Raw genomic sequence first — 115,343 nt, forward strand, 5'->3', positions numbered from 1 at the left:
TCCATAACTCACGTTAAATTAAGCAGTTTTTCTGGGTCATTGCTAGGAGAATCATCGACTTGTGATCGTGTATCTCGAAACATGGTATATAAATCTAACGCAGAAGTTGCTTTTGGACTCTCTATTTTTTTCTCTGGAAGCATACTTTCTGAATGTTCTTTTAGTCCAAACAATTCTTCTGTATTCTTAATAAAAAGAGATTTTTTCAGATGAAAAGTTATCATCGCTTGTTTAAATGCCGCAAATATTTTTGAGTTAGTTATAATATCTTGAGAAGTTTCTGCTTGATAACTGATTGCTTTATACAATTGCGAGTACATCCCTTTGGCACCTACTTCAGGGTGAAATTGCATGCTGTATAATGGAGAACCATATTTTGATTCAAATCCTTCAATTGTATAATTTGAATCATCAGCAATTGCCACTGTAGAAATCATTTGATCTTTATTAGCCAATTCTTTATGAGCGAGCTTTTCAATGGCATGCTTATGAGCTCCAAAAAATTGATGCGAATAAACCTGTGTTTGCTGCAACTGATCCCTATTTTCTTGAGTTTCAAAAAATATTTTTGCAAGCTCTGTTTTTGGATTAAATCCAACTAGAGAGTAACACATGTATCCCTGAGCATCTATGTCTTCCTCACTAAGGACTTTAAGTGTTCCTCCCAGATAAACATTGATAATTTGATGACCACCACAAATGCCTAAAATAGGAATCCCACGCTGCATTGCAACATGCACTTGGGCTAATTCTGCTATGGAGCGTGCTAAATCAATTCTATCAGGATGCTCTGTTAATGGTTCACTATAAAGTCTTGGATCAATTCTAGCATCACTTCCGGGAATAATGAGGCCATCTAACTCTTTCAGTAAGAGCGTTGCTTGTGTTTTAGCATGATTAAGTATTTCAAGAAATTTATCTTGATTTTCAAAAATACTGTCTAAATTACTTATGGTAGGAATAATAGCTCTATAATCAGTTTCAATTAAGTTTAAATTTTGTTCTAAAATAATATGTTTTATGGAATCAGCAGTAGCCCCTCCATTTTTTTTATTGTAGCTAATACCCACATTTACTTGTTTATAAGAATCAAATTTTGCCTTCATCAATTAACTTTTGTTTAAAAAATAAACGATTCTAGCATTAACATCATTATGGATTTATTAACAGAAGGAAAAACTGGATAATAATAAAATCCAGAAGTACAGAACAAACAGTGCTCATCCAAAATAAATGATTTCTATTCTGGCGTTGTTAAAGAATACTTGCCACCAAACTAGTCTATTTATTTTAAAATTCTAATCATGGGTAATATTGTTTTGATCAAACCAAAAAACTGTAAAATATAAATAACCAAAATAATGAGCACTAATACATTTAACAAACTTTTAATGGATGGCGGCATAGGAATAAATGTATCGATTAACCATAAAACCACCCCAAAGACAACAATCACGGCAATTAAATTGAATAACCCAGTCATAATAATCCCTATTAATGTCTTCTTCTTGATCAAATTATAGTCTATTTCCCAAGGACTTAGGGTAATTCATAAGTGCTTTTCGCAATTAATTCAAAACTTATTCATTTGGGAAGCATCTTTAACGATGTTCTATTTTCGTTTTGTCTTTCAATAAATCACGAATTTCAGCTAATAACAGTTCTTCTCTTGATAAAGGTTTTTCCTTTTTTTCTTCTTTCTTTTTCAAGAATGAAAAAACCTTTATGACTATAAAAATTGAAAAAGCAATAATAGTAAAATCGATGATTGTTTGCAAAAACTCTCCCCACTTAACTACTGCATCTCCCACCGTAAATGCTTTATTGGCAATATTAATGCCACCTAATAATAAACCAATAAGTGGCATAATGATGCCACTCACTAAAGCACTGGTTATTTTACCAAAAGCACCTCCAACAACCACTGCAACAGCCAAATCTATAACATTTCCTCTGATCGCAAATTCTTTAAACTCTTGTAAAAAACTCATATTATCTCCTTATCTATGGTTATTTTACAAAATGATAACTTTGAAGCCTAAAAGTAGAGAACATCCCAAAGGATGCTCCACTATGTTTATCGAAGAAAAATCTGTACTATGAATGCCTTACCATTTCCTTAATTTCCTTGAGTTTACTCTCGAAGTCAGCCGGCACCTCTCCTCCACCTTGAGCCATATCATCACGTCCTCCACCTTTGCCACACAGATGTCTGACCAAAGTAGCAGCAGTAGGCACTTTGCCTAAGATGCTTTTGCTTACCCCTGCAATCACATTCATTTTATTTTGATCCAGAGTAAATAAAACAATTACCGCATCTTCAAGTCTTGATTTCAGCTGATCTAAAGTAGTTCTTAGAGTTTGATTATCTACGCCCTCTAATTGCTTGATAAGCAAACTGACTCCATTGACTTTTTCTACTTCATTTGCCAGATCTGCACCTGATTTTTGCACTTTCTCACTTTGTAACTTCGCAACCTCTTTTTCCAGGCTTTTATTTTCGGCAAGAAGCTGACCTACCTTATCAGGTAGATTATTTGTTGTTGTTTTTAATAAAGAAGCTAATTCATTTAAAAGAGCTTGTTGCTCATTAACCCAGGCTAAAGCATAACGCCCCGTTACCATCTCGATGCGTCTTACACCACTGGCAATTCCATATTCAGCAATAATTTTAAATAACCCTATATCGCCTGTTCGTCGAGCATGAGTTCCGCCACACAGTTCTTTAGAAAATTCCCCCATAGATAATACGCGTACCTCATCAGCATACTTTTCCCCAAAAAGAGCGACCGCCCCACTTTTTTTAGCTGATTCAATATCCATTACTCGAGTTACTACCTCATTATTGGCACGAATTTGCTCATTAACTAAGCACTCAATTTCCTGAATTTGTTCAGCAGTCAATGATTCAAAATGAGAAAAATCAAAACGCGCACGCTCTGCATCAACTAAAGAGCCTTTTTGCTGGACTTGCGAACCAACTACAGTTTTTAAAGCAGCATGCAATAAATGGGTTGCTGTGTGATTTAAACGGATCGCTTCACGCCGCTCATTATCAATTTGCGCATGAACAAATTGATTCAAAGCAGCTGTACCATCCAGTATTTCTCCGTAATGTACTATTGCTTGACCTTTTTTTTGTGTGTCGTCGACTCGAAATCGAAAATCGGTGCTTGTCAGCATTCCCTTATCACCAACCTGACCCCCGCTTTCTGCATAAAACGGTGTATGGTCAAGAACCACAGCTCCTTTCATCCCTTGCTTTAAAACTTGAACTTCAACTCCATCTTGCAGCAATGCAATAATTTTTGCCTCTACTTCTTTCTTTTCATAACCATGAAAATCAGATTGGTAATCTAATTGAGTGTTTGCATTATAATCTACACTAAATTGGCTGGCTGCCTGGGATTGCTCTCTTTGCTGTTGCATCAATTGATTAAAGCCATTCATATCCACATATAAGCCTTGCTCGCGAGCAATATCAGCAGTTAAATCAATAGGAAAACCGTAAGTATCGTATAATTTAAATGCTATTTGTCCAGAAATTTCATAGCCACCCAGTGAATGCATTTGTTCTTGTAATAAACGTAAACCTTGCTCTAAGGTACGAGCGAATTGATTTTCTTCTTGATTAAGAACTTTTTCTATATGGGTTTTGGATTGAATCAATTCAGGGTAAGCATCCCCCATCACTGTAATTAAGGACTCGACTAACTGTGAAAAAAATGGAGTTGGCAATCCTAACTTATTACCATGTCTTATTGCTCGCCTAATAATTCTTCTTAAAACATAACCCCGTCCTTCATTCCCTGGGAGTACTCCGTCAGCAATTAAAAAAGCACTCGAACGAATATGGTCTGCAATTACTTTTAAAGAAGTCAGGCTTAAATCAGTCACATTTCCAAGTTTTGCAATAGATTGAATTAAGTATTGAAATGTATCAATTTCATAATTGCTATGAACTCCTTGAACTACGGCAGCCAAGCGCTCCAGTCCCATACCTGTATCAACGGAAGGTTTAGGCAATGGATGTAAATGACCTTCTTTATCTCGATTAAATTGCATAAATACCAAATTCCAAATCTCGATATAGCGATCACCATCCTCATCAGGACTTCCAGGAGGCCCCCCAGGAATTTCAGGGCCATGATCATAAAAAATTTCGGTGCATGGTCCACAAGGCCCTGTGTCACCCATGGACCAGAAATTATCTTTTTCACCACATCGCGAAAAACGTGCTGCTGAAACGTTCATTTCTTTTAGCCAAATATCCTCTGCTTCCTGGTCTTCTTTATAAACCGTAACCCACAAACGCTCCTCGGGTAAACGCATCACTTGAGTTAAAAACTCCCAAGCAAACTTTATTGCCTCACGCTTGAAATAATCGCCAAAACTAAAATTACCTAACATCTCAAAAAAAGTATGGTGTCGTGCCGTGTAACCGACATTTTCTAAATCATTATGTTTACCACCAGCACGAACACATCGCTGTGCGGTAACTGCGCGTTGATAAGATCGAGCTTCAACCCCTAAAAATACATCTTTAAATTGCACCATACCTGCATTAGTAAATAATAAAGTAGGATCATTAGCTGGAATTAAGGAGCTAGACTCCACTAATTGATGACCATGTTTTGTGAAATAATCAAAAAATGCTTGTCTAATTTCAGAACTTTTCATTTGCGAACCAATACCAATTTGAGTTAATTTTAATCTTCAACCATAACCCAGATGCAGCGCAACGCCATTAATTTAAGGAACCTATCTTTATCCTACGCCCCGCACCTTGTCCTCAAAACGTCGATTGACGGGGCTCTTAAGTTAATGGCAGTGTCTCTTCGCCCTGTACCCAGACTATGATTCTTCTCCAGCATGGAGAAAAGATGTGCCTTTTAATTCTTTTTTTACCTGAGCAATAACATCCATACTAAATCCACGATAAAGCAAAAAACGCTGCTGTTTTTGCAATTCATCAAAAGACAAATTAAGTTGTCCTTTACTTTTTTTCTGCCAGACATTTAGAGCGTATTGCAACCAATTATCTTGCTCTTGCTGCAAAAACTGATGAATTAATTCCTTATCAATTCCTTTATTGCTTAATTCTTGACTTATTTTTAAAGGTCCGTATCCCTGACGAATGCGCAAGTGACTGTATGCCTCTACAAAACGACCATCATTTTGCAAACTCATGCGTTGACATGCATCTAAGGCCTCTTTGATTTCTATCGAGCTATATCCTTTCTGTTTTAATTTATCATAAAGCTCTAACGCGCTGTGCTCGCGCCTGGCTAACAAGCGCACAGCACTATCAAATGCCTTAGTCATCAACAGTCTCAAATTCGTCTTGGGTAGCTGCAAGCATAGGTAGCTTTTTCTCTAGGAGCTCGGTACGAATTTGCTGCTCAAGAGTTGCAGCAACTTGAGAATGATCTTTCAAATACAAACGTACATTATCTTTACCTTGGCCAATTTTCTCTCCTTTATAACTGTACCAAGCACCTGACTTTTCAATAAGATTGAGTTGCACAGCCAGATTGATAATTTCACTCTCACGAGAAATACCTTCATTATATAAAATATCAAATTCTGTCACTTTAAAAGGTGGCGCTACTTTATTCTTAACTACTTTAACTCGGGTTTCACTTCCTAAAATCTCTTCACCTTTCTTTATTGAACCAATACGTCGTATATCCAGACGAACAGAGGCGTAGAACTTTAATGCATTACCACCAGTAGTTGTTTCGGGACTACCAAACATAACACCAATTTTCATACGAATTTGGTTAATAAAAATCACCAAAGTATTAGAACGTTTAATATTAGCAGTTAATTTGCGTAATGCTTGCGACATTAATCGCGCTTGTAAGCCAACATGTGAATCACCCATTTCCCCTTCAATTTCTGCTTTTGGAGTAAGTGCAGCAACAGAGTCAACAATGATTACATCTACAGCCCCAGAACGTACCAACATGTCGGTGATCTCTAAGGCTTGTTCTCCTGTATCGGGTTGCGAAACCAACAACTCATCAACATTAACCCCCAGTTTTTGGGCATAGCTTGGATCTAATGCATGTTCTGCATCAATAAATGCAGCCGTACCACCAACTTTTTGACACTCAGCAATAACCTGTAAAGTTAAAGTAGTTTTACCAGAAGATTCAGGACCATAAATTTCAACAATACGCCCTTTAGGTAAGCCACCAATTCCTAATGCTATATCTAATCCTAAAGAGCCTGTTGAAATTGCTTCTATATCACGAGCTACAGTGCTGTCACCCATACGCATCACTGATCCCTTACCAAATTGACGCTCAATTTGCGACAGGGCAGCTGATAATGCTTTTTGTTTATTTTCTTCCATCATGTCATCCAGGTAGTTACGCAAGATTAAAATTATCACACAGATAAGAATCAGCAGCAAATTGATTCATGAAGTTAGCCATGGTTTTTCTGAGCAGGAAGAATAAAACGAATAAAAGGAGTAGCATCATGAGATTTTTCGGAACTACCCATAGTCACTGTTCAGATAGGAAAGAATACCTGATAAGGCTTCCTGGCACGCAGCCAAACGTACCTCTTGTCTGTTACCAGGGTACTGTTTTATTAATGTCTTAGGTGCCACGCCCAAAGCCGCCCAACCAAAACACACTGTTCCTACAGGTTTTTCAATACTGCCGCCGTCGGGACCAGCTATACCTGTAACTGCCACTGCAATATGCCCCACACTATGTTGTAGCGCGCCAGTCGCCATAGCTTGAGCGACAGGTTCGCTTACTGCACCATATTTATCAATCAACCATTTGGGGACAGAAAGCTGCTCTTCTTTAGCTAAATTACTATATGTGACAAACCCTCGCTCAAACCAATCTGAACTCCCAGGAGTTTCAGTAAGGTAACTTGCGATAAGTCCGCCAGTACATGATTCTGCTGTAACTAATTGCCAATTATTTTTTTTTAAGATCGAAGCAATTCCTTTGATTAACTTATCAAAAGAGCTCATAAATATACCTAAATTAACGTGAGTTTGCCATAAAAGGCATTTCTATGTCTTTTATGCTGCTAAACGAACATTATCCCGTAAAACGTGCAGTATTTATACAGGATCCAGTTCTAAATAAAACCGGTTCGATATAAAAAATCACTTTATTTTATATCGAACTGACATTAAATTACCCTGGGTTATGGCTTAAAGCCTTCACCCAGGTTAAAGAATTTAGTGATTTTGATCACCAGCTGGTTGATTTTGTGCTGGTGGTGGTGTTGTTGTAGTAGCATTATTTTCTCCTGCTGTTGGCTGCTTATTGTCGTGCCCACCACATGCAGTTAATGCTAATGCCAAAAAACCTGTTGCAGCAATTAAAGCTAAACGGTTCATATCATTCTCCCTATAAGTTTAATATTTTTTTTGAATCCCTTTTGATTTTAGCAAATAAATTTAAATTCAACCATGACCTGTTGATATTTCAACAAAAATAGTAAAAAAATTATGAAGCTCTCTTGTATTTTCCGCTTAAAAAATTAACAATCCAACCAGCAAATACTCTGTCATCACATTTTAATTGGAGTGACTTTAATCCTTGCTCGTATAATTTCTTACCAAATTTTTGTTTTCGAATCTCAAGTAATGATTGAAAATAATTTTTACTAAATTCAGGGTGACCCTGCACTGTAAAAAAATTATCACCGATCTGCAGCATATAAAAAGGACAAAAATCACTAGTAGCCAATACCTCTGTCTCTGAAGGAGTCACTATAACCTGATCTTGATGACTCATAATTAGATTAAGCTTTTCTAAAGTGGGAAACATCCAAGGTTTATGTTGAGTTATTTGGTTGACTGACATTCCTATTCCCCAGCCTCTAGGGGATTTTATAACTTTCCCCCCTAATGCTTTAACAATCAGTTGATGACCAAAACAAACTCCTATTACTTTTTTTCGTGCATCATGAAGACACCGAGTAAATTCTTCCAGTGAGTAAATCCAAGGAAAATCATCGTTGACACCATGACGACTACCCGTAATGAGATATGCATCTGCTGCATCAATACTTTTGGGAAGCTCATTATTGCGCACATCATAGACTGTAAAATTCAAATCAGGAGCAACCTGATGCAGCAGTGTCTTATACATGTCGGGGTAAGTACCATGTACAGCAAGTAAGCCTGGATCAACCTGATCACATTGTAGTATGCCAATATTCATGATGACTCCTTAACAAGCTGAATCCTCTACATCACTACCGAAAAGCCAAATTTGGTACCTTTTCATTCACCCTACACTTAAAGCTGGCTTTCTCCTAAGACTTTTAATTTTTAAGGAGCTGCTGCTAATCCAACAGCTATAGTCTCCAAATGACGTTCATCCCCATTTATTGCTGCCATAAGAATAGTTCTATATTGTGATTCACTAAAAATAAGAGGATTACTTTGAGCCGAAGGATCTTCTGTTGCCATTACTGCGATACGCGTTACATGTTGTGAATCAATTCCTATTTCAGCTAAGCTATGCTCAATACCGAGCTTTCTACGTAATTGTATTACCCAATCGATAAATCCATTAAACCCATCGTCCAGGTGTAAATATGTAGCCAAACGCGCAATTTTATGTTCAATTTGAGACCGATTCGCTCGTAATACATAAGGCATCAAGATAGCATTTAGCCGTCCATGATGGGCATCATAAATTGCACCTAGTGGATGGGCAAGTGCATGCATTGCCCCTAATCCGCGCTGAAAAGCAGTAGCGCCCATCAAAGAAGCGACAAGCATGTGTGTTCTCGAGTTTATGTCATTACCATCTTGCATCACTCGCGGTAAATGCTCCTTTATTAATCGTATACCTTCTAGTGCTATTCCTTCTGCCATTGGATGGTAAGCTGGGGCAGAATAAGCTTCTAAACAATGTGATAATGCATCCATCCCCGTTGCTGCAGTAATATTAGAAGGTAATGTTAGCGTAAGCTCAGGATCAATAATGACTATGCTGGGCAACATCTTAGGATGAAAAATTATCTTTTTTTGATGTTGCTGAGTATCAACAATCACAGAGGCACGTCCAACTTCTGATCCTGTCCCTGCGGTAGTCGGCACAGCAATAATAGGTGCTATTCTTGCAATGTTTACTTGTTTCCAATTATCCCCTATATCTTCAAAATCCCATAAAGGACGATTTTGCCCTACCATTAAGGCAATAGCTTTACCGGTATCTAAAGCAGATCCACCTCCCAAAGCGATCACTCCATCATGTTGTCCCTTCATGTAAACTGAAACTCCTGTCATCACATTGTCACCTGTAGGGTTAGCTTTTATGTCTGAAAATAAGGCAACCTGTAAACCTGACTCTCTACAATGCACTAGTGCTGATTCTACGATAGATAATTGAGCAAGATAACTATCTGTAACTAACAACGGAGATGTAATGCCTAATAAATGACAAGCCTCAGAAAGTTCACGTATGCGCCCTGCCCCTACGCGAATTGAAGTGGGATAATTCCAATTAGCGGTCAATGATAATGAACTCATTTGTTGATTCCTTTCTAAAAACTTGTCTTTATATGAAATGATTTGGGCCTGGTAAGTAAATCATAGCCAAGCGAAGATAACGTACACCCACGCCCAGAATTTTTGACTCCAGTCCAGGCTAAAGCAGGATCTAAATAATCACAACGATTGATAAAAAATGTTCCCGTTTGCAATTGTTCCCCAAGAACAATCCCTTGTTCCATGTTTTTAGTGAACACTGTTGCTGTTAGCCCATAAATACTATCATTCATTAAGGCAATAGCTTCCTCATCACTATCAACAGACATAATTCCAACAACTGGCCCAAATGTCTCTTCTGTCATGACACGCATTTTATGGTTTACTTCAGTTAAAATTTGAGGAGCCATATAAGCAGAGCCCGGCTTATCCATAGCAAAATTTCGACTGTCAATATGTGCTACTGCTCCTTGTTTAAGCGCCTTTTGAATTTGTGTACGAACAAATTCTGCAGCAGAAGGACGTACGAGCGGACCTAGGGTTGTTTCCGGATCATCTGGACGTCCAAGTTTATATCGATTCACAAATGTTACAGCTTTATTAACAAAATGATGATAAACTTCTTTATGGACATAAATACGCTCAATACCACAGCACGATTGACCAGAATTAAAAAATGCGCCATCCATAAGTATCTCGACCGCATGATCAATATCTGCATCAAAACGCACATAGGCAGGGTCTTTTCCCCCTAACTCCAAACCTACTTGAATAAAGCGCCCAGCGGTTACACGTTCTACCATCTCGCCTCCAGTAACAGAACCTGTGAAAGCAACATGGTTGATCACTGGATGACGCAATATCTTTTCCGTATCTGCATGCGTCAAATGTAAATATTGAAAAACTCCTTCAGGAAGAGTTGATGCTTCAAAAGCTTGAGCAAATCGCTCAGCCACAAGTGGTGTTTGTGCGGAATGTTTGAGTATCACCACATTACCTGCCATAAGAGCAGGGATAATTGCATTCACAGCAGTAAGGTAAGGATAGTTCCAAGGAGCAATAACCAAGGAAACGCCCAGAGATTCACGTTTAATATAGCGAATGAATCCTGACTTTTCAGGTAATGTAATTGGAGCAAGTGCAGTACTTGCTGCTGTAATCATATAGCGTGCGCGCTCCTCCAAACCATTAATTTCCCCTACAGCATAGCGGATTGGTCTGCCCATTTGCCAACAAATTTCGCGAGCAATCTCTTCCTTATTTGCAACTAAAAAATCGACAGCAGCATTACAATACTTTTCACGCTCAGCAAATGTTGTAGCAGCCCACCTTGTTTTTACATTTAATGCCTTATCAAGAACATATTGAATTTCATTGTCACTTGCAAAAGTTCGTTCTACATATAGAGAATTATCTATGGGAGAAAATGTTTTCAGTGTATCCATGCTGATCGATCCCTTAAATAACAAACATGAGCTCAACATAAAAAATTATATTAATAGTGAACCACATTAAGTTCTATGCATCATTGCAAGTTCGCTCGGCTCAGTCATTTACTTAATTTACCTCACTTTACTTGCGCCTTATCTAGAACTTAGTGGATGGCGCTCTATCAATTCATATTTAAATAATTTCAAAATAACGATCTAATTCCCAGTCAGTAATGTGGCGACGAAATTCTCGCTCCTCCCATTCTCGAGTAGCCGCAAAATGCTCCACAAACGGATCTCCAAACAAGGAACGAGCAACGGTTGATTCTTTAAGACGGATAGAAGCTTCCCCAACGGTTTGCGGTAAAGTCTGTTCTTCTTGATAACTTTGTACATACGAATTGCCTCTAACTTCCGCATTAAGTTCTAACTCCTGTTCAATACCATATAAGCCAGAACCTAAGGCTACCGCCAAGGCCAAATAAGGATTGGCGTCTGCAGAACCCAAGCGATATTCAATGCGCTGTGATTTATCATTTCCTGGGATAACTCTTAATGCTGCAGTTCTATTTTCTATACCCCAAGTAGCATTTGTGGGGGCCCAAAAACCAGGGATCAGACGCGTAAAACTATTCACTGTGGGAGAAACCATTGCCAGTAACTCCGGTATTAGTTTTTGCTGTCCGGCGATAAAATGGCGCTGGAGTTTGCTCATATTGTGAGGCCTAGATGGATCATAAAAAGCACTCCCCCCCTCTTTATGTCGTAAAGAAAGATGTATGTGCCCACTTTGTCCGGGATATTGGGGAGACCATTTGGCCATAAAAGTCGCCATTTTATGGTTACGCTGCGCCAAAACCTTCATAAAGGTTTTAAATAATGCTGCCTTATCCCCAGCAACCCCAATCTTATCTACCGTGATAGCGGCCTCTATTACTCCAGGACCTGATTCTGCATGCAAACTTTCAATGGGGAAATTCATGACCTCCCCCATCTCAAGGATTTGATGATATAAATCGGCATGGACACTATTACGAAGCATAGAATAACCGAAAAAATCAGGGGTGATGGGTTTTAAATCACGAAAACCTTTAGCACGGATACTCTCAGGTGTTTCATCGAACATAAAAAATTCATACTCTAATGCTGCATAAGCCTCAAACCCCATGGCAGCAGCCTTCTGAATTACTCGTCGAAGTAAAGCTCGCGGACATATGACTTCTGCATCACCCGCAAATTCAGCCATGAATAAAAGTTGATTTTCCTCAAAAATAAGATCACGACACGTTTCGGGCAAAATACGTACTAAAGTATCCGGATAACCTGTGTCCCAACCAGTGTATGTCCCATTATCATAGAGTTTATCTTTGGAATCCCAGCCTAAAATTACATTACAAAAAGAAAAACCATTATCAAGTGCGGAAAAGAACTTATCTCGACTCATGTACTTACCACGCATTATGCCATCCACATCAAATAAGCCAACTTTGACATGAGAAAGATCACGTTCCTTAACTATTTGCTTTGCTGCCTCAATGGTTTTAATATCCTTTGGAGTTAACATGACATGTCCTTTGCCTGTAAACTATATTTACCGATAATAGCTTAGATTATGTTATTGAATCCAGAGTTATTTTTTCTAACTTTTTAGGAATTTTAAAGCAGTCAATAATTGCGTAACTATTGCGCATACGGTATTATCTCCTCATTCGAATTAATCATAACGCAATCACTAACGAAAAATAAAATTATGTCAAATCATATAATTACTGATGCACCTGAATCCCTAGACCAATTTCTTCATCAAGTAGATTTGAAGTATCGGCAATCTCTTACTTCAATTCCTTTATTCAACCCACAAAAAACAGGGGCATGGAATAAAGAGCAAAAGAAAATTTTTGCTTCAGTTTTTTATCATTTAAGAGGCCACTTTATCAATTTTCTTTGGTATATTGCTAATTTTTCCAATAACGAATTAACAAAAAAAATCATCCTTGAAAATATTCATGAAGAATTAGGAATGGGGAGTTGTTTTTCGCATGAGATGCTTTACGAACGTTTTGCTAAAGAATGTGGTGTAGACATTCATGATGAAATAGTTAATGAAACTCACTATATCGCTTTTGCGAAAAATTTTAATAAATCTCATCTGCAATGGTTATCAGTACATGATGAAGACGAAAGAATCTCTGCTTTTGCCGCCTACGAGCGGCTTGATAATATAGACTATCCTTATTTAATGAAAATGGCTGACTCAATTCAATTAAGTCAGCATGCAAAAACATTTTTTAGAATACATACTCATGTAACACACTTTGATTCGACACTTAGCTTAATTCTACCTATTTGGGAAAAAACACCTGATAAAATAGTCACATCATTTGACTTCATCTACAATCACCAACAACAGATGTGGAATAATTTATCCAATTATATGTGCTCCTTAGCTTCATTAGAGGCCATTTAGAAGAGATGGTTGAGAGGAGGTGACGTCTCTTTATAGGCAAATAACGTCACCCTCTGCATAAGCAGGGAGCTTCTTGAAGGTATACTGCAAAGTGAAGTTTCGAACGAGATTTATTGCTTTTTAGGTAAGAGGGTAAATCTGGACTGAGTGGGGCTTTTAGACCCCGTTTTCGTGGAAAGTGACGCTTAGGTAGTGAGGTATAGGAAGAGCGACGAGCCTAATCAATTTTAGGGAATTTTACAGTAAAATGAGCAAATTCGTTTAATTTTCCCTTACAAAAAATATCACCGCCTGCCTCTTGCATCAGTAACTTACAATAAGCTAGTCCTAAACCCGTACCATTGTGACGTTCAGAATAGAAGCGTCCAAATATTTTTTCGAAATTTTTAGAGTATATTCCTCGAGCTGTATCCTTAACGTGAAGATAATTGAAATTATCTTTTCCTATACCAACTTCCAACCAAATAGAAATAATACCTTTACCTGTTTCTTCAATGTATTCAAGACTATTTTTTAATAAATTCCATAGGAGATTCTTAAACGCTAACTCTTCTAACCAAATGGAGAAGTTATTCTCATAATTAACATGAATGAGCGATTTTTGAGTTTCTTTTAATGGGTAATCCTCAACAGCTCTTTCAATTAAATTATGGATTGGATAAATATTAAAATTACTTGTATTGAACTTATTATGACGTATATTACTTAACTGCATACTAATGATACGATTACTTGTTTCTATCCCACGGGTAATCTTATTTAAACTTTCTTGTAAATCTTTTCGTATCTCTGAATTTTTAATTTTATTCAAAATAATTCCCTGTAATTCGGCTTGCAAATAAATACTGGCTAATGGGGTACGCAGATCATGTGCAATACTACTCGCCAACATCCGCATTCCTGAAAGACGACCTGCAATAATAATTTCTCTATCCCGCGCGAACAAAACACCAATCACGACTGCGGCAATGCATGTCATCGATAGACTAAATAATGAAATAGTACCTGGTATATATTCCATAACGCGATGGGTTAGAGAATAAGAAAAAAATGCAAGCCCGCATCCTCCAAAAATGAGAATAAGAGATCCTAAAGCACTCGTTACCAATAAAAGAAAAAAAATAGCAGAAACACAATTCATTAACCACAACGTAGAACAATGATTGATAAGTGTTAAATAGCAAAAGAAATAAGGCAAACAAAATAATAAAACGAGATACCAAAAAATAGGTAACCATTTCAATAAGGAACGCGGCCAAAATCGATTTACAGCCAAACAGGCACAAAGAAAAGTAGCAATAAGCCGCAAGCAAAACTCTTCACTCAGTTGAAAACTTTCAAATTTCCAAAAAACACCAAATAACGGATAGTTGATCATCATCACAATGCCAAATAATGTAATTTGGTGACTTGCATCTTCTGTTTGTTTCGCCAGATATCGATAAACAATAAGTAAACTCTTTTTTAACCGCTTCATCCATTACACTCATCTTTTTAACCCACTAAGAATAACATACTTCAGTTCCTTTTCTATTCGCTTTTTATAGATGTAATTCATTTCTTCAAAATAAAAACACCCCTACTCTATCTCACATGATTTTGTTAAACTCACCATACTTTAATTAAAGCAAAATGTTTATGGCAACTTCTCATACCCCCATGATGCAGCAGTATTTACGCATCAAATCAGAATATCCAGATATGCTTTTACTTTATCGTATGGGGGATTTTTATGAACTTTTTTTTGATGATGCGAAACGCGCCTCCCAGTTATTAGATCTTACTTTAACTCATCGTGGTCAATCTGCAGACAAGCCTATTCCTATGGCAGGTGTTCCTTATCATGCAATAGAGAACTATTTAGCCAGGCTCATCAAAAAGGGAGAATCAGTCGCCATTTGCGAACAAATAGGCGACCCAGCAACAAGTAAAGGACCTGTTGAACGACAAGTTACTCGTATTATTACTCCTGGTACAGTCGTTGATGAAGCCCTTTTAGATGCTAAGAAAGATAACTTACTTTTAGCGGTTCATCAGCAAAAACAAAAAATTGGTCTAGCATGGGTAGATCTAAGTGGTGGTCGCTTTCATTTATTAGAACTCACTCAAAGTAATCAGCTTAGTGCGGAACTGACAAGACTACAACCCGCAGAATTGCTTTTACAAGAGAACTCTCCCTTAGAAGAATATTGTTCTAATTTTCCGGTTAAATTAAGGCCTGGTTGGGAGTTTCAATTTGAGAGTGCCAAAAAACTCTTATGCGAGCAATTTTCAGTAAATGATCTTTCTGCTTTTGGTGAGCACGACTACCCTACCGCTTTAGTAGCAGCAGGAACTTTATTGTCTTATTTGCACACCACACAAAAACAAGCTCTGCCTCACCTAACAACGATTACGCTTGAAAATACCCATGATTATTTACAACTCGATGCCGCAACACAAAAACATTTAGAATTATTTGAAAATATCAGCGGCAGTCAGGAAAACAGTTTAATTTCTATCTTAGATAAAACAGCCTGTTCCATGGGCAGTCGTTTACTAAAGCGCTGGCTTGGAAGACCGCTCAAACAACATGAACTTATCCAAGAACGCCAACAAGCTATTGAAGAAATTATTAAGTTACAACAAACCCCTGTATTCAATCATTTACTCAAGCAAATTTGTGATGTAGAACGAATTGTCTCCCGTATTGCTTTAAAATCGGCTCGTCCTCGTGATTTATTTGTCTTAAATAACACTTTAGCGTTACTGCCAGAGCTTAGTACGGCGCTAGCAAACAACCAGAGTACACTTATAACCCAATTAAAAAAATATTTAAGGCCATTACCAGAGCTGCAAGAATTACTCTCCTCAGCAATCATTGAAAATCCACCCGTGTTAATTCGTGATGGTGGAGTCATTGCCGCAGGTTTTGATGAAGAACTCGATGAATTAAGAATGTTAAGCACACGTGCTAATGAAAAATTAATTCATTTAGAACAACAAGAAAAACAGCAGACTGGTTTATCTACTTTGAAATTTGGTTTTAATAACGTCCAGGGTTATTACATTGAGCTTTCTAAAACTCAAGCAGAAAAAGTGCCCCCACATTATCACCGAAAACAAACTTTAAAGAATGTAGAACGATATATCACTCCAGAATTAAAACAATTTGAAGAAAAAGTATTATCAGCACAAGTTAAAGCATTAGCACGCGAAAAATGGCTTTATGAGCATTTACTCTTAGAAATTCAAAAAAATATCAATGAGCTAAGCCATCTAGCACAAACGTTAGCACAACTGGATGTACTGACAACGCTTGCCGAACGAGCACAAAGCTTCAATTGGTCTTGCCCAAAACTTATACCTAAATCACAAATTTCCATTAAGGCAGGTCGCCATCCTGTGATCGAATATTTGTTGCAAGAACGCTTTATTGCGAATGATTTATATCTTGATCCATCACAAAACATCTTATTGATTACAGGGCCTAATATGGGGGGCAAATCAACCTATATGCGTCAAACTGCCCTAATTGTTCTTTTAGCACATATCGGTAGTTTCGTCTCTGCTGCAGCTGTAACTTTAGGTCCAATAGACAGAATTTTTACACGTATTGGCGCAAGTGATGATTTAGCATCGGGGCACTCTACATTTATGGTAGAAATGACGGAAACAGCACAAATTTTGAGACAGGCTACACATCAAAGCTTAGTGCTAATTGATGAAATTGGCCGTGGCACAAGTACTTATGATGGTATGGCTCTAGCTTATGCCAGTTGTACTTATCTGGCGACAACCATAAAAGCTTATACTTTATTTTCCACCCATTACTTTGAATTAACCAATCTACCACAACAATGGCCTTGTATTCGCAATGTTCACTTACAGGCATCATTAGATACTGGACGTATTGTTTTTTTATATCGTGTTGAACCTGGTTATGCAAATCGAAGTTATGGCTTAGAAGTAGCAGAGCTTGCAGGCATACCTACTGAAGTTTTAAAAATTGCTCATGCACATCTCAAACAGATGCAAACAGACCTCCCCGCCTCTCAAGCACAACCAAAAATCCAAATGCATCCTCGCCCACCTATTCTACAAGAGCTCGCCCAACTTGATCCGGATCGTCTGACTGCTCGAGAAGCCCTTGATTTAATTTACCGATTCAAAAACATGGAAACAATTGACATATAGCTGTATATTCTTAGATTTTGTCTGCAAATTGGAGATATTTTTGGTGAAACAGGTACCGAGACTATCGTGAAAAAACTCATCTCTCTGATACTCCTCATGACTTGTTTTGTACTCTTTGCCAAAGATAGTAGTGATCCAATATCTATTACACTTCATGGGGTTTCCGGAAAAGTAGAGGCTAATGTTGAAAAACGTTTGCAGGAATTACAGAAATTAAAACCCCTTGCTCAATTCAGCTTAGAAGATTTACGAGAGCAAGTTCTACAAGCAATCCAACCCTTTGGCTATTTTAAGGCAGATGTTGTTATTCAAAGACCAACTGCACAAAATTTGATAGTTACCATCCATCCTGGCCCGCAAATCATGATTTCAAAAATCAGGATCGAGCTGGTAGGCGAAGGAGCACAAAATCCAGCACTACGTGAAGTAATAAAAAATGTACCTTTAATGCAGCATACTCCTCTTTTCACAGAACAATATGAACAAACTAAACTAAAGCTTATTGATACAGCAGAAAATCAGGGCTATTTACATGCCCGTTTTCAGAAAAATGAAATTTTAATTGATGAAGAAAATTACACAGCAGAAATTACTCTGATTCTTGATACGGGCCAGCTTTATTATTTTGGACAAGTTCAATTTGATCCTACCTATATTAATCCTAAGTTATTACATCGTTTTGTGCCTTTTCATCCAGGCCAAGTGTATTCAGCGGATCAGATACTTCAATTAAATAACGAGTTATCCAACAGTGGCTATTTTAGCTCTGTACTCGTGAAACCACAGATTTCAGAAAACTCCTCCGTTCCTATTCAAATCCATACTGAACCCGTGTCTAAATATTCTTATACTTTAGGTGCAGGCTATGGAACTGATACTGGTGTCCGTGGTCGAGCTGCTTTGCATGTAGTTCCAGTAAATCGCCAGGGACATAAATTTAATCTGTTAGCTCAGGGATCTTTTGTACAAAATGCATTGCAAGCTCAATATGTTATTCCCGGCCAAAATCCTGTAACGGATCAATATACGCTTACCGGTAATTTTTCAAATTTAAACTACAGTGCAGGTTATAGTAATTCATTTCTTGTATCACTTGCACAACAACATCGTGTAAAAAACTATCAACGTACTTTATCGCTCAACACCTTATACGAAGGTTTCCATTACGCCTTACAACATGATACAAAGCAATTTTTATTTTATCCTAAAGCAACTTTGACCTTTAGCAAAACAAAAGATCTTCTCTTTTCTCCTTCGGGTTATAACATCACCATTAACGGTCTTGCCGCTAATAAAATTGCTTTATCTACAATTAATTACGCTCAAACGTCATTGGATGCAAAGGCTGCGATACGAATAGAACCCTGGCGTTTACGACTTTATGGGCATGCCATTCAAGGCTTTATTGCAATCAACAACATCGAGCAACAACCTTTATCGCTTGCATTACTTTTGGGGGGAACTGATAATTTAAAAGCCTATAGCTTTAACTCAATAGGACCAAGTAGAATAATTAGCTACGCGGGTTTTGAGATTCAAAAAGAAACGAAAAAAAATTGGTATCTTGTTGTTTTTTATGATGCTGGTGCCATTTATAATCCGAATCCAATGAAAAGTTATTATGATGCAGGTGGTGGTTTGATGTGGGTTTCTCCCATAGGCCCAATTAAAGTGGGGTTAGCTCAAGCCATCAATCATCGATGGCAACGTGATAGTAATAGTCCTCGATTAGTGATTAGTATGGGGCCCGATTTATGATCCGAGTGCTCGTAAAAACATTAAATTTTACTCTTTCACTACTCCTCATACTGGGTTTAATTGTTGTTTTTTTATTTGCTACTACGCCAGGTTTAATATGTATGATTCAATTAAGCCGCTTTTACATCCCCGGCACCCTGAAAATGCAACATGTTGAAGGCAGCCTAATCAATAATTTTACGGTAGGGGAAATCGAGTATCAAAATAATTCGCTTAAAATAACAATAAAACAATTAAATGTTCAATGGAATCCTCATTCCTTGCAAGAAAATCAACGACTCACTGCTCAATGGCATGATTTACAATGGGAAAATGAAAAAAAACCCCTAATAAAAAGCAAAAAAGGAACAGTAATTGCGACAGGGATCTTACCTAATCTACAAATGAATTTGAATGCCAAAGTTATGACAGCATTGAAGAGTGATTGGACCATGGACGCGAAAATTAACGGCACTATCCCCTGGCAATGGACTTTTGATGCGAGCCTAACACAACCTCAACCTTCATTATCTCAAGATATTGTTTTATACACCAACCTATCCACTAAAGGTAAAATCACAGCTAAAAATCAAGGGAATTTATTACTCACTATAAGCCCAGGTTTTTATCATGAACCGAATAACAACACTATTCCTGTACTTCACTTCAAAGGAGGAACAATAAAAGTCACACTTTCTCCTGCAAAACTTGAAGGCACAGGGATTTTAGTTGTTGATGAACATAAAAACTTAAACATGGAATTTCAATTACCTAAATTTGCTCTTAATACTGGCCTCTCTGATAATCAACCTATAAATGGCAAATTATCATTAGATATAAATTCATTAGACTTTTTAAACAAAATAAGTCCTGAAATGAATAAACTAAAGGGGCAATTGACCCTTGCATTAAACGTAAAAGGTACAGTGAAGAAAAGACAAATCGAAAGTCAATTAATACTTAGCAAAGCAAGTTTTTCTTTACCTAAGTTCGGACTCAACTTGGATACCTTAGAACTTAATGTTCATGGTACAGAAAAATCTTGGGAAGCCACTGGATCCATCATATCTGCTGGCCATCATCTAGCCCTTGCAGGAAAAGGTACATTAAGCAGTCAGTTTACCGGAGAGCTTACCCTAGAAGGTAATGATTTCCCCCTTATTAATACCAGTGAATATCAAATTCATATTTCTCCAAAACTTAGTCTTCATGTAACACCCACGATACGCGCACTCTCTGGCACTGTTCTAATTCCTTATGCTGAGATTAAGCCGCGAACTTTTCACAACAGTATTTCATTACCCGATGATGTAGTTTATAAGCGCAAAGAAAACCCCACTTCTCCTGTTATTTTTCTCAACAGCATGGATATTGCCATTGAAATGGGTAAAGAAGTTGCAGTCAATGTTAAAGGATTAAAAGGCTTTTTAGATGGAACACTTCATACAAAACAATTACAGGAAGGATCCCTTAATGCGTATGGCGAATTATCGATTAGGGAGGGTACCTATAAAGCATATGGTCAAGAATTAGCAATAAAACAAGGACAGTTAATTTTTACCGGTGGGCTCATTAACAACCCGGGAATTAATGTTCGTGCCGTAAAAAAAATCAACACAACACCAACAACTTTTTCCAGTTCAAGCCAGCTTTTAGATTTTAATAGCACCAATCTCCAAAATATCAATTATGGTGAAACAATGACTTTAGGTGTAGAAGTAACAGGACGCCTAACCCAACCCAAAATTCAATTATTCTCTGAGCCTGCTGTTCTTTCACAAGCAGATATTTTGTCTATGCTTATTCTTGGTCGTCCAGCGAATCAAGCCAACAAAGCTGGAGCACAATTACTTTTAACAGCTATAACCTCCATGAGTCTTAGCGGTAATACGAACAGCCTTCGACTTTTAGAACAGCTGAAACAAAGCGCAGGCATTGATTTTAATGTACAAACCAATACAAATTATAATCAATTAAACAATACTGCAAGTGACAGTACTTCTTTTATGGTAGGGAAATCACTCTCGAAACGACTCTATTTAAGTTATAATATTGGTCTGTCACAAACCGATACAAATATTTTGACCCTAAGATACATGCTCAACAAATTTTTTAGTATCCAAATAAGCAATAGTGATACAAGTAGCGCTATTGATGTTTTATATACTTCCAAGAAAAAAAATATTTCTAATAAAAAAAGATAGGGTCTTCTGATACCCTAAGAGACGAGGATTCATTCCATGACCGATTACAATATTCCATTAAGATTAACTCGCTTAAGAAGTAGCCCCATGTCTCGTGCTTTAATCAAAGAAACACGACTCCATCCCCAACAGTTTATTGCACCATTATTTATTAATGAACAACTTAATGAACCCCAAGCGATTCATGCTATGCCTGGCCAATTTCAATTAAGTCTCAATTGCATTCCCCAAGAAATTGAATTAATTAGCAGCTTAGGCATTCCTGCCGTATTACTGTTTGGTATTCCCAAACACAAAGATGCTTTTGGCAGTGAATCTTTTAATGATGAAGGAATTATTCAACAAGCAATAAGAAAAATTCGGACTATTAATAAAGAACTATTAATCATTACTGACCTCTGTTTTTGTGAATATACTGATCATGGCCATTGTGGTGTTCTTAAGGGAGAATGCATTGATACAGATAAGACTTTAGATTTTCTAGCAAAACAAGCTGTAAGCCACGCTAAAGCTGGAGCAGATTGGGTAGCACCCAGTGGAATGACTGATGGAATGGTCAATGCCATTCGCCAAGCACTCGATACTCATGGATATCAACATATTCCCATTTTAAGTTATAGCGCTAAATACTGTTCCTGTCTTTATGGACCTTTTAGAGAGGCTGCTCAAGGAGCCCCCCAATTTGGCGATCGCAAAGCATATCAAATGGATCCTGCTAATAGTACTGAAGCCATTAGAGAAACCACTCTGGATCTTGATGAAGGAGCAGATATGATTATGGTAAAACCAGCTGGATTTTACCTAGACGTCATCGCTAAAATGAAACAACATTTTCCAGAGGTACCCTTATGTGCTTATCAAGTAAGTGGTGAATACTCCATGATTAAAATAGCAGCACAAAATAAGCTCATTAATGAAGAACAAGCAATGGTGGAAAGCCTGATTGCGATAAAGCGTGCTGGAGCAGATTTTATTATCTCTTATTTTGCTAAAGACATCGCACAATTACTCAATCAGGGATTCTATAGATAGACACTAAATTATTTTACGATATACTCATGGAGCATCCTAACCTAAAAGATGCAGTTAAATCATACAACGCGGGCTGTTTGAGATTCAATACGCCACAGTGCCTTCGGTACAACTGCATTTTTTAGATAAAAATGTAGGAAGACGAACGGGTTTAAAAGTTATTGATTTTTAGGATGCTAGTAGCTTTCAACCAATTATTTAATGGAGAAAAAGAGATAATGAATTTAATTTTTAAAGGTTTTTCAGCAGTCATTTTAAGTTTAAGTGCTGCAACCGCTTTTGCAGCTCCTGAGTATTTAATCACTCATAATTATACTTCTGAAGAATCAAATGCTTATATAGGAGGTATTGTAGCTTCTCCTTATCCAACGGCTGCTAATATAACCCAAAAGGTATATTGGAATCTCGTAAAATTGGCATGTTATGGATATACTAGCCCCGATAAAAAATGCACTGCCCTAATTAAAATGGCCACTAATACCCCCAACCCTATAGAGGTAGGTACGCTTACATTAAATCTTAATTCCGGTGACATAACTCCAAAAGAATTAACAAATAATGGGTATCATCTTGTAATCAATGGCCCTGGTGAAGCAAGCATTACCAAATTACCTTAATATTTTATCTGTTGGAAGAATTCACGTAATAACATCCACTGATTCCTATTTTTCTGTAGCCCGGATTAGGCAAAGCCATAATCCGGGAGAAGGCGGGGTACAAAATTCTCGGACAGCTTTGCCTAATCCGGGCTACCCGTACTTAAGTTACATGACGTCATTAAGCGTTCCTGCCTCATGCACCGAAAATCTGCATTTGGCATATCTTGCGCAAAAATTCAGCCTTTCACCAAGAGACAAGCATACCCCCTGAACAGATGCTATCCTGTTTAAACAGTAATTCAAAAACCACCTAAAAACACAAATAGAAGTTTTCTTAGTTAAAGATATTAAAAAAGCCACTGAACGTGGCTTTTGGATGTCAACAAACTCTATTGCACTCAAAATTTACTTTGTTGGTGCCTCAGGAATTTTATCAATAATCCATGTTAATTGAGCGCCTACTAAATCTGCGCTGAAGCTGCCACCATCAGCATCTACTGTGTATGCAGAAGTGGGCGGTAATGCTTGCGTAGCATCAATACTTGGATTACTACCTGCAAATAAATGAGTATATCCAATATCGACACCAATATTAGGTCGCCATTGATAATGAGCTCCGACTGCAATAGCCCAACGATCCACATCAGGTAAACGAATGTTTCTATCTGTATTATTTGTAGGAGTTTGGTCATACCCTCCCCCCACACGCAACATCAACTTTGGATTAACATGATAATTTGCACCAATTGCTACACGCCACGCATCATGAAAATTTTGCGGTACATTAAGATTAACATTCGCCTGGGTAACTTCAAAAGGTGGCAACGCGCCTATATTTGGGGCCGCAACATTATTCAATTGAATTTCTTTAAAAACTCCCCATCCAGTATAAACAACTGACCCTAACAAAGCCAATTTTTGATTTATATCTTGATAGGCACTTAGAGTAAGTACATCAGGAAATTCTTGTGGATTACTGAATAAATCATCATTCTGGCGAGATGTAGAGGGAGGCAACGCCGGCTGAACTAAGAAGAAATCATTATTGGCTAATATTCCGGATAAACGGCTATGTCCATAGAAAACATGCCTTACTCTGGATTGATAATTAATACCAATTCGCGTGTGGTTGTCATTAAATATCCCCATCACACCCACATGGAAGCCAACGCCCCAAGACGAGCCTTTATTGTAACTTAAAGAATCAACGGTATAAGGATTTTCATCGAGGGCCGTAAAAAGAGTCGGTGCACCAACCATTTGATTGAATTTGACACGAGACCATTGCATATCAAGACCTGCACCCAATGCAAAATGCTCTGTAAGCCGAGTACCTAATTCAGGGGAAATATTAGTAGTTAATACTTCAGTATAAGTTGCTGCATAACGAACAGGCGAATAAGGTGACCAGTCAGTAGCCAAACCATATGGGGCAGTAACACTTAAACCAAAAGTAGTACGCTCACCTACAGGAAGAGCATAATGAAATGAAGGGACAAACGCACTATAAGCCCCACTCACTCCTTCAAAATCTTGTACATATTCAATAGCAGGAGGAAAAGGTGCAGGTAAACCGGTAGCAGTAGTAAACGTACTCGTTCCATTGAGTTTTAAAGTTGGAAATATACCTACGCCACCAAACACCAGTTGTTGTTCACGAAGTAATGCTAAACCTGCAGGGTTATACCAACCTGTCGATGCATCAGCTGCCTCTGCTGCAGCACCAGCTGCATAGTTACCAGTAGTATATCCAGCACTTTCTCCATACAATGAGAACCCAGCTGCATGCGTCACACCAGTAGCCAGAACACCAATCACAGCCGAACTCACTAGTGTTCTTAAAGGTTTGTGCATATTTTTCACTCCTGAACTCCTTAAATATTATGCCTCAAAAATCAAATAAATGTCCGCTGGAACCGAGTGTACTCTGTTTTCATACCATTAAAAATACTTTTTTCCTATTATATTCAAGAGGAAATTAATATTGGCTCATAATGGATCAATTAAGATCACAATGGATTATTAATGGATTTCATCGCTTGAAGATCTAAATTATAAAAGTGTAGTACTTGTGTTAAGACTCCCGTCCATGCTAATGTGTATTAATTTTGTGCGGAAAAATACGATGCGGCAAATAGTCACTAAATTTGGAGGAACAAGTGTTTCCACTCGCAACACTTGGGATAGTATTGCGTCAATTACGCAAAAACATATGAGCTCTGGGGTACAACCCGTTATTGTATGCTCTGCATTAACACAAATTTCAAATAAGCTTGAAAAAGCCATAGATGCAGCATTAATTAATGAGCATCAAAGTATCTTGGCTGAGATTCGTAAAGGACATCTTCATCTTGCCGAACAGCTGGAAGTCAATCCTGAGTTAATTACTCAAGACCTACATCAACTTGAGCAATGGCTTACTGGTATCGCTTTATTAAAACAAGCTCCTGCAAAAACTCATGCGCAAATTTTAAGCATGGGAGAGCTCATGATGACACGTCTTGGACATGCGTTTTTGGAAAAACAAGGAATTCGTTGCCAATGGTACGATGCACGCGAGCTCTTAATTAGTACCCCATTTCCTGACGGAGACACAGCAAATTACCTCACTGCGCGGTGCGAAAGTGAATATTCTCCTGAATTGGTAGAAAAATTTATCGCCACTGGTGCTCAAGCGATTATCACTCAAGGCTTTTTTGCTGCAAATCCTCAAGGAGAAACTGTATTATTAGGACGAGGAGGCTCTGATACTTCCGCAGCATTGCTCGCAGCTAAATTACAAGCCGCGTCCTGTGAAATATGGACGGATGTTCCTGGAATTTATACGGCCAATCCTCATCAACTACCCCAAGCCCGTTTATTAAAAAAATTAAATTATGATGAGGCACAAGAAATTGCTACGATGGGGGCTAAAGTACTCCATCCTAATTGTATCCCCCCCGTTCGACGAGCTAATATTCCGATGTCGGTCAAGTTTACACAATTGCCGGGGCACTCTGGGACGCTTATCACTAAAGATATTGATGAAACAGCCCCATTGATTAAATCGATACAGATTAAAAACAGTATCTTATTGATTTCCATAGATACTTTACATATGTGGCAACAAGTTGGATTTTTATCAGATGTATTTACAGCTTTTAAGCACCATGGTTTCTCGGTAGATCTACTTTCGTCTTCTGAATTTAATGTTACATTGTCCTTAGATATAAACAGTAAGATACACGATCGCCCCGCCATTAATGCTTTATTAGCAGAATTAAATCAGTTTGGACGTGCAAAACTCATTGAGCCATGCAGCGCAGTAAGCCTTGTAGGGCACCACATTAGAACAGTACTGCCGCAACTTGGTCCAGCATTAGAAGTCTTTGAAGCAAAACAAGTCTATTTGATGTCACTTGCTTCGAATGATTTAAACTTAACGTTTGTTGTCGATGAGTCTCAAGCAAATCAATTATGTCAAAAACTACATCATTTACTCATAGAAAATAATCCACAAATCTTCTATTACTCTAAAAGTTGGCATGAAGAGTTTGGCAACCCTGTTGTTCGTACTATACCTTGGTGGGAAAAGGATCGTGATCGCTTACTTACTATTGCCAGCTCAAACTCACCTTGTTATGTCTATCATAACCCAACTCAAGCTGCCAAAGCGAAACAACTACTAGCCTTAAAAGCGATTGATGCATTGTTTTATGCGATTAAAGCAAATCCTCACCCTGCTATTTTAAACACCATGGAAAAAGAAGGAATTGGCTTTGAATGTGTTTCGATTCAAGAAATAGATAGAGTATTGGAGCTATTCCCCAATATAGATAAAAAACGAATTTTATTTACACCTAATTTTGCCCCGAAAACAGAGTATGAATATGCATTAAACATAGGCTGTTATATTACTATAGATAGTTTATACCCTCTTGAACATTGGCCTGAATTATTTAAAAATCGAGAAGTCATTATCCGTATTGATCCTGGCACTGGAGCAGGTCATCATAAACATGTATCAACAGGTGGAAATGAATCAAAATTTGGCATCACTCAAAACGACATAGATCAAATTGTAGCATTGACCCAAAAAAATAATATTCAAGTGGTCGGCTTGCATGCACATTCAGGTAGTGGAATTCTTACGCCGGAACTCTGGCAACAAACTGCATCTATGCTTGCCTCGCTCACTGAACAATTTCCACAAGCAAAATCCATCAACTTAGGGGGCGGCTTAGGTGTAGTTGAAAAACCTGGACAACAACCATTAGATTTCGCAAATTTGGATGCCTTACTTATGGCAGTAAAATCTCGCTATCCACAAATTAAAATCTGGCTTGAACCCGGTCGTTTTTTTGTTGCAGAAAGCGGTGTCATTTTAGCTAAGGTCACTCAATGCAAAGAAAAAGGCAAAGTTAAATTTATTGGTATAGAAACAGGAATGAACTCTTTAATTCGACCTTCTTTATATGGCGCTTATCATGAAATTGTAAACTTAAGTCGATTATATGAAGAAAAAGCTGGATTCTCTCATATAGTAGGCCCTATCTGCGAATCTGGGGATACTCTAGGCTATGATCGTTTATTACCTGTAACAGAAGAAGGTGATGTGTTATTAATTGCCAATACTGGAGCCTATGGACGTTGCATGAGCTCACATTACAACCTGCGTCCACCTGCACAGGAAATTGTTTTAGAATAAACATGTAGCCTGGGTGCAGCGAAGCGAAGCCCAGGTTTAAATGTAGATTTGGGGGTTCGCTTCACCCTGACTGCATTTTGGGAAATACCATGTTAGTCGATAGTGCTCAACGATGCCACGCCACTGATCCTTCTTTATCCTTTATCGTTCAAGCTCCCGCAGGCTCGGGAAAAACGGAAATACTGACTCAACGTTATTTACGGCTATTAAGCACTGTAAAAGCTCCTGAACAAATTGTTGCATTAACCTTTACTCGCAAAGCAGCAAGTGAAATGCGGGAGCGTATTCTATTTGCACTACAGCAAGCAGCAAATCATCAACCAGCCAATAGCCCGCATCAGCAAATGACATTAGATTTTGCTCATAAAGCGCTTCATTTTGATGCTCATTATCACTGGAACTTATTACAACAGCCTAGTCGATTAAGAGTTATTACTATTGATTCTTTATGTCAAAGCATCAATCAGGCAATTCCTTTATTGGAAAAACAAATTGCCTACGCACAAATTACTGATAAAACGAGCAGTCACTATTTAAATGCCGGCCGGCATTGTATCCAATATGCACTGGTAACACCGCACTACCAAGAAGCAATAAAAACTCTTTTATTGCATGTTGATAACCGCCAAGATCGATTACTTGATTTATTTAGTGAACTTTTATCTCAAAGGGAGCAATGGATTGTACCTCTATTTCAAGCACGTGCCCAAGAAAAAGCAACTTTTGAACATGCATTGAAAATTATAGAACAGCATGAATTAAACCGTTTCAAAAAAAGCGTACCTCAACATATAGCCAACGAATTAACTAAAAATGCGCGCCAATTGGCGCTCATAGAAAATAATCCCGACTCTCCTCGTTACCTACTTAGAGATTGGTATGATTTTGAACAAACAAATCAAGAGATGGCAACAGCTTTAAGCAAGTTGCTCCTTACAAATGACGCTAATTTTCGTAAAAGTTTCGATCATCATGTGGGGCTTCTAAGTAGCTCTTGTTCTCCTGAGGAATATAAAAAATTAAAAAATGCAAGCAAAGAACTATTAAGTGAACTTAATGAATATCCTGATTTTCTTGAGGCATTAATCCAAGTAAGCAAATTACCCAATCCACAATACGATCCGGAACAATGGGGGGTATTACAAGCCTTATTTTTATTGCTACCTCTTCTTGTAGGTCATTTACACGTATTATTCAGTGAAAAGAATGAAGTTGATTTTACCACCATATCCCAACAAGCTTTAGCTGCATTAGGCGATGCAGATAATCCTACTGATTTAGCATTATATTTAGATAATACACTTCATCACATTTTAGTCGATGAATTTCAAGATACATCAATTACTCAATTTGAATTGTTAACTAAATTAGTGCATGGCTGGCAGGAAGGTGATGGTAAAACTCTTTTTATTGTTGGTGATCCCATGCAATCTATCTACCGCTTCAGGCAAGCAGAAGTAGGATTATTTTTTAAGGCTAAAGAACAAGGTATAGGATCAGTCAAACTTCACCCGCTTGAATTAAGCTGTAATTTTCGATCCACACAAACTATTGTTGATTGGGTCAATAAGCACTTTACACACATTTTCCCGGCACAAATTGATATAGAATCTGGAGCAGTTCCATTTCATCCTAGCGTTAATGTCATTAAAAATAAAGAGAATAGCGCTATTTATGCCCTAAAATTTAAAAACCGTGAACAAGAAGCACAAAAACTTATTCAATTCATTCAACATGAGTTGCAAGCCTATCCTCATCAAAGCATTGCCATCTTGGTTCGCTCAAGAACACAATTGAGTACAATTATTCGTTTGTTGCGCCAGCATCAAATTCCCTATCAAGGTACTGATATCACGTTACTGACTCATCTTAGTCATTTGCGGGATGCGTGGTCATTAACCCAAGCTTTATTAGCTCCAGCCAATCGCCTTTCATGGCTTGCAGTTCTGCGTAGTCCTTATTGCGGTTTGTCTTTACCAGATATTCATGCTATAGCTCGCTTTAATACTAAAAAGTCTATTTATTTTGCTTTATTAAACCTTAATAAAATTCAGGGAATAAGTGAAGAAGGTAGCGTCCGAGCTGGTTTTTTAATTCGTGTAATGCACCAGGCATTAACCCAAAGATATGAGACCCAACTTTCCTCATGGGTGATTCATACTTTAAAAAAATTGCACATAAATAATATTCTGAATGAAAGCCAACTCAATGATCTTGAACAATTCTGGACCCTACTCGATCGTTATGAGGAAGATGGCCGTTTGCCAGATATGAAAGAGTTTCTCATAGAACTTAAGAAACTCTATTCACAGCAAGCAAACTCCTCTCGTTTACACGTGATGACAATCCATAAATCTAAGGGTTTAGAATTTGATACCATTTTATTACCAGGGTTGGGAGCACAAGCGAATCATGGAGATAAGCCCATGTTACGCTGGCTTAACTTACCGACCCAAAAACATGGCAATTTATTATTGATGTCACCGATACACGCGGCACACCAAGAACATTGTGCGTTGTATGATTATCTTACTCAATTAGATGAAGTTAAAAGTCGTTATGAAGCACAGCGATTATTATATGTAGCCGTAACACGGGCAAAATCGCGCTTGTATTTAATGGATTACTCTGAAAAATCGTCGAAAAGTTCATTCCGCAGTCTTCTTAAACAGCAAGAATTTATCGACGATGAAACAACATGTCTCACCGAAGAAGAAAAGTTATCGTTACCTAAACTGCAACGTTTACCACTCCATTATTATCTCAGTCCAAAAACCGATGTTCTCTTTAATACCAATACATCAACTACATCTTTAGCAACCAGTATTCCTCGATTAATCGGTATCATAACACATCGGTTATTACACTGGATTTGTGATCATCACCCAGAAACAATAGCTGAAGTTCCCTGGAATTTACCTCGTTATGAATTAAGGAAATTAGGATTTGATGAAAAAATGCAACTTGATGCATTACAAACAATCCAAAAGCAGATTACCAGCCTGTTTGAAGATCCAACAGGTTCATGGATTATTGCCAAACATCAGCAAGAGCTAAATGAATATGAATTATTAGTAGAACAAAAAAATATCCCCATTACCCGCATTATTGATCGTACTTTCGAAGATCAAGGCAAACGCTGGATTATTGATTTTAAAACAGGCAAAGAAGATGAGGGTTCCTTGCTCAAGCACCAACAGCAAGTCAATGAATACAGTTCTTATTTATCAAGCCGCGTTTATCTTCCTATCTATTGCGGTATCTATTATCTTGCAAGCAATCATTGGGTGAGTTGGCACTATAACTCTGTTTCAATTCTTACTGTTTCTGATGAAATTCCATAAATCAAAAATAGTAACAAGAATGTTTGCTAAAGACCAAATCTAATTCTATGAAATAATACCTCTGTGCGTTATTATTCCATTTTGGTAACCTCCCTAAACTTAACGTGAGTTTGGGATAAGAAAGGCAAATCATTACTCCGGCTCGTTCGGGCTGAGGAGGCGTCTTAAAGCCTTGCTGCTATGACTTCGCCCGAACGAAATCAGGTAGATTCTGGATCTTATCCATAACTCACGTTAACTTAATAACGCTGAGACTAATCCATGACCACTGAAAATACTGTAATTCACTTAATGAATACCTTAAAAGACCCATTTCTTGGCCTTACAGGTAAAGAAATGAATTTACAGTGCAGCATTGAACTACTTCAAAATCAACTGATCCTGAACCTTACCGCTGGTTTTCCCTCTAGCTTATTGGAAAAGCAATACAAACCCTTATTGCTTACAGCGCTACAGTCCGAATTCCCCAACCATCAGGTTGTACTTCGAATAAGTCATTATATTAAAGCCCATAGAACACAACTTGTTGGTAAAGGCTTACGCGGTGTCAAAAATACCATTGCGATTGCGTCAGGAAAAGGAGGAGTAGGAAAATCTACAGTGACAGTCAACCTTGCAACTGCATTAGCTCGCCTTGGAGCTCGAGTAGGAATTTTGGATGCTGATATCTATGGCCCAAGTATGCCATTAATGCTTGGTAAAACAGAACCTGTACAAGTCAAAGAGGATCATTATCTTCCTGTAATAGCCCATGGTATACAAACGATGTCTATTGGTTATTTAATGAATAATGAACAAGCATTAATTTGGCGTGGTCCTATGCTTGCTAAATCTCTTATCCAAATGTTGGATATTACTCTTTGGGACGATTTAGATTATTTGTTCATTGATTTACCACCTGGAACTGGTGATATTCAACTCACCTTGGTACAAAAAATTCCTCTAACCGCAGCCATTGTAGTCACTACCCCACAAAACGTAGCAACCCTTGACGCACAAAAAGCATTAAGCATGTTTTCTAAAACAGGAATTGATGTATTAGGTATTGTAGAAAATATGTCCACCCATATCTGCAGCCAATGCGGGCATCAGGAAGCCATTTTTGGTACAGGTGGTGCGGCATCTCTTTGTGCCAACCACCATTGTCTCTTACTGGGCCAACTTCCTCTAGACATACGTATCAGAAAACACTGTGACGAGGGACATCCTACTGCAACTCAAGCCCAAGATGAGCTAACAAATACATTTATAAAAGTAGCAATGAGAAGCGCTATTGAATTAGCGAAAAAACCAATTAATTACGCGGATAAATTTCCCAAAATTGTTGTTGAGTGAGATCTTTTCAAAGGTATAATAGGAAGCTTAAATTTGGTCTTAGTGAAGTGGAGTTCAGAGTTAGGGAGTCGTCCACCTTACAGAGCTTAATCCCTGGTTGCAAGCAACCAGGCTACAATAATAACAATCAAAAAATAAAATAAACCATGGAACGATCAATAATAATAATTCTAAGTATCCTGTATTCGTGTTTAAGTTTCGCCAAATCCTTATATCAAATTGATTTAATTATTTTTACTCATCCAAATCAAATTAGTGGACTAACTATTAATACCCCCCTCCTCCCACCAAGTTCAAACGCAATATCTTTACACCCAGATACAGAAAAATCTGGGAAGCCTTATCGTTTGTTACCCGTATCTTATTCAAGTCTCCGTGATGAATACTACCTATTAACCCGTAAAGGCCACTATCAAGTACTCGGCCATTATTCATGGAGACAACCAGCAAATAATCAAAGTCAAGTTGCCTTGCCCTTTGTTGAACATAATGGTTGGCAAATGCAAGGAACCCTAGATATAAGACAAACTAACTATTATTCTTTAGATGCAGAACTTCAAGTATCTCCTCCAAGTAATCCACATGAATCGTTTATAGTGTCACAAAAGCAACGTTTAAAAGGGAATGTAATTTATTATTTGGATAATGCACAGGTTGGCATGGTAGTTAAAATTCATCAATTATCATAGAGTACTCCGCAACTAAGATCCAGGGTCTCCAATATGCCCATCTTCCGCGAAGCGGAAGATCCAGATGCAGCAAACATCTTCATCTTACTATTCTGATGATTAACAATGATAAAAACTTAACAATGAACAAAATACAATATTAATGGAGATATTAAAATGTTAAAAAAATATTTAGTAAAGCATGAAAAAAATAATACGCCAATAAAGACCTCAGTCCAGAGTCCTGAATCTAATAATATGATTCAAACATACTTAGAGCAATTACACATACGCTCTAAAGAGCAAATATCCCAAGAACAAGCAGAAAAAAACTTTAATGGGATGTTTGATCAATTATTTAAAACGCCAGAACAATACGAATCGTATATGAAAAAATATACATCTGATGGAATTGGAGCCAGTATTTTTCCTACTACATCTCCCAATGCATGCTTATTACCCGATCAAATTAAGGACGAATTAACAATAACCCCAATTCATCATTCAAGTTTTTGTAGATCAAATAAAAGACCTTCTCAACTTGGTTTTTTTACTCAACAATCAAATGCGAGTGAAAAATCAAAAGATCAAATTGAGGAAAAGTCTGACACATCTTCATTTTGTACATTAAGTTAACGTGGGTATTGGATAAAGAATCTATTGAGAGCCAGCCTTCAGCCCGAACGCTCCAAGTGAAAAATAGATCAAGATCATTTTTTAGTTTAAATTTTGTGGGAATAGATCAGCTCGCGAAAGCAGGGGCCCATGCTAATGAAGGCACAATTCCCCTATAGATTTGAGCAGATTACTGCTTACTGAGTCATCTTCCAACAATACATAGGCATCAACAGCGGAAGAGCCAAGATACTTATCGTTTACCAGGAGGAAAAACGTGATCAAACACAGTCGCTCCTCCTTCCACCACACGTTGTATTGAAGTATTCATATCTGAAATATTAGCATCAGACTTACTTGAAAAGAACCCCCAAAAACCACCTGATTGCTGGCGTCGCCCTACTTCGTGCAATCCAAATAACGCTGCGGCGGTCAGTGTTAGTGACGCAAATGTGCCTAATCTGGGATAAAAAGGTGACATAAACAAATTTCCAAAACTAATCAATGCACCAGTTTTTAATACTTTTTCAGGATTTATTTGATCTCGAGGCATACCAATTCCTTTGATAAATCATTCAAGCGATTATCTGTGATTGCTAGGACCTTGCGGAAATAGTTCATCAAATATGACTTTTCCTCCAACAGCAATATTTGCCGCAGCAGTTTGAACTTCTGTGCTCTTATCACCTGTAGCACTACCAAAAAATGTATTTAAATTATTTATTCCATTGGCAGCAGGTCTTCTTCTTTTACCGATCTCATGTGCACTATATAAAAATGCACCGGTAGCTACTAATGCAGCAGATAACCCTATTTTTGCATCAGCCCAATAAAGCGGAGCAAGAACTGTATTGAGCAGAGCAGCTAAGGTCACTGTCTTGCCTACATCATCTACATTTATTTTATCTCGTGCCATACCAATTCCTTGTGATAATTATTTTCCAGTACAGACTATTGGAGAGACAATAAAATTGCAAGCATAATTTAATAACCTCTTGTATAGTAAATCAGCATTGATCTTGGATTATTGTTTCTCATCAGACCAAATAAAAAACATAGTGGATTGAAATAAATTAAAATGAACTTATAATCACAGTTTTTTGCACTAGATAGAAAGAAATCATGTCGAGCCAAGGTAAAATTATTAATGCAGTCAATCTATGCCTCAAGCAAAAACCAAATATTGATTTTGAACTGAACCAAAAAGGAGTTTGTGCAGGACTCGCTGCATTATATGTCAAATATGCCTTAGAAAAGAAAGCTGCACAGTTTTTCTCTTTACTTGACCAGTTGGCTTCTCTACCCAGTAATTATCGTTTAGGGAGCAATCATGCTATTGACAATTTCATTATCCAAATAGATAAAGCATTTCGTCCATCTGAATATTGTGGTTATGAAATCCATCAAGGTGATCTCGAAAAAACCTTAGATATTCAAAATAAACCACTGAGTAATGAATTGAACTTAGGACTCATTACTGATGAATCCTGTTGGAAAGAACTAATTAAAAAAATCAGTCGTAATGATCGATCTTATTTTATTACGAGCAAAAATCATGCGATTGCATTAACATTCCGCAATGGAAAATATGTTGTCTATGACCCTAATTACAGTAAAAAAATAAAAGAATTCGATTCAATCGATGAGTTAATTAAAGAAATTAAAGATTGTTTTGAATATACTGAGCATACTTTCGGCTTAGCAATTCGCAGCTTTGCTCATCCTAATGATGCTAAAGAGTCTTATCCTACCTATGAGGAACTTCACCAAATCGCTTTTGCTCATCAAACACATACAAACTCCAGTGCATTTGCTGCCCTAGCTGGAGATATCAATACCCTAAATTATTTATTTAAAAAGGACAAAATCGACTTAGACTCCTTGGCAAAAGAATATCTTCGTCCAGAGTTTAATGACCTATTACTGCAACAACCTAAATCTTCTAGGATCAAAAATGCCCTGCTACGAGGGATTATGGTAACTCTTTATACAGGAACTCACAACGAAACGGAAAAACTAATTCATCACTATCTCAAAACCTATACTACCCTTGAGGAACAGAATGAATTAAAAGAAGTAGTACAAAAACAACTGAGTGAACCACTACCAGACTTAATGAAAAAGAAGGCAAACTACAGCAGTCTATTAAGGGTTCTTGATCAATTTAATCTACCCCCTCATCCAGAATATCAAACGAATTACAATCACTTACAGCTTTTAACCTTTATTCATCAAGAGAGTAATTTCCAAATAAGTCATTTGTTTTTAAGCAAGCTCTCTCCTGAGCAACTCATCAAGCAAATTCAACATGCAGCAATTGCCAATCAACATCATGTCTTAAGTTTATTATTTACTCATTTAACAAATACCCAGATTGATCCTACAACCTTTCCTTCTATTTTTAATAAAGAAGTGATTAATAAAATTGATGCCACGACCTTATCAAAACTTCTTAGTAGGGGTTTTATGGTCAATACTAAAGAGCCTGATTTACTCTTCTTATGCATACAACGTAAAGATAAATCCATTTTTGAGACTTATGCCCGTGCTTGGTCAGAACAAACAAACCACCCAGAGATTTGGAAGCAAATTGATAAACATGAATACTCGTCAATTGATCTAAGAACATCAATAGGCTCAGCTTCGTTACTGAATGCACTAATTTTTCTACGTAAAAATGAACATATAAAAAATGCTTGGCGTAAAGATATTCCAGCAGAAATAATAAAAAGTGGCTTAACGATAGCCATTTTAAATGATAACCAGGAAATGTGCTTATTTCTCCAAGAAAAGCTTAAAGATCCGCTTGAGATAGATACCTTAGAATTTCTTTATAAAAAAGGACTAGAAGAAAACAATTTAGCCATTTTATCCATTCTCACGCAATTAAATTTCAATGTATTACGCATGACTCAGGATATTCGTGCTTTATTGATGCTTTGCTATGATTATGATGATTATTCAGTGATTGAACATTGTTTTGAACAAGCAAGTCCTAAGATTAGAAAACTTATTTTAGAATACAGTTTAATGTGGAACCTCACACCAATCATCAAGATATACATACAGAAGGAACCGCAACTTTTTAATGAATACCTCAATGAAGCAATGCAAACCCCATCAAAACTCGCGAAACTGAATCGAACAATAACCTTGCTTCCTCCTGATACCCTTTCATTAAAATGTGACGAACAAACACAAAAAAATCAAATCAAAGAATGGTGCAAAAAAAAGCTATTTCACTTAGCTGAAACATTATGTATAAAAATAACGTGGAAAAAAGAGGAACTGAATGAATTCATGGATGAGCTCATACATGATAAAAATGAAAATGGAATTATCTTACTCTTAAAAATCTACCCTCAGTTAAAAGAAAAACCCGAACTTACTGTTTTGCTCGCACGAAATAATTTATTAAAACCTTTGGACTTTTTACTCGCCCGCGGCCACATTATTAATCCTGATTTAATTGAACAAATTTTCACAGCTGCTTTAATGCAAAATCACAAAAATCTAGTTGCACGATTTTTGAACCAAGGACTGATAACTCCAGCAACAAACCTAACGCAATCCTTAAAAAAGCTACTCCAAGAAGCCATAGAAAAAGACAGTGACGCTATAGAGCCTTTTATCCACTCTAAGTCTGATTTTGCACTTGATTATAAAGAATTATTCCTTTTTAGTTGTGCTCAAAAAAAGGAAAAAATTGCAAACCAATTACTTGCTCAAGAATTTATCTTGACTGACACTGAAAGACAATTCGCAATTCAGCAATTATTTGGAGAACAACCTGCTTCTGAATTGTTTGAAAGAGTCTATGCTCACGGTTATGGCAGACTTTACCAATTATTATTAAAAACAAATATTAAAAACCCAAGAGCATCATTGCTAAGTTCCATTAAAAATCCAGAACAAGATCCCGCATTTCAGCAAACAGAATTGTATTTAAATCCTTTAAAACGAGCAATTAAAGAAAAAAATGAACCCGTTTTTAATAGCTTATTTACCCAAAGTGAATTACCCGCTGATCCCGATCTTGGAGTATTAACATTTTTGAGGGATCCTCTTCTTTTTCCACGTGTCTTATCCCTATTTGCAAAAAAATACGGCTTAGAAAAATTATTAACAGAGGCATTAAAACACAAAGAATGGGTGGTAGTAGCTCATCTCATTGAAAAGCAACCATTAGATGATTTGAATACCACTTTACAGCAACTTATCCAAGAACATAAGCAAGAAATTGTAAGAGCCTATCTGGACAATCTCGAATCTCATTATGATAAAATGGATGTTCGTCCCCAATTGTTTAAGCTCTTCAATAACATCAACGCTCTTGCGCAATTGGCCATTCCTTATCAGGAAACCATTCAAAAAACTCTAGAACGAATTGAACTAAGTATGCTCCATCATCAACTGGATTTAAACAATCAAATCTATCGTTATACATTCAGTCACTTACCCTTTAAAAGAGCGCTTGAAGAGATAAGTAACATTTTTGTGGAATGTCAAAAAATCATTATTGAGAAGCAGATCGATTTGGAGCAATCGATTGAAAATCCAGAAATAGTGAATGCTTTGGCACAACTAAAAACCATCATGTCAGGCCATGATGTAACACCTGATTACTTAAGTGACGAACATACCGATCTCTTAGAGAAATTAATTGAAAATCCTAGGTTTAAAGAAATTTGCCAATTAGAATTAAAACTTTACTTCTTACTCAAAAACATTCAAAAACCATTTTCAGAACAAAGCCAAACAAATCAGGAAGAATTCAATACAATAATTAAATCACTTCATGAATGTTTGGTCCAAAAAAAATTACCTATTAGTTTTGTGGTCCCTGAAATTCAAACTCATTTAAAAACGTATCAACTCAAAATTCATCCGCCAAAACCAGTCCAAGAAAAAGAAAGACTTCCAACTTTGAAACAAACCACGAACTCTAGCTTAAATAGTCAAAAAGCAAAATGCATTCAATCCTTAAATCACTATCTAAAACATCGTGATCACACTTTAAGTTACTTTTCTTATTTCTTTGATTATTATCGCGGAAAAACTCGTGCCCAACATTACAAAAATTTAATTAAATCGGCACAAAGCGAACGAGAACTATACCTTATCGAATATGCCATTTTAGTTAATAATAATGGCACACAATTAAAAAAAGACATGCTTGCAACACTTAACTATAAAGATTCCACAGCAGCAAAAGATTCACTCAAAGCAATTATTCGTAAATCTTATTCAAAGTATGAATTAAAACAATTAGATAAAGTAATTGAATCCATCAATCAAAAAATTAATGTAAATGATCGATCTGCTACTACCTACTTATTTCACGATGAATTAGCCTATTTAAAAAAAATAAATAATGCTCAAACAAGCTCAAAAAAACATTCCTTTTTCCAACCGAAAAAGCTAGAAAAAATTGGATTTTGGCAGTGGATTGCAAGCTGGTTTGATAATACAAATGTTTCTGAGAAAAACCCTAGGCCCAAATAATATTGGGGGGAAGGTAAAAATATTAAACCGCGCAATTGTTTATTTTATAAAAAATTGGCTCAATATAAGGATTAACCGTATCAAAAAAATTTTTTATTTGATGTTCATGAATTATAATCAAAAGGCATTCCATTATTTCATTAGTGTTTAAGAATTTCTTAATTTTAATTTTTTAACATAGTGATTTAATGTTATTCTGACAATGGAATTTATTGGAGGAAAAGTATGAAAAAAGTTGATGAAATTGATACCCCTGTGAGTACAGAAACCAAAAAAGAAAAAGGTCGTTATGAGGGCTATATTAAAGAAATGAAAACTTTCGAAAACCGCCTCGCCTTTTTTAATCAAATTTTGGATAAAGCGCTTAAAAATCCTAATGATAAAAATTTAAAAGAACTGCAAGAGTGCACAGAGAATCTACCGTTCTCACATCAATCTCCAAAAGTGTAGTCTCACCAAAGTACTTACTATTCTGAGGATTAAATGACTATCCTCAGAATCAATAAAAACCAGATCTGTCTTCATAACAAATTATTAAATTGCAGTATATTGACGCTACCCACTCCGAGCTTACAAATATTCCACAATAGAATACCCCCTTCCTAACATTCATACCTAGATAACCGACTGTTAATTATCACGTGGTTAAAATAAACCATATGAACGATATTTTTACATCATATGGGAGACCTACTATGAGAGCCAGAATAATGTATCAGGCAATAGCAGCCACGAGAAGAATGACATCAATGAGTAGAATAGCATCTATGACACCCCCCCCTTTTACATCTCCTCCACCGGTTATAAATTCAAATGTCATGTTTTCTACACCTACTCGTGCTTTTTCCACATCGATTCATTCTTCCAACATCCAAAATATAATAAAAGAATATATTGATAATGATAAAGAATTATCAGAGACAGAAAAATCACAACTGGTGAATTCAGTATCACTGGAAGTTATGGATCTCATTACAAACGCCCCACAAAATTTTAGAATAAATAAAAACTTACAAGAATACTACGATAGTATTGACGTCCACGTCTCAAATAATCCAAATCCGAAAATTCAGGAAGCAGAAGTAAATCCTACAGGCAATATGCCCCAAGGAGGAAATGAAGCTAAAGAGAATGTTAAAGATGAGACCACTCAAAAAACGAAGGACTCATCTGCTAAAAATATTATGTCAGCAAAAGAATTACAAGATAAAGTATTCAGGGAAGCCAAAGAACACGTACAAGACAATCGGGGACTGTTATTTGCTTTTAATCTTGTCGAAAATACTCTAAAAAAAGCCTCAGCGCCTTTGTTTGATGGTTTGTATACTGCATTTGCAGATAAAGATGGAATACCTGAGCATAAATCAAAATCCGTCTTAAATGTAGCCAAGTGGATTGTATTAGCCATTCTAATATATTCCCTTCATGAGTATTACAACAAGAAATACGATGAAATTGAAAAAATGGATAAAAGCGTTATTGCAAGATATTCAGATGTAGAAGACCTTTATGACAAAGCTGTTTTAATTGCTCAGGAATGTGTTCGCCAAATGAACTCAATAAATGAATTAGAAAAAGATATAGATCTAAATCAAGAACTCTTAAATCTATTGGAAAATTGCGCTAACTCAGAAAATGATCCTCATGGTTATTTAACCAGGTTTAAAACTTTTTTCCAGGCCCATCTTGATAGCTTTCTCCATGATAAATCCATAGAAACATCCAAGCTGGACCATAAAATTCAACGAGAACTCAGATCCCGAGAAGAACAAAATCCATTAGCGTCCAAACTATTGGAAAGAACAACAGGATTTCAAGGCACAAAAAATGCCTTAGAAGATAAAATCAAGGAATTAGATAGGGAAGTAGTACATAAAAAAGAAGGTATACGTATAAAAGAAGAACAAATAAGTTTGAAAAAAGAGCAGATTAAAGAAATATCTGAAAAAACGGAAAAAGATGAAGTGAAAATAATGAGAAATCCGTTAGTCAGGCTTGGAATTTTTACACCTCAATTTCCAGCGAGCAAAAATAATTGCTTATCATGTAAAGAAGAATTAATAAAGATTAAAAAAGAAGATGAAGAGGACGATGATGACACTCTCAGGATGTCCGTTGATTAAAATGTAACAGGTCGCTCCCTTTCAAGCTTCCTCTTAGTCAAGTTAAAACTTTTGGAGGTAAAATTGGGGCTTAAGTACACATTGGAAAAAATGACTCTCAAAAAGCAGCATAGATGGGTATGGCTACGTACACAAGAGAGTCATTTTCATTCACGAGAAGAATTTTCGGTAAGGGGTTATGATTCCGTCTATCAAGGAACACCTGTGAATTAGCGTCTTACAAAATTTCTCATGTCATCATGAAATGATTCATCGATTCATAAGAACTGTATTAGTCCAGAACTTTTAGTTTATGAGTAAAATAAGAACAACTAAAGAGTTTACTCCTCATTTGAGGAGTAGCTCCTGTTACTGATCTTTCTCTATATGCTGGTGAATATAAGGAAGCGCCTCTTTCAATAATTGCCCTACATGCTGTATTACTCTGGAGTTAGCGCGATTTTGATGACAGTACCAACATAAGTTTATTTTTTCAGAAAAACCTTTTATTTCTAATCTTATCAATTCCTCATCATAATATTGTTTGGGTAATACACTCCATCCTAATCCTCTTTTTATTAATTTTTTTATTGCAAGCAAAGAAAATAATTCATGTTTCACCAGAAGCGATAACTGCTCTTTGAAAAAAAGCTTTTCTAAATTATCTCGAATAGAAAACCCTCTTTCAGTTAGGATGCATGTATATTGAGCAAGCTTTTTTAAATCAATTTCTTTTTCATTTGCTAATTCATGTTTGGAAGACACAACCACATAAACATCCTCTTCATCAAGTTGGTTACATACAATTGAACTATTAAGGACTAGATCTTGAGTGGTTAATGCCAAATCAATTAAACCATTTTGTAATGCAGGAATAAGCTCTTGCTTTCCCATCTGCTTGATATGAAAATTGGGAAAATTACTCTGACTTTCATTTAAATAATCAATAAATAAAGGCAAAAATTGATACGTTGGAAAAACTGATGTGCCGAGAATAATGGGCACTTCTGTAAGCTCAGGGTTTTTTAAATTAGCAGCAGCATCACAGAATGTATGAAGAAGTAATCGAGCATATGGAATGAGTAACTGCCCCTCCATGGTTGGAAAAATCATACTTCCTCTGGTTTCAAATAATTTAACTTTAAATTCATTTTCCAAGTTACTAACACGCTTGCTTACAGCCGATTGAGTAACAAACAAACGCTTTGCTGCAAGTGAGTAAGAGCGATATTCATAAACCATTAAAAATGATTTTAATTCGTTAGTATTCATAATATTAGCTTCAAAAGTATGATTCACCTACATAATATTTTTTATTTTAGCACTAATCATCTAGGTCCGATATGGAGAAGCTATGCTAAAATCAAATTTTAAATTTTATCTTTTTCTAATAAACGCAATGCAAAATGTCCTAATAAAATTTTTTCAAACCTATTCTAAGACTGAAGCTCCTTTTATGCATCAGCAACTTACCGAATGGAGTGCCACCCGTCCTTTAGCAGGATTACGCATACTTCATCATGTCCCTGTAGTGGTTAATACCTTATTAAAAATTGCCTGTTTACTTGAAGCAGGAGCTGATGTCACCGTCACAAATCCTAGTGATTTTTGCCATGCTCATCCACAAGCTGTAGCCTCTTTAAAAGAAGCCAATATTTCTTATGTTGAAACACCTCTATCTCTTGTTGGAGAGAAGTTTGATCTTTATTTTGATTGTGGCGCCCAACTCTATCAATTTTTAGGTTCTCCCAAAATAGGAGCAATTGAATTAACAGGTTCAGGAGATTATTTTTATCGACATCACGATCTTGATTTCCCAGTGATTAGCATTGATCGCACTTTAACAAAACAACTGGAAACGGTTTTAGGTTGTGCCGAAAGTACCCATATGGCACTCACAAAACTAACAGAAATCATCCCTAGTGAAACCTCATGGATTATTTTTGGTTTTGGCAAAATTGGTCGCGGAGTGGCTTATTTTTGTAATCAAAATAAAATTCCAGTTGTTGTTGTCGACATCTGTGAAAAACAAAGAGGTTTAGCCAAAAATCTGGGTATAAAAGCCATCAATCCTAAAAATTTTAATGACCTAGAGTGCGCGTTAATTGAAGCAAATGTTGTTATTACCGCAACCGGTAAAAAAGCTATTTTGAATGATTATCCTCATTCGTGGTTTAGCGGCAAAATCCTAGCTAATTTAGGTGTTTATGACGAATTTGGCCCTCATTTTAGTGAGGATGAAGTACTAAATCATAAAATGCCAGTCAATTTTGTTCTTGAAGATCCCACCCCAATGAAATATATAGATCCAGAGTTTTATATTCATAATCTTGCTTCATTAATGCTACTTAAAGAAAAACTCGTAAATGGTGTCTATGGAATACCCGATGAGATGGATCAAAGTATTATTCAGCGTTGGTGCACTTATCATGCATTTCCCTTAGATCAAATCAAATTATGGTTTTATGATCCTAATCGGTGATCAAAAGACTTAGTGATTTATTAAGATTTATTGATCATTCATACCCATTACCACAGACTTTAATCTAGGTTACATCGAAAGAATAGAGCCCTATTAAAAGTCTTTATCATTTAAAATAAATTTACACATTGTCCATCATACTATATATTTGCGTCATTTCTGGTAAAATCAAATCAATGAACTCATCGTCCGCAACACCAACACATAGTACTTCAAGAACCATAATTTGGCTGATCAGCGTATTTTTTTTACTATTTCAATTTTTTTTACAATTATCATCAGGAATCGTTATTGGCGCAATAATGCATGAGAAAAAACTCACTGCATTAACTGCCGGTCTGTTGAGTAGTGCTTTTTATTATGTATATACTACCATGCAAATCCCTGTTGGCCTTCTTTTTGACCGTTACAACACTCGTATTCTATTATCACTAAACGCGCTACTTTGTGCTTTAGGTTGCTTTCTATTTTCTACAGGACATAACTTATTTATATTATTTTTAGGCCGCTTAATTATTGGTGGAGGTTCAGCTTTTGCATTTGTTGGAGTAACTCGCGTTTTACGGCAACATTATCCATTAAATCAATATGCTTTTATGATTGGACTGTCTGAAACCTTAGGTTTTACCGTTACTGTATTTGGTATGATTGGAATGGGAACGCTTATAAACCACATTAGCTGGCAAAACTTTATTGCTGGCGCAGGAGTTATAGGACTGTTAATTTCTGCCCTATGCTGGATATATATTCCTAATAATAAACCTATCATCAATAATCGCGCTCAATACAAAGTACATCTTTTATCAATGTTAAAAAACAAGCTTGTCTGGATAAATGGATTATTTGTTGGTTTAGAGTTTTCTGTTATTACTGTTTTTGCTGCGATGTGGGCTGTGCCTTTTCTCCAATTAAAATTGGAGGAATGTACTCTAAAAACAGCAAGTATTCTGACTTCTATGGTTTTGCTAGGTGCAGGCTTAAGTTGCCCGATTTATGGTTGGCTCTCCATGTATTTACCTAAACGCAAACCATTAATCCATATTTCATGTTTATCAACCGCTATTTTATTTCTTCTAATGCTGTATTTACCCATACATAGTGTATTCATCATGAGTATTTTGCTCTTTGTTATTGGGCTTTGCTGTGGCGCTTATATGCTTGCATTTACGATTGCAAATGAATTAGCACCTCCGGAATCACTCTCTGCATGCACAGGCTTTACCAATACTTTGGCAATGTTGAGCGCTCCTTTATTACAACCATTAATCGGTTATTTCTTGGATCATTTCAAGGGAAATACCAATTTTCATGCGCTCAATGATTATCAACTTGCTCTTTTAATTATTCCCGCAGCATTAATTTTAGCGAGTCTATTATCACAATGTCTTCCAGATAAATCATCTTAAATTAACGTCAATTATGGATAAGAGATCGAGTTATTACTTCGACCCGTTCGGGCTGAGGAGGCGTTTACGCCGTCTCGAAGCCTTGGCAGGTACTTTCGAACCCGATGCCAAGGCTTCGAGACGGCGTAAACGCCTCCTCAGCCCGAACGGCTCGTGATAGAGACTCGTTATAATTATATCTTTATCCATAATTCACGTTAAATTAACGTGAGTTTCGTATAAAAGCACGTGGTATACTATGCACCGTTTTCAGGCTGAAGAGATGCCACACATAAGCGTAATAGCATCAACTTAAGGAGCCTTGGATTAGGCAAAGCCGTAATCCAGGCTACAGACTAAGGAGAGTCCGCGCTTTGTTTGGGATGCGCGTCTTCAATAAAGATATGCGTTAGCATCCTCTTGAACTGAGAGATCTCCACAAAAACTATGCATTTAGCTTAACTTCTAAAGTATCTAGCTCTAATACTTTATTTTGACTGAATAATTGTTGCATAACAACACAAAAAGCACCTTTGCTTTCTTTAGAAAAACCTGCAACAGAATTTAATTGATTTTTATCTTTCAATGTATTCATTAATTTTAAATGAAGCTTAGGATAGCGAATTTTAACCATACATAGATCATTATCTAAGGGTTTTATGGAAATGAATTGTGACATTTTTACTTTATTACCCAAAGGATCAAGCCAACCAGCCACAGCGGCACTAGTCGCATCTTTTTCTTGCAGATTTGCTGAATAAAAACCGTTATCATCATTTAAATTGCAAAATGCTGTGCTTATTTTATGGGAATCCTTTTGATCATCGCTTAACACTAATTTACCGAACCACGCTTTATTCCCTGTAACAAATTGCTCTTTATCATCAATACGTAAATGTCCATTAAGTTGACTTGTTTGCACTGCTTGCAATTGAATTCCAGGACGTAAAGCTAAAATTTCATTATCCTGATTTGCTTGCTTTAACATATCCACTTTGAAATTAAAGCCTTTTTTATCTGTTTCCTTCACTCCAAAAATCCAACTATCATTGATAGGATTGTAACGTATAAATGAATCACCTACATGCCAATCCAAGGATGTTGATTGCTCTATTTTTTCTTTACCTTCATAAAAAAATACAAGCTCATTTGTTTGGCCATCAATTAAAGCAGCTTTAGCATAAAAGTCGACACCCTGTCGCTGCATTTCAAAAAAATAACCGTATTTATCGCCACTTTCATTCTTTACCATTCCGGAAAAAGTCCAACTTCCGGTCATTGGAACAATAGATTGTTGTTGTGGTTGCGGCATTTTTTCAGTTTCAGTCGCAAACAACCCAGTACTTGTGTGGAATACGATTAAAAATAGAAAACAGCGAATCCAAGCAAACATAATCAGCAATAACCTTTTAACTGTTGATGTAACCACAATGCGTTCCAAAATGCATCATCCAATACAGCATCTACCGGTAAATAATGCATTCTGTCTGAACTAAATGATCGACATTTTACTGCATCTTTTTCCGTCATAATAATAAGTGATTCAATATAATTCAAATCTTCCGGCTTAAACTGATAATGATCAGGATAAGAACAGGTATTGAATTCTATCCCTAATTGCTGCAAAGTGGAATAAAAACGTTGAGGATTACCAATTGCAGCAATTGCCTCCCAAGTTCCATGTAGCGTTTCGGGAGCAATCTCTTCATCAGTATTTAATTTTTTAATTTTCCCAGGTTTTAGGATCATAGAATATGCATTTTCCATGCTTCCTTCATTCACCACAATAAAATCAACTTGCTTTAAGCGGGATGCCGGCTCTCTTAACGGCCCAGCAGGCAAGCAAAAACCGTTTCCTAAGCCGCGTGTTCCATCAATAACAGCAATTTCAATAGCCCTTCCCATACAATAATGCTGCAATCCATCATCACTAATAATGATTTCGCTTTGGTATTTTTTCAAGAGATAGCTTACTGCTTGCGTTCGTTTTGGTGCAATCACTACAGGGCATTTGGTTCTTTGCGCCAATAATAAAGGCTCATCCCCGACTTTTAAAGCAGAATCATGGCATTGGACTTCATAAGGAAATTGTTTTATTGTCGCGCCATAACCACGACTCACAATACCCACCCTTAATCCTTTTTGTTGCATTTTTTGAGCTAACTCAATCACTAAAGGAGTCTTGCCTACCCCGCCAACAGTAATATTACCGACAATAATAAGAGGGACGGGACAAGTGATTTGGTAAAAACGCTGCAAAAAATAGCGTCTCAATGAAACCGCAATTTGATAACCCCAAGACAATGGGCGTAATAGCCATTGTAATGGATGTGCTCCGTACCATAACTTGTCTAAAAAAGAAAGCATCAAGCTATAACTTCCTCTTGAATAATACCTATGCGTTGCATTCCCTGAAGCTGAGCATAATGCCCTTGCCTATCAAGTAATTCCTGATGCGTGCCTTGCTCCACAATACGCCCATATTGCATCACAATGATTTTATCTGCATGCTTTATTGTTGATAAACGATGAGCAATAACAATGGTAGTTCGATTTTTCATAACCTCTTCCAAAGCAATTTGTATGTATCGTTCAGACTCACTATCCAAAGCTGATGTTGCTTCATCGAGAATTAAAATGGGCGCATTTTTCAAAATGGCGCGTGCAATCGCGATTCGTTGTCGCTGACCACCAGAAAGCAATACACCGTTCTCACCAACGCGAGTCTCATAACCTTCGGGCAATCGACTAATGAACTCATCGGCAAAAGCAAGTTTAGCCGCGTGCATAATTTGGTCGCGGCTTATATCTGAACGACCATAAGCGATATTATTGGCTAAGGTATCATTAAACAAAGTCACATTTTGACTCACTAAAGCCATTTGCTCTCGTAAGCTCGACAAACTAATTTGATTGATAGGAATGTTATCTAAAGTAATGACACCTTCATTACTTTCATAAAAACGAGGAATTAAACTGGCTATAGTTGTCTTACCACTCCCAGAATGGCCCACTAAAGCCACTGTTTTTCCTGCTTCCACGGTAAAGCTCACATCATGCAATACATTCTCACCTTGTCTGTAAGCATAAGATACTTGCTGAAACACCAACTCACCACGCACTCGCTGTGGCAAAATAATGCCTTGTTCTTGCTCAATAGACACATCAAGCATATTGAAAACACTTTCGGCACCCGCCAAACCTTTTTGGATCACCGCATTGAGTGTTGTTAATGTTTTCATGGGTTTTATTAATTGTATCATCGCAGCAATAATTGCCAAAAAAGAACCTGCTGAAACAACAACCACAGTAGATAATTGAATTGCTGCTGCAATAATTGCAGCAATCCCTATAGCAATGACAATTTGTACTCCTGAGACATTAAGTGCCTTACTTGCAGCCACCTTCATATCATTTTGGCGTGAATGTTCTATCGCCCTACTAAATTTTTCTGATTCATAAGCAATACCACCAAAAATACGCACCACTTTGTAGCCTTCAATAGCTTCACTAGCAATCTCGGTAACTTCGCCCATTGTTTTTTGTACTTTATGGCTGATTCGTCTTACTCGTTTGTTTGTGACATTCACAATAAAGCCCACAAACGGAATAGTTAAGAGAAACATGAGTGATAATTGCCAGCAAATCACAAACATTACTGTAAGAAATCCCACAATTAAACAAATATTTTGGACAATATCTGTTAGAGCATCTGCACTTACTTGAGCAACTTGCTCTACATCATAAAGAATTTTGGAGAGCATTTGTCCTGAAGTTGCTTGATCATAAAAATCAGCAGGTAAGCGAAGAATATGATTAAACACTTTTTCTCTTAATACCTTAACCACAGATCGAGCAACCCAGGTCATACAATAACTACCCAAAGAGCTAACTAGTCCTCTTAAAGTAATTCCTATCAAAACGATATAAGGGATTTTCTTAATAAAATCCATATCGACATTAATAAAACTCTTGTCAAAAAAGGGACGCATCATGTAAGTAAACCCAGCATCAATCAGGGAGTATAACATATTAGCGAAAACACCTAATGCCAGTATTGGCCAAAACGGTTTTATATAAGTGAGCAAACGTTTGTAGAGGATACTGGTTTTAACTGTGAGTTTCTTTTTCATGAATTAAGTGGTCAACCGGCCAAATGCATTATTGTAACTGTTATTACATCGAAGTGCTAACGTTAGGTTTATTCTAAGGTCATCTTAATGCGTGTGTAAGCGCAACAAAAGCCGATTTTTTGCACATTCATATCCGAAATACTTCCTGGTTCAGTAGTGACTGTGGCCCAAGATAAATGATGTTGTTTGGCAAAGTTTAAACGAGCAAGCAATAATCTTTTTTGCACCCCTCTACCTCGATATTCAGGTAACGTACTCGTCACTCCTAAATCACAAAAATCATCATGCATGGCAATTGTAGCTCCTGCTATAATTTCCTCATTATCATAAGCCGCAAAAATGCTGACTCCTTTAGATTGAGCATAATGAATAAATTGATCTTTAGCTTCAGGAGCCGCAAAACCTAGTGCTACTCGGCTGGCCCATTCCTGGATTTCATCGGGCTTTATCTCTCTTATCACCAATGAATTTTTATTAAAATCAATGGGTTGATATGTTTTTAAATTAAAGACGGACACATTATTTAATTCATTGATACAATAGCCACGGTGACTTAAAAAAATAGCAAGCTCATTTCCTACAAAAGGACATAACTCAATATCTACCCGTGGATGATTTAGGCTTCTATAAAAATGCTCAATGCATTCAATTTCAGTTTTAAATTGTTTTACTTGAGTATTAAAGCCCCATCCAACTACTTGTGATAAATAAGAATCAAAGCCAGAAAAACAAGCAGCACCTCCATTAATTGCCAATACTTTTCCTTCTGGATACTGCTTAGTGACCTCAATGTGAGTTTGCTTGATGCAAGACTCCATTTGTGCGGCCAGATTTTTAGTAATACATTTCATTAATCACGCCCCCTGTAACCTTAGTGAAAACAGGAAATTGTCCATCCTTTTTAAGATAATCCGTGTGCTAATTCATAGACTAATTTTGGTCCCTGATAAATCAAACCGCTATATATTTGTATTAATGAAGCCCCGGCGTTCAATTTTGATCGAGCACTATCACAACTATCAATACCCCCTACCCCAATCAAAGTCACCTCATTACCGACATATTGTTTCAGCAAACGCAAACACTGAGTTGATAATTCCCAAAGAGGTTTACCACTTAATCCTCCTGACTCTTCTGCGAGAGGTAAATGCTCTACTCCTTTACGTGAACAGGTTGTATTTGTCGCAATAATTCCTTCGATACCTAAATTCAAAATGACTTCTGTCATTTGTTTCAGTGTTTCTACCTGCTCGTCTGGTGAGATTTTAACAACTAAAGGAACACGACGTTGAAACTTATCAGATAATTTAATCTGCTCAGCCTGAATTTTTGACAATAAATGGGCAAAATACTCTTTTTGTTGTAATTGGCGTAAATCTGGAGTGTTGGGCGAAGAAATGTTAATCGTTACATAGGAAGCATGTTCATAAACTTTCTTAAGGCAATAAATGTAATCATCTGCAGCACGCTCCAGTGATGTATCTTTATTCTTGCCAATATTAATACCTAATACTCCTTTATACCGTGCCTTTTTTACATGAGTCACTAAAGCATCAACACCTTGATTGTTAAAACCCATACGATTAATAATGGATTGAGTTTCTGGTAAACGAAATAAACGAGGTTTAGGATTACCTATTTGTGGTTTTGGCGTGACCGTTCCTAGTTCAATAAATGCAAAACCAAGCTTAGCCAATGCATCTAAATGCTCGCCATTCTTATCCAATCCTGCAGCTAAACCAACAATATGAGGAAACTGAATTCCTAAAGCGTGCACAGGTTGGGGCTTTGCTTGCTTAAAACAAAATCTAGGTAGGTAGTGTAAAGCAGACAAACTTAAAGTATGGGCTTTTTCGGCATCCATACTAAAAAGTAAAGGACGTAAAATTGAATACATAGAGAATCCTGTAGCCTAGATGAGGCGACGCGTAATCCGGAAATTCGGTGTGAGCAAAACCCTGAGTTACGCTTCGCTTCGCCCAGGCTCATTAATTAATGAGAGTTCTATATAAAAATAACCGTTATTATTTAATATAAAACTGATTTTATTAAAATCGATCCCATATAAATGCTATGCATTTTATGGGATAACGTTCATTTAGCGACGTAAAAGTGCCTTTTACGCCGAATTCCCGTTAATTAAATATCACATTTCTGAGCCCAAACTCGAAGCATTGCATTTTCTGATTTGTGCAAATGGTAATCCACTTCTCTAATTTCTACACCATAACCACTTTTTTGCAGCTGCAGTAATACTGGACCTAAAAGCTCAGAGCTCTTTCCTTCCATATCATTCAAAGGAAAAATTCTAACTTCTTTAGCGACTCTTGCTAATTCACGAATTACATTTAAATGAAAATCAACGGTTTGATCTTCTAAATCTGCAAATAAATAATGAGCACTTAATGCAAAGTCAAAAGAAAAATCAGAATAAGGTAAATGATAATCAGCAGCTCCCCAATAGCGCCCTTCAGCCTTACCTTTTTCATAATCGGCAAAGAATGATTTCATTCCTTTTTGTCGATATTCAAGCAACTGCTCTAAACTACCATTACGGCTAAAATCAAATTGCTCTTGCTCTTTACGCACTTCCTCCGCCATTTGAGCAAAAATCATCACTGCTTTGGAAGATAAAGTGTCTTTATCCAAAACAAACAAGGGATCACAGCTTACCGCTTGATGTGCCTCCTGAAATTGTTGTGCGTTTACGGCGCTTGGACCACACCCATATTCTAAAATTCGGGAATTCATATCCTCTTGAGACAAATCAAACATCTCGCGATACTCATCAACACTATGCCCCCAGAGTACTAACTTGCGCATGAACGACTCTCCTAAATAGATAAACCTGAACTCTTAAAGCTAAACGCTACATATTGCTACTAACCGAGCAATAGTCATTCTTTCATAGACGAGGTCTCACTTCGATACGACGCTAGAACATCTAAAATAATGGATACCAACCGGCGCGCGAATGACAACCTCTCCACAACTTATATTGAAAGGAATACGTAGTTTTCTTTCGGCTTAAGATTAGGCGATTTTTTAAACCAGGTAAAGGAGATTCTCCAAATTATATTAAGAGTCCATACTATTACGCTAAATAATGAAATCTTTTCCTTGGTATAGAAATTTTATTTGCAACTTCAATTCGATTGGGTATAGTCTAACAAATTTGTTAAAAATCACGGGAAGTCATCTATCATGTATACAGGACCGAACTATCAACTTGGTGACACTTATAATATGTTACGCGAGAGCGTCTATCAATTTGCTCGTGCTGAAATTGCACCACTTGCTGCTCAAATTGATGAAACAAACACCTTTCCTCATCACTTATGGAAAAAATTAGGTGACATGGGTTTGTTAGGAATTACAGTTAGCGAAGAATATGGTGGCGCCAATATGGGGTATCTCGCCCATGTAATTGCCATGGAAGAAATTTCTCGTGCCTCTGCTTCTGTGGGCTTAAGTTATGGTGCTCATTCGAATTTATGCGTCAATCAAATTTATTTAAATGGAAATCACTCTCAAAAACAAAAATATTTGCCTAAACTTATAAGTGGGGAATACATTGGTGCTTTGGCTATGAGTGAATCCAATTCAGGATCAGATGTAGTCAGCATGCAATTACATGCTCATCCAGTAGGCAACAAATACATTCTCAACGGCACAAAAATGTGGATCACGAATGGGCCTGACGCAGATGTCTTAGTAGTTTATGCCAAAACAGACAAACACGCAGCAAGTAAAGGAATCACCGCCTTTTTGATCGAAAAAGGAATGTCTGGCTTTAAAACAGCTCAAAAACTAGACAAACTGGGAATGCGAGGTTCAAATACGTGTGAGCTTGTTTTTGACCAGTGTGAAGTGCCCGAAGAACATGTTTTAGGTGAAGTAAATCAAGGTGTTAAAGTATTAATGAGTGGTCTCGATTATGAACGCACCATTCTTGCAGCAGGACCAGTAGGTATCATGCAAGCATGTATGGATGTTGTTTTGCCTTATGTTCATGAGCGCAAACAGTTTGAACAGCCTATAGGCGAGTTTCAATTCATCCAAGGTAAATTAGCCGATATGTATACTGACTTAAATGCATCAAGAGCTTATTTATATGCTATTGCTAAAGCATGTGATCAAGCTATGGTGAGTCGTAAAGATGCCGCAAGTGTCATTTTATATACCGCAGAAAGAGCAACACAAATGGCATTGCAAGCGATTCAAATTCTTGGTGGAAATGGATACATTAATGAATATCCCACAGGTCGTTTGCTGCGTGATGCAAAATTATACGAAATAGGAGCTGGTACTTCCGAAATTAGAAGAATGCTTATTGGACGAGAACTTTTTAAAGAAACAGTATAAGGAAGAGTGAAAATGGAACAGAATGACATAGTAATCGTTGCAGCAAAAAGAACTCCTATGGGCGCAATGCTAGGAAATCTATCAACACTTTCAGCTCCAGAATTAGGCGCAATCGCACATCAAGCAGCCTTATCTCAAGCTGGAATTAGCCCTGCAGACATAGATGAAGTAATTAGTGGCTGTGTGTTACAAGCAGGAATTGGTCAAGCCCCAGCCCGACAAGCAGCAATTAAGGCAGGAATACCTAATACTGCAGGAGCCACTACGGTCAATAAAATGTGTGGTTCTGGAATGAAAGCCATTATGTTGGCTCATGATTTAATTCGCGCAGGAACGGCACATATTATTCTTGCTAGTGGTATGGAAAGTATGAGTAATGCCCCCTATCTTCTGAGTAAAGCACGTTCCGGATACCGCCTTGGACATGGTGAGTTAAAAGATCATATGTTCCTCGATGGATTGGAAGATGCCTACGATAGAGGCAAATTAATGGGTGTTTTCGCAGAAGCTACAGCCAGCCATTTTCATTTCAGTAGAGAGCAACAGGATGAATTCGCTACTCGTTCCATGAACCGAGCACTTAAAGCTATAGAAAATGGAGCATTCAAAGATGAAATTGCTCCCGTAACGATAAATTCACGTAAAGGGGATGTTACTGTAAACGTTGATGAAGGCCCTGATGCAACCAAACTTGCTAAAATCGCTCAGTTAAAACCTGCTTTTAAAGCAGATGGAACTGTTACCGCTGCTAATTCAAGCTCCATCTCTGATGGTGCAGCAAGTGTGATCCTAATGAGTGCTGGAGAAGCAGAAAAACGAGGTATAAGACCTATAGCCCGCATTGTTGCTCATGCAAGCAACGCACAAGCACCAGAATGGTTTACCACTGCGCCTGTTGATGCTATTCGCAAAGTCATGAATAAAGCTTCATGGAAACAAAATGACGTAGATCTTTATGAAATCAATGAAGCATTTGCCGTAGTCACTATGGCTGCTATAAAAGAGCTTGAATTAAATCCAGAACACGTTAACATTCATGGCGGCGCTTGTGCCTTAGGCCATCCTATTGGTGCTTCAGGTGCACGTATTTTAGTAACCTTAATACATGCCTTAAAACATCAAGGGAAAAAACGCGGCGTTGCTGCATTATGTATTGGCGGTGGCGAAGCGACTGCTATGGCTATTGAATTAATTTAAAATAAACAGTTTCTTTCTCTTAAGAAGAGGCTCAGGGTTGCTATCACTAGCTCAACATTTCTGCCGAGTTAGCAAGCCTTCTCGAGAATAACAAGGTTTTAAATCTTGCCTCTCAGGAAGGTAATGAGATATTTCTTTGATAGGTGACGATCACTTTGACTCTTCTTATGGCATGTGGAGAAAAGCTGTACCATAAAAAGGACATTCATGCTACGACACAGTCTTATTTATTTATTACTGAGTATTTTAGTAGTAATATTCGCAAAATATGCTCATCTAGTCATTGTTTATATCGATCTATTTTTTACCTATATCAATTTAAAACTCACACCCATTTTCAGCCAAACTGGCTGGGGACTTGTGGTTCGTAAAATACTTGTTCTTGTCCTATTACCAGTAGCGATTACTTCTGTTCCAGCTCTTGCATATAGAATTTTTAAAGGCGGGGATATGCCCCACTTTATTGCAATTACCTGGATTATTTGGATCATCATTGTCTTAAGTGACATTTTGGTTCGATAAGGATTAAGGGATGACAAAATTAATCAGTCAAATCAATACCAGTAGCCAAGAATTTAAGGCAAATCAAGCAACAATGCTCGCTTTAGTTGATGAATTAAAAAATCAACTTCAACGTATTGCCTTAGGTGGTGAAGAAAAAGCGCGTGCTCGCCATCTGAAGCATGGCAAATTATTACCAAGAGAACGACTACAGCAATTATTAGATCCAGGTAGTCCTTTTCTTGAACTCTCTCAGCTTGCAGCCTTTCAAGTCTATAACGATGCAATTCCTGCTGCAGGAATCATTACTGGTATCGGTTGGGTTTGCGGCATTGAATGTGTGATCGTTGTAAATGATGCCACGGTAAAAGGAGGAACCTACTATCCTTTAACCGTCAAAAAACACTTAAGAGCCCAAGAAATTGCACTGATGAATCATTTACCCTGTATTTATTTAGTCGACTCAGGCGGTGCTTATTTACCCCACCAGGATGAGGTATTTCCCGATAGAGATCATTTTGGGCGCATTTTCTTTAATCAAGCACAAATGTCCGCCCAAAACATTCCGCAAATTGCGGTGGTTATGGGTTCTTGTACTGCTGGGGGAGCATATGTTCCAGCTATGGCAGACGAATCAATCATGGTTAAAAACCAAGCCACGATTTTTCTTGGAGGTCCTCCTCTTGTTAAAGCAGCAACAGGTGAAATCATTAGTGCTGAAGAGTTAGGCGGTGCTGAAATCCATTGTAGACATTCTGGAGTAGCCGATCACTATGCTGAAAATGATGCTCATGCACTTCACCTAGCACGAGTTTCTATCAGTAATTTAAACCGCAAAAAACCTCAGCAACTAAAACGAATTGAAACTAGAGAACCACTTTATGACAGCATAGAGCTTAATGGCATAGTTCCTGTAGATCCAAGAAAGCCCTTTGATATACGTGAAGTGATCGCCCGTATTGTTGATGGTTCAGAGTTCGATGAATTTAAAGCGCTTTTTGGTACCACTTTAGTCTGTGGTTTTGCGCATTTATATGGTTATCCCATAGGTATTATCGCCAATAATGGCATTCTCTTTAGTGAAAGTGCTCTAAAAGGAGCTCACTTTATAGAGCTTTGTTGTCAACGTAAAATTCCACTGGTGTTCCTACAAAATATTACTGGCTTTATGGTAGGTTCAAAATATGAAGCCTCAGGCATCGCCAAACATGGTGCTAAAATGGTAACAGCAGTAGCCAACGCCAATATACCTAAGTTTACCGTAATCGTAGGAGGGAGCTTTGGTGCTGGAAATTATGCCATGTGTGGGCGAGCTTATAACCCACGATTCCTGTGGTCTTGGCCAAACTCTCGAATTTCAGTAATGGGCGGCGAGCAAGCAGCCAATGTTCTGGCTCAGGTCAACCGAGATAAACTCACCAAGCAAGGAGCAACATGGTCCGAGATGGAAGAAGAGAATTTTAAAGCTCAATTACGCGCGCAATATGAAACCCAGGGACATCCGTTCTATGCTAGTGCCCGCTTATGGGATGACGGGGTTATTGCGCCGCAAGATACACGAAAAATATTAGGCTTGGGTTTATCGGCGGCACTAAATACACCTATAGCTTCAACCCATTTTGGCGTCTTTCGCATGTAAAAAAGGAGCACTCTTGAGCGACTTGTTATCTGAAATCCATGGACACTTATGCCTACTTACTCTTAATCGAGTAAGTAAGCATAATGCTTTTGATAATCATCTTTTAATTGAAATACAAGAGCAACTCAACTCAGCAATAGCTGATTCTAATGTTCGTGCCATTGTGCTTAAGGCCAATGGAAAACATTTTTCTGCTGGCGCTGATTTGGCCTGGATGCAAAACATGGCTCGTTTTAATGAGGAAGAAAATTTAAAAGATGCGATGGTGCTTGGTAATCTCATGTACACTTTAAATAAAAGCCCCAAACCTACTATAGCTATGGTGCATGGTTCTGCTTTTGGTGGCGGTGCAGGGCTTGCTGCAGCTTGTGATCTTACTCTAGCATCTCAATCAGCACGATTTTGTTTTTCAGAAGTAAAATTAGGTTTAGTACCAGCAGTGATTAGCCCCTATGTGGTACAAGCTATAGGCGAACGTAATGCCAAAACCCTATTCATGAGCGCAGAAATTTTTGATGCAGCCAAAGCATTATCGTTAAATTTGGTACAGCACTGTGTTCCTGAGGAAAATTTATTAGAGTTCACCCTGAATTATGCCCAACAAATCTGTAACAATGCACCCGAAGCAGTACGAATATCAAAACAACTGGCAACTTATGTAGCCAATAAAAAAATCGATGAAGAATTAGTCCGTTACACTGCTTCCTTAATTGCACAAAAAAGAGTATCAATTGAAGGACAACAAGGTCTTAATGCATTTTTAAAAAAAGAAACACCTAATTGGAGTAACAATTAAAGAGGCTCTCATGTTTAATAAAATTCTTATTGCCAATCGTGGTGAAATAGCGTGCAGAATTATTAAAACCGCACGATCCATGGGTATACACACCGTAGCTATCTATTCCTCGGCTGATAAAGAAAGTTTACATGTACGCAGCGCTGACAGCGCCTACTTTGTTGGCGAAGCCCCTGCTAAAGACAGTTACCTAAATATTGCTAATATTATCCATATTGCTAAAAATTGTGGTGTGCAAGCCATACATCCTGGTTATGGCTTTCTCTCTGAAAACCCGGAGTTTGCTAGAGCTTGCGAGGAAGCCAATATTATTTTTATTGGTCCTTCAATCGAAGCAATGGAGGCTATGGCTTCTAAGCAATTAGCAAAACAATTGTTAGAAAAAACGAGAGTTCCTCTAACTCCAGGCTATCACGGTAGCGAGCAAGCAGAAGAAAAATTACTTGCACAAGCCCAAAAAATAGGATTTCCTGTTTTAATCAAAGCTGCCAATGGTGGCGGAGGCAAAGGGATGCGTACTGTTTATCATGAATCAGAATTCAGTATGGCCTTAGCTGGAGCTAAACGAGAATCTATGGCCAGCTTTGCTGATGACACTATGATTATAGAAAAACTAGTACTGCATCCTCGCCATGTCGAATTACAAATAATGGCCGACAATCACGGTAATGTGGTTCATTTATTTGAGCGCGATTGCTCCATTCAACGCCGACATCAAAAAATTATTGAAGAAGCACCAGCCCCTAATTTATCTGCTTCTTTACGAGAAAAACTTGCTGAGGCAGCTTGTGAAGTAGCTCGTTCTATTAACTACAGAGGCGCAGGTACCGTTGAATTTTTGGTAGATGGAGAAGAACAATTCTATTTTATGGAAATGAATACTCGCTTACAAGTAGAGCATCCAGTCACCGAACAAATTACTGGGCTTGATTTAGTGGCATGGCAGTTAAAAATTGCCGCTAATGAGCCTTTGCCATTAACACAAGATAAAATTCAATCCTCTGGCCATGCCATAGAATGTCGTATTTATGCTGAAGATCCTCATCAAGATTTTATTCCATCGATTGGTCAAATTAATTTTTTGCAAGAACCATCAGGAGATGGCATTCGTATTGATACAGGAATACAGTGTTCATCCCAAATTACCATGTACTATGACCCAATGATTGCCAAACTTATTGCTTGGGGTACTAATCGTGATGAAGCATTATCGAGAATAGAACAAGCACTATCTCATTACTTTATAGGTGGAGTAAAAACAAATATTCCATTTTTACAAGCTATTTGCCATCACGCTAACTTCAAAGATGTAAAGTTAAGTACTGATTTTTTAAGCAAAGAAGATATTAAAATTGCAACACCTGATTATGAAATAGCTTTGCTTATGACCATAAGTTTTGATTACCTAACTATGGTCAATTCGATCCAAGACCCGTTACTTGAAGATGCTTTTGCTTGGCAATCGCAAGTGTCAAGTCATTGGATTTGGCGTTATCAACATAAAGAAACATCGATTGAAACATTAATTATGGCAATCAATAAAAATGACTTCAAAGTGCAATTCAATCAAAAAGAACTTTTAATTCATGCCAATTTGATAGGAAATCAACTTCGTATTGAAACAGAAAATCAAAATTATCAAGCTACAGTAGAAAATAAAAATCAATCACTGACCCTATATTCCACTCAAGGCTCAATAACTGTTGAACGGTTTAATTGGAGTACATTAGGTACACAAACACCAACTCATAAAGGGCAACTCACTGCGCCAATGCCAGCAACTGTTGTAGCAATTTTAAAAAATATTGGAGAACGGGTTAAAGCTGGAGAACGTTTAATTGTTCTTGAAGCAATGAAAATGGAACATACTATTCATGCTCCTAATGATGGTATTTTAATGGAAGTTTTTTATTCTGTAGGAGCTCAGGTTAATGAAGGAGAAGAATTACTGACATTAAGTGAAACTGACTCTTAACCTGAGATATAAAGAAAGAGATAATTATGGACTATCCGCAACAGATAACTATTATAGAAGTAGGTCCCCGTGATGGCTTACAAAATGAAGCTGCTTTTGTGTTTAGCAAACACAAAATTGAATTAATTAATTTACTCAGTCAATCTGGCTTACACTATATTGAAGTAACTAGTTTTGTTTCTGCAAAAGCAATACCTCAACTTGCGGATCATGATGAAGTCTTTCGCGCTATAGATAAAGTACCTTCTATCCATTATTCAGCTTTAGTGCCTAATGAGCATGGCATGCTTAAGGCTTTAGAAGCTGGGGTTCGAGAAATCGCTGTGTTTACAGCAGCAAGTGAACAGTTTAATCAAAGAAATATTAATTGTTCTATTGATGAGAGCATCGCTCGTTTTAAACCAGTTCTTGCCCTGGCTAAAGAAAATCACATTAGGGTTCGGGGTTATATTTCTTGTGTCCTTGGTTGTCCTTATCAAGGAAGCATTCCACCTGAACAAGTAGCGCTTGTAACCCAAAAACTATTAGACTTAGGGGTAGATGAAATATCATTAGGCGATACTATAGGGGTTGGAACACCTCGTCAAACACGTCTAGTATTAGATCAAGTGCTTAAACTATTACCTCTAAATCAATTAGCAATGCATTTTCATGACACATATGGCCAAGCTATAGCGAATATCTATGCATCGCTACAACATGGGGTGCATCGTTTTGATAGTTCAGTAGCTGGTCTTGGAGGATGTCCTTACGCTCTAGGAGCGAGTGGAAATGTTGCTACTGAAGACGTTCTATATTTAATGCACGGTTTAGGAATAGAAACAGGCATAGATATTTTTAAAATTGTTGCGGCTGGGGACATGATTTGTAAAATTTTGGGGCGTAAGAATCAATCAAAAGTTGCAAATGCCATGCTTCCTACTCCCTGCAACTAAAAAGAATTTCCTCAAATGGGAATTCAGTAATATTACAGAGAGAAATAATTATGAGTGATATTGTATGGAAACCTCAAAACCCTCAAAAAAGTAGAATGTGGCAATTTATGGAATTTGCTGCTCAAAAGCACTGTCAAGTCTTTGAAAATTATCAGGACATGCATACTTGGTCTATCAAACATCCCGATTCATTTTGGCAAACACTTTGCGAATTTTTTCATTTAAAATTTGATAAACCCCCTCACCAAATTCTTAACTATTATAAGGATATGATCGAAGCACGCTGGTTTACAGGCGCCCAATTTAATTTTGCAGAAAAACTTTTATCGCGTAGAGACCAACATGTCGCATTAGTTAGTCTTAATGAAGATAATCACAGGCAAACAATCAGTTATGAGCAACTGTATATACAGGTTGCTCAATGTGCTGCGGGCCTAAAAGCGATTGGAGTCACGGTAGGTGATCGGGTAGCGGCTTTAATGCCCAATACTTCTTACACCATAATTGCAATGTTAGCCACAACCTCATTAGGAGCAATCTGGTCTTCATGCTCACCTGACTTCGGTGCTCAAGCTGCAATTGATCGGCTAGGGCAAATAACACCCAAAGTTTTATTCATATGTGATGGCCACCAATATCAGGGAAAAAAGCACAGTGGCGTAGAAAAAATCAAACACCTTAATGATGCCATAGCCTCGCTCATACAAATTGTAGTTTGTCCAAATATCAACGAACCTGTAGATATTTCTTTACTTCCTAAAGCACAATTATGGAATAATTTTCTCCGTCCAACAAACCAGTGTGAATTTGTTTCATTACCTTTTGACCACCCCGTTTACATTATGTTTTCCTCAGGAACTACAGGAAAACCCAAATGTATTGTGCACGGTGCTGGAGGTACCTTACTCCAACATCTTAAAGAATTAGGATTACATACTGATCTACATGCCACTGATAACCTATGCTTTTATACTACTTGTGGCTGGATGATGTGGAATTGGACTGTTTCTGCTTTAGCATTAGGAGCAACGCTCACTTTATATGAGGGTTCTCCAACTTATCCTGAAAATGGTCGTTTATTTCAATTAATTGAAGAAGAACAAGTAACAGTCTTTGGGACTAGTGCAAAATTCATTTCTGCTGTTGAAAAAGCCGGGGTGGTTCCTAAAGATGAATATAATTTAACTCACTTACGGTGTATTCTTTCTACAGGCTCCCCACTATTACCTAAAAATTACGATTACGTTTATAGCCAAATCAAAAATGAGGTACAACTATGCTCTATATCAGGGGGCACAGACATTATTTCGTGTTTTGCATTAGGTAATCCAATGCTTCCAATCTACAGAGGTGAGCTACAATGCCTTGGTTTAGGTATGGCAGTAGATGTTTTTGATGAACAAGGTGAGTCCATTCGAGGAGAACGAGGAGAATTAGTTTGTACTGCCCCTTTCCCCTCCATGCCTGTAGGCTTTTGGAATGATCCTGAAAGAGAAGCATATAAACATGCTTATTTTGAGCGTTTTTCTGGTGTTTGGGCTCATGGTGATTTTGCTGAAATCACAAAACATCATGGATTGATTATCTATGGTCGATCCGATGCAGTATTAAATCCGGGAGGAGTACGCATTGGTACTGCTGAAATTTATAGACAAGTAGAAAAAATTGATGAAGTAGTTGATAGCATTGTAATTGGCCAAGATTGGCAGGATGACGTCCGTATCATTTTGTTTGTCAAATTACGTGATGATATAAAACTTACTGAAGAAATCATCAACAAGATACGTTTAACTATTCGACAGAATGCCTCTCCAAGACACGTACCGGCGAAAATTCTGCAAGTTGCGGATATTCCACGGACGATTAGTGGCAAAATTGTGGAAGTAGCAGTTAGGCAAGTAGTTCATGGTTTACCGGTAAATAATTTGCAATCTCTAGCAAACCCACAATCCCTGGATTATTTTAAAAATCGTGAAGAATTACAGCAATAACCCTCGATATTTATAAAGGAGCGATAACAAATTATGCTAAATTTAAAAGTATCACTTTGTTTATATAAACAATATGTGTATAATATTGCACTAGCGTCGATTTGAAATTCAGCTTGCGGGCGCTCAAAAAAAGACTTTTTTTGAAAATACGGCTAAAGCGGATATGATTTCCATTCCTCTAAGTCCTATGTCCGTAATAGCTCAAACTCCTAAAGTTCATGTTTACGTAAACGATCGGATTTGAATGCAGATTTCACGAACATGATGCTAAGGAAACATAACATACAACATAGTATGAGAGACTTCCTAAGCGTTATTTTCAAACGAGATGTGCCAAATGCATCGTTCAAGGAGATGATCTATTACTTACGTCCGCACGCATAAGCCCAGGCTATAATTATGATTGAATTAATTGGATTATCCAAATCCTTTTCTGGAAAAGCTGTCCTGCGTGACATTGATTTATTTATCCAAGAAGGGGAAATTTTTGGGATCATTGGTAAAAGTGGTGCTGGAAAATCTACTTTATTAAGATGTATCAATCTACTAGAACGTCCTGATCAAGGTGATGTCGTGATTGATGGTCAATACTTAACAAGCCTATCCCGAAAAGATTTAGCTTTAGCTCGCCACAAAATGGCCATGATTTTTCAGCACTTTAATTTACTTAGCTCTAAAAATGTCTATGATAATATTGCCCTTCCTATGCGTATTCAGGGATTGGATGAGGAGTTTATCCGGAGAAAAATTGAAGAGTTACTGCCTATAGTGGAGCTCTCTGAGAAGAAACTGGCATATCCAGCACAACTTAGTGGTGGGCAAAAACAAAGAGTAGCAATTGCTCGTGCTTTAAGCTGCTCCCCTAAAATCTTACTCTGTGACGAAGCAACCTCAGCATTAGATCCAGAAACAACAGATTCTATTTTAACATTATTAAAAAAAATTAATGCTCTTTATGGCATTACTATGGTGCTTATTACTCATGAAATGGATGTGGTTAAACGTATCTGCAAACGATTAGCGGTTATGGTGGATGGTGAATTAGCTGAAACAACCTCTCTTGCCAATGTATTTAATAAAAGAGACAGTTTAGCTCGCAGTATGCTTTATGCCCAACTGAGCCCCGAACTACCAGAATGCCTTACTAATAGACTTGCAGACTATGTCACGGATAAACCATTGCTTCGTTTATTTTTTCAAGGCGAGGAAGCAACAGTACCCTTTATTAGTCAAACAAGTCGCGAGTTAAATCTGGATATTAATATCTTACTCGCCAATATTGATCGTTATGATACAGTAACTTGTGGTGTTTTAGTTGTTGAGCTCACCGCACACCAGTTTTTACTAGAAGCATTCATTGAACGCTGTCAGCAAGCCAAACTAACTGTGGAGGTATTAGGCTATGTCCTTCCCAATGGCATATGATTTATTAATCGCGACAGGCGAAACACTATATATGGTAGCCCTAAGTACCCTATTTGCAGTAATATTCGGTTTACCTTTAGGGACATGGCTATACTCATCCAGCCATGTCAAACTAATGCCTCGAATAAACAAAATATTATCCACTGTAATTAATATGGCTCGCTCCATCCCTTTTATAATTTTGTTAGTAGCAATCATTCCGTTTACGCGCCTTATAGTAGGTACTTCAATTGGAATAAATGCCGCGATTGTGCCGCTAACAATTGGAGCAATCCCTTTTTTCGCAAGACTAGTAGATAATGTTTATCGCAGCTTACCTTCAGGACTAATCGAAACAGGATATGCAATGGGTGCCAATACGCGGCAAATCATTTTGCACATTTTATTGCCAGAAGCTAAGCCAGCATTAATTCATGCTATTACGATCACTGCCATTACTTTGGTTAATTATTCAGCTATGGCTGGAACAGTTGGGGCAGGAGGTTTGGGAACTTTAGCAATTAACTATGGATACCAACGCTTTGATGCTGGAATTATGATTTCCACAGTCATCATTTTAATTATTATGGTACAACTAATGCAAATGATCGGAGATTATTTAGCAAAACGTTTTTTACATCATTGAGCGTATGGTGAACACTTAATGGTGTCATATATGGACACTTACGATACATAATCTCAACTTTGGAGTTTTAAATGCGGATTTTAGCTTATTGTGTTTTATTATTAAGTCTTATAGCTTGCCACAAACCCTCGCCACCAAATACTTTGATTATTGGGACAATTGCAGGACCAGAGACGACGCTGGTTGAAACGGCAAAAGAAGTAGCAAAAAATAAATACCATTTAAATATAAAAATCATCACTTTCAATGATTACAATCTACCTAATGAAGCATTGCAAGATGGAAGCTTGGATGCCAATGTTTACCAACACGTACCATATCTCAACGCGGCAATTAAGGCCCATGGTTACCTCTTTGAAGCTATAGGAAGAACTTTTGTATATCCTGTGGGCATTTACTCCAAAAAATACACTTCCTTAAAGCAGTTACCTGAAGGGGCTGTAATTGCAATCCCTAATGACCCAAGTAATGAAATGCGTGCTTTGCAATTATTGGAAAAAGCAAATTTAATTACTCTAAAAAATAGCCATGATACTGGTTTAAAGGATATTGCTACAAATCCACAAAAACTTCAATTTAAAGAAATGGATGCGGCTCAATTGCCCAGAGTGTTGCCGGATGTAGATGCAGCTATAATTAATACAACTTTTGCCCTGCCGGCAGGCTTAAGTCCTTCTCAAGATTCTTTATTTAGTGAAGATAAAGATTCACCCTACGCCAATGTTATTGTGATCCGAAGTGATTCACCCAAAAAAGCAAAATTGGAGTTATTTGTTAAAGCATTTAATTCTCCAGAAGTTAAAGAGAAAGCTAAAAATATATTCGGAGATGCGGCTATTCCTGCCTGGTAGTAAAATTCCCCCGTGAATTTACCAAAACACTAAGATAAAAAAACGTTTGAGCCAAATATGACTCAAACGTTACCTCACCCCGAACTTGATTAATTAGCATACGAAAAAGATAAATTTGATCTATAATGATAAAAAATGATCAAATACGCGCCGAGTCAATCATTCTCTCTTAATGAAAAGATGATATACTTTACTTAACCTAAAGCTTTTGAGGTAGGCTCTATGACATTCAGAAAACGCGCATTTGACTTTCTCGATTCTCGGAAAATTTTAAGAGAACTTACACCCGAAGCGGAAAAAGAACTTCTACAAAAGCTTCGTGATAAAATTGGATTATCTGAATTTGATTTTAAGACTAATGCTTTTAATGATCATGATACCAACAGGACACGCAATTTTTCAGGTTTTAAACTGCAAATTGGCGAAGATAAAGAAAATACTTTTGATAAACTACTGCGTGGAAAGGAACCAGAAAAAGAGAAATTGAAAGAGGAATTTGAAAAGGTATTCAAAAAAGAAGATTTTTATGACACAGCTAAAGAATCATATAATAGATCAATAGCTGCATTCAAAGATATCATCGTTGAAAAAGTCCCTATGCCCTATTCAGCAGAAGATATTCGAGGTGAGCTCACTCGAATTCAAACTAATGCAAGAAATGCCATTGCAGCACAACAAAAATTGGAGCTCGAAAGATTTAAAAAAACGGTAGAAAGTCAAACAGATAATTTGAAAGCGGCTTTAAATATCGATGATGACCAAGAAATAAATAACATCAAGGCCAATCTCATCAAAGAACTCGAAGGCACTCATAAAAAGCAATTAGATGCTTTTGATAAAGCAGCTGCAGAAAACGTCACCCTATTAGATAAAGCAGCGAATGCCCAAATGGAACAATATGTCTTTGCTGCACAAATGGAGAAATACGCTTGGGGACAAACTGATGCCAGAAAACGCCAGGAAATGCTTGATGCAATAGAAGCAGTTAGAATAAAAAAGCTTAAGGAGCAACCGCAAGGAAATGTTTTTGTTGAAACCCATGTTGATCCTAATGGTATGTCAATTTCATCCATCGATCCCAAGGATTTAGACTTTTTTTATACCTTAACAGGGAAAAAAATAGAACAAAAAAAACCGGGTGTTTGGACTATAGAATTTCCTCCTAGAATTTTTGATCCTGGGTACTATCTAACCTATCCAGTAAATCAGGAAAAACCAAAAGCAGATATGCTAGCCCTGGCTCAAGCAATTAGAGCTGCCGGATTTAACGGGATTAAAATGACTGTTGATTTTCCAAATGATCCCTATACCGAAAAACTAAGACTCAAACAAGCTTATGAAGCATGTCTAGATGCTGGATTTCCTCCAGTTGAATTTGGTGATGACGGAAAACCCAAAAAACCACAGTTGATTATATTAATAGATAGCAAAGGTAGAGAAGTAAATATTCAAGAACTTTTCAAAGATGATGGGCCAAAGCTAGGTATGCTTCATCAGCAAGCTAAAGAACAACGTAAAGCTCTTGATGATAGAAAGAATGTTCTGACTCCTTCCAAGAAATCGCCTCCTGAAATCACAAATGCATTGAAGACGGATATGTCTACAGCGAAAAATAAAGGCAAAACTGGACCAGATATACTTACTCCAGAAAAAGAAAAAGAAGTAGAAGCACATGTAGAAAGAGTTCTTAAAGGTCCTAAATAAAACTGGATGCCTTGTTTTAGTGATTAAAACACTGAGACAAGGAAAATTAAACGCTCCCTTTCTCCTATAAATGCTCAAAAAATTCCACTGTTTCCTAAGCCAAAATTCTGGTATTTTATACATTGTTCATGGTTGAAGGCTAAGGAGATGGCTATGGATCCACGTGAATTTGATGAAAATGAGATGGAAATCGAAGATTTTAATGTTGATACAACACTATCCACCGAAACAACTACCTCCACCAAATTAGAAAGAAGAAGGCGTATAGAGGATTTGTTTGAGGAAAAACGTCTTAGAGAAGAGCTCGCTGAATTCGGCTAAAATGAAACACGAAATAAGAGCCAAAATTGTATGAGCAATATATCATCATTTTATACTTCTCAACAAGATTCAACGAGTGTTTCTTCAACATTAGGGACGTTCTAAAGAACGTCGCCTTCCGCGAAAGCGGACGGCCTAAAAAGCACCGCACTTACACTTAACTTCATCTCGGCTTTTTAATTAGAATCACATAAAATCTAATATTTATTCGTATAATAATACTGAAAATTTTACTCTAACTTTTTGAAAAAAAAATAATATCTATCTTATTTATATGACATATAAAAACAATCATTTGGATATTTTTTAACCATCATGATTATAATTAGAATAATTTAATGTCAGTTATGGATAAGAGATCGGGTTATTACTTCGACCCGTTCGGGCTGAGGAGGCGCACCAGCACCGTCTCGAAGCCTTGGCAGGTACTCTCGAATCCGATGCCAAAGCTTCGAGACGGCGTAAACGCCTTCTCAGCTCGAATGGGTCGTGATAGAGACTCGTTATAATTATATCTTTATCCATAACTGGCGTTAATTTAAAACTTTTTTAAGCTGAGGAGAAAGAGGTGAAAAATAAAATCATGAGTAAATCAAATTATAAACATTGGTTATCCAGTATTGTTTGTTTGGGGGTATTGGCTTTAGTCAGTCAAAATGCAGCTGCAGGTGATATGAGTGTTGGTGACATGGCATCAGAAATTACCTCATCTTTTACCAACCTGACTAAACTAATAACCGCTGGTTCTTATTTAGCTGGTTTAGCATTTTCTATTGCGGCGATCATGAAATTTAAACAGCACAAGGATAATCCAACTCAAATTCCAATAGGCACACCAATTGCCTTAGTTTTTATCGCAGCTGGTCTATTATTCTTGCCTTCTATTTTGGGTGTCACCGGAACAACCATGTTCGGCGTTAATGGCGGTGAAACTGCTGGTCCTACTGGTACTGTTTATACTAGTGGCTAGAAATAGCTTGCTTGTATCATAGTCGGATTAATTTCAAAAATCCTCCCTCATCTGAGCGAGGATTTTTTAATATATAAAGCTCATTAAAATTTATAATAAATCAGCCTAGGCATTTCTAATACTTTACTAGTCTAACAATAGATATTTACAAAAGTACACTCTAAAAGTTCATTATTCCGTTCGGTAAGTTTCATTTTGACATCATATTCTTGAGTTTGAAAAATAAATATCAAATCGTACTGTTTTACCATTTACTTGTGCATTTACCGGCAACAAAGGGTTACTTTTTTGTGGCCATTTTACAACTACTCTCTGTTTCGTTCGGGTTATCGCTAGCTGGATCAAATCACGCGCATCATCATCTGTCCCTATTATTTGCTGCAACACCTGCATTTCCTTTTTTACTAATGCCGATTTACTGCGCTCAGGATGCATAGGATCAATATAAATTACATCAGGATAATCTTTTTCTTCAAGTATATGAAAGTAAGAATATGCATCGCCAGCATAAAGAGATAGATGCATTTTTTGTTGCTCAGACTCGCTTCTTCTTAATAATGCATCCGATAATAAAGAAGCCATAACAGGATGACGTTCTATCATTAATACTTCTGCTCCAAAACTGGCTAATATCGCAGCATCTCGCCCCCAGCCTGCTGTTGCATCAATAATTTTAAGTCCAATACCAGGCTTACAAGCACGAATTAAACCTTGCTTTTTTCCTTCTGATTTTCTCTTACTCCAAAATGCGCTACTCAATTCGACCGAAATAGGAGAAAAACCAGGTATTTTTAATGCAAGCTTGTCTTCAGTAACAAAAAGACAAGAGGTTGCCTGCTTGTCCAAAACAAAATTTAACTGTTTTGCAAGTACGTGAGCTTTATCATATAAACTTTCGTGCTCATAACCTACTGTTGTAATCTCAATCATATTTGCAATAATGAAATATCCGCAACACCTTGTAATAAATCCTGTAAGCAGACTAAAAGTGCCAGGCGATTAGACTTTATTGCTTCATCATCCACCATTACCATTACTTTATCAAAAAACGCATCAACCGGTTCTTTCAAAGTGGCGAGTAATTTCAAGAGCGAACTATAGTCAGCAGAGCGATATAAAGGTTCCACTGCTTGAGCAATATGTTTTATGTGAGTGTATAAAGATTTTTCTACCTCTTCTTCAAGAAGTTGTTCTTTGATCGGAGGTAAAACGTGCTTTTCTATTTGAGCAAGCAAATTATTCACTCTTTTGCATGCAGCAGAAAGAGAAGCAGCTTCAGGAAGTGTAACAAATGCTTGTAAGGCATTTAATCGTTTATCTAAATCATACAGCCATTCATCTTGACGAGCACGGCCAGCATGGATTAAATCAATGCTTAATCCCTGCCCTTGATAGTAGGATTGTAGGCGATCCAATATAAAAAGTTTTAATTCATCACGCAGATTCGGCTCAATGGATACGGTAGCTCCATAATGCACAACTGCTTGCTCAATTAAAGGACTTAAATTAAGTGGAGCAGAGGTAGAAATGAGTAACCGAACAACCGCCAAAGCATGACGACGCAATTTAAAAGGATCTTTTACCCCAGAAGGTTTTTGCCCAATAGCAAAAATACCCACTAAAGTATCAATTCTATCTGCTAAAGATAAAGCTAAACCTAAATCAGATTTAGGTAAACCATCCGCAGAAAAACGGGGCATATATTGCTCATTTAGGGCATGTGCAACAACGTGGTCTTCACCATCATTCACTGCGTAATAATACCCCATTAATCCCTGCAACTCTGGGAATTCACCTACCATACCCGTTAACAAATCACACTTACTTAATTGCGCGGCACGTTGTGCTTGATGAACTTCTAAATGTAATGCAGCACTTAAATAAGTCATCATTGCTTCAATTCTCAATGCCTTGTCTAATAAACTCCCTAGTTTTGCTTGAAAAACAACCTGTTCTGTTCCTAGAATTCGTTGACTTAAAGGTTGTTTTTTGTCTTGTCTAAAAAAGAATGCTGCATCGCTTAAACGAGCACGCATTACTTTTTCATTGCCCATAATTACTTGTTCCGGATTGGAGCTAACAATATTTGAAACAGTAATAAAATGAGGCAACAAATTTCCTTGTTTGTCTTTTAGAGCAAAACACTTTTGATGTGACTGCATTGATGCAATTAATGATTCAGCTGGAACTTCAAGAAATTCTTTTTCAAAATCAGCCATTAATGCCTGAGGCCATTCCACAATGGAGGTTACTTCATCAAGCAAGCTTTCAGGCATTATTGCTGTCGCTTGGTAGGATTCTGCCAATTGTTTTATTTGCTCTTGAATTATTTGTTTACGATTGGCAAAATCAGCCATCACAAATGCTTCTTTCATCTGTGCTTCATAACCTTGTGCTGAATGAATAGCAATTTGTTGTGGATGATGAAAACGATGCCCCCTGCTAAAGCGACCGCTTTGAATTCCTAAAAGAGTATATTCTATGACTTCATCACCATAGAGGGTAACTACCCAATGCACAGGTCGTGCAAACTCATCATCACCCGACCCCCACCGCATGGGTTTCGAGATAGGTAACGCCGCTAAAGCCTGGCTAATCAAAGTAGGTAATAAATCTTTAGTTTTATTTCCCGGACTCTGTGTCTCATAGACTATCCAGCTTCCTTTTTCTGTTTCTAATCGAGTCAGCTGCTCCACCTCTACGCCACAAGATTTTGCAAAACCAAGTAAAGCTGATGAAGGCTTACCTTCTTTATCATAAGCAGCAGCCAATGCTGGGCCTCGCCGCATAATATTTTGGCTTTGTTGCTCTGCTTGTAGACCTAAAATAACTACGGCGATACGTCTAGGCGTAGCATAACGCTTTACTTGCCCATAAACTAATTGTGCTTTATCTAATGCAGCTAGTAAGAGATTAGCAAATTCATCAGCCAGAGGCCAAACTGAACCAGAAGGTAACTCTTCACAACCTAATTCAAAAATAAAATCATTGACCATCACACACCTTTTGGTTAAGCATAGGAAAGCCCAAAGCTTCACGTGCCTGATAATAAGCTTGCGCCACTGCTCTTGATAAATGCCTTACCCGTAAAATATATCGCTGCCTTTCCGTAACTGAGATTGCTTTGCGTGCATCGAGTAAATTGAAAGAATGCGATGCTTTAATCACCATTTCATAGGCCGGCAAAGGCAATTGTAAGGAAATTAATTTTTGTGCTTCACTTTCATAATAATCAAACTGCTTAAATAACTCTTCTACATTGGCATGTTCAAAATTATAAGCAGACATTTCAACTTCATTTTGATGGAATACATTACCGTAAGTAACTATTCCGTTTGCTGTGTGACTCCAAGGAAGATCAAATAAATTATCTACACCTAATAAGTACATAGCCAAACGTTCCAGGCCATAAGTGAGTTCACCGGTTACGGGTTTACAGACCAAACCACCCGCTTGCTGAAAATAGGTAAATTGAGATACTTCCATACCATTTTGCCAAACCTCCCAACCTAACCCCCAAGCACCCAGTGTAGGCGACTCCCAGTTATCTTCAACAAAACGAATATCATCTGCTAGAGGGTCTACTCCTAAAGCACGTAAAGAATCCAAATACTTATCTTGGATGTCTAAAGGTGAAGGTTTGAGTACTACCTGAAATTGATAGTAATGCTGCACTCGATTCGGATTATCTCCATAACGACCATCTGTAGGTCTTCGAGAAGGTTGAACATAGGCGGCATACCAAGGTTCGGGACCTATTGCGCGCAAGAAAGTAGCTGGGTGAAAAGTACCCGCGCCAACTTCCATATCAAATGGTTGTAAAATGATACATCCTTGAGCAGCCCAATATTGTTGCAATGTTAGAATAATATCCTGAAATGTAGTTGGTTTTGTCATGAAGGTCTCAACATAACCTAGGTGCAGCGAAGCAGAACCCGGGGGTTTCTAGCACAAATTCCGGGCTCTGCTTCGCTGCACCCGGCTACATATTAACGGTCTTATGAATTACCAGCTGCTTTCTTAATTAACTCTTGTAAGGATTCTTCGCTCGCAGCGCCAGGTATAAATGAAGGCTCTGAACCTGCTTTAAACTGACCACCTGGAGTGGAAGCAATAATAAACGCTGGAGTACCCATCAAGTGTAATTTTTCTGCTAATTCACGGTTTGCATCCAAAATCGCAGTAACGTCTTTGCTTTGCATATCAGTTTTTAACTTCTTCATGTCCAAGCCTAGGGACTTAGCAGTCGCCATCACAATCTGATCATTCAAACGTTTATCAATAGAAATTAGCGCATTATGCATTGCTTGATATTTACCTTGCATACCAGCAGCTAAAGCAGCTCTAGAAGCCAACTCAGAGCTCTTACCAAAAATAGGAAACTCTTTATAAACAACGCGTAAATCGCTGTCTTTTTTAAGTAAACTATCGATAACTGGTGACATTTTTTTGCAATGAATGCATTGATAGTCAAAAAACTCTACTATAGTTACATTACCTTTAGGATTACCTACTACGGTAGTTTTACCTTGGAATAATTGATCTGTATTTTCTTTAATTGCAGATTGCGCTTGTTGCTGCATGTTTTGTTGTTGCTTTTGTTGCAACGCTTGCGAAACTTCCAAGAGTACTTCTGGATTAGCTACTAAATAGTCATGCACTACTTTTTCAATTTCCTTTTTTTGTGCATCAGACATAGGAGTTACAGGATTAGTATCCGCTGCTATTGCAGATGATGCCATAGACACTGTCAGTGCTCCTACTGTTAATAAGCTTTTAAATTTCACGCAGTTCCCCTTATTTAATAGTTAACATAATACCAAAATCCTTTACAAACGGCACCCTAGCATCCACTTGAAGAAAATTCAATAGTTAAGATGTCATTGTACTTATTTTACTTTGGTTCAGACAAAGACAAAACCTAGGTGTTAGGTACATTCATGAAGCCAAGCAGATAAATTACCTTCACCCAGGCTATGTTGCAACAGCCAAATTGGCATAGGCTAAAACAAGCCATTTTACACCATGCTCCCTAAATTTTACCTGGACACGAGTATGCGCACCACTCCCCTCAACTGCTAATACTACTCCCTGACCAAATTTTGCATGAGTCACATTTTGCCCTAGAGCTAATCCTGATGTTTGTGGCGCAACTGAAGGTTTACTTCGAGAAATAGCAGGTGATTGAAAACTCGCTTTTACACGAATCTCCTCAAGGAGCTCCTGAGGTAATTCTCTTAAAAATCGCGAGGGCCGATGATATTCTTCTCGCCCATACTGACGTCTGATTTCAGCATAAGATAAAATCAGTTTACGCATAGCTCGAGTCATACCCACGTAGCATAATCGGCGTTCTTCTTCCAAACGTCCAGGCTCCTCCAAAGACTGTTTTCCAGGAAAAACACCTTCTTCCATACCCACCAAAAAGACCATGGGGAACTCAAGACCCTTAGCAGCATGTAAAGTCATCAAGTGTACATAACGTTCATGTTCACCGGCTTGCATTTCTCCTGCTTCTAATGATGCATGTGCTAAAAATGCATTCACTAAAGGAATTGCTTCATCTTCTTCTTGTTCGTAACAAAATTGTTTCGCGGCATTGATCAACTCTTGTAAGTTATCCAGACGAGACTCTGATTTATCTCCTTTGATTTTACTGAAATGTGCATACAACCCACTCAGCTGAATCACCATGGAGAGCTGCTCATCCAGTTCCATTTCTACAGTGTTTTGTTGCAATTGTTCGATTAATTCAATAAATTTTGCTAATGCAGAACCGGCGCGTTGTGCCATTCCACCTGATTCTAATAAAGTTTTAGCCGCATGCCATAAAGAACATTGTTCTGATTTTGCATAATAACGCAAATCATCCAGCGTTTTTTCACCTATACCACGAGTTGGAAAATTAACCACACGTTCAAAAGCCGTATCATCATCTGGATTAACCAATAAACGTAAATACGCTAAAGCATCTTTTACTTCTGCACGATCAAAGAATCGTAAACCACCATAAATACGATATGCAATTCTCGCACGTAAAAGCGCTTCTTCTAAAGCCCTGGATTGTGCATTTGAACGATATAAAACAGCAATTTCATCCGCGCTGGTACCTTGATTGATTTCCATCATAATGCGTTCACAAACAAAACGTGCTTCATCCAATTCATTAAACGCACTGTAAACAAGAATTTTTTCTCCGGTTGCACCATCAGTCCACAAGTCTTTTCCCATTCGTGAATGATTATTGGTAATTAATGCATTTGCTGCATCAAGTATAGTTGCAGTGGAACGATAATTTTGTTCTAAGCGAATAGTCCGTGTATTGGTAAAGTCTCGAGCGAATTGTTGAATATTCTCCACCTTAGCGCCACGCCAGCCATAAATAGATTGATCATCATCACCAACTGCCAAAACAGCAGTATGCTCACCAGCAAGAAGGCGTATCCATGCATATTGAATTGTATTGGTATCCTGAAATTCATCCACTAAAATCGCTTGAAAACGTTGGCGATAATGATGAAGAATTTCTGGATTATCCCGTAATAACTCATGTGTTCTTAATAACAACTCTGCAAAATCAATCACTCCCGCAGTCTGACAAGCCTGTTCGTACGCTCTATAAATATTAAGTAGTGTTTTACCTGGTCCATAGGATAAGGTATGTACATGTTGTGGTCGTATCCCTTCATCTTTCTGTCCATTAATAAAAGACTGGGCTTGTTTTACCGGCCATTGTTCAGGATCAAGATTTAATGAAGCAATGACTCGTTTAATCATGCGTGCTTGATCTTCTGTATCAAGAATATGAAATAATTCAGGTAAATGCGCCTCTCTGTAATGACGACGAAGCAAGCGATGACATAATCCATGAAATGTTCCGACCCATAACCCCATTATAGGTGTATTTAACATATTGTTTAACCGTGCCCTCATTTCACCAGCCGCTTTGTTAGTAAACGTTACTGCCAAAATGCCATGGGGAGAGATATACTGTTCTGCAATCAACCAAGCGATGCGACTTACCAGTACTTTAGTTTTACCACTTCCAGCACCAGCCAGAACCAATGTGTTACCAAGTGGAGCAGTAACTGCTTCGCGTTGTCGCTCATTCAACTCTCTAAGAATTGCAGCAAGAGTCATAATTAATTCCAGGAAATAATCGATGGTGTATTCTATTAATAGATTCTTTTTCCCGCAAGAAAAGAAAATACAAGATATTATTATAATTATAATCCCCTCTTGCTCAAATCTGAATTTTTACTCAGATTTTAAATCTTATAACTGAGAAACAACTTAGGCCTCAGAACATTATGATTTTTTTGCGCAAACGGCTTTCTTCTACATTCTGTAGTTTTTGTCCAGGCTTATTAATAAGTTATCCAAAACTCCAAATAACTATTTGAAAATTAAAATATATTTAAAAAAATTCTATGATATATCAGCACAATGAATTGAACAAATATAAAAAAATAAGGTTAAATATTACAAGAGATTTAAACTCATAGGTTAAACACTATGCCTAACTTACATCCATTGAATCACATCAATAATGCTGATCCAAAGCTAATAAATTTTATTAACCAGGTTAACCAAGATATAGACAAAATCAATGGGTTAATTAAAGAGTATAATAATACGACTTCAGATAAATAAAGTATCGAAAAACTAAAACAATTCCTCGCTATAAACAAATTGTTGAAAGTATGGCATTAATTCAAGACTTGGTTAAATACGATCCTAAAAATAGAATTTCGTTAAATGACGCCACCAATCGATTGAACAATTTGATGCAAGAAAAAAACACGGTGAAAATAAATTAAGCTCACCTAAACTGGAGAAAGAGATCCCAAAAATCTTATCTAAAAGCCAAGTTAAAATTAATGGAAAAACAGGTATTGATATAATAGGTGAGTTCAAAAACCGAAATCAACAATTGCTAAGAACGGGTAATGATCCAGAAATCGTTGAGAAATTAAAAGATGAATTAGTGGAGATGTTTCACATTCAGCATCATCGAATTGAAGTATCTAAAGAAGAAAATAGACAACTTACCAAGCAAATTCAACTGACAGGGTTTGAAGATAAAGATGAAAATATGAAAAAATTCATCAAAGGAAAAGAGTTATCCATACGTAATAACCTGGGTACTTTTATACAGTTAGAGGACGATTTAAAGGCTGTTTTAATACAACAACAAACAACCAACAGGAAACTATTGATTTACTCCTCTCCATTGAAGATGTGCCCTCATTAGCTGATGAACAAGGGGGGCTTCCTAATTATGCGGCACACTATGGCACTGCCAAAAATAGTACAATCCTGTTGCTCTACGGGGACAACATATATCAACAACAAAGATACCCAGGCAAGAACTCCTTCACTCTGGGCTGCCTATGCAGGTAATCAAGAAGTACTTGAAACATTAATAAAAAATGGAGCTAATCCAAAACTCACTGACTACCAAGGGTTTTCCATTTTACATATTGCCGTGCAAGAAAATAACGATCCCATGGTTCATTGGATAGTCGAAAATGTAGGCCCTTTTTTAGTGAATCAGAATGACTCAAATCATCATAGTCCATTATATTATGCACAAAAAAAAGATTATCCAAAAATTGCGGCATTTCTAAAAAATATAGGCGCTAATGATTGTTGAATTACTTAAACTCATGAGCTACTGTATTCAGTGAAATTTACTGTTGCTTTCAAGCGTCTCCCAGCGCAAAATAAGGCAACATAGCAAATTTCCCAAAAGGACTCATATGCATTCACTCTACCCATCAATAAAACCCTATGCACACCATGAATTAAAAGTCAGTGAGCTGCATACACTTTATATTGAAGAAACAGGAAATCCAAACGGGCTTCCTGTCATAATACTTCATTCTGGCCCTGGAGTTTCTTCTGGAGATGGGTATCTAAGACGTTTTTTTGATCCTCAACATTACCGAATCATCCTTTTTGACCAACGTGGATGTGGACGCTCTACACCACATTTAGAACTTCGTGAAAACACAACTCACTTTTTACTTGATGATATCGACGCCATTCGAGATTTTTTGGGATTGTCTGAGTTTGTGCTGTCTGGTGGAGGATGGGGATCATTGCTTGCTTTACTGTATGCACAAAAGTTCCCTCAACAAATTAAAGCACTACAACTTCATCAAATTTTTTTAGGAAGACAACAAGATTGTGATTGGTTTTATAAACAAGGTACCAATTTATTTTATCCTGATTATTGGCAAGAATTTATAAGTAGTGTCCCTGAAAATATGCTCAACGAGATCCCACAATACTATGCCAATTGCTTACAAGGAACAAACGAATTAGCCCGCATGAGCGCTGCAAAATCCTGGGCATTATGGGAAGCCCGATGCAGCAGTTTACAACCTCATTTATATGTTATTGACCAATTTAGTGATCCTCATTTTGCTTTAACTCTTGCAACATTAGAATCTCATTACATGAAAAATCACTTCTTCATTGAAGAAAATCAGGTATTAGCTAACGTTCATAAAATAAGACATATCCCAACATATATTGTTCATGGGCGCTTTGATTTAATTTCTCCTTTAGCGGGGGCTTTTGAATTGCATCAAGCGATCCCTGCCTCTAATTTAAGAGTAGTTCGTGATGCAGGACACTCAGATAGGGAATCTGGAATTATTGATGCTTTAATTTATGCAAGTAAAGAAATTTCCAAGCAGGGACTCGACGCATGTTAGTTGTAATTCAAAGAGTATCTCATGCCCGAGTAGACATTGCAGATAAAACGATAGCTAACATTAATAAAGGATTACTAATACTCTGTGGTTTTGAACCTAATGATACAGAACATAATATTAATAAAATGTTAGATAGATGCATCAATTATCGTATTTTTGACGATGGGCAAGGCAAAATGAATTTAAGTCTTAAAGAAATCAATGGTGATTTATTACTAGTACCACAATTTACTTTAATGGCAGACACACAAAAAGGATTGCGTCCCAGCTTTTCAAATGCAGCGCCCCCAGAGCTTGGACGGCGATTATTTGATAATTTGCTTACTCGTTCTGCCCAAATCTTTCCCAAGATTCAAAGTGGATGTTTTGGCGCCAACATGCAAGTTCATTTATGTAATGACGGTCCTGTAACCTTTTTATTAAAATTTTAGCGTGCATTAAAAATAGATCCTAGAAAACAAATGGATTAACTGGAAATCAATCATAAACTGGATGGTTTGCAAGAACAGTAAACTCGTGTAACATCTCCAATAAAATAAATAATAAAAAAAATCATGCGATTCATCTCATTAGTTATCAGTGTTACAAGTAGTCTCATTTTATCTGGTTGCGTTTGTAAAGGCACTAATCCCGCAGATCCCTTTGAACCTTTTAACCGCAAGGTATACAAATTTAATACTGCCCTTGATAATTTACTTTTAAAGCCTCCAGCAAAAGTGTACAGAGCGGTAATTCCGGCTCCTGTTCGAAAAAGTATTAATAATTTTTACAATAACCTAGATCTTATTCCTACAGTAGGAAATGATCTCTTACAAGCGCAAGGAAAATGGGCAATTCGTGACTCGTGGCGTTTCATCATCAACTCTTCTTTAGGTGTGGGTGGTTTATTTGATGTAGCGAAAACCTTTGGTTTACCCCCTCACTCAAATGATTTGGGTCTGACACTCGCTAAGTGGGGAGATAAAAATTCTCCTTACCTTGTTATACCCTTCTTAGGCCCAAGCACACTTCGAGATGGAGCTGGATGGCTTTTCCAATTTGCATTATACAGCCCTTATGTTTATATAAATGATGATACCGTCATCTACAGCTTATTAGCACTTCGTTATATTGATTTACGTTCTCAATTATTTGATACGGATCGTATAATGGATGAAGCTTTTGATAAGTACGCATTTATGCGTGATGCATATTTACAATATAGAAACCATCTTATTACTGGCGCTGAACCTGATAGTGGCACTCTTTATTCTTCAGATAAAAAAGCAGAACAAAATGCCGAGGCAGATGTTGGCGGTGATTATGTAGATGAATAAGTTATCAAAAAGATCATCACCCTCTGTAAAAGCAGAGGGTAAAATAACTCACCAACAGTAAAAGTAAACGTGCACCGGGTATGTCATTTTTGAGCGTCAGGATGTTGTCATTGCAAATGAAGTCCAATTCAAATCCTCAAACATATCCAGGAACACTTACCTAATAAAATACTGGTTTATTGAGGCTGTAAACTCAGAAATTCTCAACTTCTCTATGAAGTTATCTACTACGATAAATCGTCTCAAGAGAGCTTAAAAAATCACCAGCAATATCTAAATTGGTTTCAGCTTCTATTTCACGTAGGCAGGTCGGACTTGTAACATTAATTTCAGTTAAATAATCTCCTATCACATCGATACCCACAAAATATAAACCTTTTCCTTTAAGCGTAGGAGCAATTTGCTCACAAAGCCATCTATCTCTAGTGGTGATAGGTACGACTTCTCCTCGAGCTCCTGCTGCCAAATTACCTCGTAAGTCTCCTTCCGCAGGAATACGGGCCAAAGCATAAGGAACAGGTTGACCATTAATTAACAAAATACGCTTATCTCCCGCCGTCTTTATTTCATGAATATAGCGTTGGGCAATGATCGTTTGCGTCTGATTTTTAGTTAATACTTCCAAAATCACTGCCAAATTTTTCCCTTGTTCTTCAACATGAAATACAGAGTTTCCACCCATTCCTTCCAAGGGCTTAAAAATTACCTGCTTATGCTCCTCCCAAAATGCTTTCAATCGTCTTATATTCTTAGAGACAAGTGTCGTAGGACAACATTGTGGAAAATTCAAAGTAAAAAATTTTTCATTGGCATCACGTAACGCTTGTGGATTATTTGCGACTAAAACGCCTTCACGCTCTGCAAGATCCAAGAAATAAGTGGTATAAATATATTCTGTATTAAAAGGAGGATCTTTACGCATCAAAATAATATCAAATGTACCTAAAGGCTTTTCCCCAAGGTTTGTTATTTTAGCCCAATCTTTACTATATAAATCACCAATACTTAACTCATAGACTTGCGCAAAAGCACGTCCCTCTTTGCAGAATAAATCTTCTTGGGTAAAAACAACACAAGACCATCCCAACTCTTGTGCTCTTTTGAGCAGAGCAAGAGTAGTATCTTTATAGGGTTTTAATAGGTCTATTGGATCGAGTAATATTCCTAATTGCATTATTCACCCCCAATTGCCGCAATTTCCTTTGCTGCAGCAAGAGCTGCTAAACGCGCAATCACACCATACACATAAAAACGATTCGGATAATCAACTTCAGTCAAATCATCACAAGGCATATTGCACGCTTGAGCAAAAGCCAAAGGTTCAAAATGCATTCCAGGCGCATTAAGATTTTCATCAATACCACGTTCTTTATGAACCCTATAAAATCCACCAACTACAAACTGACCAATCATATAAACTACTGGCTCAGCAACAGAACCATTTGGCATAGTTTCAAAAGTATATACACCCTCTTGAACAATGACTCTGTCTACTTTACGACCGCCTTTACTCGCCGACATCCGGGTGCGTTGCTTTCTATTAAGCAAACGAACTTCATCAGCATCATGTACCATCATAACACTCATTCCATAAGTACCATTATCAGCCTTAATGACAACAAATGGATTCTCTTTAATGCCATAAGTCGCATATTTATCTTTCATTAAAGTTAAAATTTTCTCCACTTCAATGGCTAATTTATCAATGCCTTCCTGTGCCATAAAATCAATACCTTCTATAGCGCTAAAATAAGGATTAATCAGCCAAGAATCCATACCCACTAATTCGGAAAACTCATTAGCCACTTCCTCATAAAAATTAAAATGTTTAGATTTTAATCTTGAAAACCATCCTAACTGCGCTGTAGGCCTTATTTTTTGTTGGATGTCTTGTAAAACTTCGGGAACACCTTGAGATAAGTCATTATTTAACAAAAGAAAACAAGGATTAAAATCAGTTAGACCTACACGGTTATCCTGACGCTGTATCGGTTCCAACAATAACGTTTCACCGCTTTCAAGAACAACTTCCGTAGGCTCGATTATCTCCGGATCTAAGCTGCCGATGCGTACAACAAAACCAGCTTTTATAAAAATTGTTTTTAATACATTAAGACTTTGCAAATAAAATTTATTCCGAGTATGACTTTCTGGAATCAACAAAATTTTAGTACAGTCAGGGATATAATCAATTAATACAGACTGGGCTGCTTGAATGCATAGGGGAAGAAATTCGAGATTTAAATTATTAAATCCTGCTGGAAATAAATTGGTATCCACAGGAGCTATTTTAAAGCCCGCATGCCGTAAATCAACAGACGATGTTAATGGAGGAGGCGTTTTCTTCCATTGGTGTCTAAACCAAGTTTCAATAGCTGCAATTTGATTTAAAACAATTTTTTCTACATGAAACAAAGGTCCGGAGTGCGCAGTAGTCAAATGAGGAACAGGAATTTCATGTGCATTCATACTTTATCTCTTATTATTTTTTCAACGATGTTACCGAGGTTAGCATAGAAATAAAAGATTTTATTAATTTTCTGTTATTATATATAACAGTCATGCAAATTAAATTCACAAATTCAAGGAGCCTCTGTTTATGATTAATGAACTAGCCCAACAATTTGCTGCACAAATACAAACTTTTCTTTATATCATGACATTAATTAATGGCATTTTACATTTAATTTTTGCTGGCGCTGTAGCTCATGATGCTGGAAATATGAATCAAATGGGACAACGACCTGTTCTTGTTTCCGCAGCTACCTGGGCATTTGCAACTTTAATAGGTGGTGTATTTATAGCAGCAATATATTGGTTATTACATCACTCCACATTAACAAGACCGGTAAGAGAAACTCGTTATGATAAACCCCAATATTAAAACAATAAATGTGCATGAACTTAAAAATAAAATGAAAAATTGTCCTGATCTTTGTTTAATTGATGTGCGAGAATTAATGGAGTGGGAAGAATTTCATATACCCGGTGCAATTCATATACCTAAAGACAGTATCGCGTCTTCTATTGAGTCTAAAATTTCAAATAAAAATCAAGCCATTTATTTGCACTGTAAATCAGGGGTACGATCTTTATATGCAGCCCAATCTTTAATAGCTTTAGGATATCAAGAAGTCTACTCTGTTGATGGGGGAATAATTGAGTGGGCTTTATCTGGCTATCCTATAGAGCAAAGACACAATTTCTAATCAGTCTAGCCCGAGAAACAATGTAATCCTTTGGAATTAGTGTCTATAACACCAATTCCAAACTCTGAAACGCTCATATCTGAAATTTAAAGGATGAAATCACTTAACGACTACATCTATACATAAGTGGTTCTTCTTGCTCTTTGCTGGGATCAACCATAGCAGTGTTAGACTTCTCTGCAAATAAACCAAAAGTCTGTGTCGCAGATTTCTTATCAGGTTCTTTGGCTAGCTGCTCCTCTTTAGCAAGTTTTACTTGCTCTAACTCGGATGCCTTTATTTTTTCTATCAAATCAGAAAGTACTTTTTCAACATCATACCCTCTAATTCTTTTTTTTGAAAAAATCTGCTGACGTTCTTCTAAATAGCCATTTATAGGAACATTAGGATCTAAATATACATGTTCACGCATAAATTGAATTAGTGCACTATACATATCCTGTAAATCTTTTGAATCTGGCTTATTTTCTTTAGTAAGATCAAGTGATGTTCTTAATGAGTTATATAAATTACTATTTGTTGGGCTCAAAAAAACCGAAGTAACCATGCCTTGATAGCTTTCATCAATTTGATTCCAAATATAAAATGCAGCGGCATTAAGAATACAGGTTTTATTTTCAATGTCTGATCGATTAAGTCCCCCGATAACAGCAAGAAGATACTTACACTGCGTGGCTCTTTCCGGATGAGTTTTATAAAGAGTTCTTAATGCGGTTTTTAAATCTTTATCATAAATCCTATGATGCTTTAATTCGGTTGCTATACTTTCCTTAATATATTTTTCCAATAATTTATGCTCTACATACTGAAAACCCATTTCTGCTCTCCTTAAACTCCATGAATCGGGAATTAGTAAAATTTACTACAACGACCGAAGTGTAAACCAATTCATAAATACAGTCATGCATTTTCTTTTTACTCCTTACTTAATTTTTAATCTTTAAAAATCAATAAGTAATCGTCATACATTTATCACTAAAATGCAGAACCAAAATACCTTGCAATCCACACTGCCGAAGTAGCTTGACTTGTTCGCGGACGAATTGTCACTCTCAAGAAAAAAATTCAGGGGCTCTTGTTTTTTAATCGCTTTTGATTACCCTATCCACTCGTTCAAATCTTTTGTCCCTTGCTAGGATTATTTATGCAAAATTACATCTGTGCGCTTTTTTTTATTTTAGGTTGTATCTCTACTTATGCTCAAACAAATCAACCTAAATTGATCATACAACTCGTTATTGATCAGTTACGTGGTGATTTAATTTCCCAACATCAACACCAATTTGGTGCTGATGGGTTTAATTACTTATTGAGCCATGCTCTTGATTATCATAATACACACCATCCTCATGCCAATACAACCACATGTGCTGGTCATGCTACAGTTGCCACAGGAAGTTTTCCGGCATTGCATGGCATCATTAATAATGAATGGTACGACCGAACAACACAACAAATGATCTATTGTATGGAAGATTTAAAGGCCAATATTCTTCCCACTCCTCACACCCATATTGCCATACCTGGCCGCTCACCTAAAAATTTATATACTTCTACTTTGAGTGATGAAATCATCCTGTCTCAAAAAGGGCGTGCTTTTGGAGTTTCTTTAAAGGATCGTTCAGCAATTACCCTGGCAGGTCATGCTGGCAAAGCATTTTGGTTTGATACTACTAATGGCGGTTTTATTACCAGTGACTATTACTACACCCAATACCCTGAATGGGTCAAAAATTGGAATAAAAACTATCATGCTGAAGATTTTGATTGGATTTTAAGTCGACCTAAATCAGAATATCGAAATACAAACTCCCCCAAATTTCATCATGAAGATGAGCTTTTTGGACAAACTTTTCCACATCATGTAACTCAATCTCCAAGCCCAGAGTACTTTAAATCCTTATCAAGAACCCCTAAAGCAGATCAATTAACCGCTGATTTTGCAGAGCATCTCTTAAGCGAAGAACAATTGGGCAAATCTCCTGATCAAACAGATTATCTGGCTATCAGTTTCTCCGCAGTCGATGCAATTGGTCATCAATTTGGCCCCAACAGCCTGGAGGCAGAAGATAATTTACTTGAGTTAGATAAGACACTCGCCCATCTTTTTGCAGCCATCGACAAACAAGTTGGCTTAAATAATACCCTTATTGTACTGACTGCTGATCATGGAGTAAATGATGGACCAGCTTATCTTAAAGCGCATCATTTTGAAGAAATTAACCCAATTAATATTCCTGAAATGGAACAATACATCCACAAGGCATTAAAAAAACAATACAAACTCCCAGAACAAGCACTGATGTCTATCGCCCCCCCTTTTATTTACCTCAACAATAAACTAATTACTCAACACAAACTCAAACCGGATGATGTAAGGCATTTTCTAGCCCAATCCTTAACCCTAAAACCTGGAGTATTTAAAGCATATACATTACCTATTGCACACATTGAAAAAGATTGGCTAAGTGCTAAAGTAAATAAAATGTACTATCCTTATCGCTCTGGAGATGTGTATATTATTCAACCACCTAATCAATCTTACGGGTTAAAAAGTAAAGACCGAGTTGCTCACGGAAGTCCTTGGCAATACGATAGTTATGTACCTTTATTATTTGTACATCCATCCTTTAAACCACAGCGCATTTTTCGGCCAACCTACACAACTGATATCGCCCCAACTTTATCAGCATTGCTGATGATAAAATATCCCTCTGCAGCAGTCGGACAACCTTTGTCAGAAGTAGTGCATGCTTTTTAATTAACATGCGTTCGACATAAAAGGTATAAAATAGCCTTTTATGTCGCATAACGAACGCTATCCCCTAAAGCTTGTCCCTAGCGAAAACAAAGATGCATAGCATTGATACAAGATCCAATTCTCAATAAAAGCACATCAATATAAAAGTTTAATTATTTATAGAAGCACACCCATGAATTTAACGTCAGTTATGGATAAGAGATCGAGTTATTACTTCGAACTATTCGGACTTTGTTTTATCTCCACACAATTTAAAAAGAGGTTCCCAGTCCCTCTTTAGGGCCGTTCAGCCTGAGGAGGGGCAAAATACACCGTCTCGAAGGCCTGGTATAAGGCTTAGCGACAGCGCTTTGCGCTTCCTCAGCCCGAACGGGTCGTGATCGTAAGTAAGTGGTTATAATTACATCCTTATTCATAACTTACGTTAAGTTACGAGAAGAGAGGCCCAATTAAAGATTGAATTTGACCTAAAAAACCTTTACTATTTGCACGAAATTTTTAGCGATATCATCATGAACAAACAAGCAATAATTATTGGGATTTCAGGCCCTTCTGCATCAGGTAAAAGTCTTTTAGCGAATACTATTGTTAGTGAGTTAGGTTCAGAACAAGTAGTAGTTATCTCTGAGGATGCCTATTACAAGGATCATGGTCATTTGCCTTTTGTTGAAAGGGAAAAAATAAACTACGATCATCCAGATTCATTTGACCATGCTTTACTTTGTGAACATTTGCGTCAGTTAAGACAAGGTAAAACAGTTGAAATTCCTATTTATTCTCACTCCCAACATCTTCGCCTACCTGAAACGAGAGCTATTGGTCAACACGCTATCATTGTTCTTGAGGGAATTTTACTCTTTAGTGATAAGGAGTTACGTGACATAATGGATATTCGAATTTTTATGTCTACCCCTCTAGATGTATGTTTGACCCGACGTTTAAAAAGAGATGTTGTGGAACGACATCGAACCTTTGAATCAGTTGTACATCAATATGAAACAACCGTACGCCCTATGTATTTGCAATTTATTGAGCCTTCAAGCCGCTATGCAGATATCATTGTGCCTCGTGGCGGAGAAAATAGAATTGCTATTGAAATGATTCAAGCTAAAATGCGTGAATTATTGGCATCACACACTAATTAGAATTATGGGAGAAAATGGTGGGATTTTTAGCGGGTAAAAAAGCACTCATTATTGGTTTAGCAAGTAATCGCTCAATTGCATACGGTATTGCCAAAGCATTTCATGAACAAGGGGCTGAGTTAGCATTTACCTATCAAAATGAACGCTTACAAGATCGTGTAGAAAGCATGGCAGCTGAATTCAATTCCACGCTAACATTCCCTTGTGATGTAGCCCATGATACAGAAATCGAAGCCTTGTTCTCCAATTTACGTAATCATTGGAATCAATTAGATATTCTAATTCACTCAGTTGCTTATGCCCCGGCAGATCAAATTAGTGGTGATTTTGTTGAGTCTTGTACACGAGAAGGATTTAAAATTGCCCATGACATCAGTGCATATAGCCTTATTGGCCTTGCAAAGTCGGCATTACCCATGATGGAGGAAACTCAAGGCTCTCTTTTAACCCTCTCTTATTATGGCGCGGAAAAAGCAGTACCTAATTATAATGTAATGGGAGTTGCAAAAGCCAGCTTAGAGGCTTCGGTGCGCTACTTAGCGGCAAGCTTAGGTCGTAAAGGGCTAAGAGTTAATGCTATCTCAGCAGGACCGATTAAAACCCTTGCGGCTGCGGGCATTAAAGACTTTCGTAAAATTCAAAATGCTTATGCCCAAATTACTCCTCTTCAGAGAAACGTAACTATTGAAGAAGTTGGTAACACTGCTGCATTTTTATGCTCTAACTTAGCCTCAGGAATTACCGGTGAGGTAGTACATGTTGATGCCGGTTATCATGCGGTATCTACTATGAGTGATCTCGGTTAATTTCGATCATTACCTACCCTTTTCGTGACCTGGCTACCACCTTTCGGCGATAGCCATAAGTTTCACAAAATTCATCTAAATATCCGCTTCTTCTGGAGAGTATGGGCTGGACGTACTGCTACAAAAGCGGTAACTGGAGAGTGCTACACCACCTCAGGGGCTCTGTCGAAAGATCAGATAATCTTTGCTGCCTCTGATAAATCCTGGTTGCAAGCAACCAGGCTACGCTTGCTGCGTATGTAGCGATCGCCACGTTTACTGATAGACATGAAACACTGCTTTCCTCCACTGGAATGCTCTTTAGGAACTAATCCCAAGAAAGCAGCAAAATGACGCCCATTTTTGAAATGAGTGGGATTGCCCATCGTTGCATCTACAGCACTTGCTATTATTGGGCCGACTCCTGATAGCTTCATCATGCGCTCGCACACAGGCAGGGACAGCTGCTTTTAATAAAGGATTAAACTCTCCCTCAACTAGAATTAAAATGCAACCATTTTTACTAAGTTCATATCCATCGGAATATTGCTTCAGTAACTCATTTATTCTTAATTGATATTCCTGCCTCGTAGTTATTTTATCGAAGTTTTTATATTCATGATAACCACAATTATTATATGAATGATAAAAGCCATCTGATGGAATTGAAATACAATCATACAAAAATTCGATCATATCGAAAACATCATCTTCCATATAATCTCCAATATACTCCTCGATAGGCCATAGATGATTGCTTCCCAACTTGAACAATAAGCGTGATGCAATAGAGAGATTATCCCCTAAAATCCCTGGAGCATTTCCATACAGCAGAATGGTTTTGCTATTTTCTGTGTTTATTATATTCTTGTATTTTTATATCTGTATTATATTGTGAGAGGGAATATACGACCCATAAAGCCGCAGGGATTCAACCAATAAGGGTTATTTGTAATATCAAACAAACAATCCCAGCTATTGAGCGACCAATGGTGAAAAATACTGAAAACGATAGGAATACAGCTAAAAGTAAACGCCTTTGAACTCTATCTTTAATATATTTTCATCTCATTGTATTCATTTGATGCATGTTATTCAATGCGTGCTTATCGATTTAGAAATTTTGAGAATTACAGATAAGGGTTAAGGTTTTGTGTTCTTGATTATTGCCTCGGAAATGGGGAGAGCCGAAGAGCCTACATGCGATCGGTACCAAAAGTGGTACCGAATATTTGTTTGGGATTTTAATTCACATGGCACAATCGAGACTGGTTTATCAAACGCTTGTACTCGATCGTTAATTGCACCAAGTGTGTCTTTATAGAAGGAAAGATTAGCCTTTTTTGTAGTAGCCCATTCATATCCCGATTTAAAAACTTGGGCAACTGATTCAAATAAGCTAGCATTATGACGTTCGGAAAGGGCTATTTTTACACCATAAAAAAAACCACTAATACTTGCAGATATTCCTTGAATAAAACTAGACAATATATTTTGTCTAAAATAGGAAGAGTTTTCTTTGCGATACTGTTTTAATATTTCTTGTCTTTCTTCTACTGAATGAAAAGGATTTTGACAAAGCTTATTAAGCATATTAGTCGTAGATTTTGCTATGTTTTCTACATCTCTTGGCATTTTAAGAGAGCCATCATTTTCTACAAGTACAGATTTTCTATATGAAGTAAAAAGTGATGCGTAAAGAGAGTCCGAATTTATATCGTCTTCTGATCCTAGGGATTCAATAAATTCATTTATTTTAGGTTCAAGTGTATCATTTTGATTACGAAATTCTTTTTCAAATTTTTTCACAGTATCACTTAATTCTTTTAGAGTTGGGTGCTCTTTTAGTATATTAACAAAAGCTCCAGATTCGTTGGGTAATAATGGATCGTTAATTGAAACTCCTGTCTTTTTACTCACTAAACCTCCTCCTGAGGCTTGATGCATAGCTTTTGTGTAAAATGTTTCAAACCCTAGTTCATTCAATTGTGGTTCAGTTAGTGAAAATTTTGTCATTAATGTAGTTTTTAAATCATCCATTGCAGTTTTAAGTTTCTTTGTATTTAAATTATCATCCATCCTATTAATTTGTAATTTGACCGCTAACATTTTTTTTTCTAATTCTATTTTAAGTGATGCACCCGAAATAGGCTCGATCATATTTCCTAATTTGGCATTGAAATTAATAAATTTCTTATTTAATATTATTCTATAGCTGTCTAATCGCACTTGTTCTGAATCTTGCCAAGTATATGTAACTTTACTTCCTGGCTCTTGATGTTTATAAAATGACTCGGGTAATTTGATCAAATGAGACAATCCATCATATTCTCTTTTTAAAGTGGTTATTCCTTCAGTTTTTATTTTTTCATAATCAATTACAACATTCCTATGTCTGCCGGAGACGCTAGCAGGAATCCCTATTTTACCCAAGTATGAATGAAATCTTCCAGCAAAACTACTTTCACCTGTTGGTCCTCCTCTACCAGCATTACACATCTCGCAATTAATTTTCAAAGGATGATTAGCGTCAAAGTTCTCTTTATTAATGCCCCCAGCCAGAAAATCTGCTATTTCAGTGTGGAACGCACCAGGAATATAGGCATCATTCGGGCTTCCATGCCCCCATATGTAAATGTTATCTTCAGAAGTTAAACTATGTAGAACTTCTTTTTCATCCTCAGTGGGGGTCTGATGCTCTCCATAAGTCATATAATTATCTTCAAACACGTCAGCAGGATATATAATGTGGACATCAAGATCATCGCCGCTGCCAGGATTTTCCTCATTAGCTTTAAATCTTTTTCTAGAAATAAATGCATCTATCTCGCTTCTTTCATTACTATCACAGCACAGAATAACTAATTTTTTGTTAGGCATAATATAATCTTAGATTTAATCTAAACACATTACATTATAGAACAAATATGATGCATAGTGAGCGCAATTTAATCAATTGGTTGGTTTTCACGCTTTTTTAATACTGAGGTTTATAGGGTATATCCGCATATCCAGCTCTATCTGACAATGAACGCGCTAAGACGCATTGTGGCAGAATGATATTTTATATCAGGAGTTTGAGATCTATCTTTATTTACTTAATGGTTCTTCGGTTACTAACTTTGCTTATATAGCTAATTCTGGTAATAACACCGTTTCAGTATGCACCGTTGCGGCCAATGGTATTTTTTCCAACTGCGTTGGCGCAGGTATTTCTTTCACCAGTGCTCCAATGGATATTCTTATTAACGGCAATGGTTCTTCCACTTCTGCCAAGGCGTACATTACGCTGCCCAGCGCCAAGCAAGTGCAGGTCAATCATTTGAATTTTTGGCATGGTAATCGCTTGACGCTTAGCCTTGTTTTTTAAGTAAGCGGGAACGATTTTAATGATGAGCATTAATTCAAAAATCTCTATGTATGCTTTTATCAGTTTGTCTTCTTGGCCAAGATCATTCGAAATCTTTGAATACTTAATTAGATTACCAGCAAGTCCTGCCAGATAAGGTACTAATGATTTCAGTTTGGAAAATAAAAATTTCTCTTGCATTTAAAGGCAGTATCTACAATGCCTCTAAAACAATGTGAAAGATCCGTTTTGGTTTTTTAAAGATGTATAAGAGTCGCGTGCAACCAGGAACACTACCTATTTAAATGCTTCAGCTGTCCAAAAAGCGAGATCCCTCAATAAGATCATCTTAGACGTAGAGATTCCTCTATATTTATAGTGGAAGGAGCAGCATCTGACGTTTTAAAAAAGCGTGGTTCTTTATTCCTTAATTTAGAGGATGATATATTTTCTTGGGCTTTTGGGGAGTCTTGATTAAGCCCTATCAAATCAAAATAATGCGCAATTTTCGAATCTAAAGCTTTTTTGGCGTAATCCATGGCATTTAGACCAGGTATGTCAGTTATTTTAGTATTAATTTCTGGCTGCTCTAATAAAAATAAAACACTATCATAATCATCACGACGAACTGCTTGGATTAGCAATGTTTCACCTTCATTATTTTGGTGATTAATATTAATCCCGAGATTCTGTAAATGCCGAAAATAGATATGACGATTTTTTCTTTCCTCAAAAGAACAGTCTTTTTTAAGGAGATGAAAAAAAGGCATTTCTCCTTTCGCATCCTCTAGCTTCAGAGATGCACCCGCGTTTTGTAATAATTGAATCCCTTTAATATTTAACGTTTTCAGCATATGAGAAAGTGGTGAAATACCAGAGGGTAAAAGTACATCAGGTGATGCTCCGAGTTGCAAACAATTGTCTAAATCTTCCATGGCCTCAGATAAAACAGCAGATTCCAATGTTGATTGAAGTTGTTCTTGAGTTGAAAAGAATGATAATTGATTTGTTGCACTAAGGATATCAATTGGAGTCATTTGAAATGCATTTTTTACTGTGATGAGCTCTGAGGAAGCGGTTTGCAGTAAGCGATAAATACCTCTGTTTTTTGTAATCGCAGCAAGATGTAAAGATGTGTTTTGATCTTCATCCATTGCTTGAGGACTTAAGCCTATGGACAATAAATAACGGACACTATTAATTTTACCATGTCGTACGGCAAAAAGGAGATGCGAGTCATTTAACTGTTTCGCCTTTCCTAGGCTGTCTTCTGAGCTCAAAGCGAGTTGGATTAATTCAGGGGCATCTTTTAAAATTGCCTGTTGGATAATAGAAAGGGGTTCTTTTGTATGTGACTCTTCGTTATAAAATCCAGGGGTTAACTTAGCAGAATTCATTGCAATATCAATCGCATTTTGATCTAAGTATTTTCCAGCACTTTGAATACAAGCTTGAAGCATTTCCTTAATCGTAGATAATTTAAATGGGTTACTTTGCGCTAATCCCCGTGAAAAATAAGCATTATGTATGTCATTTTGGGATTCTGATTCTATTCGAGCGGCAAGGCACAAATATTTAATGACGAGTTGGAAAGCTGCCGAAGCTTCAAGTGCTTTATCATTTTTGACTAAATGAAGAGCAGCTTTAAAATATAAGTTAGCCGTAATCAGGTATGCGGGGGTGCCAAGCCACTCAGCTTCTTTCTCAAAGGCAGGTAATAAACGAATCAAATTTAAAAATGCCTCCTCCTTTTCTTTAGAAGACATTTGCATGAAACACTCATGTGCATACGCATTGAATGCATGATACGAATGAAAAATAGTTGCGCGCTGTAAATAATGGTTCTTATTTTCAGGATGCCTTAATGATAAGTAATAATTCAGATAACCTAGGGTGATATTCATATCACTTAATCGTGGTGAGTTTCTAAAACGAAATTGGGGAAGATCTTTTACACGAATGGCTTCGCGTTGCGTTTTCCAAAATGCATCAAACTCGGATGAAGCTAATATTTTTCGAATCGTTGGATGTTGGTGACAAAACTCATTTAACTCAGTGAGTTTTAATGTGTTTAAGCGAGATTGGATATCTTCTCGACTCACATCATTTGTGTCTTCAACAAAATTTTCTAACTGCGTTTTTAGCAATAATAATTTAACAGTTTGATTATTTGTCATAAAATACCGATCAACAATATTTGCTCAAAATGTACCATAAAAAAACATATCTATCAAGACTGAAATATTTTCTTATTTGCAGCATACCTTTTATTTTGCACCGGTATCAAGTGATTATTTGTTTGGCAGTGAATGGAATAAATCAAATCTTAAATGTTAACTCATCGTCTGGTGGCGTTTTATTAGGTTCTATCTTAACAACATTTGTAGGCAAACTTTCTACTGATCCTTGACTTTGTGTTAGGGTATCAGACACACTTGCCTCTAAGTCCTTTCGTTGTTCCTCCAATTGTTGATCCTCATGTTCTAAAACACCTACTTCTTCCCAATTTTGCTGTAGCACTGGTGGTCCAAGTCGGAGCATTGGATTATGGTGGCGTGTTGGCATTAAATCATATACTTGATGTGATTCCTTAAGCATAGCCAAACTTTCTACTTTAGCTGTATTGTAATCTGTTGCTGAAGCCCCATGTTTTATACAATTATCCAAATATTCAATTAATGCTTTTTGATTGGTGTTTACTGGATTTTTCACAAATCGCATCAATACATGATTTAAATCATTCAGTCTATCCAATTTAACCGCAGCTTCATAGGCTTGGGAAAGTTTATCTTGCATGCCTGCTTGCAATTCTTTAACCGTTATTAAGTTCAATATTATTGGTCGTAACTTTTGTTGTATATCAAGTTGTAATTTAAGCTCAAGGTGTTTCGCAAATCCCGGATTTCCTTTGATAGCATGGAGAGTGTCATACATTACTTCGACTTGTCGTGCAGGTTTTTCTTTATTAAGCAGTATTTGAGCTTGATAATGTTCAATTAATTTTTTGGCAGAGTTAAAATTATTGCCCGAATAACCAGCACTCATAAGCTTTATACTATTCATATCAAGATAATCTTTCTGCTTACTATCCGTGACAAAAGGTGTGCGTTCTGGATAAATACTGTTTTCATTGATTTTTTTTAATTCTTCCTTCGGAAGGATTAATGTATTTCCATTCTTTTTGCATAAATCTAAGTTAACACCTGCGCTTCGAAGAATATTAATAATATGCTCCCGATTAAATTCACTAAAGGTTAAGCGCATATTCTCGCCACTCTCTTCAATAGCAGTAATCCGAATTGAGTTTCTTGTAGTCCATGGGTGTCGATAAGGACGACCATCATCAGAAAATAATACTGGATTATTGACCAGCTTTTCTAATTCCAAGGCAGGTTTTATTTCATCTTTATGTTTTAAAAAGAGTGCAGGAGTCATGGGTGCTTTATTCATACTAGGAAAATTTTTAAACATCGTGTCAAACCGATTGTTTATAGTGCTCTTAATGGTCTCAGCATCCTTTTTTAATTTTAATAATTCACTTTGCTGTTCTTTTAAGAAAGTTAGTTGTTCCTTTTCCTTCCTGCTTAATGATGCAATTTGATTAAGACTATTAATCTTTTGTTGAGTACTTTTTAGATTTGAATCATGGGTTTCGATAATGTTATCCATCATCGTATTGATTCTTTCTTGATTATTCAGAAGATGAATAACTCCATCAAATTTAGCGTCAAAAGAGGAATCTTCAATAAGACTCCGATTTCTACCTTGATTATGACGAGAGTGCCGTTTCATCCCAGTAGGAATCATACTGAGGCGGGTATCAAAATCCATTTTATCTTTACTCATAATCACCTGATCAAAGATATAGAGATCTTTACCCCTAATGATGGCTTTATTTTGATTATAAGCACCTACAAAATCCGTATCATTACAAAGAAATGAAAATGCTGCTTTGTCGCCAAAATCATTGAGTGTCGTGTCACAATGTAACCCATTCCCTACTGGAGTAATGGTAGAATGATGTAAATAAGGATCACCAATAGTTCCAATTTTTGTTATTCCACTGGGTACAATAATTCTTTGTGTTTCGCCTTGTGCAAATTCTTTCATTAATTGGATATTATCAAAAGGAACATAGAGCGCGGCTTTGCCGTTATGATTCACCATAGTCGACTGGGTGGTTTCAAAACCAAGAATTCGGGCAATATTTAATGCAATTGCTTCGCGTTGTACCTCAATGGTCTTACCATGTTTTGGTAACTTAAGTATCCCTTTTGTTTTTAGTTCACAGGCTGAAGTATATTTCTGAAAATCTTCATAAGGAAATTTGCTGCCTTTATGAAATGTTCCACCTTGGTTAGTATTTTTAAATTTGCTACCATCATCCAAAATTTTTTGTAGTTTTGTGATGACCTCATCGCGGGGCGTAACCGATATTTTTTCAGTGACCCCACCCGCAGATTCCGCCATCGTGCAAAATTGAGAAAGTTTTCCTTGTTCATTAGGGATATCAATCACTCCAATCTTTGAAATTTTATCGATATTTTTTAGAAGCGAAAGAATACTCTCAAATTTCTTTTTCTCTATATCATTTTTTTCTTCTTTATACTTTTTCTCAAACCAATCAATGGCATCTTTGAGTTTTTTTGACGATGATATATCTACGTTCGGTAAAACAGTGCTTGCTATCTCTTTTAAGGTTTTAAGTGCTTGTTTTTTTAAATTATCAAGTTCCTGATCCTGACTGATAGGTCGCGATTCTGTGGCTCTGCTGGTGTAATTAGTCAGCGACTTAAACTTCAACAGCTCAACTTCATCCTCAAGAGCGTCCCCATCGTAGACAACAATCTTTGGCGGAATATCATTATTGAAATCAACCGCCTGTCCAATCAGGTGAACAAAATCTTTGTATTCTGAATCTTTAGATGTAAGCTTATCTATACTGAATAAATTAGTATTAATATATTCAATGGATTGACCAATCCATTCATAACGTTCCATATCATCAAGCCAGGACTCCTGAAACTTTTCACCATACATATTTTGTAAGTAAAGTCGTATTAAAGCTTTTTTAATTTCTGGATCCATAACGCTGTTTTCTGTATAAGAGTGCCTCTAATGTGAAGTTTAGTATAAAAATTCTATTTCACACTAAGCAGCAGCAACAATCAGCCCTTAACTCACGTTAATAACCTATAAAAACTTTTTTAATTTTAATGGGATAGCCCTCTATTGAAATTTCCTCAAAAAAGGAAGCAATTATTATGAGTTGGGTACCTATAATCGCAGCTTATTGTTACCTAACCTATAATCTGAGTACACCACTAAACACTCTAATGGAGGATTTATTCGATTTAAAATTATCTAAATTGAACATTCGAGGCCTAAACTCATAATCTACGGCTTAGGCGCATTTGACTCATCATTTTCTATAGCAGTATCTTTAGGACCTAAGTTATGTTTCTGGGCCTCTACTTTTGCACGCGTATCCATTGCACCTATCCGAGTATTAAGAATATCAGTGCGCAACTCGACCTCTGTATCTATTGCATCAGATTTATTCTCAAGTTCTTTTTCCTGCTCTGATTTCGGATTTTCAATTTGTGACTTTCTATGAATCTCATCCCATTTAGAATTAGACATAATCCACCTCAAAAAAATTACTTAATCAAATTATAGCTCATTTAGTCCCACAAAGAACCTCTCATCTTAAAGATTGCTTTTATCCTAAAGCGTTTAGTTCGCGAGCAGCAGCATTACCACTACCACAGCAACAGAGAAAATCCAGTAATAAACAAAATCTTAAACCAAAGGTTCAATCTCTCCATAATTTTTATAGACAACATCCAACGCTTTTAGTGACTCTAATAATGGTTTCATTTTAGCCAAAGGCCAACTATTTGGGCCATCGCTTAATGCCTTGTCCGGATCAGGATGCGTTTCCATAAACAAGCCTGCAATTCCAGCAGCTACCGCAGCACGAGCAAGAATAGGAATAAACTCTCGTTGTCCGCCAGAGGCTCCATTATTGCCACCTGGCAATTGCACTGAATGAGTTGCATCATAAACAACAGGACAACCCGTTTCACGCATTATGGCTAAAGAGCGCATATCGGATACCAAATTGTTATAACCAAAACTTACACCCCGCTCACAGGCCATAATCTGGTCATTTCCTGTGGCTTTTGCTTTAGCAATCACATGTTTCATTTCCCAAGGGGCGAGAAATTGACCTTTTTTGATATTAACAGGCTTATTCATGGCTGCTACTTTTTGAATAAAATTAGTTTGTCTGCATAAAAAAGCGGGGGTCTGTAATACATCAACCACACTAGATACCTCCAGCAAAGGGGTATCTTCATGAACATCTGTTAAAACAGGAACATTAACTTGCTTTTTTACTTTTTCCAAAATAGACAATCCCTTTTCAAAGCCAGGACCTCTATAGCTGGATATAGAAGAACGATTTGCTTTATCAAATGAGGATTTATAAATAAAAGGAATTTGTAACTCACTACATATTTCTTTTAAATAACCTGCAGTTTCTAACGCTAATTCCTCACTTTCAATAACACAGGGACCAGCAATCAGAAATAAAGGGTTACTCAAACCCACTTCAAATCCACATAGTTTCATTCTTTATTTTTTCCTTGATGTTTCTCTCGAGCAGCAAGTACAAACTGTTTAAATAATGGATGACTTGCTCTCGGAGTTGAGGTAAATTCAGGATGGAATTGGCATGCCAAAAACCACGGATGATCGGCTAACTCTACCATTTCAACTAAAGAATTATCCGCGGATCGGCCGGAGATAATCAGGCCATGCTCCACTAAACTTTCAACATACTTGTTATTAACTTCATAACGATGGCGATGACGCTCTATAACTTGTGGTTTCCCATATACCTTACGTGCCAAAGTACCCTCTTCCAATTGGCATAATTGCGCTCCCAAACGCATTGTGCCACCTAAATCAACATTCTCATTACGAAGCTGCTTTGAACCATCTGCCTCCATCCATTCACTAATTAACCCAAGTACCGGATATGGAGTATCTTTATTAAATTCCGTAGAATTGGCCTCTTTTAAGCCAATGACATTCCTAGAAAATTCAATTACGGCGGTTTGCATTCCTAAACAAATTCCTAAAAATGGGACTTTATTTTCACGAGCATACCGAATTGCTTTAATTTTTCCTTCTATACCTCGCTCACCAAACCCACCTGGAACAAGAATAGCATCGGCACTTTCTAAAAGCGATGCACCATGTTTTTCGATAAGCTCAGCATCCAAATAAACAATTTCAACTTTTGTTTGAGTATGAATTCCAGCATGCAGTAATGCTTCATTAATTGATTTATACGCATCGTTTAATTCGATGTATTTACCAACCATGGCAATTTTTACAGTCATGGTTTGAATAGCCTGCATTGCAACAACACGATCCCATTCGCTTAAATCAGCTGGTTTTGCATCAAGTCCCAATTTTTTAACCACAATATCATCTAAGCCATGCTCGGATAATATTCTTGGAATTTGATAAATACTTGGAGCGTCTTCAAGAGGAATAACTCCTTCTTTCTCAACATTAGTAAATAATGCAATTTTAGCGCGATCCGCCATAGGTAATATTTTTTCAGATCGACAAATCAAAATATCAGGTTGAATCCCTATAGAACGTAATTCTTTCACCGAATGTTGTGTAGGCTTTGTTTTTGTCTCACCTGAAGTAGCAATATAAGGGACTAAAGTGAGATGTATAAATAAAGTTCGTTGTGAACCTAATTCAATACGCATTTGACGAATAGCCTCAAGAAAAGGGAGTGATTCTATATCCCCCACAGTTCCACCAATTTCTACCATAGCTACATCAAAATCATCAGCACCTAATTTGATACATCGTTTTATTTCATTGGTAATATGAGGAATTACTTGAACTGTACCCCCTAAATAGTCCCCCCGCCTTTCTTTTTTAATAACCGTTTCGTAAATCTTCCCTGAAGTAAAATTATTACGTTTTGTCATGGTTGTATTCACAAAACGTTCATAATGTCCTAGGTCTAAATCTGTTTCTGCGCCGTCATGGGTCACAAAAACTTCACCATGCTGAAACGGACTCATCGTTCCTGGATCAACATTAATGTAAGGATCAAGCTTAATCAGTGTCACTTTAAGACCACGTGCCTCAAGAACAGCAGCGAGTGACGCAGCCGCAATACCTTTTCCCAAGGAAGATACTACTCCACCTGTAATAAAAATAAAATTTGTCATAATTGACGTATCCTGCTAATTAATTGCCAACAAATGTCCCATTCTCTCTTTTTTAGTTTTTAAATATCTGTGACTTTCCTTAGTAGGCTCTATCTCTAAAGGCACTCTCTCAGTTACCTTTATTCCATAACGGTCAACAGCAGCAATTTTTGATGGGTTATTAGTTAATAATCTTATTGCTTCAATACCAAAATATTTAAGCACTTGATAAGCAATAGCATAATCTCTACTGTCAACGGGTAGACCCAGTTGGTGATTTGCATCAACTGTATCTAAGCCTTGCTCTTGCAAGGCATAAGCTTTTAATTTATTTGCTAAACCAATTCCTCGACCTTCCTGGCGTAAATAAATTAATACTCCTCCTTCTTCCGCAATCATAGAAAGTGATTGCTCAAGTTGTTTACCACAATCACATTTACAGGAACCAAAAATATCTCCAGTAATGCATTCTGAGTGAATACGTACCAAAGGAACTCGATTCGCAAATAAAGACGGTTTAACCAAAGCAAAATGTTCTGCTTGATCCAGCTCATTTGCAAATACGGTCATCTTAAAATCACCCTTATTCTGCAAAGGAATGCGTGTGGATGCCGCAGCATTGACTAACACTTCATGACGAACTCTATATTCAATCAGATCCTTGATGGTAACCAGTGGAATATCATGCTTTTTAGAAAACGCAATTAATTCATCACGGCGACTCATGGTACCATCTTCATTAATAATTTCACAAATCACGGCGGCAGGGGTCAAACCTGCTAACCTGGCTAAATCAACGCTACCCTCTGTTTGGCCCGGTCTTTCTAATACACCTTTTTTCTTGGCCCGTAAAGGAAAAATATGTCCTGGAGAGATAACATCGGCTGGGCCACTTTCAGGATTAATTGCTATCTTAATCGTTTGAGCCCTATCTTTGGCGGAAATACCTGTTGATACACCTTTTGCTGCTTCAATTGATACAGTGAATGCCGTCCCATAAGGCGATTTATTATTTTGTGCCATCATCGGTAATTGTAATTTATCAATGAGCTCATCAGCCATAGACAAGCAGATCAAACCACAACCTTGTCGAGACATAAAATTAATTACCTCGGGAGTTGCATATTCTGCAGCTACAACCAAATCTCCTTCATTTTCCCTCTCTTCATCATCCATTAAAATAATCATTTTACCGGCTTTGAGTGTTTCCACTGCATGTTCTATTGTAACTAATGAATGCTTCATAACGCGACCTCATTTGTTTCATCCTCCCGCCAATCCAAACATGCTATCATGTTGTCCTCCATAGCATGCCAAGAAACAGTATGCGCTCGGCTAAATACCCCACTTTGTTGGTACGCTGAAATTGCACTGTGCTCCAAACTAGTGGGAACAATATATAAATAAGTTCGATGAACTAATCCTTCCCGATGTAATGCACTAAAAAGAGCACCACCTGCTTCCACCCAAACATCATGATATCCCAATGCCCCTAAATGCTTTATTACCGCATCTAAATCCATCACACCATTTTTTTCAGGCATTCGATGAAAGGTACTATTGGGATAAAAAATTTTCTGCTCATTACAATGAAAAACATGGCAATGCGCCGCTGTTGAAAAAACTCTAGCCTCTTGATTAAGACCTAATTGTCTGTCAATAATTGCTATCGTTTTTTTCTGTTCTTCATTGTCCAAGCGAACATTCATTCTAGGATTATCCAACTGCACTGTTCTAGCTGTAGTAAGAATTACATCAGCAGCCGCTCTCATTTGGTGAGTAAATTGTTCACATAAAGTATTCGATAGGATAACACGTTCTCCTTCAGCTTGACCAATTTTACCATTTAATGTTTGTGCTATTTTAACAGTGATCCTAGGTTTTTGGGTTAAGGTCCAATAAGTATAACTTTTATAAAACTCAGTAATTTCTTCTATGGGGTAATGCGTCACCTTAATTCCTCGTGAACGCAACTTTTCTGAAGAGTTATTTTGCGCAACAATCGGATTAGGATCTAAATATGCAAAAACAACCTCTTCAACACCATGATTAATAATTGCATCCACACAAGGGGGGGTTCTCCCCCAATGATTACATGGCTCGAGAGAAATATACAAACAAACTCCTGGTGTTTTAGGAGGAATTTGTGTTAACAATAATTGTTCTGCATGTGGAGTCCCTGCACCTCGATGACATGCTTGTGCTATAATAGTTCCATTTTGCACAGCAACAGCACCAACACAGGGATTCGGGGCGCAATGGCCTTGTCCAAGACGGGCTTGTGCGAGTGCTGCGAGCAAAAACTTTTTGTGCATTATTGAGTACCTTTATAAAATGCTAGTAACTGCTCACACATTTAATAGCTCATCGTCCCAGAAAGCGGTCTGAGATAACGACGAGAGAATGAGTAGTTACAATGCGTGAATGATAACAAATTATTCAATTTTTGAGTAGCCTAATGATTAAATTGAACATTAAGAAAAACATCCACTGGATTTTATTAATCAGTATTTTAACCCAGTCTTCTTTCGCTGTTGAAAGATTATCACCTTATTCAACAAGCGAATTAGAACAATTAGAAAAAGAGTTTATCCAACAAATTAATCAATCAGAAAGTGTGGAACGAAATCCCTTAGCATCCCAATATATTAATCACATTGGAAAAAATCTTGCTCAAGTGGGACATATTAAACCACCTGATTTCTTTATTGTGAAATCAAATGAAATCAATGCCTTTGCAGGCCCAGGTGGACATATTGGCATTAATTCCCAATTAATTTTAACCACTACCAGTGAAAGCGAACTTGCTGGGGTCATGGCACATGAAATTGCGCATGTGCGTTTGCATCATCTCTACAGCATGATAGAACATCAAAAACAAATGCGTATTCCTATGCTTGCCACTGTACTGGCCTCTGCTGCATTAGGCGTAATCAATCCCACTGTAGGAATGGCGGGAATGATGGGAGCCCTATCAGGATTTTCACAAGATAATATCAACTTTGCTCGATCCAAAGAAAAAGAAGCCGATAGAATTGGGATCGATATGCTGATTAAGGCTGGATATAATCCCCATAGCATGGCTGCTTTTTTTAAAAAAATGCAGGAAAACTCACGTTATTATTATACTGCAAATGTACCCGCTATTCTGCGCTCTCATCCTTTAGATGGAGACAGAATCGCAGAAGCAGATAGTCGCACTGCATCATTTGCCCACAAAAAGTATCCGGACTCTAATGATTATGCCTTAGTCAAAGAGATAATTCGCACCTCTGTCATACGCGATCCTAAACGTTTACTTGATTATTACGAACATCAATGTACCAAAAAAACCCCTGCTTATGCCTGTCAATATGGGCATGCACTTGCACTAATCAATACCAACAAATACAGCCAAGCCTCTGTAATTCTGGCTCCCTTATTAGAACAACACGACAATCTCTATTTTCAAATTGCTATGGCACAAGCTGAAGCAGGTTTAACACAATATAAATCAGCACTTTCTCGATTAGAGGAAATGCAAAAGAATTATCCAGACAATTATGCTGCACTTATGGCTTATGCTGACGGTTTACTGGCTGCGAATCAAAATGAAAAAGCAATGACTATCTTGCTTAAAGGAAGTAGGAAATACAAACAGGATCTGCCTCTTTGTCGTCAGTTAGCTCAAGCACAAGCTCAAGCCCATAAAAAGGGATATGCTTATTTTACTCAAGCCCAATGTTTGCTTCTTGAAGGACAAAAAAGAGCCGCGGTAGCTCAACTAAAAGTTGCTCGTAGTCTTGCCAAAAATGATCCTTATTTATTAGCACGAATCTCAGCTAAAATTGATGAAATTGTGAATTAAATAAACTTAGACCTATTGAAAGAGCGTCCTCAGCTGCAATCGTCTGAATCTTATGCACATCTCTAAAAAATCAGCCCTGCTCTACTCTCCGACGTTCTGCGGCTTGTCCGCAGAAGCCAAGAGCACTGAACTAAAATTAATCTCGAAAATTTTCATATTGCAGCGGCAGCTTGATCTCGGATTTTTTTAAAAGCGCAATAGTTTCTTGCAAATCATCACGTTTTTTCCCAGTCACCCGTACTTTATCTCCTTGAATAGATGTCTGTACTTTGGCCTTGGAGTCTTTAATACATTTCACAATTTCTTTAGCAGTAGGTTGATCGATACCTTGTTTAAAAGTCATATTTAAAGAAAAAAACTTGCCACTGTGTACAGGTTTATCTTCTATATCAGTACCCGAAGCATCAACATTTCTTTTGCTACAGTGATTACGGAATAAATCTTCTAATTGTCTGACCTGAAAATCTGATTCTGCACGTAAAGTAACGATAAGATCGTTGAGCTCAATACTTGCTTCTACTCCACGAAAATCAAAGCGGGTGCTCATCTCCCGTACCGCATTATCAACAGCATGACGTAATTCAACTTTATTGATTTCAGAGACTATATCAAAAGAAGGCATAATCAACTCATTTAAGTAAAAAATATAATTTAACAAAAAACACCATACTGCACCACAATTATGAACTCTATTCTTTTTGTATTGCATCTTATCAAAAAGAATGTTATCAAATTAATTGATTTAAAAATATTCTAATTAGTTATCAACCGCACAATAACTAGGATTTATTGAGCTATCTCAAGGAGTGAGAAGTATGACTAAAGAAAAACATCAATACCAAACATCTTATCTACCCCTTCGCAATCAAGCTCGTTTTTGGCTCCATTCTGAGGCTTGTTATACTGAAGAAGAACTAAATCAGAGAGCATGGATACTCAAAACTCGGGCTAATTCAGGTATTTATGCTGATTATTTAGCAAATCCTAGCTCATGGTTTGCCGATGATTCACAAGCATTAATCAATGTTTATGAGCATTCTTGGTTTTATTCTAATGCTTATAAAACAAGACATGTTTTAAGCAGAGATGATTTCCATGTCCAACCTATTGACAGTCAACGGGTACACTGGTCGGCATTATACGATTTAATGCAAAAAACTGGTGATTACTTATTATTAAGAAATAAAGAACTACGTCAAGATCATCTCAATCAGCCCATAAATTTCTTTTTACTCGATCTCAATCATATTCTAAAAGGGATAAGTCAAAATCCCAACATCAAACAAACTCAAGAACAATTAGAATATCTTACGCGGTATGTTCGTACTGTTGAAAAAAACATTTCGCCTTTTGTTGGTTCAGATAGATTATTTTTAGCAAACTTTCGCCACGCCATTGAAACCCAGATCCAGCCTCAATTAACACAAATGCTTGAGTCACAATTATTAAGAGATCGCTTTGGTGAGCTTTCAAAAACCATCAAACAATTATCTACAGACCGTAATAGAATATTGCATTTTGCACTTAATATTAATCCAGTAAACCCGCATCCCTATACGTTTGCAATTGATCAACCCGATGATTTAAAAGCCTACCCGACTCAAGCAGTGAAAGAATGCGGTAAAAGCACTACAGCTCTTGTAGAAAGTCCTATATCAACATTAAAATTAACTATTGAACAACTTAAAAATTGTCCTAATTTTCAACTTATTGATATGCAAGATAAAATTTTGGACCATTATGCAAAAGCAATATCTGATTTGCATGAACTGGATCAGTTCCAAAAAGTTATTTCGCAAACTATGGATCTATTAGGGCAAGCTGGAGAAGTATATACAGTTTATCAATTTAAAGAACAATTGTTTTCTTTGCTCGAACAAATTGAACTCTTTATTGATGACTCTTCAATACATATTGATGAAATTATTCAAGCGAATACACAAGCATATCATCAAGCCATTCAGCACGAACAAAACTTATCATTTTTAAAAAAATGGTTAACCTATGAACGAGAAAAACTAAATACTTTCATACACAATCAAGATACTCTCGCACAATTCCCCTCAACAACAACCGATCTTATTAAAACCAATCAAGCATTAAAAGAACATGTTCGCCAGGTTGTTATTCATTTAAATGCACCCAAAGCAAAAGCAACCAATTTCGAGACAATCGCGGGGAAAACACAAGAGTTAAATGCATTAATAAACTCAATGCATCAATGGGTCAAAGTTCAACATGAACTCAAAGGATTGCAACCTCCTCAAAAGCCTCAAGAAATTAAACAATTATCCTCTTCTTTCTCTTATTCCCAATCTCCTATGCAATCAAAATCAAATCCCTCATTTTTTCAGGAGCCTCCGCAAAAATTCCCAGCAAGCGATATGTGCTTCATATCCGAACCTTATGAAAATCATGGATATGGAACAACCATTCAACCACTAACCATTAACTCTGGTTCAGAAAATCCTGTTGTTCAAGAATGTAGCGTTCAACAATGTGAACCAGTTAATAACTATTATTGGGGACTACTCGCATTGGTCCCTATTGGGCTTATTGCTCTTTATTTGTTATATCGATCACGAAATGAAGCTGAAATAATCACCAAAATTCCTGGGAATAAAGAAGATTACGACAACATCAAAACTCAAGTTGATGATATATTTGTTGAACTACAAAAGGTTAAAGATGAAGAGAATCCAGAAACCGAATATGCGTATGAAAATTTTGAAGAAACATACCAACAATTAGATAAAGATTATCAAGCACACAATTATCAAGTTGAAGCACTAAAAGAACTTCTTGAAGATTTAAAATATTTCTATAATGAATACTACCAAGAAGCTACATCCAGTCAGTTATTCACTTATTGAAGCCGATCTATTAACGGCTTCATTCCTCTTTTCAAAGCAGCAAACATCTTCTTGAGATAAATTTTCATTACCCAAAATAAACTTTATACAGTAAAAACAGACCGATAATTAATGTAATTACCGCACAAACGATCAATTTTTCCGATTTATCTATAGTTTTATTCCAAATTTTATAAACGGTATCCGGACAATAGAGCCTGAATAAGCCACCAATAAGTATTAACCATGAGATAATAGTCACTATAACAGGCCATCCCATGACCCAAATATTATGGCTTGTAACCATTAATAGACCAATAATTAATGTGATAATCCCAACAACCAACATCACAGATCGTTGTCCCATTAATTCTCTCATTGCTGTTACTACAATGTCGCGTCTTAAAAGTAAAAGCAGGCTTATAATCACAAAATACCAACCGATCACCGTAGCTAAAAAATTGGTATTCATCTTAATCTCCTGAAATACATCTCCTCTATTTAAATTATAGTTCAATACTTACCTTTAAAACGTGATGAATAGAAGAAAAACAACTAAACTTAATAATATAGGGTTTGGATCAAGGATTCTTAAAATGAACGAGCAATTTACTGCATATGTATACTGTAAAGAAGAAAAAATTGCGACCCAAACTGGAAATGATCTCGAAAAGCTTTATACTTGGATGCTGACTCAAGTCAATGGAAATTTTTATGACATACATGGTGAAATCATTGATAATCAAACCAACGAAGTAGTTAGAACTTTTCGCAAAGCTTCTATGGAATAAAGTGACCTATACAAAAGTGTGAGCATCTGTTACAAGTCTCTCAAATCATTTTGAAAAAAAATTGTTGACAAAAACAAATAAATTTTTAAAATTTATGCCCCTGTTAAAAAAGCAATAGTGAAGGATCCTCATGTCAGAGTCGAAAAAACCATCCTTATTTAATCTATTTTGGTTGCTCAATTATATTTCTATTGCATCCGTCTCGGCTGCGATTATTACTCCTGCTTTGCCTCAGATTCAAACCCAATATATCTTAAGCCCTGGCACTATTGAATGGATTGTTTCCGCATTTTTAATTGGCTATGTTGCTGGCCAACTGATTTATGCACCTCTTGCCAATCAATTTGGGCGTTTAAAAGCATTACGCACAGGATTAACAATCAATTTAGTGGGTATTTGTATCTGCTTGTTCGCTGTTTTTCAAGAGAGTTATTGGATACTCGTTAGTGGTCGACTCATCACTGCCCTAGGTTCTGCTAGCGGACTTGCGTGTACTTTCATACTCATCAATGAATGGTTACCTGAATCACAACGAAAAACTGCTATGGCTTATTCAGTATTATCCTTTGCTCTGGGTATAGGAATTGCAGTAGTAATTGGCGGAATAATTACTGAATATCTTCATTGGCAAGGATGCTTCTGGTTTCTACTTGCACATGGGCTAATCATGCTTTTAGGAACTTCTGTCTTTAGTGAAACGCTAGTTCATCCTAAACCGATTCGTGTCATAACTATTATTCGTGATTATTATGCTGCTCTTACTTCTGAGCAACTTGTGATTTTTTCTTTAGTCGTTGGGTGCTGTTCCGCAATATCCTATTGTTTTTCAGCGGCAGGCCCCCAAATAGCCGAAAAGTTATTAAAATTGTCCGCCGCTGAATATGGCTATTGGAACATTCTCAATATTGTTGGCATGCTTTTAGGTGGGTTATCTGCGAAACAATTACTTGCCCGTTTTTCAGCACAAAAAGTTATTGCTATTGGTTTTTTTGGTGTCGCAGTGGGAATCAGTAACTTATTCATCATGTGGCTCCTCGAAAGCCAATCATCATTATGGTTTTTCCTAACCGCAGCCAGTTTGTATTTATTTAGTGGCTTATTATTTTCCGGAGGTTCTTTAATCGCATCAAATGCGCTTACAGATAAAGCCAGTGCTGCAGCCATGATGAGTTTCGTCAATATGTGTTTTGCAACCTTGAGCGTCATCATTATGGGCTATTTACACGTTAATCCTTTGGCCAGTTTTATTATTATCTTAAGTGCAATTTGGCTACTTATTGTTACATTGCTGCTCCTAAAAGACGCTAAAAGCAAAGATTAAACTAATTTTTTATATTTGGAGCATAAAGATGTCGCATAATGATATTCCACGTTCCTTACAAAATTTTTTAGATTTAGTGAATACAAAATCATTCGTATATACACCTGAAGAAGTACGTGATCTTGCTGAAAAAACAGCCGAAGCCTTTGTGATCCAACCCAAAACATTTGTGCCATTAATAAGCAATCAAATAGTTAAGCTCATTAGTCATGAAATAGCAACCCGAATTTATCACCCTGCCCCCCAAAAAAAATTACCCTTGACTCTTTATTTTCATGGCGGTGGACATTTATCAGGGAGTATCGAAACTCACGATGCTCTTTGTCGGCGAATTGCTGTTGCTAGCAATTCGGTGGTTATTTCAGTTGGATATAGGCTAGCTCCTGAATTCCCTTACCCTGCAGGATTACTCGATTGCATTGCTGTCTTTGAACAAAGAGTACCCTTGTTAAAAGATTTTCAAGTGAATACCGAGCATGTATTTTTAGTTGGTGATAGCGCAGGAGGCAATTTAGCGATTTCAGTAGGTCATCAGATGAAGGAGCGTGGCGACAATGCGATTAAAGGACTAGCCTTAATCTACCCTTCAGTTGATTTTTCGAGGAGTTATGACTCATATCAACGCAATGGAACAGGATTTTTGCTCACTCGAGAAAAAATTAAATGGTATTTCGATAATTATTTTCGAGATGAGGGAGATCGTATTCAGGCTTCACCTATCTATTTCAAACATTTAGAATTATTACCACCATGCTACATTGCCACAGCTGAATATGATCCTTTATTGGATGAAGCTATTGCCTTTGCCCAAAAAATAGAAGCTTTAGGTGTTACTGTTCAATTAGAAGAATTTAAGGGAATGATCCATGTTTTTGCTCAATTAGAACTCTTTGTGCCCGATCAAGTTTTTCAGTTGGTTGAATCTATAGGATATTTTATTAAATCATACAGTTAACTTATTCAAGAAAACAAAGTACTCTAAAACGTATCAAAACCACTATACTCCTGCCATATAAGCTCTTCATAAGTACATTCTTCTACGACAGCAAACTTAGGCCCCTCTTTTAGCCATTCGTAGAGCATTTGCAAATTGTCAACAGTACCGCAAGCAAAAACCTCAACACGTCCATCATCAAGATTTCGTGCCCACCCACTAATACCTAACTTTCTCGCCTCCGCTTGGGCAGAAGCCCTATACCATACTCCTTGGACTTTTCCCGAAACATAACAGCGCATGCATATTTGATTCGTCATAAAAATTTATTATTGGTTTTTGCATAAATAAAGTTTATCTTAATTTTTAAGAGAAATGGAGAAAAAATATGACTATATGGTTTAAAGAAATTTCATTAAATGACCTCAATCAATTCGGAAAAAACACAATGTCCGAATATCTTGATATCCAATTTATAGAAATTGGTGCTGATTTTTTAAAAGCAACTATGCCAGTTAATGAACGCACAAAACAACCTATAGGGATTCTTCATGGAGGAGCCAATTTGGTATTAGCGGAAACAGTAGCAAGTACTGCTGCAAATTCTGTAATTGATTTAAAGCTATTTTTTTGTGTTGGTTTGGAAATTAATGCCAATCATCTTCATTCAGTTAAAGAAGGATTAGTCACGGCAATCACTTCCCCAATTCATCTTGGTCGCTCCACTCAGGTTTGGCAAATTCAAATTTTTAACGAGGAAGGCAAACAAACATGTATTTCGAGAATGACCGCAGCGGTCATCAACCGACCGTCTTAGGGTAATTTTCCCATCTCGTTTTACCTAAAAAACACAAATGAATCTAGCTGCTCATTAGCCACTTTACTTGAGATTCAACCATGCTTTTTAGGTTTAAAGCATATGATATAATGACACGCTTTTTATTAAATAAAATGATTATGAAGTCCAATCAAACAATTAAAAATAGAGGTGCTCTGAGTAACCCAGATGGGCGCTTTGAACCCCAGACTCGCGAAAGTTTTGAGGATGGTTGGGATATCCAAGAAGAAATTTTGCCGCCGTTGGAAACTTTATTATTCCCAGAGCATCCTAAATCAGTCATTAGCCGTAATGATTCACCCGATCTTGGTTTTGAACAATCAATTAATCCTTATCGAGGTTGTGAGCATGGATGTGTTTATTGTTATGCCAGACCAAGCCATTCTTATATGAATTTATCTCCTGGAATCGATTTTGAAACTAAAATTTTTTATAAAGTTGATGCAGCAAAAATTTTAGAAAAAGAAATTAATAAAGCAAATTATCGATGTAAACCAATTGTCTTGGGAGCAAATACAGACCCATACCAGCCTGTAGAAGCAAAACTTGGAGTTACTCGCAGCATTTTGAAAGTATTAGAAAATCACAATCATCCAGTAATTATTATCACTAAAAATGCGCTTATTGAACGTGACTTAGACATTTTATCGCCTATGGCCCAACAAAATCTCATCAAAGTTGCCATAAGTGTCACTTCTCTTTCCACTGATTTAAAACGAATTATGGAGCCGCGAACTACCACACCAGCTGGACGGATAAAAATCATTAAACATTTATCTGAAAATCAGATACCTGTACGCATTATGGTTGCTCCTATTATTCCCATGATTAATGACATGGAAATGGAAAAAATCATGAAAACAGCGGCCCAAGCTGGAGCGAAATATGCCAGTTACGTCCTAATAAGGTTACCTTATGAAGTTAAGGAATTATTTAAAGAATGGCTTGCCAAACATTTCCCCCAAAGAGCAGAGCATGTAATGAGCCTTATCCGCCAAATGCGTGGAGGAAAAGAATATGATGCAAACTTTGGTACTCGTATGCGTGGTGAAGGAGAATATGCTAACCTTCTTAAAACTCGATTCCAACTGGCTTGTAAACGATTTGGGTTAAATACTGAATCAGAACCTTACTTGAATATTCAGAAATTTTGTAAAAATAAAAATTCATCAGCAATACAATTAGATTTATGGGATAAGGAATGGTAATTATATAACTCAAATTTTTTATATGAAAAAGAGTCGATTTTGTCTTTCAACAAAATTTTGAAGATTTAACAATAAGTTGTATCAATATTTTTTTTGCTAAAAAATAAATCAATTCAAAAAATAAACTCTATACTTAAATGGAGAGAAAAAAAGTAAAACCAAGGAGGATGTAATGAATACTTATTCCTGCATTTCAAAAGTATTACGTTCGGGTATTATTGTTGGCTCTTTACTCTTTGCTGTAAGTTATACATCAGTTGCAGATGCAGCTCAAGGATGTGGACATGGCTGGCATAGAAACGGCTATGGTGGATGCGTTCTCAACCATCCAGGACCCAATTCGACACCAGCCCCATATCATCCAGGATGCTGGCGAAATGCTTGGGGGCAATTGCGCTGTTATTGATACTGACTTACTTAGCCTTGCCGTCATCAGGCAAGGCATTTCTAAAAACCTCTACTCTTTGTAATCATTTCAATTAAAACAATTTAAAAATGGAATTTTTATGACCCCAGAAGTAAATGAAGCGTTAAGAAAAGTGAGGCAACAAAAGCCATTTATATTAACAATCACCAACTACTTCCCTATGGGGTATGTTGCAAGCGGCATCCGCAGTATTGGGGGATTCCCAATAATGTGCAACGCAGAACAAGAGCTTGAAGAATTACTGAAAATCACAGGCTCAGTAGTGATAAACGTAGGAAAATTAGACGACTCTTTTATTAAATTATGTAATCATATCTGCAAAATGGCAAAACAGCTGGATGTACCCATTATCTTAGATCCTGTAGGTGCAGGTGCAAGCCGATACAGGACAGATGCGATAATTAATATGATTCAAAATCATCGCATTTCTATTCTCCGTGGCTACCCCAATGAAATTGCAAGCATACTTACAGGAGAACTTGCAATCCAAGATAACATGCATCTTATTGATGAGAAAATTATAATAGAAAATACAAAATCGTTGTCCCAAAAATATAATATGGCTATAGTAGTCAGTGGAAAAAGACATATCGTAGCTGATGCACATCAAATGGTTCAATTTAATTTTGACTCAGAGCTTGTACAGAAAGTGGCAGGAATAGGAAATTTACTTTCAGGAATTATCGGTGCTTTTCATAGTGTCATTAAAGATCCTTTTCTGGCAGCAAAAAGTTCAGTCAATTTTTATGCGGAATGTGTTGGTCCCACATCATCTACTGCAGCAGGACCTGCTTCTCTCATTATAGAAGTTATTGATAAGATGTACATTAATGCGATAAAAGCACAACTATTTACCTAAACAAAGATAAATTATTGCATACTCAATAAAATCGTTGAGTCAATTAGTCAGAGAGAAATACGAAAAATAATCGCTGCCATTAGCGCCAATAGTGTACCAACAAATAAGAAAAAGTTTGGTAATCCCGCTCCAACAGGATGCAATTAAGTCGACTCTAAGAAAAGGGTTATGTATCAAAATTGTTGATGTCTTATTACGCTAGAGTATCGTCATCCTTAGTCTTGAACAAGGGATCTATCGAGGAGCAAAGAACTTGGATCTTCCGGTCAAGCCGGAAGATGACGTAATAAAGGTAAATCAACAAATAAGAAAAAGTTTGGTAATCCCGCTCCAACAGGATGCAATTAAGTCGACTCTCTAAGAAAAGGAGTTATGTATCAAAATGGTTGATGTCTTATTATGCTCGAGTTTCGTCATCCTTAGTTTTGCCCCAAAGATCCATTGAGGAGCAAAGAACTTGGATCTGCCGGTCAAGCCAGAAGAGGATGTAATAAATGTAAATCAACAAATTTGTTATACCTCCAGAAAAGGGATCACATTGCACCAAATGACACTAAGTGATAAAATTTAATCCATTTAGGTAGTATACAGGCCATATATGAACTTTATAATCTCTCTCTTGCTGTTTTTAGGTATTTCTGCTAGTTGTAGTGCTAATGCTACATCTGACGTGAGTTTACGCGATAAAATTGGCCAAATGCTTCTTATTGGTTTTGAAGGGAAAGAAATCAACACCCAATCTCCGATAGTAAAAACTATTGAAGAAGATAATATTGGTGGCGTTATTTTATTTGATTATAATTATCACACAAAGAATTTTGACAAAAATATTGAAAGCCCAGAGCAGGTCCATCAACTGAATAGTAATTTGCAGTATTTTACCCAACAAGGTAATTTAAAGCATCATCGCCCCCAATTACCACTACTTATTTCCGTAGATTATGAAGGAGGCCAAGTAAATCGATTAGGAGAGCAATATGGATTTCCTCCTGTTTTGTCAGCAGCTGAAATAGGAAAAAAGTCACTTAATGAGGCAGAGCTCACTGCTGAAACAATGACTCAAACATTAAAAAATACAGGTTTTAATTTAAATTTTGCTCCTGAGCTTGATGTAAACGTCAATCCAGACAACCCTATTATTGGCAAAAAAGAAAGAAGCTTTTCCAGTGATCCCAAGCAAGTTATTCGTTATGCCAGCATTTATACGCAACATTTCTTAACTCAAAAAATTCAATGCGCTTATAAACATTTTCCGGGTCATGGGAGTTCCACTAAAGATTCACACCTGGGATTTGTGGATGTAACCGATACTTGGCAAGCCTATGAATTAGAACCTTTTCAGCAATTACTGAGTTCCTCTACCTCTTGCGGTATGGTAATGACAGCACATCTTGTAAATCGACAATTGGATCCTTCTGGATTACCCGCAACCTTGTCCCATAAAATTTTAACTGATCTTTTACGCAAACAATTTCATTTTAAAGGGGTTATTATTACTGACGATATGCAAATGAAAGCTATTAGTGATAATTATGGGCTTGAACAGGCATTAGTATTAGCAATAAATGCTGGTGCAGATATGTTAATATTTGGTAATAACTTACCTGCGGCACCACAAGATCCCAAGCAAGTTATTGACCTCATCGAAACCAAAGTCAATTCAGGCGAGATAAGCCAAGAAAGAATCAACGAAGCATATCAACATATAGTTACTTTAAAAAAGTCGCTCAACTAGAAGGCATTTTATGAGAGTCTAAACGTAAAAAGGATAAAACCTGGAGCTATCTTGCTGCCCAGGTTATATTTCATTATTATTTACCTTGGCGTTGAAATTGAATTGCTACGTCTACATCGATACCAGGGGCAACTGTTAGAGTACCATTTGAGCTACCCGAATCTGTTGAGAAATAGCCTGATAAATTACCATACTCTGTCTTTACAATAACTACCCCATTAACACATACCCCAGTCAATGCATGTTTTGTATGCTGAGGACAAAGACTTGAACCCGAAAGTTTATGCGCTTCCACATCAAGTGTAAAACTACCGTCGGGGCCTAACCCACTTATGGTTCCTGATCCCTTATAAGCACACTCTATCAACCAATGAGAGGCTGTGCCTGATCCCTTCCAATCCCCAGAGACATTTTTACAATCATTGGTACTGGAGTAAAAAGTAAAATCAGCATAAGCTGCTTTCGTCAAAGAGAGTGCAATAACCATTAATCCTATAAATGATTTTCCTTTCATTTGTTTCCCTTAAAAAATTAAGAAATAAAAATACAAACATTTCCTGTTTGTAACTAAGCCGAGATATTATTACGTTATAAAATGAGCAGTGCAACATAAGTGTTTAAATCATTATTAGTTCTACATCCTATTTCTCGAATACTAAGCTTACAAAATAACAGGTAAAGAAGCGATATAGAAATAATAATTAAACTTGCTTGCGTGGGGAAGAGCATTCATAAACAAACAAATACACAGGCTTGGTTAACTTATGGACTATAGGGATCATCTTATGATGAGACAATGTAGCGACTGCCTGGCATTTATTAAAAAAACGTTCTGCACATTGTTTACTATCCCAAAAGTCTACATAAGAGATTTTATCAATTTTTCCTTTAGATAAATCATTTAAAAATTCAGCACCCCAATATTGGTATTGATTGATATCATTACAAGGTATCGCATACACAGATCCATTGGGCCTAAAAAAGCTTAATGCGGCAGCATTAGAAAAGTAACTACTCACGATAGGCTGCTCAGGCTTAATGATTTCAGGTAAAGATAACGCTTGTTGCAATATGGAATAAGTCCTTCCTTTTTTTAAATAGGTTGCTATGGGCCAGGAATTTACAAGAATCAGAATGATACTAAAGAGCAAAAAGAAAGAATAAATGATTATAAAAATACGCCGATATTGAAATTGAGCAATATGATAAGCAGCAATTAGAGCAAGATTCATCCCCAGAGGAGTCAAATATATCGCGCGTACATCTCCTCCTAACAGGGCTGCCCCTAACCAAAAAGCAAGACCAACAAACAAGA

Annotated in this window: 96 protein-coding genes and 1 pseudogene (1 of these 97 running past the window's edge); 51 read left to right on the top strand and 46 right to left on the bottom strand. The window is 37.0% G+C overall.

All coding sequences use genetic code 11. The features are described 5' to 3' along the window. Positions 1 to 8: 8 nt before the first annotated feature. The 12 genes from DYH34_RS12165 to DYH34_RS12215 form a co-directional block, all read right to left on the bottom strand. On the bottom strand, positions 9 to 1,106 hold the full coding sequence (locus DYH34_RS12165) for a gamma-glutamyl-gamma-aminobutyrate hydrolase family protein (RefSeq protein ID WP_058465541.1): 1,098 nt from the start codon (positions 1,104 to 1,106) through the stop codon (positions 9 to 11). 179 nt (positions 1,107 to 1,285) lie between these two features. Beyond that, on the bottom strand, positions 1,286 to 1,483 hold the full coding sequence (locus DYH34_RS12170; RefSeq protein ID WP_003632194.1) for a Thivi_2564 family membrane protein: 198 nt from the start codon (positions 1,481 to 1,483) through the stop codon (positions 1,286 to 1,288). Between the two features lie 118 nt (positions 1,484 to 1,601). After that, positions 1,602 to 1,991: a large-conductance mechanosensitive channel protein MscL gene (gene mscL, locus DYH34_RS12175; RefSeq protein WP_058465540.1), complete on the bottom strand. Its 390-nt coding sequence runs from the start codon at positions 1,989 to 1,991 to the stop codon at positions 1,602 to 1,604. Positions 1,992 to 2,097: 106 nt separating this feature from the next. Continuing rightward, positions 2,098 to 4,680 (bottom strand): alanine--tRNA ligase, encoded by a 2,583-nt coding sequence (gene alaS / locus DYH34_RS12180; protein ID WP_058465539.1) that lies wholly within the window; start codon positions 4,678 to 4,680, stop codon positions 2,098 to 2,100. Between the two features lie 174 nt (positions 4,681 to 4,854). Next, complete coding sequence (recX, locus tag DYH34_RS12185; protein WP_058465538.1) at positions 4,855 to 5,325, bottom strand: recombination regulator RecX; 471 nt, start codon at positions 5,323 to 5,325, stop codon at positions 4,855 to 4,857. Continuing rightward, positions 5,318 to 6,361: a recombinase RecA gene (gene recA / locus DYH34_RS12190; RefSeq protein ID WP_058465537.1), complete on the bottom strand. Its 1,044-nt coding sequence runs from the start codon at positions 6,359 to 6,361 to the stop codon at positions 5,318 to 5,320. The genes recX and recA overlap by 8 nt, the downstream gene beginning before the upstream one ends. 144 nt (positions 6,362 to 6,505) lie before the next feature. Then, on the bottom strand, positions 6,506 to 7,000 hold the full coding sequence (locus DYH34_RS12195; protein ID WP_058465536.1) for a CinA family protein: 495 nt from the start codon (positions 6,998 to 7,000) through the stop codon (positions 6,506 to 6,508). A gap of 213 nt (positions 7,001 to 7,213) precedes the next feature. Continuing rightward, a complete protein-coding gene (locus DYH34_RS18085) occupies positions 7,214 to 7,375 on the bottom strand; it encodes a hypothetical protein (protein WP_165481799.1) in 162 nt (53 codons plus the stop codon). Positions 7,376 to 7,484: 109 nt separating this feature from the next. After that, positions 7,485 to 8,204: a glutamine amidotransferase-related protein gene (locus DYH34_RS12200; protein ID WP_058465535.1), complete on the bottom strand. Its 720-nt coding sequence runs from the start codon at positions 8,202 to 8,204 to the stop codon at positions 7,485 to 7,487. Positions 8,205 to 8,314: 110 nt separating this feature from the next. Next, complete coding sequence (locus DYH34_RS12205) at positions 8,315 to 9,523, bottom strand: iron-containing alcohol dehydrogenase (RefSeq protein WP_058465534.1); 1,209 nt, start codon at positions 9,521 to 9,523, stop codon at positions 8,315 to 8,317. Between the two features lie 14 nt (positions 9,524 to 9,537). Continuing rightward, positions 9,538 to 10,926: an aldehyde dehydrogenase family protein gene (locus DYH34_RS12210; RefSeq protein ID WP_058465533.1), complete on the bottom strand. Its 1,389-nt coding sequence runs from the start codon at positions 10,924 to 10,926 to the stop codon at positions 9,538 to 9,540. A 178-nt stretch (positions 10,927 to 11,104) separates the two neighbouring features. After that, on the bottom strand, positions 11,105 to 12,475 hold the full coding sequence (locus tag DYH34_RS12215) for a glutamine synthetase family protein (RefSeq protein WP_058465532.1): 1,371 nt from the start codon (positions 12,473 to 12,475) through the stop codon (positions 11,105 to 11,107). Positions 12,476 to 12,661: 186 nt separating this feature from the next. Between DYH34_RS12215 and DYH34_RS12220 the strand changes: the two genes are divergently transcribed. Further along, a complete protein-coding gene (locus tag DYH34_RS12220) occupies positions 12,662 to 13,378 on the top strand; it encodes an iron-containing redox enzyme family protein (RefSeq protein ID WP_058465531.1) in 717 nt (238 codons plus the stop codon). A gap of 217 nt (positions 13,379 to 13,595) precedes the next feature. Here the strand turns inward: DYH34_RS12220 and DYH34_RS12225 are convergent, their stop codons facing one another. Beyond that, positions 13,596 to 14,855: a sensor histidine kinase gene (locus tag DYH34_RS12225; protein ID WP_058465530.1), complete on the bottom strand. Its 1,260-nt coding sequence runs from the start codon at positions 14,853 to 14,855 to the stop codon at positions 13,596 to 13,598. A 161-nt stretch (positions 14,856 to 15,016) separates the two neighbouring features. Between DYH34_RS12225 and mutS the strand changes: the two genes are divergently transcribed. The 5 genes from mutS (at position 15,017) to DYH34_RS12250 (ending at position 23,144) form a co-directional block, all read left to right on the top strand. Next, the gene (gene mutS / locus DYH34_RS12230) at positions 15,017 to 17,554 is read left to right on the top strand and encodes a DNA mismatch repair protein MutS (protein ID WP_058465849.1); all 2,538 of its coding nucleotides are present in this window, start codon (positions 15,017 to 15,019) and stop codon (positions 17,552 to 17,554) included. Positions 17,555 to 17,620: 66 nt separating this feature from the next. Further along, positions 17,621 to 19,312, top strand: a complete 1,692-nt coding sequence (locus DYH34_RS12235) for an autotransporter assembly complex protein TamA (protein ID WP_058465529.1) — start codon at positions 17,621 to 17,623, stop codon at positions 19,310 to 19,312. Next, the gene (locus tag DYH34_RS12240; protein ID WP_058465528.1) at positions 19,309 to 21,495 is read left to right on the top strand and encodes a translocation/assembly module TamB domain-containing protein; all 2,187 of its coding nucleotides are present in this window, start codon (positions 19,309 to 19,311) and stop codon (positions 21,493 to 21,495) included. The genes DYH34_RS12235 and DYH34_RS12240 overlap by 4 nt, the downstream gene beginning before the upstream one ends. Positions 21,496 to 21,531: 36 nt before the next feature. After that, positions 21,532 to 22,527 carry a porphobilinogen synthase gene (hemB, locus tag DYH34_RS12245; RefSeq protein ID WP_058465527.1) on the top strand — a complete coding sequence of 332 codons (996 nt, stop codon included), beginning with the start codon at positions 21,532 to 21,534 and terminating at the stop codon, positions 22,525 to 22,527. A 218-nt stretch (positions 22,528 to 22,745) separates the two neighbouring features. Continuing rightward, positions 22,746 to 23,144, top strand: a complete 399-nt coding sequence (locus tag DYH34_RS12250) for a hypothetical protein (protein WP_058465848.1) — start codon at positions 22,746 to 22,748, stop codon at positions 23,142 to 23,144. 387 nt (positions 23,145 to 23,531) lie between these two features. On the opposite strand, the gene DYH34_RS12255 is transcribed toward DYH34_RS12250, so the two are convergent. After that, entirely contained in the window at positions 23,532 to 24,989 is a 1,458-nt protein-coding gene (locus DYH34_RS12255) for an OmpP1/FadL family transporter (protein ID WP_058465526.1), read from the bottom strand. Positions 24,990 to 25,251: 262 nt separating this feature from the next. On the opposite strand from DYH34_RS12255, the gene DYH34_RS12260 reads away from it, so the two are divergent. The 5 genes from DYH34_RS12260 to DYH34_RS12280 all read left to right on the top strand — a co-directional run bounded on the left by DYH34_RS12260 (position 25,252) and on the right by DYH34_RS12280 (position 33,796). Next, entirely contained in the window at positions 25,252 to 27,813 is a 2,562-nt protein-coding gene (locus DYH34_RS12260; protein WP_058465525.1) for a bifunctional aspartate kinase/diaminopimelate decarboxylase, read from the top strand. A gap of 89 nt (positions 27,814 to 27,902) precedes the next feature. After that, entirely contained in the window at positions 27,903 to 31,157 is a 3,255-nt protein-coding gene (locus DYH34_RS12265) for a UvrD-helicase domain-containing protein (RefSeq protein ID WP_058465524.1), read from the top strand. A gap of 261 nt (positions 31,158 to 31,418) precedes the next feature. Then, positions 31,419 to 32,492, top strand: a complete 1,074-nt coding sequence (apbC, locus tag DYH34_RS12270; RefSeq protein ID WP_058465523.1) for an iron-sulfur cluster carrier protein ApbC — start codon at positions 31,419 to 31,421, stop codon at positions 32,490 to 32,492. A 146-nt stretch (positions 32,493 to 32,638) separates the two neighbouring features. Continuing rightward, positions 32,639 to 33,181 carry a CsiV family protein gene (locus tag DYH34_RS12275; RefSeq protein WP_058465522.1) on the top strand — a complete coding sequence of 181 codons (543 nt, stop codon included), beginning with the start codon at positions 32,639 to 32,641 and terminating at the stop codon, positions 33,179 to 33,181. A 156-nt stretch (positions 33,182 to 33,337) separates the two neighbouring features. Continuing rightward, positions 33,338 to 33,796, top strand: coding sequence for a hypothetical protein (locus DYH34_RS12280; RefSeq protein ID WP_058465521.1), 459 nt, complete (start codon positions 33,338 to 33,340; stop codon positions 33,794 to 33,796). 232 nt (positions 33,797 to 34,028) lie between these two features. On the opposite strand, the gene DYH34_RS12285 is transcribed toward DYH34_RS12280, so the two are convergent. Further along, positions 34,029 to 34,328 carry a hypothetical protein gene (locus DYH34_RS12285; RefSeq protein WP_058465520.1) on the bottom strand — a complete coding sequence of 100 codons (300 nt, stop codon included), beginning with the start codon at positions 34,326 to 34,328 and terminating at the stop codon, positions 34,029 to 34,031. Positions 34,329 to 34,358: 30 nt separating this feature from the next. Further along, positions 34,359 to 34,691: a hypothetical protein gene (locus DYH34_RS12290; RefSeq protein ID WP_058465519.1), complete on the bottom strand. Its 333-nt coding sequence runs from the start codon at positions 34,689 to 34,691 to the stop codon at positions 34,359 to 34,361. 206 nt (positions 34,692 to 34,897) lie between these two features. Between DYH34_RS12290 and DYH34_RS12295 the strand changes: the two genes are divergently transcribed. From DYH34_RS12295 to DYH34_RS12305, 3 genes are all read left to right on the top strand, one after another. After that, positions 34,898 to 39,280 carry a hypothetical protein gene (locus tag DYH34_RS12295; protein ID WP_058465518.1) on the top strand — a complete coding sequence of 1,461 codons (4,383 nt, stop codon included), beginning with the start codon at positions 34,898 to 34,900 and terminating at the stop codon, positions 39,278 to 39,280. A 225-nt stretch (positions 39,281 to 39,505) separates the two neighbouring features. After that, the gene (locus tag DYH34_RS12300; protein WP_058465517.1) at positions 39,506 to 39,730 is read left to right on the top strand and encodes a hypothetical protein; all 225 of its coding nucleotides are present in this window, start codon (positions 39,506 to 39,508) and stop codon (positions 39,728 to 39,730) included. A gap of 245 nt (positions 39,731 to 39,975) precedes the next feature. Then, on the top strand, positions 39,976 to 41,403 hold the full coding sequence (locus DYH34_RS12305) for a hypothetical protein (protein ID WP_058465516.1): 1,428 nt from the start codon (positions 39,976 to 39,978) through the stop codon (positions 41,401 to 41,403). 348 nt (positions 41,404 to 41,751) lie between these two features. On the opposite strand, the gene DYH34_RS12310 is transcribed toward DYH34_RS12305, so the two are convergent. Further along, a complete protein-coding gene (locus DYH34_RS12310; protein ID WP_058465515.1) occupies positions 41,752 to 42,654 on the bottom strand; it encodes a LysR family transcriptional regulator in 903 nt (300 codons plus the stop codon). 127 nt (positions 42,655 to 42,781) lie between these two features. On the opposite strand from DYH34_RS12310, the gene DYH34_RS12315 reads away from it, so the two are divergent. Both DYH34_RS12315 and DYH34_RS12320 read left to right on the top strand, forming a co-directional pair. After that, entirely contained in the window at positions 42,782 to 43,864 is a 1,083-nt protein-coding gene (locus DYH34_RS12315; RefSeq protein WP_172465441.1) for a Rossmann-fold NAD(P)-binding domain-containing protein, read from the top strand. A 176-nt stretch (positions 43,865 to 44,040) separates the two neighbouring features. Further along, complete coding sequence (locus DYH34_RS12320; RefSeq protein WP_083502782.1) at positions 44,041 to 45,270, top strand: MFS transporter; 1,230 nt, start codon at positions 44,041 to 44,043, stop codon at positions 45,268 to 45,270. A 424-nt stretch (positions 45,271 to 45,694) separates the two neighbouring features. On the opposite strand, the gene DYH34_RS12325 is transcribed toward DYH34_RS12320, so the two are convergent. From DYH34_RS12325 to DYH34_RS12350, 6 genes are all read right to left on the bottom strand, one after another. After that, positions 45,695 to 46,642: a hypothetical protein gene (locus tag DYH34_RS12325; RefSeq protein WP_058464717.1), complete on the bottom strand. Its 948-nt coding sequence runs from the start codon at positions 46,640 to 46,642 to the stop codon at positions 45,695 to 45,697. A 2-nt stretch (positions 46,643 to 46,644) separates the two neighbouring features. Further along, positions 46,645 to 47,616 carry a tetraacyldisaccharide 4'-kinase gene (lpxK, locus tag DYH34_RS12330; RefSeq protein WP_058464718.1) on the bottom strand — a complete coding sequence of 324 codons (972 nt, stop codon included), beginning with the start codon at positions 47,614 to 47,616 and terminating at the stop codon, positions 46,645 to 46,647. Beyond that, complete coding sequence (msbA, locus tag DYH34_RS12335) at positions 47,616 to 49,382, bottom strand: lipid A export permease/ATP-binding protein MsbA (RefSeq protein ID WP_058464719.1); 1,767 nt, start codon at positions 49,380 to 49,382, stop codon at positions 47,616 to 47,618. Before msbA ends, lpxK begins: the two co-directional genes overlap by 1 nt. Before the next feature lie 68 nt (positions 49,383 to 49,450). Further along, on the bottom strand, positions 49,451 to 50,233 hold the full coding sequence (locus DYH34_RS12340; RefSeq protein WP_058464720.1) for a GNAT family N-acetyltransferase: 783 nt from the start codon (positions 50,231 to 50,233) through the stop codon (positions 49,451 to 49,453). A gap of 50 nt (positions 50,234 to 50,283) precedes the next feature. Beyond that, positions 50,284 to 51,279 carry a quinone-dependent dihydroorotate dehydrogenase gene (locus DYH34_RS12345; RefSeq protein WP_058464721.1) on the bottom strand — a complete coding sequence of 332 codons (996 nt, stop codon included), beginning with the start codon at positions 51,277 to 51,279 and terminating at the stop codon, positions 50,284 to 50,286. A gap of 242 nt (positions 51,280 to 51,521) precedes the next feature. Continuing rightward, positions 51,522 to 52,205 (bottom strand): hypothetical protein, encoded by a 684-nt coding sequence (locus DYH34_RS12350; protein WP_058464722.1) that lies wholly within the window; start codon positions 52,203 to 52,205, stop codon positions 51,522 to 51,524. 381 nt (positions 52,206 to 52,586) lie between these two features. Between DYH34_RS12350 and DYH34_RS12355 the strand changes: the two genes are divergently transcribed. The 14 genes from DYH34_RS12355 to DYH34_RS12415 all read left to right on the top strand — a co-directional run bounded on the left by DYH34_RS12355 (position 52,587) and on the right by DYH34_RS12415 (position 68,677). Continuing rightward, positions 52,587 to 53,747, top strand: a complete 1,161-nt coding sequence (locus tag DYH34_RS12355) for an isovaleryl-CoA dehydrogenase (RefSeq protein ID WP_058464723.1) — start codon at positions 52,587 to 52,589, stop codon at positions 53,745 to 53,747. A gap of 12 nt (positions 53,748 to 53,759) precedes the next feature. Further along, complete coding sequence (locus tag DYH34_RS12360; protein ID WP_058464724.1) at positions 53,760 to 54,944, top strand: thiolase family protein; 1,185 nt, start codon at positions 53,760 to 53,762, stop codon at positions 54,942 to 54,944. Between the two features lie 207 nt (positions 54,945 to 55,151). After that, a complete protein-coding gene (locus DYH34_RS12365) occupies positions 55,152 to 55,466 on the top strand; it encodes a hypothetical protein (protein WP_058464725.1) in 315 nt (104 codons plus the stop codon). Between the two features lie 10 nt (positions 55,467 to 55,476). Beyond that, positions 55,477 to 57,084, top strand: coding sequence for a carboxyl transferase domain-containing protein (locus tag DYH34_RS12370; protein WP_058464726.1), 1,608 nt, complete (start codon positions 55,477 to 55,479; stop codon positions 57,082 to 57,084). A gap of 13 nt (positions 57,085 to 57,097) precedes the next feature. Then, positions 57,098 to 57,880 (top strand): enoyl-CoA hydratase-related protein, encoded by a 783-nt coding sequence (locus tag DYH34_RS12375; RefSeq protein WP_058464727.1) that lies wholly within the window; start codon positions 57,098 to 57,100, stop codon positions 57,878 to 57,880. A gap of 10 nt (positions 57,881 to 57,890) precedes the next feature. Next, complete coding sequence (locus DYH34_RS12380) at positions 57,891 to 59,855, top strand: acetyl/propionyl/methylcrotonyl-CoA carboxylase subunit alpha (RefSeq protein ID WP_058464728.1); 1,965 nt, start codon at positions 57,891 to 57,893, stop codon at positions 59,853 to 59,855. A 26-nt stretch (positions 59,856 to 59,881) separates the two neighbouring features. Continuing rightward, positions 59,882 to 60,790, top strand: coding sequence for a hydroxymethylglutaryl-CoA lyase (locus tag DYH34_RS12385; RefSeq protein WP_058464729.1), 909 nt, complete (start codon positions 59,882 to 59,884; stop codon positions 60,788 to 60,790). A gap of 50 nt (positions 60,791 to 60,840) precedes the next feature. Continuing rightward, the gene (locus DYH34_RS12390) at positions 60,841 to 62,781 is read left to right on the top strand and encodes an acetoacetate--CoA ligase (protein WP_058464730.1); all 1,941 of its coding nucleotides are present in this window, start codon (positions 60,841 to 60,843) and stop codon (positions 62,779 to 62,781) included. Between the two features lie 399 nt (positions 62,782 to 63,180). Beyond that, entirely contained in the window at positions 63,181 to 64,206 is a 1,026-nt protein-coding gene (locus DYH34_RS12395; protein WP_058464731.1) for a methionine ABC transporter ATP-binding protein, read from the top strand. Continuing rightward, positions 64,184 to 64,831, top strand: coding sequence for a methionine ABC transporter permease (locus tag DYH34_RS12400; RefSeq protein ID WP_058464732.1), 648 nt, complete (start codon positions 64,184 to 64,186; stop codon positions 64,829 to 64,831). Before DYH34_RS12395 ends, DYH34_RS12400 begins: the two co-directional genes overlap by 23 nt. A 71-nt stretch (positions 64,832 to 64,902) precedes the next feature. Then, positions 64,903 to 65,682 (top strand): MetQ/NlpA family ABC transporter substrate-binding protein, encoded by a 780-nt coding sequence (locus DYH34_RS12405; protein ID WP_058464733.1) that lies wholly within the window; start codon positions 64,903 to 64,905, stop codon positions 65,680 to 65,682. A gap of 222 nt (positions 65,683 to 65,904) precedes the next feature. Next, a complete protein-coding gene (locus tag DYH34_RS12410; protein ID WP_058464734.1) occupies positions 65,905 to 67,386 on the top strand; it encodes a hypothetical protein in 1,482 nt (493 codons plus the stop codon). A 153-nt stretch (positions 67,387 to 67,539) separates the two neighbouring features. Further along, entirely contained in the window at positions 67,540 to 67,707 is a 168-nt protein-coding gene (locus DYH34_RS18090) for a PA3496 family putative envelope integrity protein (RefSeq protein WP_165481787.1), read from the top strand. A gap of 583 nt (positions 67,708 to 68,290) precedes the next feature. After that, entirely contained in the window at positions 68,291 to 68,677 is a 387-nt protein-coding gene (locus tag DYH34_RS12415; RefSeq protein ID WP_058464753.1) for a hypothetical protein, read from the top strand. Between the two features lie 201 nt (positions 68,678 to 68,878). On the opposite strand, the gene DYH34_RS12420 is transcribed toward DYH34_RS12415, so the two are convergent. The 5 genes from DYH34_RS12420 to uvrD form a co-directional block, all read right to left on the bottom strand. Next, a complete protein-coding gene (locus DYH34_RS12420) occupies positions 68,879 to 69,607 on the bottom strand; it encodes a class I SAM-dependent methyltransferase (RefSeq protein ID WP_058464735.1) in 729 nt (242 codons plus the stop codon). Continuing rightward, positions 69,604 to 71,673 (bottom strand): glycine--tRNA ligase subunit beta, encoded by a 2,070-nt coding sequence (gene glyS / locus DYH34_RS12425; protein WP_058464736.1) that lies wholly within the window; start codon positions 71,671 to 71,673, stop codon positions 69,604 to 69,606. Before glyS ends, DYH34_RS12420 begins: the two co-directional genes overlap by 4 nt. Then, on the bottom strand, positions 71,663 to 72,574 hold the full coding sequence (glyQ, locus tag DYH34_RS12430; RefSeq protein WP_058464737.1) for a glycine--tRNA ligase subunit alpha: 912 nt from the start codon (positions 72,572 to 72,574) through the stop codon (positions 71,663 to 71,665). Before glyQ ends, glyS begins: the two co-directional genes overlap by 11 nt. A gap of 101 nt (positions 72,575 to 72,675) precedes the next feature. Beyond that, entirely contained in the window at positions 72,676 to 73,464 is a 789-nt protein-coding gene (locus DYH34_RS12435; protein ID WP_058464738.1) for a DsbA family protein, read from the bottom strand. A 187-nt stretch (positions 73,465 to 73,651) separates the two neighbouring features. Further along, the gene (gene uvrD / locus DYH34_RS12440) at positions 73,652 to 75,817 is read right to left on the bottom strand and encodes a DNA helicase II (protein ID WP_058464739.1); all 2,166 of its coding nucleotides are present in this window, start codon (positions 75,815 to 75,817) and stop codon (positions 73,652 to 73,654) included. Positions 75,818 to 76,192: 375 nt separating this feature from the next. Here uvrD and DYH34_RS18095 point away from each other — a divergent pair, with 375 nt between their 5' ends. From DYH34_RS18095 to DYH34_RS12465, 6 genes are all read left to right on the top strand, one after another. Then, a complete protein-coding gene (locus DYH34_RS18095) occupies positions 76,193 to 76,330 on the top strand; it encodes a hypothetical protein (protein WP_172465418.1) in 138 nt (45 codons plus the stop codon). 280 nt (positions 76,331 to 76,610) lie between these two features. Continuing rightward, the gene (locus DYH34_RS12445; protein ID WP_058464740.1) at positions 76,611 to 76,931 is read left to right on the top strand and encodes a hypothetical protein; all 321 of its coding nucleotides are present in this window, start codon (positions 76,611 to 76,613) and stop codon (positions 76,929 to 76,931) included. A 27-nt stretch (positions 76,932 to 76,958) separates the two neighbouring features. Further along, positions 76,959 to 77,333, top strand: coding sequence for an ankyrin repeat domain-containing protein (locus DYH34_RS12450; protein ID WP_162263054.1), 375 nt, complete (start codon positions 76,959 to 76,961; stop codon positions 77,331 to 77,333). 106 nt (positions 77,334 to 77,439) lie between these two features. Beyond that, a complete protein-coding gene (gene pip / locus DYH34_RS12455; RefSeq protein ID WP_058464742.1) occupies positions 77,440 to 78,402 on the top strand; it encodes a prolyl aminopeptidase in 963 nt (320 codons plus the stop codon). Beyond that, entirely contained in the window at positions 78,396 to 78,833 is a 438-nt protein-coding gene (gene dtd / locus DYH34_RS12460; protein ID WP_058464743.1) for a D-aminoacyl-tRNA deacylase, read from the top strand. The genes pip and dtd overlap by 7 nt, the downstream gene beginning before the upstream one ends. A 123-nt stretch (positions 78,834 to 78,956) precedes the next feature. Continuing rightward, entirely contained in the window at positions 78,957 to 79,718 is a 762-nt protein-coding gene (locus tag DYH34_RS12465; protein ID WP_058464744.1) for an MlaA family lipoprotein, read from the top strand. 220 nt (positions 79,719 to 79,938) lie between these two features. On the opposite strand, the gene gshB is transcribed toward DYH34_RS12465, so the two are convergent. Continuing rightward, on the bottom strand, positions 79,939 to 80,892 hold the full coding sequence (gene gshB, locus DYH34_RS12470) for a glutathione synthase (protein ID WP_058464745.1): 954 nt from the start codon (positions 80,890 to 80,892) through the stop codon (positions 79,939 to 79,941). Next, positions 80,892 to 82,187 (bottom strand): glutamate--cysteine ligase, encoded by a 1,296-nt coding sequence (gene gshA / locus DYH34_RS12475; protein ID WP_058464746.1) that lies wholly within the window; start codon positions 82,185 to 82,187, stop codon positions 80,892 to 80,894. Before gshA ends, gshB begins: the two co-directional genes overlap by 1 nt. A 130-nt stretch (positions 82,188 to 82,317) precedes the next feature. Here gshA and DYH34_RS12480 point away from each other — a divergent pair, with 130 nt between their 5' ends. Both DYH34_RS12480 and DYH34_RS12485 read left to right on the top strand, forming a co-directional pair. Next, positions 82,318 to 82,602: a hypothetical protein gene (locus DYH34_RS12480; protein ID WP_058464747.1), complete on the top strand. Its 285-nt coding sequence runs from the start codon at positions 82,318 to 82,320 to the stop codon at positions 82,600 to 82,602. Then, entirely contained in the window at positions 82,583 to 82,927 is a 345-nt protein-coding gene (locus DYH34_RS12485) for a rhodanese-like domain-containing protein (protein WP_058464748.1), read from the top strand. The genes DYH34_RS12480 and DYH34_RS12485 overlap by 20 nt, the downstream gene beginning before the upstream one ends. A gap of 103 nt (positions 82,928 to 83,030) precedes the next feature. Here DYH34_RS12485 and DYH34_RS12490 read toward each other — a convergent pair whose 3' ends face one another. After that, on the bottom strand, positions 83,031 to 83,744 hold the full coding sequence (locus DYH34_RS12490; RefSeq protein WP_058464749.1) for a hypothetical protein: 714 nt from the start codon (positions 83,742 to 83,744) through the stop codon (positions 83,031 to 83,033). A 327-nt stretch (positions 83,745 to 84,071) separates the two neighbouring features. On the opposite strand from DYH34_RS12490, the gene DYH34_RS12495 reads away from it, so the two are divergent. The 3 genes from DYH34_RS12495 to DYH34_RS12505 all read left to right on the top strand — a co-directional run bounded on the left by DYH34_RS12495 (position 84,072) and on the right by DYH34_RS12505 (position 87,639). Beyond that, positions 84,072 to 85,688 carry an alkaline phosphatase family protein gene (locus DYH34_RS12495; protein WP_058464750.1) on the top strand — a complete coding sequence of 539 codons (1,617 nt, stop codon included), beginning with the start codon at positions 84,072 to 84,074 and terminating at the stop codon, positions 85,686 to 85,688. Between the two features lie 512 nt (positions 85,689 to 86,200). Then, positions 86,201 to 86,833, top strand: a complete 633-nt coding sequence (udk, locus tag DYH34_RS12500) for a uridine kinase (protein WP_058464751.1) — start codon at positions 86,201 to 86,203, stop codon at positions 86,831 to 86,833. A 14-nt stretch (positions 86,834 to 86,847) separates the two neighbouring features. After that, entirely contained in the window at positions 86,848 to 87,639 is a 792-nt protein-coding gene (locus DYH34_RS12505) for an enoyl-ACP reductase FabI (RefSeq protein WP_115342617.1), read from the top strand. Positions 87,640 to 87,869: 230 nt separating this feature from the next. Here the strand turns inward: DYH34_RS12505 and DYH34_RS12510 are convergent. The 10 genes and pseudogenes from DYH34_RS12510 to ribD form a co-directional block, all read right to left on the bottom strand. Next, positions 87,870 to 88,070, bottom strand: a pseudogene (locus DYH34_RS12510) (transposase); the annotation flags it as partial. A 691-nt stretch (positions 88,071 to 88,761) separates the two neighbouring features. After that, the gene (locus tag DYH34_RS12520) at positions 88,762 to 90,498 is read right to left on the bottom strand and encodes a hypothetical protein (RefSeq protein WP_058465603.1); all 1,737 of its coding nucleotides are present in this window, start codon (positions 90,496 to 90,498) and stop codon (positions 88,762 to 88,764) included. A gap of 277 nt (positions 90,499 to 90,775) precedes the next feature. Then, complete coding sequence (locus tag DYH34_RS18420) at positions 90,776 to 91,168, bottom strand: DUF4143 domain-containing protein (protein WP_058465602.1); 393 nt, start codon at positions 91,166 to 91,168, stop codon at positions 90,776 to 90,778. 143 nt (positions 91,169 to 91,311) lie between these two features. Then, the gene (locus DYH34_RS12530; RefSeq protein WP_238589536.1) at positions 91,312 to 93,144 is read right to left on the bottom strand and encodes a DUF5630 domain-containing protein; all 1,833 of its coding nucleotides are present in this window, start codon (positions 93,142 to 93,144) and stop codon (positions 91,312 to 91,314) included. A gap of 142 nt (positions 93,145 to 93,286) precedes the next feature. Further along, entirely contained in the window at positions 93,287 to 96,055 is a 2,769-nt protein-coding gene (locus tag DYH34_RS12535) for a hypothetical protein (protein ID WP_058465601.1), read from the bottom strand. A 309-nt stretch (positions 96,056 to 96,364) separates the two neighbouring features. Then, positions 96,365 to 96,610, bottom strand: a complete 246-nt coding sequence (locus tag DYH34_RS12540; RefSeq protein ID WP_058465600.1) for a hypothetical protein — start codon at positions 96,608 to 96,610, stop codon at positions 96,365 to 96,367. Positions 96,611 to 96,769: 159 nt separating this feature from the next. Next, entirely contained in the window at positions 96,770 to 97,603 is an 834-nt protein-coding gene (kdsA, locus tag DYH34_RS12545) for a 3-deoxy-8-phosphooctulonate synthase (protein ID WP_058465599.1), read from the bottom strand. Then, entirely contained in the window at positions 97,600 to 99,237 is a 1,638-nt protein-coding gene (locus DYH34_RS12550) for a CTP synthase (protein ID WP_058465598.1), read from the bottom strand. The genes kdsA and DYH34_RS12550 overlap by 4 nt, the downstream gene beginning before the upstream one ends. Before the next feature lie 15 nt (positions 99,238 to 99,252). Next, positions 99,253 to 100,461 (bottom strand): bifunctional 3,4-dihydroxy-2-butanone-4-phosphate synthase/GTP cyclohydrolase II, encoded by a 1,209-nt coding sequence (locus DYH34_RS12555; RefSeq protein ID WP_058465597.1) that lies wholly within the window; start codon positions 100,459 to 100,461, stop codon positions 99,253 to 99,255. Further along, positions 100,458 to 101,531 carry a bifunctional diaminohydroxyphosphoribosylaminopyrimidine deaminase/5-amino-6-(5-phosphoribosylamino)uracil reductase RibD gene (gene ribD, locus DYH34_RS12560; RefSeq protein WP_058465596.1) on the bottom strand — a complete coding sequence of 358 codons (1,074 nt, stop codon included), beginning with the start codon at positions 101,529 to 101,531 and terminating at the stop codon, positions 100,458 to 100,460. Before ribD ends, DYH34_RS12555 begins: the two co-directional genes overlap by 4 nt. A gap of 143 nt (positions 101,532 to 101,674) precedes the next feature. On the opposite strand from ribD, the gene DYH34_RS12565 reads away from it, so the two are divergent. Continuing rightward, the gene (locus tag DYH34_RS12565) at positions 101,675 to 103,063 is read left to right on the top strand and encodes a M48 family metalloprotease (protein ID WP_058465595.1); all 1,389 of its coding nucleotides are present in this window, start codon (positions 101,675 to 101,677) and stop codon (positions 103,061 to 103,063) included. 136 nt (positions 103,064 to 103,199) lie between these two features. Here the strand turns inward: DYH34_RS12565 and DYH34_RS12570 are convergent, their stop codons facing one another. Beyond that, positions 103,200 to 103,685 carry a YajQ family cyclic di-GMP-binding protein gene (locus DYH34_RS12570; RefSeq protein WP_058465594.1) on the bottom strand — a complete coding sequence of 162 codons (486 nt, stop codon included), beginning with the start codon at positions 103,683 to 103,685 and terminating at the stop codon, positions 103,200 to 103,202. A gap of 193 nt (positions 103,686 to 103,878) precedes the next feature. On the opposite strand from DYH34_RS12570, the gene DYH34_RS12575 reads away from it, so the two are divergent. Then, on the top strand, positions 103,879 to 105,936 hold the full coding sequence (locus DYH34_RS12575) for a hypothetical protein (RefSeq protein WP_058465593.1): 2,058 nt from the start codon (positions 103,879 to 103,881) through the stop codon (positions 105,934 to 105,936). 67 nt (positions 105,937 to 106,003) lie between these two features. On the opposite strand, the gene DYH34_RS12580 is transcribed toward DYH34_RS12575, so the two are convergent. After that, positions 106,004 to 106,387 carry a hypothetical protein gene (locus tag DYH34_RS12580; RefSeq protein ID WP_058465592.1) on the bottom strand — a complete coding sequence of 128 codons (384 nt, stop codon included), beginning with the start codon at positions 106,385 to 106,387 and terminating at the stop codon, positions 106,004 to 106,006. Between the two features lie 124 nt (positions 106,388 to 106,511). Between DYH34_RS12580 and DYH34_RS12585 the strand changes: the two genes are divergently transcribed. The 3 genes from DYH34_RS12585 (at position 106,512) to DYH34_RS12595 (ending at position 108,982) form a co-directional block, all read left to right on the top strand. Further along, positions 106,512 to 106,706, top strand: coding sequence for a hypothetical protein (locus tag DYH34_RS12585; protein ID WP_058465591.1), 195 nt, complete (start codon positions 106,512 to 106,514; stop codon positions 106,704 to 106,706). A gap of 130 nt (positions 106,707 to 106,836) precedes the next feature. Continuing rightward, positions 106,837 to 108,027 carry an MFS transporter gene (locus DYH34_RS12590; RefSeq protein ID WP_058465590.1) on the top strand — a complete coding sequence of 397 codons (1,191 nt, stop codon included), beginning with the start codon at positions 106,837 to 106,839 and terminating at the stop codon, positions 108,025 to 108,027. A 28-nt stretch (positions 108,028 to 108,055) separates the two neighbouring features. Beyond that, a complete protein-coding gene (locus tag DYH34_RS12595; protein WP_058465589.1) occupies positions 108,056 to 108,982 on the top strand; it encodes an alpha/beta hydrolase in 927 nt (308 codons plus the stop codon). A 23-nt stretch (positions 108,983 to 109,005) separates the two neighbouring features. Here DYH34_RS12595 and DYH34_RS12600 read toward each other — a convergent pair whose 3' ends face one another. Then, positions 109,006 to 109,281, bottom strand: a complete 276-nt coding sequence (locus DYH34_RS12600; protein ID WP_058465588.1) for an acylphosphatase — start codon at positions 109,279 to 109,281, stop codon at positions 109,006 to 109,008. 68 nt (positions 109,282 to 109,349) lie between these two features. Between DYH34_RS12600 and DYH34_RS12605 the strand changes: the two genes are divergently transcribed. From DYH34_RS12605 to DYH34_RS12625, 5 genes are all read left to right on the top strand, one after another. Next, the gene (locus DYH34_RS12605; RefSeq protein WP_058465587.1) at positions 109,350 to 109,778 is read left to right on the top strand and encodes a hotdog fold thioesterase; all 429 of its coding nucleotides are present in this window, start codon (positions 109,350 to 109,352) and stop codon (positions 109,776 to 109,778) included. A gap of 140 nt (positions 109,779 to 109,918) precedes the next feature. Continuing rightward, entirely contained in the window at positions 109,919 to 111,007 is a 1,089-nt protein-coding gene (locus DYH34_RS12610) for a PA0069 family radical SAM protein (RefSeq protein ID WP_058465857.1), read from the top strand. A gap of 172 nt (positions 111,008 to 111,179) precedes the next feature. Further along, the gene (locus tag DYH34_RS12615; RefSeq protein ID WP_058465586.1) at positions 111,180 to 111,413 is read left to right on the top strand and encodes a GCG_CRPN prefix-to-repeats domain-containing protein; all 234 of its coding nucleotides are present in this window, start codon (positions 111,180 to 111,182) and stop codon (positions 111,411 to 111,413) included. 100 nt (positions 111,414 to 111,513) lie between these two features. Continuing rightward, complete coding sequence (thiM, locus tag DYH34_RS12620) at positions 111,514 to 112,293, top strand: hydroxyethylthiazole kinase (RefSeq protein ID WP_058465585.1); 780 nt, start codon at positions 111,514 to 111,516, stop codon at positions 112,291 to 112,293. A gap of 598 nt (positions 112,294 to 112,891) precedes the next feature. Then, positions 112,892 to 114,028 (top strand): glycoside hydrolase family 3 protein, encoded by a 1,137-nt coding sequence (locus tag DYH34_RS12625; RefSeq protein WP_058465584.1) that lies wholly within the window; start codon positions 112,892 to 112,894, stop codon positions 114,026 to 114,028. Between the two features lie 76 nt (positions 114,029 to 114,104). Here DYH34_RS12625 and DYH34_RS12630 read toward each other — a convergent pair whose 3' ends face one another. Together DYH34_RS12630 and DYH34_RS12635 are read right to left on the bottom strand one after the other, a co-directional pair. Further along, positions 114,105 to 114,542 carry a hypothetical protein gene (locus DYH34_RS12630; RefSeq protein WP_058465583.1) on the bottom strand — a complete coding sequence of 146 codons (438 nt, stop codon included), beginning with the start codon at positions 114,540 to 114,542 and terminating at the stop codon, positions 114,105 to 114,107. 187 nt (positions 114,543 to 114,729) lie between these two features. Next, positions 114,730 to 115,343: the end of a glycosyltransferase family 39 protein gene (locus tag DYH34_RS12635; RefSeq protein ID WP_058465582.1), read on the bottom strand. Its footprint extends 835 nt past the window's final position; 614 of the gene's 1,449 nt are visible here — the last part of the coding sequence; its start codon lies off the right edge, out of view; the stop codon is at positions 114,730 to 114,732.

Source organism: Legionella cincinnatiensis (assembly GCF_900452415.1).
Taxonomy (GTDB): domain Bacteria; phylum Pseudomonadota; class Gammaproteobacteria; order Legionellales; family Legionellaceae; genus Legionella; species Legionella cincinnatiensis.

Coding starts and splice junctions, on each gene's coding strand:
- dtd (WP_058464743.1), top strand. CDS start 78,396: ATGTTAGTTGTAATTCAAAGAGTATCTCATGCCCGAGTAGACATTGCA.
- DYH34_RS12240 (WP_058465528.1), top strand. CDS start 19,309: ATGATCCGAGTGCTCGTAAAAACATTAAATTTTACTCTTTCACTACTC.
- DYH34_RS12580 (WP_058465592.1), bottom strand. CDS start 106,387: ATGAATACCAATTTTTTAGCTACGGTGATCGGTTGGTATTTTGTGATT.
- DYH34_RS12550 (WP_058465598.1), bottom strand. CDS start 99,237: ATGACAAATTTTATTTTTATTACAGGTGGAGTAGTATCTTCCTTGGGA.
- DYH34_RS12170 (WP_003632194.1), bottom strand. CDS start 1,483: ATGACTGGGTTATTCAATTTAATTGCCGTGATTGTTGTCTTTGGGGTG.
- DYH34_RS12195 (WP_058465536.1), bottom strand. CDS start 7,000: ATGAGCTCTTTTGATAAGTTAATCAAAGGAATTGCTTCGATCTTAAAA.
- lpxK (WP_058464718.1), bottom strand. CDS start 47,616: ATGCTTTCTTTTTTAGACAAGTTATGGTACGGAGCACATCCATTACAA.
- apbC (WP_058465523.1), top strand. CDS start 31,419: ATGACCACTGAAAATACTGTAATTCACTTAATGAATACCTTAAAAGAC.
- DYH34_RS12585 (WP_058465591.1), top strand. CDS start 106,512: ATGAACGAGCAATTTACTGCATATGTATACTGTAAAGAAGAAAAAATT.
- DYH34_RS12480 (WP_058464747.1), top strand. CDS start 82,318: ATGATTAATGAACTAGCCCAACAATTTGCTGCACAAATACAAACTTTT.
- DYH34_RS12360 (WP_058464724.1), top strand. CDS start 53,760: ATGGAACAGAATGACATAGTAATCGTTGCAGCAAAAAGAACTCCTATG.
- DYH34_RS12260 (WP_058465525.1), top strand. CDS start 25,252: ATGCGGCAAATAGTCACTAAATTTGGAGGAACAAGTGTTTCCACTCGC.
- hemB (WP_058465527.1), top strand. CDS start 21,532: ATGACCGATTACAATATTCCATTAAGATTAACTCGCTTAAGAAGTAGC.
- DYH34_RS12350 (WP_058464722.1), bottom strand. CDS start 52,205: ATGCGCAAGTTAGTACTCTGGGGGCATAGTGTTGATGAGTATCGCGAG.
- DYH34_RS12395 (WP_058464731.1), top strand. CDS start 63,181: ATGATTGAATTAATTGGATTATCCAAATCCTTTTCTGGAAAAGCTGTC.
- DYH34_RS12290 (WP_058465519.1), bottom strand. CDS start 34,691: ATGGCACGAGATAAAATAAATGTAGATGATGTAGGCAAGACAGTGACC.
- udk (WP_058464751.1), top strand. CDS start 86,201: ATGAACAAACAAGCAATAATTATTGGGATTTCAGGCCCTTCTGCATCA.
- DYH34_RS12505 (WP_115342617.1), top strand. CDS start 86,848: ATGGTGGGATTTTTAGCGGGTAAAAAAGCACTCATTATTGGTTTAGCA.
- DYH34_RS12305 (WP_058465516.1), top strand. CDS start 39,976: ATGAGAGCCAGAATAATGTATCAGGCAATAGCAGCCACGAGAAGAATG.
- ribD (WP_058465596.1), bottom strand. CDS start 101,531: ATGCACAAAAAGTTTTTGCTCGCAGCACTCGCACAAGCCCGTCTTGGA.
- DYH34_RS12265 (WP_058465524.1), top strand. CDS start 27,903: ATGTTAGTCGATAGTGCTCAACGATGCCACGCCACTGATCCTTCTTTA.
- DYH34_RS18095 (WP_172465418.1), top strand. CDS start 76,193: ATGCCTAACTTACATCCATTGAATCACATCAATAATGCTGATCCAAAG.
- DYH34_RS12495 (WP_058464750.1), top strand. CDS start 84,072: ATGCAAAATTACATCTGTGCGCTTTTTTTTATTTTAGGTTGTATCTCT.
- DYH34_RS12250 (WP_058465848.1), top strand. CDS start 22,746: ATGAATTTAATTTTTAAAGGTTTTTCAGCAGTCATTTTAAGTTTAAGT.
- DYH34_RS12340 (WP_058464720.1), bottom strand. CDS start 50,233: ATGAAATGTATTACTAAAAATCTGGCCGCACAAATGGAGTCTTGCATC.
- DYH34_RS12400 (WP_058464732.1), top strand. CDS start 64,184: ATGTCCTTCCCAATGGCATATGATTTATTAATCGCGACAGGCGAAACA.
- mscL (WP_058465540.1), bottom strand. CDS start 1,991: ATGAGTTTTTTACAAGAGTTTAAAGAATTTGCGATCAGAGGAAATGTT.
- uvrD (WP_058464739.1), bottom strand. CDS start 75,817: ATGACTCTTGCTGCAATTCTTAGAGAGTTGAATGAGCGACAACGCGAA.
- DYH34_RS12405 (WP_058464733.1), top strand. CDS start 64,903: ATGCGGATTTTAGCTTATTGTGTTTTATTATTAAGTCTTATAGCTTGC.
- gshA (WP_058464746.1), bottom strand. CDS start 82,187: ATGAATGCACATGAAATTCCTGTTCCTCATTTGACTACTGCGCACTCC.
- DYH34_RS12165 (WP_058465541.1), bottom strand. CDS start 1,106: ATGAAGGCAAAATTTGATTCTTATAAACAAGTAAATGTGGGTATTAGC.
- pip (WP_058464742.1), top strand. CDS start 77,440: ATGCATTCACTCTACCCATCAATAAAACCCTATGCACACCATGAATTA.
- DYH34_RS12225 (WP_058465530.1), bottom strand. CDS start 14,855: ATGAAGCGGTTAAAAAAGAGTTTACTTATTGTTTATCGATATCTGGCG.
- recA (WP_058465537.1), bottom strand. CDS start 6,361: ATGGAAGAAAATAAACAAAAAGCATTATCAGCTGCCCTGTCGCAAATT.
- kdsA (WP_058465599.1), bottom strand. CDS start 97,603: ATGAAACTATGTGGATTTGAAGTGGGTTTGAGTAACCCTTTATTTCTG.
- DYH34_RS12570 (WP_058465594.1), bottom strand. CDS start 103,685: ATGCCTTCTTTTGATATAGTCTCTGAAATCAATAAAGTTGAATTACGT.
- glyQ (WP_058464737.1), bottom strand. CDS start 72,574: ATGACAAAACCAACTACATTTCAGGATATTATTCTAACATTGCAACAA.
- DYH34_RS12575 (WP_058465593.1), top strand. CDS start 103,879: ATGACTAAAGAAAAACATCAATACCAAACATCTTATCTACCCCTTCGC.
- DYH34_RS12210 (WP_058465533.1), bottom strand. CDS start 10,926: ATGGATACACTGAAAACATTTTCTCCCATAGATAATTCTCTATATGTA.
- DYH34_RS12315 (WP_172465441.1), top strand. CDS start 42,782: ATGCAAAATGTCCTAATAAAATTTTTTCAAACCTATTCTAAGACTGAA.
- DYH34_RS12555 (WP_058465597.1), bottom strand. CDS start 100,461: ATGAAGCATTCATTAGTTACAATAGAACATGCAGTGGAAACACTCAAA.
- DYH34_RS12605 (WP_058465587.1), top strand. CDS start 109,350: ATGACTATATGGTTTAAAGAAATTTCATTAAATGACCTCAATCAATTC.
- DYH34_RS12595 (WP_058465589.1), top strand. CDS start 108,056: ATGTCGCATAATGATATTCCACGTTCCTTACAAAATTTTTTAGATTTA.
- DYH34_RS12530 (WP_238589536.1), bottom strand. CDS start 93,144: ATGACAAATAATCAAACTGTTAAATTATTATTGCTAAAAACGCAGTTA.
- DYH34_RS12490 (WP_058464749.1), bottom strand. CDS start 83,744: ATGGGTTTTCAGTATGTAGAGCATAAATTATTGGAAAAATATATTAAG.
- DYH34_RS12420 (WP_058464735.1), bottom strand. CDS start 69,607: ATGATTGAGATTACAACAGTAGGTTATGAGCACGAAAGTTTATATGAT.
- DYH34_RS12410 (WP_058464734.1), top strand. CDS start 65,905: ATGACATTCAGAAAACGCGCATTTGACTTTCTCGATTCTCGGAAAATT.
- DYH34_RS12565 (WP_058465595.1), top strand. CDS start 101,675: ATGATTAAATTGAACATTAAGAAAAACATCCACTGGATTTTATTAATC.
- DYH34_RS12310 (WP_058465515.1), bottom strand. CDS start 42,654: ATGAATACTAACGAATTAAAATCATTTTTAATGGTTTATGAATATCGC.
- DYH34_RS18085 (WP_165481799.1), bottom strand. CDS start 7,375: ATGAACCGTTTAGCTTTAATTGCTGCAACAGGTTTTTTGGCATTAGCA.
- DYH34_RS12285 (WP_058465520.1), bottom strand. CDS start 34,328: ATGCCTCGAGATCAAATAAATCCTGAAAAAGTATTAAAAACTGGTGCA.
- thiM (WP_058465585.1), top strand. CDS start 111,514: ATGACCCCAGAAGTAAATGAAGCGTTAAGAAAAGTGAGGCAACAAAAG.
- DYH34_RS12540 (WP_058465600.1), bottom strand. CDS start 96,610: ATGTCTAATTCTAAATGGGATGAGATTCATAGAAAGTCACAAATTGAA.
- DYH34_RS12450 (WP_162263054.1), top strand. CDS start 76,959: ATGCGGCACACTATGGCACTGCCAAAAATAGTACAATCCTGTTGCTCT.
- DYH34_RS12365 (WP_058464725.1), top strand. CDS start 55,152: ATGCTACGACACAGTCTTATTTATTTATTACTGAGTATTTTAGTAGTA.
- DYH34_RS12600 (WP_058465588.1), bottom strand. CDS start 109,281: ATGACGAATCAAATATGCATGCGCTGTTATGTTTCGGGAAAAGTCCAA.
- DYH34_RS12345 (WP_058464721.1), bottom strand. CDS start 51,279: ATGTATTCAATTTTACGTCCTTTACTTTTTAGTATGGATGCCGAAAAA.
- DYH34_RS18090 (WP_165481787.1), top strand. CDS start 67,540: ATGGATCCACGTGAATTTGATGAAAATGAGATGGAAATCGAAGATTTT.
- DYH34_RS12630 (WP_058465583.1), bottom strand. CDS start 114,542: ATGAAAGGAAAATCATTTATAGGATTAATGGTTATTGCACTCTCTTTG.
- DYH34_RS12220 (WP_058465531.1), top strand. CDS start 12,662: ATGTCAAATCATATAATTACTGATGCACCTGAATCCCTAGACCAATTT.
- msbA (WP_058464719.1), bottom strand. CDS start 49,382: ATGAAAAAGAAACTCACAGTTAAAACCAGTATCCTCTACAAACGTTTG.
- DYH34_RS12215 (WP_058465532.1), bottom strand. CDS start 12,475: ATGTTAACTCCAAAGGATATTAAAACCATTGAGGCAGCAAAGCAAATA.
- glyS (WP_058464736.1), bottom strand. CDS start 71,673: ATGGTCAATGATTTTATTTTTGAATTAGGTTGTGAAGAGTTACCTTCT.
- gshB (WP_058464745.1), bottom strand. CDS start 80,892: ATGCAATTAGGAATATTACTCGATCCAATAGACCTATTAAAACCCTAT.
- DYH34_RS12615 (WP_058465586.1), top strand. CDS start 111,180: ATGAATACTTATTCCTGCATTTCAAAAGTATTACGTTCGGGTATTATT.
- DYH34_RS12295 (WP_058465518.1), top strand. CDS start 34,898: ATGTCGAGCCAAGGTAAAATTATTAATGCAGTCAATCTATGCCTCAAG.
- DYH34_RS12205 (WP_058465534.1), bottom strand. CDS start 9,523: ATGAGTTCATTATCATTGACCGCTAATTGGAATTATCCCACTTCAATT.
- DYH34_RS12625 (WP_058465584.1), top strand. CDS start 112,892: ATGAACTTTATAATCTCTCTCTTGCTGTTTTTAGGTATTTCTGCTAGT.
- DYH34_RS12390 (WP_058464730.1), top strand. CDS start 60,841: ATGAGTGATATTGTATGGAAACCTCAAAACCCTCAAAAAAGTAGAATG.
- DYH34_RS12370 (WP_058464726.1), top strand. CDS start 55,477: ATGACAAAATTAATCAGTCAAATCAATACCAGTAGCCAAGAATTTAAG.
- DYH34_RS12320 (WP_083502782.1), top strand. CDS start 44,041: ATGAACTCATCGTCCGCAACACCAACACATAGTACTTCAAGAACCATA.
- DYH34_RS12520 (WP_058465603.1), bottom strand. CDS start 90,498: ATGCCTAACAAAAAATTAGTTATTCTGTGCTGTGATAGTAATGAAAGA.
- DYH34_RS12355 (WP_058464723.1), top strand. CDS start 52,587: ATGTATACAGGACCGAACTATCAACTTGGTGACACTTATAATATGTTA.
- DYH34_RS12385 (WP_058464729.1), top strand. CDS start 59,882: ATGGACTATCCGCAACAGATAACTATTATAGAAGTAGGTCCCCGTGAT.
- DYH34_RS12280 (WP_058465521.1), top strand. CDS start 33,338: ATGTTAAAAAAATATTTAGTAAAGCATGAAAAAAATAATACGCCAATA.
- DYH34_RS12485 (WP_058464748.1), top strand. CDS start 82,583: ATGATAAACCCCAATATTAAAACAATAAATGTGCATGAACTTAAAAAT.
- recX (WP_058465538.1), bottom strand. CDS start 5,325: ATGACTAAGGCATTTGATAGTGCTGTGCGCTTGTTAGCCAGGCGCGAG.
- DYH34_RS12300 (WP_058465517.1), top strand. CDS start 39,506: ATGAAAAAAGTTGATGAAATTGATACCCCTGTGAGTACAGAAACCAAA.
- DYH34_RS12325 (WP_058464717.1), bottom strand. CDS start 46,642: ATGTTTGCTTGGATTCGCTGTTTTCTATTTTTAATCGTATTCCACACA.
- DYH34_RS12380 (WP_058464728.1), top strand. CDS start 57,891: ATGTTTAATAAAATTCTTATTGCCAATCGTGGTGAAATAGCGTGCAGA.
- DYH34_RS18420 (WP_058465602.1), bottom strand. CDS start 91,168: ATGCAAGAGAAATTTTTATTTTCCAAACTGAAATCATTAGTACCTTAT.
- DYH34_RS12610 (WP_058465857.1), top strand. CDS start 109,919: ATGAAGTCCAATCAAACAATTAAAAATAGAGGTGCTCTGAGTAACCCA.
- DYH34_RS12415 (WP_058464753.1), top strand. CDS start 68,291: ATGAGTAAATCAAATTATAAACATTGGTTATCCAGTATTGTTTGTTTG.
- mutS (WP_058465849.1), top strand. CDS start 15,017: ATGGCAACTTCTCATACCCCCATGATGCAGCAGTATTTACGCATCAAA.
- alaS (WP_058465539.1), bottom strand. CDS start 4,680: ATGAAAAGTTCTGAAATTAGACAAGCATTTTTTGATTATTTCACAAAA.
- DYH34_RS12200 (WP_058465535.1), bottom strand. CDS start 8,204: ATGAATATTGGCATACTACAATGTGATCAGGTTGATCCAGGCTTACTT.
- DYH34_RS12465 (WP_058464744.1), top strand. CDS start 78,957: ATGCGATTCATCTCATTAGTTATCAGTGTTACAAGTAGTCTCATTTTA.
- DYH34_RS12275 (WP_058465522.1), top strand. CDS start 32,639: ATGGAACGATCAATAATAATAATTCTAAGTATCCTGTATTCGTGTTTA.
- DYH34_RS12535 (WP_058465601.1), bottom strand. CDS start 96,055: ATGGATCCAGAAATTAAAAAAGCTTTAATACGACTTTACTTACAAAAT.
- DYH34_RS12590 (WP_058465590.1), top strand. CDS start 106,837: ATGTCAGAGTCGAAAAAACCATCCTTATTTAATCTATTTTGGTTGCTC.